Genomic DNA, 83,351 nt, shown 5'->3' with positions numbered 1-83,351 from the left:
TGTGGGGACAATCAACATCATTCAGCCCGACGCTGAACCCCTGTGGGAGCGGGCTTGCCCGCGATGCAGACACCTCGGTGTTTCAGGTGTACCGAGGTGATGCTTTCGCAGGCAAGCCAGCTCCCACAGGTAAGGCTTAATTGTTTGGGCGATTGGGTTAGATCAGGGCCAATGCCTGCGCCAGGTCGGCCCGCAGGTCCTCGACGTCTTCAACACCCACCGACAAACGCACCAAACCGTCGCCAATGCCCAGTTGCGCCCGCGTTGCTGCCGGGATGCTGGCGTGGGTCATGATCGCCGGGTGTTCGATCAGGCTTTCGACACCGCCCAGGCTCTCGGCCAAGGCAAAGATCTTCACGTTTTCCAGAAAGCGTGTGGCGCCGGCCAGGTCACTGTTCAAGTCCACCGAAATCATCCCGCCAAACCCACGCATCTGCTTGCGTGCCAGTTCGTGCTGGGGATGCGAGGCCAGGCCTGGGTAATAAACCCGTGAGACTTGCGGCTGTTTTTCCAGCCAGGTGGCCAACTCCAGGGCATTGCTGCAATGGCGCTCCATGCGCAAAGCCAGGGTTTTCACGCCGCGCAGCGTCAGGAATGCATCGAACGGGCCGGCAATCGCGCCGACTGAGTTCTGCAGGAAGCCCAGGCGTTCGGCGAGCTCCGGATTGTGGCCGACAATGGCGATGCCGCCGATCACGTCGGAGTGGCCGTTGAGGTATTTGGTGGTGGAGTGCACCACGATGTCGAACCCCAGCTCCAGCGGGCGCTGGATCCATGGGCTGGCAAAGGTGTTGTCGGCTACGCAGATGATGCCGCGGTCGCGGCAGATTCGCGCGATGGCACTCAGGTCAGTAAGGCTGAGCAGCGGATTGCTCGGGGTCTCGACCCAGACCATGCGTGTGTCGTCCTGCAGCGACGCTTCGAACGCCTGCAAGTCGCTCAAGTCGACAAAGCTGAAACGGTGCCCGGCGCTGCGCTGGCGCACCTTGTCGAACAGGCGGAAGGTGCCACCGTACAGGTCGTTACCGGAGACGATGTGCGCGCCGGCATCGAGCAGTTCCAGCACGGTGGAAATCGCCGCCAGCCCGGAGGCAAAGGCAAACGCCTGGCTGCCGCCTTCAAGGTCGGCCACGCAGCGCTCCAGGGCAAAGCGCGTGGGGTTGTGGGAACGACCATAGTCAAAGCCCTTGTGCACGCCGGGGCTGTCTTGCAGATACGTGGAGTTGGCATAGATCGGCGGCATCAGCGCTCCCGTGGTCGGGTCGGGTGATTGCCCGGCGTGGATCACGCGGGTGGCAAAGGCGCTTTTATCGGGCTGACTCATGCAAGGGATCTCCGTAGGTGATTAAGCAGGTCGACGCGGGTGATCAGGCCATAAAAGCCTGAAGCGTCAGCAATGATGGCAACCAGGCCGCGATCAAGTTCCGCCTGCAGTTCGGCCAGGCTGGCACTCGGGGCCAGGGTTTGCAAGGTGTCGGTCATGGCGCTGGCAACGATCATGGAAAAGTCGGCGGCGTCATGGTGCAACCCCAGCAGGATGTCGGACTCGTCGATCACGCCAACCAGTTCGCGGCCTTCGACCAGCACCGGCAGCTGCGAGACATCGGCCAGGCGCATGCGCTGGAAGGCCGTGAGCAGGGTATCGTCGGGGCTCACGCTGATCACGCGGCCGTCTTCGAAGCGGCGGGCGATCAGGTCGCGCAGGTCGCCGTAGTGTTTGTACTGGAGCAGGCCCGCGTCGTTCATCCATTGGTCGTTGTAGACCTTGGACAGGTACCGCGTGCCAGTGTCGCAGACGAAGGTGACCACGCGTTTGGGTTCGGTCTGCTCGCGGCAATAACGCAGCGCAGCAGCGAGCAGGGTGCCGGTTGACGAACCGCCGAGAATGCCTTCGGCCTTGAGCAGTTGGCGGGCGTGGTCGAAGCTTTCTTCATCGCTGATGGAATAGGCGTGGCGCACGCTGGAGAGGTCGGCGATCGAGGGGATGAAGTCTTCGCCGATGCCTTCAACGGCCCATGACCCCGGCGTTTCCATCCTGCCGCTGCGGCTGTATTCAGCCATCACCGAACCCACCGGATCCGCGAGTACCATGGCCAGTTCCGGCTGTACGCGTTTGAAGAAACGCGTCAGGCCGGTGAGGGTGCCGGCCGAGCCGACGCCCACCACGATCGCATCCACGTCGTGCTGGGTTTGCGCCCAGATTTCCGGCGCGGTGCTGGTTTCGTGAGCCAGCGGGTTGGCCGGGTTGTTGAACTGATCGGCAAAAAATGAACCGGGAATGTCCTTGGCCAGGCGCGCAGCCACGTCCTGGTAATACTCGGGATGGCCCTTGCCGACGTCGGAGCGGGTGATATGTACCTCGGCGCCCATGGCCTTCAAGTGCAGGACTTTTTCGGTGGACATCTTGTCGGGCACCACCAGCACCACGCGGTAGCCCTTGGCCCGGCCGACCAGCGCAAGCCCCAGGCCGGTGTTGCCGGCGGTGGCTTCGATGATGGTGCCGCCGGGGCGCAGGCGGCCGTCGCGTTCGGCGGCGTCAATCATGGCCAGGCCGATGCGGTCTTTGATGGAGCCACCGGGGTTTTGGCATTCAAGCTTGAGGAACAGCGTGCACAGGCCGGTATCAAATCGGCTGACCTTGACCAGCGGCGTATTGCCGATCAATTCGAGTACGGCAGGGCGGGAAAGCGTGGGCATGTCGTCACCTGGTACGGAAGAGGCGTAGGGGGAGGGACAGCAAAAATGCAAAGCATGGCTTGGAACATAGGCCGGGATCGCGCCGGTCGCAACCGGGCGGTCCGTTGGATGTCTTTTTTTGGCGCATGAGCGCGTGTTGACGCTTAAACGCCGCGCATCGAAACCTGCTGCAACCGCTCTATAACGCCAGTGCTGGCTGTTTGCATCGGCGCGCGCAGCTCACTGGCGATCAAGCCTTGCATCGCCAGCGCCGCCTTTACCGGCGAGGGGTTGGGCTCCATGAACAGGGTGTTGATCAGGGGCATCAACCTGAAAAAAGTCGCCCTGGCCTCGCTGAGCTGGTTGTCGCGTACCTGCTGGTACAGCGCCACAAAGTCCTCGGTGTGCACATGGGCCGAGGCTGCAATCGCACCAGTGGCGCCCAGGCACAGCGCGTTGAAGATTTGAAGATCCTCGCCACACAACACCTCCACGTCGCCGCTGGCGAGCAGCGCCAAGGTAGTCGCCAGGTTGCCGCCGCAGTCTTTGATCGCGACGATTCGCGTGTGCTTGACGATGTTCAGCAAAATGGCCTGTTCGAAGGTCACGCCGGTACGGTAGGGAATGTCATAGAGAATGACCGGCACACTGGAGGCGTCGGCCACCGTGCGGAAAAACGCTTCGAGGCCGGCCTGGGAGGGCCGGATATAGCTGGGCGCCGGCACCAGCAAGCCGGCCACCGCGCGTTTGAGGATTTCGCTCTGGAACTGCAGCAGTTCACGCTGATTGTTGCCTGCCAGGCCCATCACCACGCGCTGCGCCGGCACGAGTTGCAGCACCGCATCCAGCACGGCCAGTTGTTCCTCACGGCTCAGTGACGCGGCTTCTCCGGTGGTGGTGCAGACCATGATGCCGGCCACGTGCTTTTCCAGCAGGTGGCTGACCAACCGGCGCAGGCCGATGAAGTCGATGGCGCCGTCATGAAACGGCGTGACCACGGGAACCCAGATACCTTGAAACGATGACATGCACTTTCTCCTGATGGTTGACCGCTGGAGTCACCGTCAGAAGGGCAGAGGGGGATTGTGCAAAGGGAGGGAGGTCCGTCGCGCTCAATGTCCTGTCAGCTCATCTGACGGGACAGCGCGCCCCGGTCACATGAGCGACTGTTTCTTCGACTTGAGGGCGTGTGCCACGCAACCTTGCGCCTTGGCAATCAAGCCAATGGCACAAAGGTTAACGAAAGACGATGCAGACATGCGCTGACACACCCTGAATAAGGCCTCCATCTTCAGCGGATGTGACGGAATGTGTCAACCCCGCTTTAACTGCTCACGGACAAATTCTGCGACCTCGTTGGCCAGCTCCGCGTCTTCCGGCGCGCCCATGAAACCGCCGTGCGGCATGGCTTCGAACACATGCAACTGCGCCGTTACCCGCGCCTGGCGCAAGGCGCGGTGCAGGCGCACGGTGTTGGACAGAAACAGATCACGGGTGCCGCTTTGCAGAAAAGTTGGCGGGAAACCCTGGGTGAAATCGCCAAACAGCGGAGACAGGTACGGGTGAGACAAGTCCGCACCGTTGGCATACAACAGATTGACGTTCATCAACGGGTTGGGCAGCACCACGTCGACGGTGCGGTTGATCTGGAAGCTGTCGCCGGACTCGGTGAGGTCGACTTCCGGCGACAGCAACACCAGCGCAGCGGGCAATGGCAAACCTTCGTCACGCGCACGCAACACCATGGCCGCCGCAAGGTTGCCGCCCGCTGAGCGGCCACCGATCACGATCTGTTGCGGCGCGTGATGCTTGAGAACGTGCCGATAGACAGCCAGGCAGTCATCCAGCGCTGCGGGGTAGGGATGGTCGGGTGGCATGCGGTAGTCCACGCCATAGCAGATCACGTCGTGCAGATCGGCTTGTCTGCCGGCCGCGAGGCGGCAGTTTTCGCCGCCGCCGAACACCAGCGCGCCGCCGTGCAGGTCGATGTAGGCAAAAGGCGTGGCAGACGCTGGTGTGGCGACATGCACGCTGGCGTTTTCAACCCTGAGGGTGTGCAGGCTGGCCCGCAGCGACGCCGCTTGACCTGCGTTGGCGCTGGCGTAGTTCTGAGCCACGGCAGCCTGCAGACGGCGCCAGCCGTCATGGTCCTCGGGCGCGGGCATCGCGTGCAGCGCGTTGAGGGGCACACCGTCAGCCCCGACCAGGCGTTGCAGTGTGGCCTGGGCTTGAGGGCTGATTGATTGCGGCACTGGGATCGTGCGAGGGTCAAGTTTGACGCCGTGGTTCATGGGCTTGCAGCTCGCATTCGACGACTTGGGGGGGCAGGATGCCAGAACGTGGGCCGGTGTGGCGAGCGGGCTTGCCCCGCGTTGGGCGGCGCAGCAGGCCCAGAACCTGCTGATGGGATCTGTCAGTTATACCGGGGCGTTTGAGTTGGGAGCGCTTCGCACTCCAACGCGGGGCAAGCCCGCTCGCCACAGTAAGCCCGCTCGCCAGGACGAGCCTGTTTGCTACACGAGTCAGCGCCCGGCCACTGCAGCCTCAATGGCGGACACATCGATTTTGGTCATGGTCATCATCGCGTCAAAGGCGCGCTTGGCGATCACCGGGTCGGGGTGGGTCACTGCGTCGGTCAACACGCGCGGAGATATCTGCCACGACAGCCCCCACTTGTCCTTGCACCAGCCGCATGCGCTGGCCTGGCCACCGTTATCGATGATTGCGTGCCAATAACGGTCGGTTTCGGCTTGATCGTCCGTCGCCACCTGGAAGGAGAACGCCTCTGTGTGTGGGAATGTCGGGCCGCCATTCAGCCCCAGGCAGGGAATGCCCAGGACGGTGAACTCGACGGTCAACACGTCGCCTTGCTTGCCTGCCGGGTAGTCGCCTGGGGCGTGATGCACGGCCTTGACGGCGCTGTCCGGAAAGAGTGAGGCATAGAAGGTCGCGGCTTCCAGGGCGGTGCCGTTGTACCAGAGGCACAGGGTATTTTTGTGGGTCATTTCAGGGCTCCACGTATCAAGGGTGCGTGGAGTTTAGATGAGGGCTGAAGCGAGCCCGGCAGAACTGCCGGGCGGTGCTGTTACAGAATGCTGTAGTCCCTGACCACGCCATTGTTGAGGTGGATGTTCAGGCGGCGGCTCTGTTGCTGCGGCGCAAGATTGTCGATGGCTGTGCGCCGGGTGTCGAGGGCGTTGTCGTAGGTATTGCCGGGGATACGGTTGGAGACCAGCCCGAGCAAGTGGCGCATGGATGCGTTCTGGGTGGTGGAGGGCGCGTAGTTCCAGGTTTCGGTGCCGTCGGATGAAATCGACTGATCCTGCGGTTCGCCATACAGGGCTTTGAGCTGTTGGGAGGTGGTCTTGCCAGAAATGATGTGCGTCCTGACATACGTGGTATCGAACAGCGAAATATCCGGCCCGGCTTTGCCCTGGATACCCGGCAATGACAGGTTGTTCAAGCTGCTGAGCCCGTTGACGCCATTGGCGCAACCCGTCAGCAAGAGGGCGGTGGCAAGCGTTGCGATAACAGTACGACGGGCCATGATTTTCTCCGTTTAGTCAGGGCTTTTGAACGTCGGCCAATGATAAAACGGTGAAAAACACGCGGAGAAAATCTTCCTGTCCCCGCGTCTCAATGACTTGCCTGGGTGTCTCAGACCGCCTTCATCTGCCCCAGGATGTTGCGTAACGAGAACCCGGTGTGGCGGCTCACGCGTTCCGGCGCCTGGGCAGCGGCGCTCAACTCCCGGGCCTCGCGCGGCGAATAGCCAAAGGCTTGCTTGAAGGTGCGGCTGAAGTGCGCATCACTCTTGAACCCGAACTGGAAGGCCAGCCCCGACACCCGCTGCCGCGCGCCGGAATCACTCTGGATAATCACCCGCGCGCGGTTCAACCGGCGCTGCTGGATATACGCCGCCACGCCGGACTCCTGGCTGAACACCCGATACAGTTGCGCCCGCGAAATACCCAGGTGTTTGCACAGGAAAGCCGGGGACAATTCCGGGCTGCGCAGGTGCTGTTCAATCAAGCGCCGGGCGCGGTTGAGCAGGGTGTGGTCGATCGCTTGCTCGGCGGTTTGCAGGTTGGCCACTGTCGGCGCCAGGGCTGCCGATATCATGGCCAGCGTCGCCTGTTGGGCGTGCGGGATTTCCTCGGGTGTCAGGCGCGGCAGGCGCTGTTGCAACGCGCGCATATGGTCTGCGAGCAGCTCGCTCAAGCCGCCCTGCAGCACCTGGCCATGCACGTCTTTGTAGCCGAGGCTTTGCGCCAGCAAGTCGCGAGGAATGGTGAGGATCACGGTATCGCCAGCCGTGATCAGGCAATCGAGTTCACGGGCCAGGTCCAGGATGTAGATCTGCGAGTTACCCGCCGCCAGCGTGGTGCGGCCTGCCGTGCCATTAATCGTGTGAGACAGGCCGAGGCAGAGGTAATAGTGGTCGAGGCTGTCACGGCGAATCATGTGTGTGGAACGCTTGACCCGATACGGCACCGGCTCCCCGGCACCGTCCCAGGCACCGCAGCCCATCAATAACGAACCCAGGTAACCGGTGGCCAGGCGGTAATTGAAGGCTGCGGATTCAGGCTCGCTGATGGTGATATCGAAGATCGCATTCACTTCCTCACGCCACACTTCAAAGCGTTGGCGCGGCGGGTAGGGTTGAGTGGTAAAGGTGAAAAGCGGGTTCTCCACAAGCGGCTCCATCCATTAAAGCTGTTGTTTGATCGCCGCCTTATCGATCACGGACCAGACGTGCGCGATCTTCCCGTCGACGAATTCGTAGAATACGTTCTCATCGAAGGTCACCGTCTTGCCGTTGATCGGCAAGCCGAAAAATTCACCTGTGGGCGTGACGTGGAAGTTCAACCGGCTGGCGACGGTGGGCGGGTCCGCGACCAGCAGTTGGATGCGGAACACCAGGTCGGGGATCTCGCGAAAGTCCCGCTCCAGCATCGCGCGGTAGCCGGCAAGGCCGACGGGGGTGGCGTTGTAGGTCACCTGCGGGTGCACGAAATCGCCGAGGCGCTCCCAGCCCTGGCGGTTGAGGCAGTCGATATACCCTCGGTAAAGGTCGGCGAGCTGGTTTCGGGTCATGGCGTGTTCTCCTTTTTGAAAAGCACTCATCGACTTTGCCCTTGTGTGAGTCTACGGCGCGCTGGTTATATCACCCAGCAGTTGCCCAAGCCCTTGCGGGGTTGAATAGAGGGCTTCCAGCGCCGCGACGTCGGCCAGTTGCTCTGCGGACAAGGCTTTTTCCTCATGCTCAAGCTGGCCGCGTATATCGTCCTCGTACTCGGACAGCTTTTGATTCAGCGCCACGCGCACGAGACCGCATGCCTTGAGCTTGTTAGGTTCAAAGCCCTTTCCCGTATCCACATGCTCGGCGAGGGTCGCTGTTGCGTAAGCGTACCCTTGTGCCGCGGCCTTGAGCAGCCATCGGTTCGCCGTTGGATAGTCTGCCGGCACTGCACCGCTGCTGCTGTACAGATAGCCAAGCATGTACTGCGCTTTGGCCCGGCCCGCGTCACCAGCGCGGGTATACCACCCAATGGCGGCGGGTACGTCTTTGGGGGTGCCGATGCCATTCAGGTTGGCCATCCCAAGCCATTCGTATGCCTCGCTATTGCCTGACTGGGCGGCCTGGGTCAGCAACTGGATGCCTTGCTGAGGGTTTTTCGGCGTGCCTACGCCCGTGAAATAAAAGGTCGCCAACAGCGTTTGGCCCTCAGCATCGCCTCGCGCACTGGCTTTGCGCGCCCAGTAGAATGCCTTGCGGTCGCTTTGCTCAACGCCAATGCCTCTGAAATAGGCGTCGGCAAGCCGTTGCTGGGCGCGGGCATGACCTTGCTGCGCAGCCTTGCGATACCACACCGCGGCTTGAGCGCTATCGCGCGGCATTTCCACGCCGCCGTAGTTTGCATCCCCCAAAAAAAACTGGGCTTCAGAGTTGCCTTTCTCGGCTGATAGCGTGATCCACTCCAGGCCCTTGCGGTGATCAACGGCTACACCGCGCCCGAAAAAGTAAAAAAAGCCGGTTTTGAACTGTGCGAAGGTCTCGCCTTTTTCCGCCGCGCGCAAATACCACTCTGCGGCCTTGACCGGGTTTTTATCGACGATGATGCCTTCGTCGTAGAAGGCGCCGATCAACAGTGTGGGGCTGTGGGGGCTGCGCCACAGACTGATCGCCAAAGCGACCAAGCAATAGGCCAGCAGGCCAACGCACAGTAAAGCGAGGGGTAGGGCAAAGCGGCGCAATGTCGAATCCATTCGTGAGGTGCAGGTGGGCAGTGTAGCGGCGCTTGCGAGCGATGGCATCACTCGCTGTTTCGCAGCGACCTCAAGCGCGACGCGCCATCAACAGCACCGTCGCCGCTGCCGACAACAACCCTGCGCAGCATCGATTGAAAATCCGTTTACCGCGCGGCTCGGCAAACCAGCGACGCATGTGCAGGCCCATGTAGGCATAGGCGCTGATGGCGATCCATTCCAGCACCAGGAACATAGCGCCCAGCAGCGCAAATTGTGGCGTGATCGGCTGGCCTGGCACCACGAACTGCGGCAGGAAGGCCGTGAAGATCAAGATAGCCTTCGGGTTGCCCGCTGCCACCAGAAACTCCTGACGCGCCAACGCCCACAAACCCACCTTGGCCGTCGCCGATTCAGCCTCTGCCTGCGGATTAGCCCGCCACAACTGAAACGCCAGATAAAACAGATACGCCGCGCCCAGAATCTTGATCGCGTAAAACAACAACTCCGAGGTTTGCAGCACCACCGCCAGGCCCGCCGAGGCGAGGGCGATCATGCCGGCGAAGGCCAGCAAGCGGCCAACACCGGCAAGGCAAGACGTGCGATAGCCGTAGCGGGTGGCGTTGCTGACCGACAGCAAGTTGTTCGGGCCTGGCGCCATGTTCAGGGCGAAGCAGGCGGGGAGGAAGAGGGCGAGCGTGGCAAGGTCCATGGCGGCTCCGGGATGGGCGGGGAGCGTTGAGGATAAGGGCAGTTGAGCTGGCTGGACAATCCGCGCGTTGCAGCGAACGGCGCAAGCGGGCCGACCTAAACCAGTAACCAGCATTCCATTCCGGCATAAATGTTAGTCCCGGTTGCCGTCTACAGGGGGCTCATTGCCTCCTTCAATCTTCCTGCTGTGGCGCCAACCTGGCGCCTCGCCGAGTCGTTCCCACATGGGCGGGCGGCGCAATGCAAGCCAGATTGAAGGTACGCCACATGAGCAAAAAACTTGAAGGCAAGGTCGCGGTTGTCACGGGTGCCAGCGCCGGAATCGGCCTCGGCATCGCCAAGGCGTTTGCCAATGAAGGCGCTCGCGTGTTCATCACGGGCCGGCGTCAACCTGAGCTCGACCGCGCGGTCGCTGAGATTGGCCACGGTGCGGTGGGCATTCAAGGCGATGCGGGCAAGCTTGCCGACCTGGACGCGCTGTACGCGCGCATCAAGGAAAAAGCCGGGCGCATTGATGTACTGGCGTTGAACGCGGGTTTCTATGAGTTCATGAAGCTCGGCGAGATTACCGCGGAGCATTTCGACAAGACCTACAATGCGAACGTCAAGGGCCTGCTGTTCGGCCTGCAGAAAGCGCTGCCGCTTCTGGGAACAGGTGCATCGGTAATATTCACCGGTTCAATCGCCGCTTCGATCGGCATCCCCAGTATGTCCGTCTATTCATCGACCAAGGCGGCCGTCCGCAACCTGGCGCGCGGTTTCATACTGGACACCAAGGAACTGGGCATCCGCATCAACGTATTGAGCCCCGGCCATACGCTTACCCCAGGACTGCAGTCGCTGATTCCCGAGGCTGCGCGTGCCGGCCTTGTTGGCAGCATTCCGCTGTCCCGCTTGGGCAGCCCGGAAGACTTGGGCAAAGCGGCCGTATTTCTCGCCTCTGATGACAGTGCCTACGTTACCGGCATCGAGCTCGATGTCGATGGCGGTGTCTCGCAGTACTGAACTGAAACTTGAGCACCGAGTGGGGACGGCCGCGTTATCTGATTGGCGCGGCGAACCCATTCGCACAGCCAACTTCGCCAAAGGATGTATCGATGCAAAGAGTACTCCGCAAGATCATCATGTTCTCAGCATTGTCCTTGTTCGCCGGCGTTGTAATTGCGCAATCTGGCGACGACGTCAACCTGGTCGATATCCCGACCAGTGCCGCTCACAAAATTACCGTCGAGCGACGTGGCAAGATTGTACTGATTGGTATCAACCGACCCGATATCCAGAACAGGCTTGATCCGCAAGCGTACCTGGCCCTCGCCAAGGCGTATTACGACTACGACCATGATCCTTCACTGCGCGCCGCTGTGTTGTTCGGGCACGGCGACAATTTCTCGCAGGGCCTTGACGTTGAGGGCTTCAAGGCGGTTGCCAGCTCGGGCGGACCTACGCTCGGTGCGGGGCTGATCGACCCGCTCGGCAAGAAAATGCCCTATCTCACCAAGCCTCTGATCGTGGCGGTTCACGGCGACACTTGGAACATGGCGCATGAGCTGTTTCTTGTCGGCGACATACGGGTTGCGGCGAACAACACTGACTTCGGACAGGATGAAAACACCCATGGTCGTTTCCCGGGCGGTGGATCGACAGTACGATTCGTGCGCGAAGCCGGCTGGGCCAATGCCATGCGCTACATTCTGACGGGCGATCATTGGACCGCCCTTGAAGCCTATCGCATGGGCACGGTGCAGGAGATCCCTGACCCACAGTCAGCCCTCGACAAAGCGATCGAGTTGGCAAACCGGATCGCCGCCAATGGCCCCTTAGGGGTCAAGGCATCGCTAGCCTCTGCGCATCGCGTCATCGACCCGGTGCAAGCCGGCGCTCTGTCGGAATTGGATGCGCAACGCGCAACGCTGTATAAGTCAAACGACTTCCAGGAGGGGCGCAAGGCAGAAGCTGAAGGGCGATTACCTGTCTATCACGGCAATTAAAACTGTCGCCTAGGGCGCGACCTGCTGAGCGGGTCGCGCCATTACCGACGGCGGTGCAACTCGATCAAGGGTGCCGGGCTAATCATTCGCGAATGGGTGCTGACGCTGCAGTCAACGATAAGGTTTGAACGAATGATGCGCATGATTGACGATTTAAAGATCAGGTACCCCAAAGCCAGTGCATGGGCATTTGGGGATACTCCAGAGATGGCAGATGAGCTGGCTGACCGTGTAGCTAAAGGCATTAAAACAGCGTCATGTTGCTCACTTTCATCATTCAACCATCAAGATGAATCGTCAGCGATTGGTGGTTACAGCATCATCCTCAACAGTCAGGGCGAGCCAGTATGTGTCATCAGGCTTGTTTCGCTGCGTATCATTCGTTACTGCGACGTGAATGAAGCGTTTGCAAGAAAGGAAGGCGAAGGGGATCTCAGCCTCGGGTATTGGGCGCAGGGTCATAAAGCTTTTTTTCAACGGGAAGGCTCGTTCGACGCGGCGATGGAGCTTGTGGCAGAAGAATTCGAGTTGGTGGAAGTGGTGTAAAGCACAACGTTATCCCGCCAACGGTTTTTGGCGTGCTAGCAACGGTTTGTTTTTTTCAGTGGCAATGTCCGCTTTGGGCCGACAACTGCCTTTCAGGAAACTGCACCTCAACTACTCCAGGCTGCCCGCGAGCACCAGAAAGGCTGGCCGTACCAACGCCCTAATTACACCGGAAGGCGTCGAGCGATGCGTGCGTTGAGGCCGCAATGGCGACAACGCACGTGGATCATTTCACCGCTGACAATCAACACCAGGCAAGTCTCTTAAAACCACGAACTACTCGGGGCATCGGCGTTGCCCATATGCCTGACAAAGGCTGCGCCTTCGATATGGTAAACCGTTGGTTCGTCGGCGAAATAGGTCTCCAACCCCTGCATAAACACCCGATGGTCCTCACTCGCCTCGAAGCCTGGCGTGTGATCTTCAAGTGATGCCCACTTCACGATCAAGTTGAACACCTGCGGCGTTTCAATGCCTTGTGCGAGCAGGTGCCCGCAATAGCCCTTCGCTCGACACAGCAACGGCTCGACCTGGGTAAATGCGCGCCTGAACGCTTCAACCTGTTCTGTGTAAACCGGGAGCTGGGCGATTTCATAAATCATGGTGTTCCTCCAAAAATGAGTTCAACGGTGCTCACGCGATGAGCGATGGCACGACGGCAATCGCGACTTTTCCTTGAACACCGTTGTGGCGGCTTTCCAGCCGAGCATGGGCCAACGCGATGTCGGCCAACGAATAAACCGCGCCCACGTGGGGCCGCAGCTGACCGCGTTCCACTAATGCGCTCAGCTCGTCCAGCTTGCCGCGATGTTGTCGGGTGAACACAAAGTGATAGGCCGCGTTTTTGCCCCAGGCCTGAACCAGGTTTTGCGGCTGCGTGATGTCCACGATCGAGACCACGCGGCCCCGTTGTGCGAGCGCGTCGGGGCTGCGTGATAAGGTGTCGCCGCCGAGGGTGTCGAACACCACATCGACGCCGCGGCCCGCCGTTTCGCGCAGGATGGCCTCTACGTAATCCTCGCTTTCGTAGTCGATGATCACGTCAGCGCCCATGCTTCGCGCAAACTCAATGTTGGCCGCGCGCACGGTGGTGAACACCCTTGCCCCAATGGCTTTGGCCAGCTGGATTGCCACGTGGCCGACGCCGCCTGCGCCACCGTGTATCAGCACGCTTTCGCCAACCCTGAGCGTCGCGCGTTCGGCGAGTGCTTCCCACGCAGTGCCGCCGACCAGGCTGAGGCTGGCGGCTTCGAGGTGGCTGAGCGAGGCAGGTTTTTTGCCAATGATGCTTTCGGCGGCCACGTGGTACTCGGCGTAGCTGCCGGGGCCGTCGAATATTTGTGGGGTGTACCAGACTTCGTCGCCTGGGGCGAAGGCGGTCACACCTGGCCCGATGGCTTCGACAACGCCAGACACGTCGTGGCCGGTAATGGCTGGCAGTGGCACCGCGTCGGCGTAGTCACCCCGTCGTACCTGGTAATCCAGTGGGTTGATGGCGGCGGCGTGTACGCGCACCAGGACGTGCCCCGTATGGGGCACGGGCTTGGGCACGTCGCAGAGTTCGAACGCCTCGGGCCCGCCAAAGGATTTAAGAATCATCGCTTTCATTGCATGACCTCGTTTCGGTAAAAAGGGATATCGGGAAATATCGATATAATGCGATGAAAAAAACCTAGAGTTCTTTCCCCAGGATCTCCACCAGTGCGCTGATGTTGGCTTCGTTACGTTTGTAGTAGGTCCACTGGCCGATACGGCGGATTTCAACCAGGCCTGCGCGGTGCAGGGTCGCCAGGTAGTCAGACACGGTCGACTGGGAGAGGCCGACGCCTTCCTGGATGCTGCTGACGCAGACGCCCACGGTATGAACGTCTCCCTCGTCTTGGGCGGGGAAGTTTTTTTCGGGATCCTTCAAACCTTGCAGGATATCGAGCCGCGTGCGGTTTGAGAGGGCTTTGAATATGTCGAGTAGGTCCATGCGCCCGATAGTATCGGGATTTACCGATATGTCAATGTGCGAGTCAGCCGCCTAAGTTTTAGCTGAGGGCTGCCGCCAGCGGATGAGAAGGCTTGCGAACGATCACATCAAAACGGTGCCCGTTGAGCAGGCCGGAAGGGGTTGTGCTGGATGTGTGCGACTCACGAAGCCGGATTATTTCCAAGCCCTTGCACATCGCGCGAATGGCTTGCTCGGTGTGGAAGGTCATGTGCGTACGCGTCGCCCAGCTAGGCGTGCGCCAAACAGATGCCCGACGAACACGCCGCCGGGCACCAAGGCATGCAGCACCTGATCCCAGAGCCGCGGGAACCCTGCAGGGCGACAAAAAGGCAGGGCCAGCCCGGCATGGATAACGCCTCTTTATAAGTCATGCGGCAGGCGCTGCCAGCTCAGGAAGGCGATGGCAGCGCATTCTTGCGCCCACATTCTTCAAGGCCATTTGGCGCTTTACTTGAGCGCACGCGCAAAATAATCTCTGCCCGGCAAGCGGCGTCCTGCCGTTTTCAGGCACAGCCAGGCGCGTCACATCTATTGGACGAATTGCGGTAAGGCTTGCGGTTGGGCACATTCAACCGCGGCCACCTTTCAAGGAGAGACTGTTTGGCGAGCACCGATGCTGTTCACACACTGCGCCTGCCGGGCGACCTGGATTATTACGATCGCAGGTCGATCCTGCTGCCGGTCGATGTCACCGCGCTTGAAGCCTGGAACATCATGACGGCCGAACCGGGGCTATTCCTGCGCATGGCGTTTGGGATCAGGGACGCCATTTGCGCATTGTTTGGTGTGAAACGTATTGGCGGGTTTTCCGGCACGCGGCGAGAGCGTGTGCAGGTCGGTGAGCGGCTGGACTTCTTTTTGGTGGAGCACAGCACTCCCGACGTACTGGTGCTAACCGAGCGCGACCGGCATCTGGATGTGATGATCTGCCTGTCGATCAGCGATCGTGTGTTCACGATCACCTCATCGGTGGTCATTCATAACGCCTTTGGCCGCTTTTATATGGTGCCGGTCGGTCAGGTGCACAAGCTGATCGTCAACCGTGACCTGAAGCGACTCAAACGCCGCCTTGAAGGGTAGGGCGGCGGCTCAGTCGCCTTTTTCCATCGCCGCGTAATACGCCACCAGCGCATTGGCGTGGCCATGGCCCATGCCGTGTTCGGTTTTAAGCCAGGCGACCCTTTCCATGTGCTTCTGGGCATTGACGGTTTTGAGCAGGTCCAGCCAATGGCTGATGGGCTGCCCATACTTTTTTTCAATGGCGGGGAAGTACGACGCCGGCCCGCTTGTTGTTGTGTCGTCGGTCATGCTGCACGCTCCCTTTGGTGCGCACGGTCAGCGAGGGGGTTCTCGCCTGAACTCAGGCTAGTAAAACGTGAGGGATTTCGCCTGCCCATGGATACCCGTTCGACATTTTTGGAAGATAGCTAAGCAAGTTAGCTATATGCTAGTGTGGCTGCCACCCCGCGATCCAGAGCAGCCAAACGCATGAAACCATCCGCATCTGTCCCCGTCCCCGACCCACGTGGCCTGCAGATCGCCAGCGATGCTGTTGCGCAGCAGCTGCAACAGATCGCCATCCTGACGCGCAAAGCCGCCAGCCATCTTGCCGATTCTTTGTCCATCAACCAGACCGACATGGCGGCGCTGGAGCACTTGATCACTGACGGCCCATTGCCACCGACCGAGCTTGCCTCGCGCCTGTCGGTGACGACCGCCGGCATCACCCAAGTCATCGACCGCCTGGAGCGTGCCGGCCATGTGATTCGTGAGCGCCAGCTTGATGACAAGCGCCGCGTGATGGTGTGTCCGGTTCCCGCCTCGGTGGCCCTGGCTTATCAGCACATTGCGCCAATGCTCAGCGGCCTGAACGCCGTACTGGCGGCGCTTGGGGGCCAGGAGCGCGCGGTAGTCGAGGCGTTTCTTGGCCAGGTGATCGAGGTTTACCGCAGCACGTTGCCGGGCAGCAGCGCCGCTTCAAATCCACAGCAGGAGGCCTGATGAAACCCCAAAAGATTCTTGTCACCGGCGCCAGTGTCGCCGGCCCGGCGCTGGCGTATTGGCTGTCCCGGCAGGGCATGCACGTCACAGTGGTCGAAAGGGCACCGGCTTTTCGCGATGGTGGGCAGACGATCGACGTGCGGGGTGCGGGCCGCGTTGTGGTGCAGCGCATGGGCCTGGAGGAACTGATTCGGGCCAATACAACCCACGAACAAGGCATTGCCTTCGTTGACCGCCACAACCGGACAAAGGCCTTCATCGGCGTGAACGACTTTGACGGCGAAGGGCCAATCGCTGAACTGGAGATTCTGCGTGGCGAACTCGCCAAGCTGTTGATCCAGCACAGCGAGGACCGGGTCACGTATCGGTTTGGCGACAGCATTGAAACCCTGCACGACGATGGCCAGCAGGTGCATGTGCGCTTTGCACAGGGGACCGAGCAGGTTTTCGACCTGGTGATTGTGGCGGAAGGGATTGGCTCGACCACGCGCAATCACGTGTTCGGCAGCGAAGTCCAGCGCCGCCCGCTGGATGTATACACCGCCTATTTCACCCTGCCGCGTGAGCCAAGCGACGGCCAGATCATGCGCTGGTACAACATTCCCGGCGGGCGCTGTGTGTGTTTACGCCCAGACAACCTGGGCACCACGCGGGCGTTTTTGTCGTTTCAGCAAGCACCCAACGGCTACGAAAAACTCGCACCAGACGCGCAGAAATCCTTGCTCAAGCAACGCTTTGCCGACGCCGGTTGGGAGACGCCCCGCGTATTGGCGGGGCTGAATGACACAACCGACCTTTACCTGGAAGCGGTAGGTCAGGTCAAAATGCCCCGTTGGTCCAAGGGCCGTATTGCACTGGCGGGCGACGCAGCCTATTGCGCCTCGCCCATCAGTGGCATGGGCACCAGCCTGGGCCTGTGCGGGGCGTATGTGTTGGCTGGCGAGTTGGGGCGCCATGCAGATCACACCCAAGCGTTCGCCGCCTATGAAACCCTGATGCGGCCCTACGTGGCTCAAGCGCAAGGCGTGCCCAAATTTGCACCGCGGTTGGCATCACCTCATTCGCGCGTTGCAATAGCGCTCGGCCACGCCGTATTGCGGCTGGCGACAGCGCCTGTTTTTAAAAAGCTGCTAGGCAAGTTTCTTTCCCCCAAGGCTGACGCCATTGACCTTCCGGACTATGCCCTGAAACGTCAATTCAAATGAATGACCTTCTTTGAGGTGTATAGGCGTATGGTGGTTTATACCCTCAGTTCAGGCATTCAACATGGACGGCAATTTAGGCGGGCGCTTAAAGGAAGAGCGCAAACGGCTTTTACTCTCCCAGCACGATTTTGGTGTGATCGGGGGCGTGGCCGAAAACGCACAAGGCCACTATGAAAGGGGCGAGAGATTACCCAAATCGGATTATCTGATGGCTATCCGTCGCAAAGGGGTCGATGTGCTTTACGTGCTGAGCGGTGAGCGTTCGCACATGAGCGCGGATGACCTTACTGTGGAAGAAACCGAAGTCGTCAATCAGTACCGCACGCTGCACGAGGCGGATCAGGGCGCGATTGCTCAGATCACCTCCTCATTGTCCCGAGACGCATGACTTCATTGATGAAACCTGCGCCCCAAAGCATCCAGGCGCACCGCAATCGGCGGTAACCGTTCACTGCTGCGCGCCAGCGTCTCCACATCATCCGCGGTGCTTTGCGCAATGCTTTGCACCGCCTGCAAGCGCCCGACAATCTCCAGGTTGGCCGTGGACTGCTCGCGCGTGGTGCTCACAATTCGCCCATTCAGTGCGTCGATGCGCGCGATATCGGCGCCTACCGCTTGCAGCATCTGCACGGCCAACTGGCTGTCTTGTACGCAACGCTCTACGCCTTGCTGGCTGTCATGCATCGCCTCGACGGCCTGACGGCTGCCGTGTTGCAAGCCTTCGATGATCTGTTTGATTTCCTGAGTGGACACCGCCGTGCGCTGGGCCAGGCTGCGCACTTCATCGGCGACCACGGCAAACCCTCGGCCTTGCTCGCCGGCGCGCGCGGCTTCGATGGCGGCGTTGAGGGCGAGCAGGTTGGTCTGGTTGGCGATGCTGCTGATCACTTCGAGCACCGAGCCGATCTGCTCGGCCTGCACGGCGAGGTCTTGCACGGTTGAGTGGGTGCCGTGAATGCGTAGAGCCAGTTGGTTGATTTCATGCTGCGCGCGGCCGACGCTTTCCTGGCCGCGTACGATTTGTTGGCTGGCTTGGCCTGCGTGCTCGACAGCCTGTTCAACGTGCACGGTGATGTGGCCCATGGCGTCTTCCATGCGCTGCATCGAGCCGGTCATCTGGGTGATTTCTGCCAACTGATGGCGTGCGCCTTTTTCCAGCGTGCCGCTGGCACTGGCCAGTTCCTGGCCGAGTTGGCCAAGGCCTTGGGAGTCGCGGGCCACACCGTCGATCAGGTGGGTGATTTGCTGCAGGAAGTGGTCAAAGCGCTTGGCCAGGGAGACGTGCACCTTGCCTTCACCTTGGGCGGTTTCGACGGTGAGCTGGGTGGTCACGGCGAGCATTTTCTCGAGCATTTCCTGGCTTTCGACCGCCTCACGCTGGCTGTGAATGGCCAGGTAGAGCAGGGCGACGGTCTCCATCACCACATAGAAAGCGTGGACGAACAGCATGCTCCAGCCGCCGTGGTGTTCCATCACAAACACCGGGAAGCCTTGATGTTGCAAGGCATGAAAGACCACGTGATGCACGGCGATCGTTGCCGCCGCGACCAGGATTGGCAGCCAGTCGCGGTAGAACGTCAGCACCGCCAGCAACGCGAAAATGCCGAAGTGTGATTCGATCACGCCTTGCGCCTGGTTGATGTGCAGGGCAGCCATTACCATCAGGCCGGCGCCCAGCAGGCAGCGCATCAAGCGTGTCCCGCCGAGGGCGCGATAGAGCACCGTCAGCACCACACTGGTGCCTGCGCCCACGGTCAGTGCCTGCAGCCAAGTGTCGTGCCAGAACGCCAGCCCGAGTGAGAACAGAAACATCAGCCAGACCAACGCCAGCATGATGCGATCGGCCTTGCGGTAGTGCTCCAGAAAACGCGGGCGGGTGGGCATTCACTCTTACTCCATGTGATCGAGGGGTACAGGCAAGCATGCGGCGTGCCACGACCGGCCACCGGTGGAGTGAAGCAGGTATTCGTGTGCTTTTTGATTCAGGGGCATCCCTGAACGGGACTTTAAGAACGGCTATCCGAACGGATAGCCGACGCTGCGATAACGATCAGAAGGTGTACTTGGCGGTCAGCATCATGTTGCGCGGGTTGCCGTAAGCATCACCGCCGTAGCTCACCGAGTTGGCGATGGTGGAGTAATAGCGCCGGTCGAAAATGTTGTTGGCGTTGAGCTGCAGGTCCAGGTGCTGGTTGACCTGGTAGCCGGCCATCAGGTCGGTGACGGCATAGCTGCCCTGTTTAAGCCGATATTTGCTGCCGTCCGCGAGGTCAAGGTCGTTGTACATGCGGCTCTGCCAGGAGACGTTGCCGCCCACACGGAATTTTTCCAGCGGGCCCTGCAGGTTGTAGCGTGTGGTCAGTTTGAACAGCTGTTCTGGCGTGTCGGTGTCGAACTGCTTGTTGACCTTCTGCGGGTTGGCCTCATCCTTGATGGTGTGCGTACGGGCGTAGGTGTAGCCACCGCCGACCTGCCAATTCTCGGTTAACGCGCCTTGCAGTTCGACGTCGATGCCCTCGCTGCGAATTTCGCCGGAGGCTTCGTTGCAGGAGGCCTGCGGGCAGTTCGGCACGAACACTTGCACCGCTCGGTTCTCCTGATCGACGCGGAACAGCGCCAGGCTCGCGTTCAGCGCGCCGCCAAGGTATTCGCCCTTGATGCCGACTTCGTAGTTCTTGCCGACAATCGGCTTGACCGGCTTACCGGACGTGTCCTTGTCACTCTGCGGCGTGAAGATGTCGCTGTAGCTGACGTAGACCGAGTGATGGTCGTCCAGCTCGTAAATCAAACCTGCGTAGCGGGTGAGGTTGCGGGTGACATGATAGTCGCCGTCGCCGTCACGGTTGTCATAGTCATACCAGTCCAGGCGCCCGCCGAGGATCAGTTTCAACGGGTCGGCGAGGCTCAGGCGCGTGGTGACGTAGACGCCATCCTGAGTGGTGACTTCGCGCTGGTTGTCGGTGTGGACGAAGTCTGGCTTGCCCGCGGTGAGTGGCCAGTTGGTGTCGTACGGACTGTAGCTGTGGGTGGTCAGGTCATAGATGCGCTTGCTGGCGCCCACCACCAGTTCATGGGTACGCCCGAACGCCTGGAAAGGGCCGCTGGCAAAGGCGTCGATGCCGGCCTGGTTTTCATCGTAGGCCGCCTGGTAGACCGTGCGGGCCGGGGTGTTGTTGACCCGGCGCGACTGGTAGGAGCCTGAAAACAACGCGTTCTGTTCGGCGTAGTTGGCGTTGACTTGAAGGCTCCAGTCGTTGGCCAGGCGCTGACGCAGCTCGGCGAACACCGTGTTGATTTCCTGATCCTTGTTCTCCCAGCGAGTACCGGGGTTGTAGGAGCGGGGCAGGTCCAGATGATGGCCGTCCTGACCGACCATCGCCGATCCCCAGAAGTAGTTGGTCTTGTCCTTCTGGTTGGAGAAACCCAGGGTCAGGGTGGTGTCTTCGCTCAGATCCGCTTCGGTGACGGCGTAGAACAGGCCGTGATCTTCCTGGACTTTATCGATGAAACTGTTGGCATCACCGTAAGAAGTAACCACCCGGCCGCGCAATGTGCCGCTGTCGTTGAGCGGGCTGGATGCGTCCAGCTCGCCACGGTAATTGTCCCAACTGCCGGCGGCACCGGTGAGGGTGACTTTCTGCTCGTCCAACGGCCGCTTGCGGATCAGGTTGATGGCCGCTGAAGGGTTGCCGGCCCCGGTGACCAGGCCTGTTGCGCCGCGCACTACCTCGACGCGGTCGAACATGGCCAGGTTCGGCTGGGCGCCGACTGTGGCCCCGTTGTAGCCGCTGGGAATGCCGTCATACATCAGGTTGTCGATGTCGAAACCGCGCGAGGTGTACGACTGCCGGCCAGGCCCGTTGGAGAAGTTCAGGAACAACCCGGGCGTGGCCTTGACCACGTCATTGATGCTGGTCATCGCCTGGTCATCCATGCGCTGTCGCGTGATGACGGTAACGGCCTGTGGGGTTTCGCGCATCGTGAGTGGAAGCTTGGTCGCCGTTGCCATCGAGCCGGTGGTGTAGGACGGGCTGCCTTCGGTGGTCGCACCGAGTTGCTGCTCGGTGTTGATCTGCGTCGCGCCCAACTCGACGACGTCTGCTGGCTGCTGCGTGTCGGCGGCGAAGGCCGCTTGTGAGCTGGCAATACAGATGGCCATCGCGATCAAATTGGGTGAAAAACCTTTACCGCCATGTTGTTGCACAGACATGAAACCGACTCTCCCGGAAGTGCTGTCCCTAGCGAATAATAAAGATTATGATAATTATTCGCATCAGTGTGTCAGATTGGATCCGAGCAAAAAAGCCTTTGACGTTAAATGCTTAACAAATTTTTCACATCGTCGATGCAGCCTTATCGCTAGCTCGGGCGCCAGCAGGTAGTCACTATCCGGCGCAGAACGCCGGCAGTTGGGACGCTATAGTTGTTTTTACACAGCGTTACGTTTAAACATGCGCGTTAATTCCTAATCAAAAGTCAAGAAAAGGCCCCATCACGATGAAAGTCAGCGCACGCAACGTATTCAAAGGCCAAGTCAGCCAAGTGCAGGAGGGCGCCGTTAATGCAGAAGTCGTCCTGACCTTGGCCGGTGGTGAGCAATTGGTGGCGGTGGTGACCATACAGAGCGTGCGCAACCTGGGCATCGCCGTGGGCAAAGAGGCCGTGGCACTGATCAAGGCGCCGTGGGTCATGCTGATGACCGATTCCAGCGACATTCGCCTGTCGGCGCGCAACTGCCTGGAAGGCACGGTACTGAGCGTCAACGACGGTGCGGTCAACGCCGAAGTGGTGATCGAATTGGCCGGTGGTTCGAAGGTTTACGCCATCGTCACCCGCGACGCGGTAGCGGAGTTGGGCCTGGCGCCGGGCGTCAGCGCGACGGCGGTGATCAAAGCCTCGCACATCATTCTCGGCGTGCCGGCCTGATCAACGCACGGTGGCCCGAGTCCATTCGGCCCACCGTGCTCAATTGGCACCACTGTTCAAGCCAAAGAATGTCCTTCCCGACAGTCGTGCGCTGAGCAGCAAAAAACACTCCCCGCCCACAGTCGGTAACCCCGCCAGGTCGTCGCGATAGGTCACAGGTGATCGGCGTCGAACACGGCCTTGGCGAACGCTGCCGGTGCTTCCTGCGGCAGGTTGTGGCCGATCCCGCCATTGATCTGGCGAAATTCGTACTTGCCGGTGAAGCGCTTGGCGTAGTCCTCGGGTTGCGGGTGCGGTGCGCCGTTCGCGTCGCCTTCGAGGGTGATGGTCGGCACGCCGATGGTGGGCGATTGGGCCAGTCGCTGTTCCAGCGCGTCGTATTGCGCCTCGCCGTGCACCAAACCCAGGCGCCAACGGTAGTTGAAAACCGTGATGGCGACGTGATCGGGGTTATCCAGGCCTTTGGCGCTGCGCGCGAACGTGGCGTCGTCAAAGGCCCACTTCGGCGAAGCGGTTTGCCAGATTAGCCTGGCAAATTCGTGGGTGTTCTTCTGGTAGCCGGCGGCGCCGCGCTCGGTGGCGAAGTAAAACTGGTACCACCACTGCAATTCAGCCTTGGGCGGCAGCGGTTGCTTGCCGGCGGCCTGGTTGCCGATCAGGTAGCCGCTGACAGACACCAATGCCTTGACCCGCTCCGGCCACAGCGCTGAGACGATATCCGCCGAGCGCGCGCCCCAGTCGTACCCACCGAGCACCGCTTGCTTGATCTTCAGTGCGTCCATGAAGTCGATCACGTCCTGTGCCAACGCTGCCGGTTCGCCGTTGCGCAGGGTTTTATCCGACACAAAACGCGTGGCGCCATAGCCGCGGGCATACGGGATCAACACGCGGTAGCCTTTGGCTGCCAGCCACGGCGCGACATCGGCGTAACTGTCGATGTCGTAGGGCCAACCGTGCAGCAGGATCACCACCTGGCCGTTGGCCGGGCCAACGTCGGCGTAGGCCACATCGAGCACCCCGGCCTTGACGTGCTTGAGCGCGCCGAAGGCGGTTTGGTGATGGCTGGCCGGCGTTGGCGGCTCGGGCATTTCAGCATGAGCCACGCCCAGGGCGCCGAATGGCAACAAGGCCAATGCCAGAGCAAGCGGACGGTGTTTGGAGCGACGGGTCAACAGAGTGTGCATGGCGAGCCTCCTGCGGCTGATGGGTGCCTGACACTCAGTTGACCGCTGCGCTGTATCGCGCATGTTTCAGGAACGGTCCCGGGTTAAACGCTGTGTATCGCCACGGCTGCTGTACACAGTGCGATACATAACCGCCCGCTCTACGTGAACACGATCTCATACGGCTCGCGCATGCGTTCGAGCAGTTCCTGGGCGAGCATCGGCGCGAGCCCGATGGCCGGGTCGCCGACCAATTGGCTGGCGTAGGCATGAGCGGCGTGCAGTTTGCGCGCGACGCTCCAGCTGTCCAGACGCACCTTATGCGCTCGCTGCCAAGGCATCATCGCCGCTTCACGCGCCGGACTGTGCCAGGCCCAGATGGGCAGTTCATAAAGCCGCGCGCCGATCAGGCTACAGGCCTTGGCGCTGGCACGGCCGACGGCGTCGTGGTCGTCATTGCCGTCGTTGCGCCACGTGGTGAACACCATGTCGCCCGGCTGCAGGTAACGCGCAATGAACTGGCTCATCGGCTGTTCACTGCTCGCCAGGGCGTCGTCACGAAAACCGCCGCGAATCCACTTCAAGCTGTGCAGCGGCATGCCCAACCTGCGCAGCGCCTCGGCGCTTTCCTGTGGGCGGATCACACTCAGACGGCTCGCCGGCCATGCGTGAGACCCCGGATGGCTGGCGCTGCCGTCGGTGATCGAGATCAGCAGCAGCGGGTGCTCCAGGGTACTGAGCAGTTGCAGCAGCCCTCCACACGCCAGCACTTCATCGCCAGGGTGCGGAGCAATCACCGCCACGCGCGCACCAGGTGGCACCAGCGAAGAGGGAGGGATAGCGGGAATTTGCGCCAACTGTGGCGCGCTGTTCCAGATTTGCGCGGGACCGCGGCGGCCCTCGCTTAAGGAGGCAGGCTTCATGGGTGTCACGTCCTTGTCGATTGATGCTGGCCGTACCCCGTTGACGGGACGACGCTCTTTTTTTTCAGCGCAGACTCCGCTGCGGTGATGCGCGGTACTCCAACCCTGGAATACCGGCAAGGCGCTATCAGCATAGTCAAGGATTCATGGCTTTTACATCGTGAAATGTTGATTTTTTCAGCTGGCCTGCATGAGGCTTTTCAAATAGTCACCAAAACCGCCTTCGGCGCGGCAGTCGAGCCGGCCACTGGTAATCACCTGTGGCCGGTGGCTCCAGGCGATGGACGCGCCGCAACGCTCCAGATTGCGCACCAGTTGCACATCTTCATGGCAGGCGAGGGGTTCGAACCCGCCGGCTTGCACATAGGCGCCAGCACTCACGCCCAGATTGGCACCGTGTACATGCCGATGGCCGTCTCGGGCCTGATAGGCCTGGGTGTAGCGAATTTGCGCCGCGGGGTCGAAGCCGTCACTCCAGCCGTCCACGGTCACGGTGCCGCACACCGCGTCGACACCCAGCGCCAATTGCGCTACCAGCCAGTCAGGGGCGACGCGGCTGTCGGCGTCCGTGCACGAAATCCAGCGTGCGCCTTGATTCAGCAAGTGCCGCGCACCCACACCGCGCACCTGCCCGACATTGCGCGCCTGCACCTGCAGGCTTTGCACCGCATAGGCCTGCACGATCGCTGCACTGCCATCGTTGCAGCTGTCGAGCACGGTGAGGATCTGGACCGTTTCGCCGAGCAGCTCCGGATGGCGTGCGGCAACCAACGCAGATTTCAGGCATTCGCCCAGCAGCGCTTCTTCGTTATGCACCGGGATCAGAACGCCGATCATCGCAGCCCCTCGAGGGTTGCGACCGAGGTGCGGTCGCGGCTCCACAGGTCGAGCAGGAAATCACTTTCGTGATGCTGCACCACCGGCGGCATGTCCAGCCTTTGCTGCAGCAGGGCATGCACCTGCTCAGCGGTCTGCGGGCACCCTTCAATGCGTGGACGCCAGTGACAGGCCAGCAGTTGCCCGTCTTCGGTCAAGGCGCCAAGGGCGCAGTCAACCAGGCGGTGCAGATCATCGGCATCCAGGTAGTAGCACAGCTCGCTCAACACGATCAGTTCGAATGAACCTGTCGGCCACTGTTCCGGCAAACGGCTTTGCTGCACCTCGGCATGGGCAAACCCCCGCAGCCGGGTTTGCGCCAGCGCCACGGCGGCACTGGCCGTGTCACAACACACCAGGCGGTCACAGCGCGGCGCCAGTTCGGCGCTCAGCTCGCCGTTGGCGCAACCGGGTTCGAATATCGACGCATACCGCGGGCGGGTCAGCGCCGCCAGGGTCAGCGCGCGTTTGCGCTGCTCGTACCAGCGTTGGCGAAATGCCCAGGGGTCATCATTCCCGGCGAACAGTTGGTCGAAATACGGCGTGGCCACGCTCATACAAACACCACTTCAAAAGGCTGCAGCAGGCGTTCCACCACATAAGGCGCGAGCACAGGCGGCAGGCCGATCTGCGGGTCGCCCTCCAACTGGCTGGCAAACGCGTGGATGGCATGACGCTTACGCGCCACTGTTTCGGGCGTCAGCAGGATTTTGCGCGCACGATCCCAGGGCACCTGGCTGTCTTCCGGGGTTGCCCAGTGCCAGGTCCATACGGGCAATTCATACAGGGTCGCCCCAACCGCATGCGCGGCCTTTGCACTGGCGCGGCCGACAGCCTCATGGTCGCAGTGCCCATCTTCGCGCCACGTGGTGAACACCACGTCGGTGGGTTTGAGGTAGCGTTGAATGAACGCACTCAGTTGTTCTTCCTGCGCCGCCACCTGACTGTCGCTGAACCCTGCGCGCAGCCATTTGAGGCTGTGCAACGGCAAACCCAGGCGGTGCAATGCCTGGGCTGATTCCTGCGGACGCACCACACTCAGGCGCTCCACCGGCCAGCGCTGGGAACCCGGATGGCTGGCGCTGCCATCGGTCACGGAAATCAGCTGAATCGGCCGGCCGATGGCCGCCAGGCCTTGCAGCAGGCCGCCGCAACCGAGCACTTCATCGTCCGGATGCGGTGCAATGATGACTGCCCGATGCCCCTCGGGTACCAACTGTTCGACGCTGATGTGCGGCAGCTCGGCCATGTGCGACGAGGCTTGCCACTGATGCAGTGGCGTGCCCTGGCCTACGATCGGATTGGGTTTCATAACTGCCACCTCCCTGTGGGTTGCTCGGCCACCTGTTCGCCCAACGCCGCCAGGTCGCGCTCTGCATGGCTCTGGCGCACATACACCGGCAGGTCCGCCATCAACTGGGCAAAGTGCGGGTCTTTGCAATAAGGCCCGGCACCTGCCGCACGGCCCACATGGTGGATGACCTGCTCGACAGTGTCTTCGATGCACGCGCGCACCTGCTGCGCTAACAGCCGCGCATCCGCCCGTGGAGCGCGGTCCACCTGTTCTGCACTGTCACGCAACACACAGGCCGCACTGTTGAGCACGCTGTCCACCGCGCCCAGGTGGGCGAGGGCATGGGGCTCGGGGCGCTTGCTGCATTGCTCGCGCAACACCTCGGCCAGGCGTTGCGCGCCGCCGTACCAGCAGGCGGCAATGCCAATCCCGCCTTGCCAGAAGCCAGGGCGGGACAGGTAATCCCCCGGCCCGCCGACGGCAATACCCTTGGCGCCGTCAAACACAATCTCGACGCTGCCAGTGGCGGCCATGCCCACGGCGTTCCAGCCTTCATTGGTGACCATAATGCCGGGCTGATCCATGTCCACGGCAACCAGTTGCTGACGGTCTTCGTCGTCCCAGGCGGTCAGCAAGCCATGACTGACCACCGCCGCCCCGGAACACCAGGCCTTGCGCCCATCGACGATCAACCGATGGCCATCACGGCGCACACGCACCTTGGCGGTCGGCGGTTCGGCGGCCCACATGCCCCACAAGCTGCCCAAGGGCGGCAGGGGGCTTTCGAGTTCAGCGATGATCGCCAACGCATCGGTGTGGCCTTCGAACAACTTGCACAGGCGTAAATCGTGGCCCGCCACCTGCGCCAGACGACTGAATCGCTCCAGCGTCTGGCCACTGCCGGGTAACGGCAGCTGGTCCAGACCTTCTTCCTGAAGGGCCTTCAGGGCTTGGCCCAAAGCGTGCGTGTCCGCATAGCCCCGGTAGCTTTGAAGGAATCCATGCAACGCCATTTCACACCTCGTCGTGCTGCAGTTCAAACAGCAACAGCGAGCGGCCGGTGACTGCGTACTCGTGCTCGAAATCAAAGCGCTCCTGACCGCGCACCGCTGGCTCATTGGTGTCGAGCATGCAGGTCCAGAACTCGCCTTCCGGCACCGGTGGCAGGCGGAAGTTGACCATGTCGTGGTGGGCGTTGACCACCAGCAGCAACGTGGCATCGCCACCCGGGCGGCGAATCCCGGTTTCCTGGGCGCGGCCATCCATTAGCATGCCCAGGCAGCGGCCATGGCTGTCTTCCCACTGTTCGGTGGTCATCTCGTTGCCATCCGGCGCCAGCCAGGTGACGTCCTTCACCCCGATGTCTTCGTTGTAGTCACCCACCAGGAAGCGTCCACGGCGCAGGATCGGATACGCCAGGCGCAGCTTGATCAGGCGTTTTACAAACTTGAGCAGCGCCTTGCCGTCGTCGTCCAGCTCCCAGTTGACCCAGCCGATCTCGCTGTCCTGGCAGTAGGCATTGTTGTTGCCGTGCTGGGTGCGAGCGAACTCGTCACCGGCCACCAGCATCGGTGTGCCTTGGGCCAAGAGCAGGGTGGCGAAAAAGTTGCGCATCTGGCGCAGGCGCAGCGCGTTGATTTCCGGGTCTTCGGTAGGCCCTTCGACGCCGTGGTTCCAGGACAGGTTGTTGTTGCTGCCATCCTGGTTGTTTTCGTCGTTGGCTTCGTTGTGCTTGTCGTTGTACGACACCAGGTCGTGCAAGGTGAAGCCGTCGTGCGCGGTGATGAAGTTCACCGAACTGTACGGGCGTCGACCACGCTGGTTGAACATCTCGCCGGACGCAGTCATGCGTGCAGCAAAGTCTGCCAACTGGCCGTCGTCGCCTTTCCAGAAGGCGCGCACGGTGTCGCGGAAGCGGTCGTTCCATTCCACCCAGCCCGGTGGGAATTTGCCCACCTGGTAGCCACCGGGGCCGCAGTCCCACGGCTCGGCGATCATTTTCACCTGGCGCAGCACCGGGTCCTGGCGGCAGGCCACGAGGAAGCTGTGGCGTTCGTCGAAGCCATCGCGGTAACGGCCCAAAATGGTCGCCAGGTCAAAGCGGAAACCGTCCACGTGCATCTCGGTGGCCCAGTAACGCAAGGAGTCGGTGACCATTTGCAGCACGCACGGGTGGCTCAGGTCCAGGGTGTTGCCGGTGCCGGAATCGTTGATGTAGAAGCGCTTGTCGTCAGGCATCAGGCGATAGTAGGAGGCGTTGTCGATGCCGCGCATGGACAGGGTCGGGCCGCGCTCGTTACCTTCGGCGGTGTGGTTGTAGACCACGTCGAGGATCACTTCCAGCTTGGCTTCGTGCAGGTGCGCGACCATTTCCTTGAACTCGGCAATCTTGCCGCTGGCCAGGTAACGCGGGTCCGGGGCGAAAAAGGCGATGCTGTTGTAGCCCCAATAGTTGGTCATGCCTTTTTGCAGCAAGTGCTGGTCGTTGACGAATGCGTGCACGGGCAGCAATTCCACCGACGACACACCCAGCTGGCGGATGTGCTTGAGCACGTCATCTTCCATCAGGCCGGCGCAGGTGCCGCGCACCGACTCGCCAACCGAAGGATGGCGCATGCTGATGCCGCGCAAGTGGGTTTCATAAATGATCGTACGGTCCCAAGGCACCCGCACCGGCTGGTCGTTACCCCAGGTGTGCGCCGGGTCGATGACCTTGCACTTGGGCACGAAGGGCGCGCTGTCGCGTTCGTCGAAACTGAGGTCATCGTCGGGGTGGCCGATGGTGTAGCCGAACAACGCTTCGGACCATTTGAGTTCGCCCACCAGCTGTTTGGCATAGGGGTCGATCAGCAATTTGTTGTGGTTGAAGCGGTGACCATTGGCCGGGTCATATGCACCGTATACGCGGTAGCCGTAAATCAGCCCAGGGTGGGCGTCGGGCAGGTAACCGTGGAAGGTTTCGTCGGTGTATTCAGGCAGTTCGATGCGTTCCAGCTCAACTTCGCCGGTGTCGTCAAACAGGCACAGTTCAACTTTGGTGGCGTTGGCCGAGAACAACGCAAAGTTGACGCCCAGGCCGTCCCAGGTGGCGCCGAGGGGGAAGGGCAAACCTTCACGAATCCGCGACGGCTCGTTTTCCGGCGTCGGTTGGTTTTTATCTGGTTTGCTCATTGAGTTGCTCCTGCAAGGGTCTTTTTTCGGGCCGAGCGCGACCGTGCTGGCGATCGTTCAGCTGACGCAGTGGATATTCAAAAGGGAACCTCCTGCCGGCAGCGCCGGGAGGAGGCCCGTAAGGTCGTGATGCTTAAGGCTTGGGTTTTTTCGGCGCTGCGGGCTTTTTCGCCGCAGGCGGCGCCGGTTTGCTCGCTGCCGGTGCCGGCGGCTTGGCTTTGGGCGCAGGCTTGGGCGCGGTTTTTGGCTTGGCAGCGGCCTTGGGCTTGCTTGGCGTCAGCGCTTCGGCTTCGGCCAGTTTGCGCGCCATCTCCCAGTGGCGAGTGTCCTCTCCGTGGGGCTTGCCCTCGGATTCCCAGATCTGATGCGCCAATTCGCGAATACGTTTGTCTTCAGTACTCATCACAATGCTCCTCACAGAAAAGTTTCAGCTTTCTTGATCATCAGGATTGATAAAGACATTGACCGGGAAATCCCCCAGGGCAGCGCTGATCAACAGCTCCTTGTTTGGTGTGACTGCGTCTGTATGAAAAAGTCCCTTCCAGTTTTGCGTTGTCGCGGCGAACGGTAATTTAACCCGCGTATCGCCCCAAACCTGCGCGTCGATGTGGGGCCGCTCACCGTTTTCCAGCAAGCGATGAGGCCAGCGCGGCACCACCACCAACAGGCGTTTGCCTTGATGTTCGCGACAGAATGCGACCACATGTTCTGCGTGCGTGCCGGTGACCTCCAGCGGTGTGTAGTGGCCGCTGCGAAAGATCTCCGGGTCGGCCTTGCGCAACGCCAGCACCTGGGCAATCAGCGCCTGCTTGACGCGCCCGTCGCGCCAGTTGGATAACAGTTCAGGGATGTCCGGCGGTGTGTTCAGCGCGTGTTGCCGCGCGTTGAAGTCCACCGGACGACGGTTGTCCGGGTCCACCAGGCTGAAGTCCCAGAACTCATCGCCCTGGTACAAGTCCGGCACACCCGGCACGGTGATGCGAAGCAAGGATTGCGCCAGGCTGTTGACCGCTCCGGCCGCGGCAATGGCGTGAGCGGCGTTGCCCAGGGCGGTGCGCAATGCGCTGCCCGCATCGCTGAGCAACAGGCGCGAGAGAAACGCCTCGACGCCTTGCTCATACGCCTCGTTCGGCGCGCTCCAGCTGCTTTGCAGCTTGGCTTCGCGCAGGGCCTTTTGCTGCCATTGCCAGAGGCGCTGCTGGTAATTCTCGACGTCCAGGTGCAGGTCCAGCGGCCAACTGCCCAGCAACACTTGATACAGGATCAGCTCATCACCGGCCGACGGGCTATTGGCATCCTCGCGCAAGGGTGCGGCGAGGGTGCGCCAGTGCTCAACCTGTTCGACATACCACGGCGCGCATTCACTCAATACCGCCAGGCGTGCGCGGGTATCTTCGCCGCGCTTGTGGTCGTGGGTGGCGGTGGCCAGCAGGTTGTCGGGAAAGGTCTGCAAGCGTTGTTGGTTGACGGTGTGAAACGCCGCCACCGGCGCACTGAACTGCTCGGTGCTGAAACCCACGTCATTGCGCGACAGCAGTACTGCCGAGCGATAGAACGCGGTGTCTTCCACGGCCTTGGCCGCGGCCGGAGAGGTCAGTTGCTGGAAGCGTACACAGGCATGTTTGAGTATCTTGCGCTCGCGCCCGATCGGGCGATGGCGCCACGGCTGGCCGCCCAGCCATTTTTCCAGGTGATCGAGCACCGGCCAGTCGCCTTCGCTCAACGTGCTGCGAGCACCGGCCAGGGCTTGCAGGAAAAACACGTCATCTTTTTCGCTGCGGCCACGGGCGCTGATGTAAGTGCGGTACACCGGGAAGTGCACGATCAGCTCCTGCAAGGCGCGGCGGATCGCGCCCAGGGTCAGGTCGCGGGTCATCACATCGTCACGGGCCACCTGCAGCAGGGCCTGGGCCACGCTTTCGAAGTCACCGGCCAGCGAGCCATTCAGGATCTGCTGGCGTGCCAGCCAGGCTTCTTCGATAAAAGCCGCTGGCCGTCCGCTGTGGCGGGTCCACAACTCGGCAAGCGGCTCGAAGCCTTGAGGATCATGCTGCAGCAACGACAGCTGATTCATGAATTCGTAGCCGGTGGTGCCGTCTACTTTCCAATCTTCGCGCAGGGTTTCGCCTTCACCGAGGATTTTTTCCACGAAGATCGGCAAGTGCCGTTCGGGCGACAGTGAATCAACCCGACGCCGCAGCTTGCGGCAATAACCGCGTGGGTCGGCCAGGCCGTCGATGTGGTCGATGCGCAAGCCATCTATCAGGCCCTCGCTGATCAGCTCGAAGATCTTGCCGTGGGTGGCCTCGAATACCGCCTTACGTTCAACGCGCAAGCCGCCCAATTCATTGACATCAAAGAAGCGCCGCCAGTTGATATCGTCCGCCGCCGTGCGCCAGCTGGCGAGCCGGTAGACTTGCTCTTCGAGCAATTGATGCAGGCGATTGAAACCCTCGGGCTGGCGTGCGTCGAACTCGCCCAGGCGTTGCTCGATGGCACGGCGCACGTCGCTTTCGGTCGCGCGTTCGGCCAGCGCCTGCTTGAGCCAGGCGGCTTCGTGGTAGGCATCATCCTGATAGGCCAGCGCGCTGAAACGCTCGGCCAACGGCCGGAGCAGCGCGTCGGCGCCGAGGATCAACGCGTAGTCGCGCGGGCAGATCGGGAAGCGGTGCTCGTAATGCTCGACGTAAAACGCCCCATGCTCGGCGTCAAAATGCAGCGTCAGCGCGCCGGTCTGCAAAGCCTCGCCATAGTCGCTGCCCAGAAACGGCATCAGCAGTTGGCCTTTGAGCAACGGGTCCGGCGAGTGCCACTGAATATCGAAGAACTCGCTGTAGGGGCTCAGGCGTCCCCATTCGAGCAGGTCCAGCCACCACGGGTTGTCCGCGCCACCCACGGCCATATGGTTGGAGACGATATCGAGGATCAGCCCCATCTGGTGCTCGCGCAGTGCAGCAACCAGGCGCCGCAACGCGGGCTCGCCGCCCAGTTCGGGGTTGACGGTCGTCGGGTCGACCACGTCGTATCCGTGCATGGAGCCCGCGCGGGCACTGAGTATCGGTGAGGCGTACACATGGCTGATGCCTAGCTGGGCGAAGTACGGCACCAGAGGCACCGCATCATCCAGGGTAAAACCTTTATGGAATTGCAGGCGCTGAGTAGCGCGCAGGGGCAGTGCTTTCATCGGTCACGCTCATAGGCTTGGTTGCGCGCAACGGCCAGCAGTTCGAGGCGGCGGGCGGCGCCGGCGTTGTCGAGCAGGCTGGCGGCTTCGCCCGGCAGGCGACGGCGCCAATTGGGATGGGTGTCGGTGGTGCCGGGCAGGTTGGCTTGTTCTTCGATGCCCAGCGCGTCCTCCAAGGGCAGCAATACCAGCGGCGCACGGGTATGGCCGAGGTAGCGCACGCTGGCGTCGATCATGTGGTCGGTGTCGTTGCGGATTTCATCGACAAAGTTCTGCGGGTCCTGGCTCAAGGCCTGGCGCAGTGCCTGACGTTCGCGCAGGCGGTGTTCGCTCCATTGCTCCACCGTCGGTGCGTCGATCAGGCCGAGCTGGATATTCCACTCGATGTCGCGGCTGTGCCACCAGCCGTTGAGGGTCGGCAAGTCGTGGGTGCTGGTGGTCGCCAGGGCGTTGTCCGGCCAGTCAAGGATCGGCCTGAATTGGCCATCGTGACCTTGCTCGAACAGCAGCACGCGCATGCCCAGAATCGACCGCGCGCTGAGTTTTTCGCGCAGGCCATCGGGCACGGTGCCGAGGTCTTCACCCAGCACAATCGCCTTGTGACGCTGGGATTCCAGCGCCAGCAGTCGCAGCAGGTCGTCCACCGGGTAATACAGGTACGCACCCTCGCGCGGGGAGGCATCCATGGGGATCACCCACAGGCGTTGCAGGCCCATCACATGGTCGATGCGCAGGCCACCGGCATGGGCGAAGTTGGCCCGCAGCATCTCGATGAAGGCGCGGAAGCCGTTGCGTTTGAGACCTTCGGGGGAAAACGCAGAGATGCCCCAACCTTGACCGGCGCGGTTGAGAATATCGGGCGGCGCACCCACGGTGAGGTTCGCCAGCAATTCATCCTGGCGGCTCCAGGCCTGGCTGCCGCCGCCGTCGGCGCCGACGGCCAGGTCGGCAATCAGGCCGACGCCCATGCCGCTGCCACGCGCGGCTTGTTGCGCACGCTCCAGGCAACGCGCGATCAGCCATTGGCTGAACGCGTAGAAGCCGATTTCGTCGCGGTGTTCAGCGGCGAACTTAACCAGTTCAGGGCTTTGCGGCGAGCGCCAGGCTTCGGGCCAGTGACGCCAGTCGAGGTCCTCTCCCGCGGCGGCGCGAACGGCCTGCACGGCTTCGAAACGGCAATGGTTCTCCAGGGCTTCACCGCCGTTCTGGCGAAAGCTCAGGAAATCGGCATGCTGCGGGTGTCCGCCGTGGCGGAAGTCTTCATACAGCGCGCGCAGCAGGCGCTGCTTGGCCTTGGCGGCGGCGGGCCAGTCGATCAGGGTGTGCTGTTCCAGCGTGTGCAGTTCTTCGGTCAAACCGCAGGCGTCGATGGCATTGCGCACTTCGCGCTCGCCCAGGATGCAGGCAGGCGAGGCGTACAGGCTGTTCAGAAACAGGCGGCTGGACGGCGAGTAGGGACTGTAGCGCTCGGTGTCGGCGCTGAACATCGCGTGCATCGGGCTGATCGCCAAGGCATCGGCGCCGCGTTCGGCGGCGGCGCGAACCATGTGCTCCAACGCCTGCGTGTCGCCAAAACCACCGTCGCCGAGACGACGCAGCGCGTACAGTTGGGCGCTCAAACCCCAGGCGCGCGCCGGTTGGGCGTCGACGGCTTCAGCCACGCTGTAGCAGTGAGCAGGCGCCACGGCCAGGGTGAAGGTCTGGTCGTCGATGTGCACCTGGTGATAGCCCAGCGCGATGACGCCTGGCAGCACGGCATCACCGTCGAGGCGCAGCTCCAGGGTTTCGCCGGTTTCCAGGCTGACCCGGCAGGGCGTGTCTGCGGCAAAGTAGCGTGCCAGGTCGAGGCCTTCGCCGCTGTCGACGGTCATCAAGGGCGGCAGATGCTTGTCTTGCTGCACCTGTTCGAGTTCGAGCAGGCTGGCGTTGATTTCGGCATCAGTATCGGCCGGGTGGCCCAGGCCTTTGAGAACGGCGCGCAAGGCGCCGGGTTTAACATGTTGCGGACGGCCGTTCGCGTCGATCCAATCGACGGCCAGGCCCGCTCGGCTGGCGAGTATTTCCAGGTTCGCTTCGCTCAAAGGTGCTCTCCAACAGGGGATAGGGCAACGCGTGCGCTGAAAGGCGCCAAGTGCGCCCCTTCACCGGCAGGCGTTTCAAATAGCAGGTGCGGCGGCGCAGGGTGATCCAGCGGTTCGGCGCCCAGGTTTAAGTCAATCTGCAACACACTGCCGTTGCCCAGGCGCCAGCGCGCGCTGACGGCGCCTTGCCCCAGCACCTGCGCGCCCAAGGCCACACTGCCGGGCAAGTGCGGCACGATCTGCTGGTGGCGCAGGCTCAACAGTTGGCGGTAGAACTGGGCGTGCTGGTTTTCGGTGAAGGCGGGTGCCGATTGCAAAAAGGTGGGCAGGGCATTCGGGTCGGGAATGTGTTCACGCCTTTGCGGGTCTTTGAATGCGGCAAAATCAGCAAACTCGTTGCGCCGGCCTTCGCGCACGGCTTCGGCCAGCTCCCCATGGTGATCGGTGAAAAACAGGAACGGTTCCTCGGCGTTCACTTCATCACCCATGAACAGCAACGGAATCATCGGCGACAACAGCAATAACGTCGTGGCTGCCTTGAGCGCCTGCGGCGAGCACAGCTGATGCAGGCGTTCGCCCAGTGCGCGGTTGCCGATCTGGTCGTGGTTCTGCAAAAACGCCACGAAGGCGCTGGGCGGCAAGTCCCCACTGGGTTCGCCGCGCTCATGGCCGTGGCGGGTGGTGTGGCCCTGATAGATAAAACCCTCACCCAGGCAGCGCGCGAGTTTTTCGGTAGGGTTTTCAGCGAAGTCGCTGTAATAGGCGTCGGTTTCGCCGGTAAGCAATACGTGCAGCACGTTGTGGAAGTCATCGTTCCACTGCGCGTCGAAATCGTTCTTCAGCAGGCTGGCCTGGTTCAGCTCGTTTTCCAGCACCAGCCAGACATGCCGACCTGTGTCTACCTGTTGGCGAACACGGTGGGCCAGTTCCTTGAGAAAATCGGGATTGTCGATTGCGTGCACCGCATCCAGGCGCAGGCCATCAAAGCGGTATTCGAGCAACCACATCAAGGCATTGTCGAGGAAGAAGTCGCGCACCTCGCGACGATCAAAATCAATGCCTGCGCCCCAGGGCGTGTGCACGTCTTCTTGAAAGAAACCGTTGGCGTATTGGCCCAGGTAGTTGCCGTCCGGGCCGAAGTGGTTGTAAACCACGTCGAGCATCACCGCCAGGCCGTGTTCGTGGGCGCTGTCGATCAATTGCTTGAGCTGTTCCGGCGAGCCATAAGAGGAGTGGGGCGCATAGGGCAGAACCCCGTCGTAACCCCAATTGCGTTCGCCGGGAAATTGCGCCAACGGCATCAATTCAATCGCGGTGACGCCCAGTTCAGCCAGGCGTGGCAGCTGCTTTTGTACGGCGGCGTAGCCACCCAGCACACCCACGTGCAGCTCGTAGATCACCGCTTCATGCCATGGGCGGCCTTGCCAATGGCTGTGTCGCCACTGATAGGCGAGTGGATCGACAACCACGCTCCAACCATGAACATCCTCGGCTTGCGCCCTGGATGCCGGGTCGGGTACGTCGTTTTCGCCGTCGATGTTGTAGCGGTAGCGAGTGCCCGCCGGGCACTGTATCTCTACCTCAAACCAGCCATCTGCCTGGGGCAGCATGGCGATGGACTTGCCGTCTTCCAATTCAACGCTGACATAAAACGCGTCTGGCGCCCACAGGGCAAAACGCGTGTGTTGCGCGTCCAGCATGATTGCGCCGTGGGGCCAGGTTTCCAGAGTCCGTGACGGCATCTATGAAGCCCTCCCTTGATTATTTGTTCGATTTCCCCAGTGCTTTAACCACAAGCTGTTCGTACAGTTCGGCGTAGGGTTCCACCGCCTGGGACCAGTTGAACGGCTGCGTCATAGCACGGCTGCGCATCGCATTGAGCAGGCCGGTATTGGCAAATACCCTGAAGGCGCGGCTCAACGCTTCCTTGTAGCTTTCAACCGTGGATTCGTTGAACAGAAACCCGGTAACGCCATTTTCAATGGTGTCAGCCAGTCCACCGGTATTGCGCGCCACTGGCAGCGAGCCGAAGCGCTGGGCGTACATCTGGCTCAAGCCGCAGGGCTCATAGCGCGATGGCATCAACAGGAAGTCACTGCCGGCGAACATGCGGCGGGCGTCGGTTTCGTTGAAACCGATGCGCACGCCCACCTGGCCCGGGAACCGCAGGGCCAGCTCACGCATGGCGTGTTCTTCTTCAGGCTCACCTCGGCCGATGATGGCAATCTGGCCACCGTTTTCGACGATAAAGCTGCTGACCGCCTCGGTGAGGTCCAGGCCTTTTTGGTACACCAGGCGCGAAACCACCGCAAACAGCGGGCCGGTGGAGTCGTGCAGGCCGAACAACTCGCGCACATGGGCGGCGTTGATGGCTTTGCCTTCCCAGTCACCAATGTTGAAGTTGTGGGTCAGGTGCGTGTCAGTGGAGGTTTCCCAGCTTTCATCGATACCGTTGGGGATGCCACTGAGCAGGCCTTGTTGAGTCTTGCTCGCCAGGAAGCCGTCGAGGCCGCAACCGAATTCCGGCGTGGTGATTTCCTGGGCGTAAGTGGCGCTCACGGTGGTGATGTGGCTGGAATACGCCATGCCGGCCTTGAGGAACGACATTTTGCCGTAGAACTCCATGCCTTCCTGTTGCAGGGCATGCGGCGGAATCCCCAGTTCAGGGGTGGAAGCCAGGCTGACCACGCCTTGGTAGGCGAGGTTATGAATGGTGAACAGCGTTGGCGTACGCGAACCACGCCAGTGCATGTACGCCGGTGCCAGGCCTGCTGGCCAGTCATGGGCGTGCACCAGGTCCGGGCACCAGTGGATCTGTGCGAGGTTGGCGGCCATGTCGGCGGCGGCCAGGCCCAGGCGTGCGAAGCGAATGTGGTTGTCCGGCCAGTCGCGCCCGTTGTTGGCCCCGTACGGCGTGCCTTCGCGCTCATACAGCTCGGGGCAGATCAGGACATAGATGACCAGACCATCCTTGAGATCCATGCGCCCGATCTTGCACGGCGGCAGCGCTGCATGGCCACCCAGTTCGCCGATGATATGGATCGGGTTGTCGCTTTCCATCACTTGCGGATAACCCGGAATCAGCACGCGCACGTCGTGCAGGTGCGCCATGGCGCGGGGCAGGGCGGCGGACACGTCGCCCAGGCCGCCGGTTTTCACCAGGTCGGCGAATTCGGAGGTGACGAACAGGACTTTCTTTCGGTTCGGGTTCTGACTCACGATCGGCCGCACAGTGTTGGGCAGGTCGGCCAACGCAGTGGGCCCCCCTACCGGCTGACTAAAACGCTCTCCCTGAGTATCTACTGCAGCACTGATCATAATTCTCTCCGACATGTCTGGTTGGCTAATGGCCCGCTGCCATCGGCTCCGAAGACCGCATCCTGCGGCCAGGCGCACAAGCACTGTACAAACTGGCAAGGCGTATGCCAGTTGCACTCATTGCTAAAAAAGAGTGGATGGACGGGCATTTGGCGTGAACCGCGTGCACTCGCCTCCCTTAAAAACTGGACCTACGGCAGAGTTGGAAAGTTTCGATTTTTTGCGGGGTTTTTATTTTGGAACGGACCCATCGGTCATGAGTCTAGGCCAGATCCTAGAGCCTGTAGGGTTTATGCGGGAATTTTGTAGGACAAAAAACTTTTAACCTTATGCAAGGTTGAATGCTTGCGCTGATCGTGAGGGCTGCCCAGCAAGGCCTGGCCCCGAAGTTTGTTCGCGCCGGGTTGCAACACTGCCCGATGTTCTGCGGTCGAGCCAGAGGCCGCTGCGCGCGCACCAGCGGGTGCACGCACCTCGCCACAGCAGTGCGTACGCCCTTGATTGGTGCGCTACCCGAGCACGCGAATGGGCATGCCGCCGGCCCAGGCCTGGATAGCCTCGATCATCTGCTGGTAGAACTGCCGGTAATTCTGCTCGCTCACGTAACCCACATGTGGCGTGGCCAATACATTGGGCAAGCGCCGAAACGGATGCTCCGCAGGGAGTGGCTCTTGGCTATACACGTCCAGCGCCGCCCCGGCCAGGCGTCCGGTGGACAAGGCCTGCACCAGTGCCTGTTCGTCCACGATCGGCCCGCGCGCCGTATTCACCAGTCGTGCGGTCGGCTTCATCCAGCCCAGCGCCTGGGCATCCACCAGGCCACGGCTGCGATCACTGAGTACCAGGTGCACAGTCAGGATGTCGGCCTGTTCAAACAGCTCACGCTTGCTGACCCAGGTCACTCCCGACTCGGCCGCACGTTCTGGCGTGAGGTTTTCACTCCAGGCAATCACGCGCATGCCGAACACCTGGGCAAATTGCGCGACCTTCTGGCCGATACTGCCCAGGCCTAGGATTCCCAGGGTCTTGCCATACAGATCACCGCCCAGGCCAACCTGCCAGCCGCCGTCGCGCACCGCATTGGCCTCGACCAACAGGTTGCGGGTCGAGGCCATGATCAGTGCCCAGGTCAATTCCGGCGCCGCCTGCTTATAGCTGTCGGTGCCGCACACCTGGATTCCCAAGGCCTTGGCCGCCGCAATGTCGATGGCGGCATTGCGCATGCCGCCGGTCACCAGCAATTTCAGCCGGGGCAGGCCCTCCAGGAGAGCCTTGTCGAAGGTCGAGCGTTCGCGCATCACGCAAATCACTTCAAAGCCCTTCAAGCGCTCAATCATCAACGCAGTGTCCGCCGGGTAGTCGTGCAGGAAATGCACCTGGCCCACCGACTGCAGCACCGACCAATCCACCACGCCACTGGCTACATCCTGCCAATCATCAATGACTGCGATCTGTACCGACATTCACGAGTGCCTCGAAAAAGGTTGGATTAAAGGGCGTTCAACCCCTGCAACAGCGTCTGATTAAACTTAACTGGCTCTTCCATCTGCGGCGCGTGCCCAAGGCCCGGGAATTCCACCAGGGTTGCGCGGGGGATCAACTTGGCCACTTGCTTGCCGAGCACGTCGTAGTGACCGAGCCTGGCCTTGACCGCCGGCGGCGCGATATCGCTGCCGATGGCGGTGGTATCGGACGTGCCGATCAGCAGCAGCGTGGGCATCTGCAAATCCTTGAATTCGTAGTACACCGGCTGGGTGAAGATCATGTCGTAAATCAACGCCGAGTTCCATGCCACCTGGCTGTGCCCCGGGCCTTTGTTCAAGCCGGCGAGCATGTCGACCCAACGGTCGTACTCAGGCTTCCAGCGCCCGACGTAGTAAGTGTTGAGTTCATACTGGCGAATGCCGTCGGCGCTCAGTTTCAGCTCGCGTTCATACCATTGGTCAACGCTGCGATAGGGCACGCCCAGCGCTTTCCAGTCTTCCAGACCGATCGGGTTGACCAGCGCCAGCTGCTCTGTTTGCGCCGGGTACAGCAGCGCGTAGCGGGTGGCAAGCATGCCGCCGGTGGAGTGGCCGACGATGGTGGCCTTTTGAATGCCGAGTTTAGCCAGCAGTTGGTGGGTGTTGAGCGCCAGTTGCTGGAAACTGTATTGGTAGTGGTCGGGCTTGCTGGACGTGCAGAAGCCGATCTGGTCGGGCGCGATCACCCGGTAACCGGCGCCGCTCAAGGCTTTAATCGATTCATCCCAGGTGGCGCCGCAAAAATTCTTGCCATGCATCAGTACCACGGCGCGCCCATTGGCCTTGCCTTGGGCGGGCACGTCCATATAACCCATCTGCAAGCTTTTGCCCTGGGACTCAAAGTTGAAATGCTCGACGGGATAGGGGTACTTGAAGCCTTGCAGCTCGGGGCCATAGGCGGGGCCTTCAGTGGCGGCGAAGGCGGGGACGGCAGTACTCAGCAACAGGCTGGCAGCGCACAGTGAGCGGATCAACGTCATGGGTCAGGCTCCGAAAACAGTGTCTCGGATGCTGTGGCGAGGGGATTAAGCGAGGATTAACGGAGCGCCGCGTGGTCAGCCAGCGCCCCAGTAGTAATCGCTTCAGGGCGCGCTCAGGCCCTGCAGCAACGCCGCGTTGAACCGTTCAGAGTCTTCCACTTGCGGCGAGTGGCCCAGGCCATCGAATTCCACCAGCGTGGCACGCGGTATCAACTGGGCGACTTGCTTGCCCAGCACCTTATAGTTGCCGATTTTCGCCTGCACTTGCGGCGACGCCAGGTCACTGTTGAGGGCCGTGGTGTCCTCGGTGCCAATCAGCAGCAGCGTCGGCACCTGCAGGTTTTTGAACTCGTAGTACACCGGCTGGGTGAAGAGCATGTCGTACAGCGCGGCGGAATTGCGCACCACCTCCGTATGGCCGGAGCCATTGGTCAGCCCCACCAGCATGTCCACCCAACGGTCGAAGGCCGGTTCCCAGCGCCCCGCGTAATAATGGCGCTGTTGATAGGCGCGCACGCTTTGGTAGGTCAGCCGGCTCTCTGACTGAGCCCACTGGTCGACGGTGCGGTATGGCACACCGAGGGCTTTCCAGTCCTCCAGGCCGATGGGGTTGACCATCACCAGTTGCTCGGTTTGCTGTGGGTAGAGCAAGGCGTAGCGGGTGGCAAGCATGCCGCCGGCGGAATGGCCCAGGACCGTGGCCTTTTGAATGCCAAGCTTTTGCAGCAATTGATGGGTGTTGATCGCCAGCTGCTGGAAGCTGTATTGGTAGTGATCAGGCTTGCTGGAGGTACAAAAGCCGATCTGGTCCGGCACCACCACCCGATAACCGGCTTCGCTGAGCGGTTTGATCGAGCCTTCCCAGGTGGCGGCACAGAAGTTCTTGCCGTGCATCAGCACAATGCTGCGGCCATTGGGCGTGCCTTTGGGGGCAACGTCCATGTACCCCATTTGCACGGTTTGGCCTTGAGACACGAATTTGAACCGTTCCACCGGGTAGGGGTATTTGAACCCCTGCAGCTCGGGACCGTAGGTGTCGTGTTTGCCGGTGGCGCATCCGGTAAGGGTGGCGGCGAGTAACAGGCCGCTGAGATAGAACATACGCTTGGCTTGCATGGTGGGCTCCGCAATGAAAATCGGATGCTGTCGGCAAGCGATTAATCGAGGATTAACCCCTTGGAACTGCCGATAGGCACAGCTCAACCGCGCGGATAAACAGAAGATTCCTACGGGGAATGCCCGCATAACCGTGCGTATGCATAGGAAATTAAGGGCCCGACCGTGCTCGCGTCTAGCTGTCAGATTTGACAGTGTCGACCAGTGGTCCCGCGCTACCGGTGCGTGAGCTGGCTCAGCGTCACGAGCGCCAGCACCGCGTATCGCGCGCCCTTGGCCACGCTGACCAGCAGCAGGAAGCGCCAGAACGGCTCACGCATGACGCCAGCCACCAGGGTCAGCGGGTCGCCGATAATCGGCAGCCAACTGAGCAACAACGACCAATGCCCCCAGCGTTGGTAGTGCGCGCGGGCCTTTTCCAGGTGCCGCGGGCTGACCGGAAACCAGCGCCGTCCCTTGAAACGCTCGACCGAGCACCCCAGCCACCAATTCACCACCGAGCCCAATACGTTGCCGACGGTGGCAAGCGCGAGCAGCCACCACAGGTTGTAATGGCCGCTGATCAACAGGCCCACCAGCACCGCTTCCGATTGCATCGGCAACAGCGTGGCGGCCCCGAAGGCGGCGAAGAAAAGGCCCAGGTAACCGGTGAGCATGACTCAATGGGCCGGGTAGTCGGCCACCACCACGTCTTTGCCTTCACGGGTCAGGCCGATGACCTGATAGGCGTCGCTTTTGCCGCCCATCTCCATGCCCGGTGACCCCATGGGCATGCCCGGCGCCGCGATGCCGAGCAAGTCGTCGCGCTTGCGCAACGCCAGCACCTGTTCGGCGGGCACATGGCCTTCGACGAATTTGCCGTCGATCACGGCGGTGTGGCACGAGCCCAGGCGCGGTGCCACGCCCAGGCGCTGCTTGACGGCACTCATGTCGGCTTCGACATGGTCGTTAACCTTGAACCCGTTGCTTTGCAGGTGACTGATCCACTTTTTGCAGCAGCCGCAGTTGGCGTCGCGGTGTACGTCGATAGGGATCAGCTCGGCAGCCTGGGCCAGGCTGGAGGTGAGCAGGGCTGAAAGCAGGGCCAGTCGCAATGGGTTTTTCATGCGGGTCTCGTGAGCAAGGGGACGTCGTCGGAATGGGGGGCGATCATGACGACGTCATCGCAGGCAAGCCAGCGTCTACAGGTCGAAGAAGGTGCCAGTAATGTTTCCAAATTATACGAAGGGCGCGTTTTCCAGCCGATGCTTGAGCTGGTCCAGAGCAATGTCGGACAGCTCGACCATGCGCTCATGCAAGGTGGCCAGTTGCAGCTCGGTTTCGTAGGTCAATACGCGCTTGAACAGCGTGCCACCGCGATGGGGCTGCAAGAAATAGTGAATGGCGCCGTCCACGGCCAGGGAAGTGAACACAGTCTTGAATTCAGTTGGATGGCGGGCGATTTGCACGCGATAACTCATGGGCACACGCACACCCAGCAGGTCGATGACTTCGGTAAAGCGGGTGCCGGCCGGGAGTGAGCCGGTGGTGCCGGTGTCGGCACTGAGGGAAGTGGGGTGCCACTCGTGCCAGCGGTCAGGCTGGGTCACGTAGTCGTAAACGACATCAATGGGGGCTTCGATAAACCGTTCCTGAATGATCCGCTCCAAGCGGCTCGAATGCTCGACAGCGTGCATGACACACCTCCTGTGTGGCGAGACTTTGCACTAGGAGCTGTCAGAATAGTCGCACTCCCGTGTTTTGCACGGGAGTGTTTCATGCATTTATCAGCGCACCTTGAAGCGACTCATCAACGCAATCACTCGGCCATTGGCGTCCAGCAGGCTTTGTGTATTGGTTTCAGTGGCGTGGCCACTTTCCACCAGTTCTTCGACCATATGTCGGATCTGCACCATGCTGCGGTTGATCTCCTCGGTCACCGCGCTTTGCTGCTCGGCGGCAGTGGCGATTTGAGTGCTGAGGTTGTTGATATGGCTGACCGAGCCGGCCATCTCGTCCAGGCCCGTGTTGACTCGCGCGGTTGCATCCGCGGCCGACTGGCAACTGGCCTGGGTGTTTTCCATGGCGGTCACCGACGAACTGACCCCGGTGGTCAGGCGTGCGAGCATTTCGTTGATCTGCGAGGTGCTGGCCTGGGTGCGTGCCGCCAGCGCCCGGACTTCGTCGGCCACCACCGCAAAACCACGGCCTTGCTCACCGGCCCGCGCCGCTTCAATCGCGGCGTTCAACGCCAGAAGGTTGGTCTGGCCGGCAATTGCGCCGATCACGCCAAGGGTTTCGGTGATGCGAGCAGCGTCCTGGCGCATGTTTTCCACGGTGTGGGTGGCGCTGGCCACTTCGCCGATCAACGCGCTGACGCTGGTGGACGCTTCTCCGACCACCACCCGTGAGCGGTCCGCGTGTTCGTTGGCGCGCTGGGTGAAGGAGGCGGTTTCTGCGGCGTTCTGCGCCACGGTGTCGGCAGTGGAGCTCATTTCGGTGATGGCCGTGACCGTTTGATCGGTCTCCGAGGCATGCCTCACCAGAATCCGGTTGGTTTGCGCCGAGGTCTGCTGCAATTGCTCAAGCCCCGTCGACATGGCGCCCGTGGCCAGCGTCACTTCACCGATCATGTTTTGCAGGTAGATGATGAAGCGGTTGACCGAATGGCCGATAGCGCCCATTTCATCTTCCGCACGAATGGTGATGCGGCGTGTCAGGTCAGCATCGCCGGCAGACAGCGCGTCGATATTGATGCTCAGCGATTTCATGCGCTGCACCAGTTGGCGGATGGCATAGAACGCCAGCAGCACCAGCAGCAACACCATGGGAATTTGCAACAGGGCCAGGCTGCCGAGCACATCATCACGCTGAGCGGTGATCAGCGAGGTCGGCAGGGCGGTAGCCAGGAACCACGGCGTGCCCTCGATCGGGCGCATGTAAAAGGTGCTGGCCACGCCTTGGTTGTCGAATTCGGCGCGCTGGGCCTGGTCGCGGTGGGCGAGGGCCTTGCTGACCTGAGCGGCAAACGCCGAGGTGCCAGCCAATTCGCTGATGTTTTTCAACACCACCGGGCCGCTGATGCGCGTGCTGTTGCTGATGATCTTGCCGTCGCCTTCGACGATCAGCATCTGCCCGCCGATGTCTTTCTCTTTGCTGGCCACCAGGTCATTGAAGAAACCCAGGGTCACGTCAATGGTGGCAACGCCGTAGGCGGCACCGTCGCGCTGGATGGCCATGGCACAGTTGGTGCGTGGCTCCTGGCTGGCGTCGTCTTTGTAAGCCGCCGCCCAGGCGCACTGGCCACGCGGTGAGGCGAGACCGCCTTTGTACCAGCTCTGGTCGTAGTAATTGGGCGCCGCGTCGCTGTTCCAGAAGGTGTTGACTGCCAGCTTGCCCGACGCATCGCGGTGCCAGAACGTGCTGTGCTTGTTGCGCCCCGGCGTGCGCTGATTCGGCAATGGCCAGATGCCGCCGCCGAAGACTTTCAGCTCGCCGTACTGGTCCACCAGGCCGGGCAGGACTTTGTCGATGGCATCGCTGTCGAGCAGGGGAATGGTCTGGGTGATGCTGCGTTGCTGGGCCTGAACCTTGTTCAGTTCGCCCTGAATCTGTTCGGCCACTTCCGCGATGCGGTTGAGCACCACCTGTTCTTCAGTGTGCCGCAGCTTGGGCGCGACCAACTGGCCGATCCCCACCACCGTCAACACAAATAACATTAGGACGAACAGCACCAGAAACAGGGTGTAGCGAGTTTGGATGGAGCGCAGTGGGGGCATGAGGTCGTCCTTACGAAGCGTTTATTATCGACGCGGCTGTGTTAGAGCTTCATCGGGCTATCGGCTTGGCAAGGAGGAGCTTGAGGTACCATCGTGCAAGAAAAGTCAGGGCGCACCGTCAGTGGGTGCGCCCTGACCACACAGGCTATTTATTCACCAGGCCCATTGACGCTTCGGTGTAGCGCAAACCCGCGGTAGCGCCCGCCGGAAAGATCGACGTCAGCGCCGCCAATTCGGCAGGGTTCAAGCTGATATCCAGGGCCGCCACGTTTTCTTCCAGGTATTTGCGCTGCTTGGTGCCCGGAATCGGGATCAGGTAATCACCCTGCGCCAGCACCCAGGCCAGCGCCATTTGCCCGGCTGTCACGCCTTTTTGCGCAGCCAGCGCTTTCACTTGCTCCACCAGCAGCAGGTTTTTGGCAAAGTTCTCACCTTGAAAGCGCGGGCTGGAGCGGCGGTAGTCGTCGGCGGCGAAATCCTCCGGACTTTTCAGCGCGCCGGTGAGAAACCCGCGCCCCAGCGGGCTGTAAGGCACAAAAGCGATGCCCAGGCGCTGGCAGGCGGCCAGGCAACCGTTGTCTTCCTGGTCGCGGCTCCACAGCGAATATTCACTTTGCAGGGCGCTGATCGGGTGCACCTTGTGCGCGCGCTCCAGGCTGGCCGCGGAGGCTTCACTCAGGCCCAGGTAACGCACCTTGCCTTGCTTGACCAGCTCGGCCATCGCGCCGACGCTTTCTTCGATTGCCACGTCGGGGTCAACGCGGTGCTGGTAATACAGGTCCAGCGTTTCGATGCCCAGACGTTTCAAGGTGCCGTCAATGGCCTCGCGAATGTACTCGGGGCGGCCATTCACACCGCGTGCCGACGGGTTGGCCGGGTCACGCACAAAGCCGAATTTACTCGCCAGAAACACTTGGTCGCGTTTGCCGGCGATGGCTTTGCCGATCAGTGCCTCATTGGTGTGAGGGCCATACATGTCGGCGGTGTCGAGCAACGTGACGCCCAACTCCAGGGCGCGGTGCAAGGTTGCAATCGCTTCCTGGGTATCGGTGCCGGTGGTGTAGAAATCAGTCATGCCCATGCAGCCCAGGCCGATGGCGGAGACGTGAGGGCCGTTTTTGCCGAGTTGGCGAGTATGCATCGGGAGAGCTCCTTGGAAGGGAAAGGCCCCCATTGTTCCCCTCGACAACTGAGGGATAAAGCGGCTAAAACCGCTATCACTATTAGGATTTTCTAAACAATGCCATGGGAGAGCCCGGCTTTGGACCGATTTAACGCCATGCGGGTGTTTACCCGAATCGTCGAACTGGGTGGCTTTGCCAAGGCCGCCGACAGCCTGCAACTGCCACGCGCCTCGGTCACTATCCTGATCAAGCAACTGGAAGCGCACCTGGGCGTGCAGTTGCTGCAGCGCACCACCCGGCAAGTCAGCCCGACGCTGGATGGCGCCGCGTACTACCAGCGCTGCGTCAGCTTGCTGGCAGACCTTGAAGAGACCGAAGCGGTGTTCGCTACCCGAGGCAGCCCGCGTGGCACATTACGCATCGATATGCCCTCGGGCATCGGCCGATTTCTGGTCATACCCGCGTTGCCGGAATTTTCCACTCGCTACCCGAACATCGACCTGGAAATCGGCCTCAACGACCGCCCGGTCGACTTGATTCGCGAAGGTGTGGACTGCGTGCTGCGCGGTGGCCTGGCGCTGGACGACTCGCTGGTGGCGCGTCCGCTGGCAATGATGGATCAGGTGACCTGTGCCAGCCCCGCGTACCTGCAGCGTTTCGGCGTGCCCGCCAACCTGGAAGCGCTGGCCGGCCACCAGGTGGTGGAATACTTCTCCAGCAGCAGTGGCAAGCGCTATGGCCTGGAGTTTCAAGTAGGGCAGGCGCTGCGCCTGGTGGACCTGCCCAAGCAGGTTGCCGTCAACAGTGCCGATGGTTACCTCGCCGCCTGCGAAGCGGGCTATGGCCTGGTGCAAACGCCTTATTACCACGTCATGCAGCAACTGCAGGCCGGCAGCCTGGTGGAGGTGTTGGGGGCGATCAAGCCGCCGCAATTAGCGCTGACGGCGCTGTACCCGCCGCACCGCCAGCTGTCACCCCGGGTGCGGGTATTGGTCGATTGGCTGGTGGAGCTGTGCGCGCGGCCGGGCAATGGGTTGCAACGTTAGGCTTGAGCCTTGCGATAGGCGCCGGGTTGCTGCCCGGTGACCTTGTAAAACGCCCGGGTAAACGCCGCCACCGATTGATAACCCACGGCCAGCGCCACATCCGCCACGGTCTGGTCTTGCTTGAACAGTTGGCAAGCGTGGCGCATGCGCATCATCAACAGCACTTGCCCCGGCGACTGCCCGCACAACTCGTTGAAGCGCTTGAAAAACGCCGAACGCGACAGCCCGGTGCAGGCGGCCATGCTTTCCAGCGTCCAGGCATCAGCGGGGTGCGCGATCAACTGTTCCAGCAGGTTGGCGAACGCCGGTTGCCGGCCCAGTGCGGCAAGGCCGCCCAATTCGGGGTTATCGATGACCTGTTGACGCAGCACGTACAGAAACAGCAGGTGGCAAAGACGTTCCAGCAAGGCCGAAGAGGGCGCCGGCGTGCGCTCGCACTCTTGCAGGATCAGTTCGAACAGGTTGCGTGCGGCGATCAGGGACGGGTCGCCGGCACGCAGGATGATCCAGGCGGGCAGGGTGTCGACGATCATGGCCGACAAGCCCGAATGAAAGTGAAAGAACCCACAGACCAGGCCCACGCCATCGCTGGCCAGGCTGTCCAGCGGCAGCATCGGCCGGCGCGGGCACTCCTGCGCGCCGGCGGCCGTGGCCTCGCCGGACAGGCGATAGGCCAAATCGCGCAACAGAAACACCGCGTCGCCATTGTTCAGCTGCAGAGGGGTGGATTCGCCATCGATATGCAGCCAGCATTGGCCCTGAACGATCAGGTGAAAGCTCGCCCTTGCCAGCCCTTGCGTGCTCGCATGCCAGTCACCGCAATAGCGGCCGACATGGAACAGACTGGTGTTGAGTTCGAGGCTGTCTAATAACCAATCGACAAGTGCACTGGACGAATTCATCTAACGGAAAGACTCAAGAGCAAGTAATCGCTACTTTAGCCTATTGAGGCGATTTTTTATAACCAACAGACTGGATACACGAATCCATCAGGAGACCACTCCATGTCCCGTGTACCGTTGCTCACCCCCGAAACCGCGCCGGAAGCCGCCAAACCCTTCCTCGAAAACGCCCTGAAGGCCTCGGGTTTCATCCCTAATCTGCTCGCCGTATTGGCCAATGCACCGGCTGCGCTGGAAACCTACATCACGGTTTCGGGCCTCAATGCCAAGGCAGAATTGAGCCTGGCCGACCGCGAAGTGGTGCAGCTGATTGCCGCCACCACCCACGGCTGTGATTTTTGCGTTGCCGGCCACACCGCCGTGGCGCGCAACAAGGCCAAGCTGCCTGAAGACGTGATTGATGCGCTGCGCCAGCGCGGCGAACTGCCCAATGCCCGCTATGAGACACTCGCCGCCTTTACGCGCGAAGTGATCGCCACGCGCGGTGATGTCAGCGATGCAGGCTTCGAGGCGTTCCGTGCTGCCGGTTATTCCGAAGGCCAGGCCCTGGAAGTTATTTTGGGCGTGAGCCTGGCAACCCTGTGCAACTTCGCTAACGTGTTTGCCCGTACACCGCTGAACCCGGAGCTGGCGCAATACCGTTGGGAAAAACCGGCAAGCTGAAGCGCGCATGCGTCGGCGATGGTCCACCTGCTGTAACAAGGAGAAACATGAATGCTTGACCCAATCTTGAGCCGTTGGCTCGATGTTCAAGCGCAGGCCCTGGATGTGGGCAGTTGCGATCCACAGGAAGTGCTGCCAAGGCTGGCAGAGTCCAATGTCTTACGTATCGGCGTGCCCAAAGCGCTGGGTGGCCTGGGCGGCGACGTCACCGCCGCGGTTGACGCCATCGCCAATGTCGCCAGCCATTCCCTGGCGGCGGCATTCGTCTGCTGGGGCCAGCGTTCCTTTATCGAATATTTGCTGCAAAGCCCCAATGAGCGACTGCGCGAGCACCTGTTGCCGGACTTGCTCAGCGGCAAGCTGGCCGGGGCGACTGGCCTGTCGAATGCGATGAAATTTTTGTCGGGCATCGAGACCCTGCAAATCAGCGCCGAGCCGACCGAAGACGGCTGGACCCTCAACGGCCGCCTGCACTGGGTGACCAATTTACGCAAGAACGGCTTTGTCGCGGCGGCCGCTATCGAGCATGCCGCGGGCGGTGCGCCGTTTATCCTGGCGATTCCCGATTCGGTTGCCGGCTTGCAACGCTCGCGCGACCTCGAACTGATGGGGTTGCAGTCGAGCAACACCGCCGCGTTGGGCCTCGAAGGCGTCGAGCTGAGCCGTGAGTGGTTGTTGCATGAAGATGCGCGCAAGTTCCTGCCGGCGGTACGCCCGGCGTTTCTGGGCTTGCAATGCGGCATGTCCATTGGCCTGGCGCGTCGTTCGCTGGCGGAGGTGGCCAACCACCTGGGGTCGAGTCGCACGGTGTTGCGCGATGAGTTGGAAGCGCTGCGGGTGACCCTTGATCACTTGGTCAACGACCTGAAAAAGGGCCTGCTCGCCGGGCGCTTTGCGGCCGAGCCAGTGCCGCTGTTCAAGCTGCGGATTGCCCTCGCCGAAACTGCCGCCAGTGCCGTGCAGCTGGAACTGCAAGCCAGCGGCGGCAAGGCCTACCTCACCGCCCACGGCAGCGGTTTTGCCCGGCGTTGGCGTGAATCGGCCTTTGTGCCGATCGTGACGCCCAGCCTGGTGCAGTTGCGCACCGAGTTGCATCGCCAGGCCAATCTATGAACCAGGCGGTATTGACGGCCCAGGGCATTTGCCTTGGGTATGCCAGCGGCCCCGTGTTGCAAGGGTTTGATTTGCAGCTGCAACCGGGCGAAGTGGTATCGATCCTGGGCCCCAGCGGCGTCGGCAAATCCAGCCTGTTGCGTGTGCTTGCCGGTTTGCAAGCGCCCCAGGGCGGTAGCGTGCGCGTGCTGGGCGAGCCCTTGAATGGCCCGCATCCACGCGTTGCAGTGGCATTCCAGGACCCCAGCCTGCTGCCCTGGCTGAACCTGGAAAACAACGTCGCATTTGGCCTGGATTTCGCCCGCCAGCCGCACTTGAGCACCGAGGAGCGGCGCCGTCGCGTTGATCACGCCATTGCTGCGGTCGGGCTGGAACATGCCCGCCAACAGTTTCCGGCGCAATTGTCCGGCGGCATGGCCCAGCGCACCGCATTGGCCCGCTGCCTGGTACGCCAGCCACAGGTGCTGTTGCTGGATGAGCCGTTCGGCGCATTGGATGAAGTGACCCGCGCCGATATGCAACACCTGCTGCTCAAGGTCAACCGCGAGCAAGGTTCGGCGGCGGTGCTGATCACCCACGACATCGATGAGGCGCTGTTGCTGTCCGACCGCATCCTGCTACTGGGCAACCGCCCGGCGCGGACCTTGGGTGAGTGGCACATTGACCTGCCACAGCCGCGTGAAGAACAGGTCGAGGCCATCGGCGCGCTGCGTATCGACATTCTGAAAACCTTACGGCAGGCGAGCCGCCCTCAACCCAACCCTCTTGAACTGCTGGAGCCCAACCATGTGTCTGGATGACCTCACTCACTCGCGCCGTGACTTTCTCAAACTTTCGGCGGTGCTCAGTGCCGCCGGTGCCATGCCGCTGCTGAGCAGTTTGCAGGCGCGCGCCGCCAGCGAACCGGACGCGCCGGTGCGCATCGGTTATTTGCCGATCACCGACGCCACGCCGCTGCTGGTCGCACACAACAACGGCCTGTTCGAAGCCGAAGGCATCAAGGCCGAGCGCCCGGTGCTGCTGCGCAGTTGGGCCCAGGTGATCGAGGCGTTCATTTCGGGACAGGTCAACGTGATTCACCTGTTGTCGCCGATGACGGTGTGGGCGCGCTATGGCAGCAAGGTGCCTGCCAAGGTTGTGGCCTGGAACCACGTCGGCGGTTCCGGCCTGACGGTGTCGCCGGGCATCACCGACGTCAAGCAACTGGGCGGCAAGTCGGTGGCGATTCCGTTCTGGTACTCGATCCACAACGTAGTCGTGCAGCAGTTGTTCCGTGACAACGGCCTGACCCCCGTGGCGCGTGCTGCCGGCAGTGCGATTGCCGCCAACGAGGTCAACCTCATCGTGTTGCCGCCTTCCGACATGCCGCCGGCCCTGGCCAGCAAGCGCATTGACGGCTATATCGTCGCCGAGCCGTTCAACGCCCTGGCAGAAAACCTCAAGGTCGGCCGGGTGCAGCGCTTTACCGGCGATGTGTGGCGCAACCATGCGTGCTGCGTGGTGTTCATGCACGAGCATGACCTGACCAATCGCCCCGAATGGTCGCAAAAGGTCGTGAATGCGATCGTCAAGGCCCAGGTCTGGACGCGCGACAACCGTGAAGAGGCGGTGAAGCTGCTGTCCAAAGACGGCCCGAACCGCTACACGCCACACGCCGAGCCGGTCTTGAGCAAAGTCCTCGCGCCCGCTGCCGCCGACCGTGCTGCCTACCTGGCCGACGGGGCGATCCAGCATGCCAATTGGGATGAACACCGCATCGACTTCCAGCCTTACCCATTCCCCAGCTACACCGAGGAACTGGTGCGGCGCTTGAAGGACACGCTGATTGAAGGCGACAAGAAATTCCTCGCCGACCTCGATCCGGCGTTCGTTGCCAAAGACTTGGTCGACGACCGTTTTGTGCGTAACGCCATCGAGTCGGTGGGCGGCATGAAGACCTTCGGTTTGCCGGATGGGTACGAACGGCACGAGGAGATTGGCGCTTGAATAAAGGCAGAATCCCGGGCTGGTTGCTGGGGCTGAGTGGCTTGGCAGGCTTGCTGTTTTTGTGGTGGCTGGGCGTCAAGGTATTCGGCGACGCCGACGGCTTGTCGGCGCGCTTTTCAGTGGCGGCGACCTTCAGCAGCTTGTGGGAACTGCTCGGGCGCAGCGAGCTGTACCTGCACATCGCGGTCAGCCTGAAACGCATTTTCGTCGGGTTGTTTCTGGCGTTGTGGGTAGGCGTGCCACTGGGCCTGCTGGTGGGCAGTTCGCGCAACCTGGAGGCGGCCACCACGCCGGCTTTCCAGTTTCTGCGGATGATTTCGCCGCTGTCGTGGATGCCGATCGTGGTGATGTTGATGGGCGTAGGCGACCAGCCGATCTATTTCCTGCTGGCCTTTGCGGCTGTGTGGCCGATCATGCTCAACACCGCTGCCGGCGTGCGTCAGCTGGACCCGCGTTGGCTGCAGTTGAGTAAGAGTTTGAGCGCTACGCGCTGGGAAACCTTGCGACGGGTGATCATCCCCGGCGTGGTGGGGCATGTGCTGACCGGCGTGCGCCTGGCCATCGGTATCCTGTGGATCGTACTGGTGCCGTGCGAAATGCTTGGGGTCAGTGCGGGGCTGGGCTACTACATCCTCGACACTCGAGACCGTCTGGCCTATTCGGAACTGATGGCCCTGGTGCTGCTGATCGGGCTGTTGGGGTTTGCCCTGGATGCGTTTGCGCGTTGGTTGCATCAGCGCTGGGTGCATGCTGGCTGAGCGCCCCGGTTTCCGGCCCGGAAAGCGGGGCGCAGGCGCGATCAGCGGTGCTCGTAGCCTGGGCCGCCGTCGTAGCGATGATCGTGCCAGCCGCCACCGCCGCCGTGTGGGAAAAAGAAGCAGCCGCTCATGCTCAGCATGATCAGCAATGGAATCAGCAGTGTGATTCGACGTAACATTTGAAAATCCTCTAGGGTGCTCACAAGGTCAATCAGGCGTGGGACAAGCCAAACTTTTTCATCGCCTGTAACATACGACCCTGCCGACCCTCATCCATCCCCGTCACCGGGTATGTGCTTGGCATGTTCGGCGATACAAAGTGGATACATTTATCAGGTTCAGGAACCCCGTCATGACCCAAAAGCAACGTTTGAAATATTCGATTCTGATTTCCCTTGTGGTGCTGGGGACGATGTTCGGCCTGTCCTACCTGCAGAACACCGGGGTCATCAGCGAAAAAACGTTCCAGTACATCGCCATTGCCGTGGCGGTGACCGTGGTAGTGATCAACGGCATCATGCGCCGCAAGGTCAAGCCCAACTTCTGATCGCGTCAGTCAGGCGCGACCATCGAGCACTTTGGCAGCCTCTTCATGGAGGCTGTAGCTTTTATCGGCATTGAGGGTGATCACGCCCTCGCTGCACAGGCGCTTGAGCACCTCACGCACGCTGAGAAACGACAACGGAATGCCCAGCTCCAGCAAATGGCTGTGCACGCCGCGCACCCCGAGGGTGCGCTGGTTGTCGGCAGCGGTGAGGAGGGCGTCGATGACCTTCAGCCGAATCAGGCTGGTGCGCAAACCGAAGCACTTGAGCAAATGGCGTATACGCTGGTTGCCTTGCTGTTCGGGCGCTTTGCCGAACGCGTGTGCGCCGCCGCTGCCGTAATTGGCGTCGGCGGCCGGTGAATGTCCGTCCGTGGGCAGTTGCGAGTTGTACATGCAAAAAACTCCTTATCAGAGCCTGATCAGGAAAATGATGGCGCTCTTACCTAATAAGACGAACGAGCGACAGAAATCATGAAGTGCTGGATGTAGAAATTTTGTCGGTATCGACTTTGTCACGGCGCGCACGCCTTAAATAAACGCGTCCGGCGGCTAAATTATTCCCGGTTCATTGCGTCCTTACGGTGGGGTAGCTGCCCCTTGTGAGGGTGTTCAATTTGACTGTGGAGCTTGCGTGATTATTTCCAACCGGTTGTCCAGGGTGTGCGTGGCGGGGCTGTTGCTGGGGGCGAGTCTTGCCGCGTCGGCGCGCGAGCAAGTGACGCAGGCGTCGGCGGACATTCGCCGCACCACGTTTGGTGTGCCGCACATTCGCGCCAACGACGAACGCGGCCTGGGCTACGGCATCGGCTACGCCTATGCCCAGGACAACCTGTGCCTGCTGGCCAACGAAGTGGTCACGGTGAGCGGCGAGCGCGCCAAGTATTTCGGCCCCGAACAGGCGACCCTGGAGGAGCGCAACAACCTTGTCAGCGATGTGTTTTTCACCTGGCTGAATACACCCCAAGCGGTGAGCGCTTTTTGGAACGCCCAGACGCCACAGATACAGCAGCGGATTGAAGGCTACGTCGCCGGCTACAACCGCTACCTGAAAGAGCAGGGCGCGCCGGCACAATGCCAGGCGGCGTGGGTTCGACCGCTTGTGGCGCAAGACGTGATCAAGCTGACGCGCAGGCTGCTGGTGGAAGGCGGTGTCGGGCAATTTGCCGACGCCCTGGCTGGCGCCACACCGCCTCAAGCCACTGCCAGTGTGAAACTCGGTTTGAAAGCCTTTGAACAGGCATCGGCCAACCAGCAGCGTTTCAGCCTCGACCGCGGCAGTAACGCCGTCGCGGTAGGCCGTGATCGTTCGTTTAATGGCCGTGGCATGCTGTTGGCCAACCCGCATTTTCCGTGGGTGGGCGGCATGCGTTTTTATGAGATGCACCTGACCATCCCCGGCCAACTGGACGTGATGGGCGCCGCGCTGCCAGGCTTGCCGCTGATCAACATCGGCTTCAACCAGCATGTGGCCTGGACCCACACGGTCGACACGTCCAAGCATTTCACCCTCTACCGCCTGACCCTGGATCCCAGGGATTCGACGCGCTACCTGCTCGACGGTCAATCCATTCCCCTGGAGGAAACCTCCGTCACCGTGCAGGTCAAGCAGACCGATGGCAGCCTGAGGCCGCAGGCGCAGACGGTTTACAGCTCGCAGTTCGGCCCGGTGGTGCAATGGCCCGGCAAGCTGGATTGGGACAGCCACTACGCCTTCAGCCTGCGCGACGCCAACTTGGGCAACGACCGCGTCCTGCAGCAGTGGGACGCCATGAACCGCGCTACCAGCCTCAAGGCGCTGCAAACCTCGGTGCACACCCTGCAAGGCATCCCATGGGTCAACACCCTGGCCGCCGATGACCAAGGCCAGAGCCTGTACATGAACCTGTCAGTGGTGCCCAACGTCAGCGCGGCCAAACTTGCGCAATGCAGTGACCCACGCGCCGGCCTGCAACTGATCGTGCTCGACGGCTCCCGCAGCGCCTGTGCCTGGGACATTGACCCGCGTGCCGCCCAACCCGGCATCTTCGCCGCCGCCGACCTGCCGCAGCTAGAGCGCACCGACTACGTGCAACACGCCAATGATTCAGCGTGGATGGCCAACCCCAAGGCGCCGTTGACCGGGTTTTCGCCGGTGATCAGCCAGGATCATATCGGCCTGGGACCACGCGCCCGATTCGCCCTGCAGCGCCTGCAATCTCTGGCCAAACAACCGATCAAGGTGACGGACCTGCAAAACATGGTCATGGACAACGAGGTCTACCTCGCCAGCCAAGTCATGCCCGACCTGCTCGCGTTCTGCGCCAACCGCCTCGGCGCGGATGCGGCAACATTGCAGCCACTGTGCACCAGCCTTAAACACTGGGACCAACACGCCAACCTCGACAGCGGCGTCGGCCTGGTGCACTTCATCAATCTGTTCGAACACTTGCAGGCACTCCCCGACGCCTGGCGCGTCGCCTTCGACCCGGCGCACCCCCTGACCACTCCGCGTGGGCTGGCCATCGAGCGCGAACCCGTGGCCAACGCCCTGCGCGAAGCCATGCTGGCCTCGACGGCGGCGGTGAGCCAGCTTGGGTTGACCCGCTGGGGCGACATCCAGGTCTCCGGCCAAACCCCGATGCACGGCGGCCCGCAGCAGCTGGGCATCTACAACGCGATGCAAACCGTGCCACGTGCCGATGGCAAACGCGAAGTCGTCAGCGGCACCAGCTATTTGCAAATCATCACCTTCGACGACAACGGCCCGCAGGCCCTGGGCGTATTGGCATTCTCCGAATCCAGCAACCCTGCCTCTGGGTATTCGAAGGACCAGACCCGCGCTTTCTCCGAGAAAAAACTACGCCCGCTGCCCTTCACCGACGCCCAGATCCAGGCTGACCCGCAGTATCAGCAACAGCTCATCAAGGAGTAGGGCAGGTGCGCAACCCCTTGATGCCAATACGAAATATTTTTGAAATCAAGGGGTTGCAGGTAAAAGCAAATGAGTACATAATGGCGCCCATCGAACGCAACGAAGCATTAAAAACTTCAATGTATTCAATGAGTTAGAGTAGAGGCAGGGTTCTATAGCCCACTCAAGTTTTTATGCGGTGAATGTTAGCGATCAGAGCATTTGCCGTTTGAGGCCGAGTAGCAAAATGGTTATGCAGCGGATTGCAAATCCGCCTACGCCGGTTCGATTCCGACCTCGGCCTCCACTCTTAGAAACCCCGTAGATTAACGTCTACGGGGTTTTTTATTGCCCTCAAATTGACTGCGCTCAACCTGTCATCCGGTTCTTGTGGCGTGCTGCTGCCGCATTTCATGCCTTACAAAGTTTTTGGAACCTACAAATTACCCTGTCCGTCACTACCCTATCGACGCAATGCTGAGGTGTTGTGACGTGTGTCGGTTTTCTTCATCGACGCCGTATGCGCTGTTTGCGTAGCCGGGTGCACCTCTGGGGCGATTGCTGCTGGGCTCGATTGCGTCTTTTTCGGGCTAGACAGAGGACAGGTCAATGACGACAAAACACATACTGTTTGCCGGTGGGTCGGGCATCGTTGGGCGTGCTGCCATCCGGTGGTTTCGTGAGCGCCAGCCCGGTATGCCTTGCTGGTGGGCGGCCGCAATTTGGACGCGGCGCGCGAGGTTGCGCGGGAGGCGGGTGCTGCCCACGCGGTGGCAATCGACCTTGATAAGCCTCGCCTGGGCCTTGATGACGGCGTCGCATTTGCGGCGGTGGTCATGCTGGCACCTGATGATGGACTCCGGGGTTTGCGCTATGCCCAGGACTTGGGCATTGCGTACCTGAACATCGGCAACGGGCTGGTAGAGGTAGGGCCGGAGATGGCGCTGTTCGCGCACCGTGCGACGGCGGCGCCCGTGGTCCTTGCCAGCCAATGGGGCGCCGGGGTCGCGGTGTTTCTTGCGCTGCACGGTGTAAAAGGCTTCGAGCGCGTGCGATCCATCAGGGTCGGGGTTGTACTGGATGAACAAGACGCTGCAGGCCCACTGGCGCTGGAAGATATGCAGCGGCTGAGTGCGGCGGCACCTGCCGCGTTGGTGTTCACAGGCGGGAAGCGGTCCTGGGTGTCCGGTGACGCCGCCAAAGCCAGGATCAAGGCCATTGACGGTCGGGAGCTTGCAGCTGACGCGTACTCTCCGTTCGACATTATCAGCCTCTACGCCGCCACAGGCGCGCCGGATATTCGCTTTGACCTGGCGAGTGGCGAATCATCGAGCCGTCGTCGCGGTGACGCAGTGGCGGCAGAGATCATCGTCGAGATCGAGGGCGAGGCTGAGGGGCGGCCACGACGGTCACGCGCTACCCTTGAGTTCAGGCATGGCCAAGCGTCGCTCACCGGACTGAGCGTGGTGCTTTCGCTGTCAGCCGTGCTGGGCCTCAACGGCGGTTCTCCCTTTTCCGCCGGGCTGTATATGCCCGAGCTGCTTGAGGACGCCGAGGCGTATCTGGATGAATTGCGCCGCGCAGGCGCGGTTATTCACGAATACATTGAGTAACCGTGCCCTGATAACAACGCGGTTCAACTTCCATCGTAAAAAGGAACGGATCTATTCAACTCAATAGGTCCGTTCCCTTTTCAGTCATTGCAGTACATGACTCGATTTATACCGAAGTTCGACGATATAAAAGCTGACAGTGAGAGCCGAGTTGATCACGCCCTGCGATTTTGGCGTGACAGTTATCCGCCAAACGGCCCGCTCTTTACCTGCTCGCCTTTTTTCGCGCAAGAGGGCGGGTTGGACATGCCGAAGGTCATGATATTGCCGCCGTTGATGATGCAGTTGAACTGCTTGTTGTCGTTGGTTTTCAGCAATACGTAGGTATTGGTGCCCTGGGTTTGGCGATTGACAATAGTCAGGTCCGCAGGGGCGTAGCCCAGTGCGCCGGCGCTTTGCGATTTCACGTCATCATCGCTCAACATGTTGGTCTTGCCTGCGAGCGCATTGCAGCCGCCCAGCAATGCCACAGTGATGACCAGTGCAAATAACTTGTGCAGTGACATGTGCCTTATCCTTTTGCCTATAACACGTGAATTAAGCGCTTGTGCGGTTCAGCTATCGTCGTCTGACAGCGCACGTTATGAACCTGCGCTGTTGTTTCGCGACGGCTGTTAACCAGCGTTAATTATAAAATGTTACAAATAATTCCAGAGAGAAATCTCCTGTCTCTCAGTCTCCATTACTTGTCTGTGTGTCTCGCCGGGGGTCGACCCCGTACCGTCATCGTCTGTAAGCAATGGCAGTTACACCTGTAAGAAAATGTAACCGTTCGTCGGAACCCACGCACTATCAAAGGCATACAGAGGTCGATCTACAGAACAAATAAGACAGGTAGCTATGCGATCTCTAATTTTGGATATGCCTAACGGGCGTCAGCTCGTAGAAGAACTGGACCTTGCAACGGAGCAGATGATGGCGACGCCCGTCGAGCAAATCGGCGGCGAAGAGTGGCAAGCGGCATTTGCCAGGCAGCAACGGGCGTTCAGGCTGTGGCGCGATTACCTGCATTGCAAGGCTGACGGCAGGGGGCTCGCCTGCCCTCGTAAGGTTGCCTAGGGGTTCGACAGTCAGTTACAAGAAGGGCATGCCTTGCGCTGCAGACAGGCGGCCTGGCACTACGCATTCTTGGAGTAACAAGCCCATGTCAAACGCCGCCGGCATGTTTATACGACAGTACTTTCACGGCACTCGCGCTGACCTCAAGCCCGCAGACATGATCCGCGTCGGTTATCCGTCCAATTTCACCGAAGGGCGAGCGCTGTCCTGGGTTTATTTTGCGGGCACGCTGGACGCCGCTATCTGGGGCGCCGAACTGGCGCTAGGTCATGAGCGCGAGCGCATTTATGTCGTAGAGCCCACGGGCCCGATCGTGGACGACCCCAACGTGACGGATAAGAAGTTTCCCGGCAATCCGACGCTGTCCTATCGCTCCTGCGAGCCACTGCGGGTCGTTGCCGAAGTGACCCAGTGGCAAGGGCATTCGCCGGAGCGGTTGCAGCAGATGAAGGACAACCTCTCTCGTTTAAAGGCCGAGGGCGGCGATGTCATCCTCGACTGATGGGCCGGTTCCTGCGCGTTGAGCACCGATCAAGCCCCGACCTCGGACCTGGTGATGCGCTGCGCTTTGACCTCATCTGCATACAGGCCAATTTTCCCCTGCTGAGCCGTCAGCAACGCACATATTTTCATCAACGCCATCGCTTCGGCCGGCGTCCTGCCAGTGCCGGCCATGGCCGTCAGTTCAACCACTGACCAGCCGATAACAGCGGCCGCATCTTCAAGGTCATAAAACAGTTCTTGCTGCGCAGTCCTGAGCCCGTCGAGCCCCTGCATCAATTCTTCCATCTGCCTGCCTACCTGATGTTGCTTGAAGTCCAATCCATTAACCCCCATCCCACTCTCAGCCAGGTCTGGGGGGATTACCCAAATGCCTCAAAACAACCGTGCGTCCTGCCCTTACTTGCCCCCGGTGACGTCAAGAAACGTCCCGGTAATGAACGACGCTTCATCGCTCGCCAGCCACAGGATAGCCCGCGCAACTTCTTCGGGTTGTCCGCCGCGGCCCATGGGGATCGAGTCCTTGACCCGATCCACCCGACCCGGCTCTCCGCCGCTTGCGTGCATGTCGGTGTAGATATGGCCGGGGCGGATGCAGTTGACGCGGATGCCGTCTCGCGCCACTTCTTTGGCGAAGCCGATGGTGAACGTCTCCAGGGCGCCTTTTGAGGCAGCGTAGTCGATATATTCGTTCGGACTGCCGAGCCGGGCCGCGCCCGAGGACACATTGATAACGACGCCGCCGCGGCCGTTATGGCGATGGGACATGCGTTTGACCGCTTGTTGCGCGCACAGCATCGGGCCGATGGCATTGACCGCGAAGATGCGCTGCATGCGTGCAAAGTCGAGGTCTTCGAGGCGCGATTGTGGTCCGAGTATGCCCGCGTTGTTGACCAACACGTCGACACGGCCGAACTCGCGGTCAATCGCGGCGAATAACGCCGCGACCTGCTCTGGCTCTGCGCTATCGGCGCGTACCGCCAGCGCTCGCCGTCCGGCGGCTCTCACGTCATTCGCCACGGCCAGGGCGGCGGCCTCGTCGGACACGTAGCTGATCGCGACATCGTAGCCGCGTGCGGCGGCCAGTCGCGCGGTGGCTGCACCGACGCCGCGGCTGCCACCGGTAACCAGGATGACAGGGGCCTGGGGAAGGGTGCTCATAACGCGTAAACCTCACTGTGTAACAGCCATGGACGGCCTCAGCCGATAAGTACAGCGCCGAGCGCAATCACTGCGCAGGCCAGAAACTTGCGCAGCGTGAAGGCCTCGCCGAGAAACCAATAACCGATCAGCGCGGCAAACAACACGCTGGTTTCGCGCAATGCAGACACCGCGCCCATGGGCGCATAGGACATCGCGTAGATAATGATCGCGTAGGCCAGCAGCGAGACCAGCCCGCCGCCCAAGGCTGTCGCGACACCGGGTCGCCAGCTGAACAAACTGCGCGTCCCACGTAAACCGATATAGACCATAGGCATCAACACGCCCCACAACGCGCACATCCACACGGTATACGCCAAAGGCGCGCCAGACAGCCGTGCGCCAATACCGTCGGTCACGCTGTAAGCCGCAATAAAAATCCCAGTGCCTAATGCGTACGGCAGGCTGGGAACGGCAAGCCTGCGGTTGTTGAACGCCAGGGAAACGATGCCGCCAGACACCAGCGCAATGCCCAGCAGCGCCACGCCGGTGACTGCTTCCCCGACAAAAAACGCAGCGCTGAGGGCGATCAGGATAGGCGAGGAACCGCGGGAAATCGGGTAGGTTTGCCCCAGGTCGCCAACCTTGTAGCTGCGAACCAGAAACAGGTTATAGCCCACATGCAGCACCGCCGAGAGGCCGGCGTAGCACCAACTGGCCCGCGCGGGCGGCGTCACAAACGGCGCGATGAGCGCGCTGGCAGTGGCCACCGCCAGGCACATCACCGTCATTGACCACAACCTGTCGGCGCCGCCGCGCAGCAGCGCGTTCCAGCTGGCGTGCAGGAGGGCGGCGAACAGAATCAGCAAAACAATATGAAAAGGCATGCGCCATCCTAAGCAACGGCGCGCCTGCACTAAAGCGAAGTCCTCTCATCCAGGCATGAGCAAACGCTCATGCTTTAGCGATAGCTCAGTTGTGCCTGCTGTGACGCTTCCATCAGCCAGTGACGAAAACTGACGACGTGGGGCTGTGATTCGATGCCTTTTGGGCAGACAAAGTAGTAGGCCACCGGGGAGTCGAACGGCACATCAAACAGCCTGGCCAAACTGCCGTCGCGGATCTGCGCTTCGACATGCCCGCTGCGGGCAAGCGCGACGCCCTGGCCCAACAGCGCAGCCTCGATGGTCATATTGGTGTCTGCAAAGCGCACACTTTCCTTGAGCGCCGCGATGCCCGTGCCGACATGCTGGAACCAGGCCTCCCACTTCGGCACCAGGTCTGCGCCATCGCGCGTCAGCAATGGGTAACGCAATAACTGCGCAGGCGTCTGTGGCAGGCCAAAGCGGTGCAGGAGATCGGGGCTGGCCACGGGGAAAATCTGTTCCCTGAGCAGAAACTCCGAATGCAGGCCCGGATAATTACCATTGCCCAGGCGGATCGCCACGTCAGACTCACTGCTGGAAAACGTGATGGCTTTGTCGCTGGTCTCCAGCGTGATCAGAATTTCCGGGTGCTGCTGCGACAGACTCGGCAACCTGGGAAGCAGCCATTTGAGCGCAAAGGAGTAAGTGGTGCTGACCCTGAGGCGCACCCGGCCTTTGTGTTCCCGAAGGTCAGCCAGGGTGGCTTGCAGGTTCATGAAAAACTCACGCACGATCGGCGCTAGCGCGGCGCCGGCGGGTGTCAACGTCAGCGACTTGCCGCGCTGAAAAAGCTCCAAACCCCAAATCGCTTCAAGGTGTTTTAACTGATGGCTGACAGCACTTTGGGTGACATGCAGCTCCTGCGAAGCCGAGGTGAAGGTAGCGTGCCGCGTGGCAACCTCAAAGGCGCGCAAGGTGGCGGTGGGCGGTAAGTCTCTCATCGGATGCAAGCCGGTAGCCATGAAGGAAGGCTCATGGTAGTTGATTTGCCGCCAATCGCCTGCTCACCGTGTCCATCCAAGCCCGAGCGCTTTGTGCAGCGACGCAAAATCCTTCAGCAACTCTGCGTCCGCGGAGATTCGGCTTTCTTGCGCCTGATAGCGCGTGCGCTCCGCATCCAGCCAATCCAGCGTACTGGCGGTGCCTGCACGGTAACGCTGACGCGTCAGGTCGGCGGCACGCACTGCGGAAGATTCCACCGAGCGCAACAGCAGCACGTTCTGGCGCTGGTGCCCGTAACGCGCCAACGCCACGTCGGCATCGCGCAATGCACTCAACACCACGCTTTTATAGTTGGCCAGGGCTTCGTCTCGTCCAGCCTCTGCACCTTTGACGCTGGCGGCAACGCGGCCGAAATCCAGCGCGTTCCAGGTGATCCGAGGCAGGATCAACCAAGTGCCGTTGTCCTTGCGTGCAAGGTGCCCCGGGTCACCGGCCGAGAACGACAGGTCGCCCATCAAGCTCAGTTTGGGAAACCAGTCTGCGGTCTTCTCGCCAATCTGGGCATTGCTCGATGCCAGTTGGCGTTCAGCGATGCGGATGTCCGGGCGGGCCTTCAAGAGTGCGGCCGGGTCGGCGACCGGCACCGCCTCCGGGATAGCGGGCAGGGGCCGCGCGGCGGCCAGTTGGCTGTCCAGCTCGCCGGGTTCCAGGCCGCAGAGCAGGCCGAGCTGGTCGAGCGATTCGACGATAGCGGCTTGCAGCGGCAGGCGTTGGGCCTGGGTGTTTTGGGCCTGTGTCAGCACCTGCTCCAGCTGCAGTTGCGAGGCCACGCCGCGTTCGCGCCGTTGCTGGGTGAGGTCCAGGGCCTGGTTTTCGATGCCGACGCTGGCGTCGACCAGTGCCAGGCGTGCTTGCTGGTCGCGCAGGTCGGTGTAGGCCTGCACTGTTTCGGCAGCCAGTTGCACTTGGGCGTCAGCCAACCGGGCCTGGGAGGCGTCGGCCTCTGCCTGGGCGGCTTCGACTGCACGGCGTGTGCCGCCAAACAGATCGGCCTCCCAGCTGGCATCGAAACCGGCGAGGTACAGGCTCAACGGGCCTCGGCCACCGCCATTGCTGCCACCCAGCGCGGAGGTGTCCGGGGAGCGCAGTTTGAGCATCGCGGCGTCCCCGGTGACCTTGGGCATTGCGTTGGCTTGCGCGCCGCTGAGGCTTGCGCGGGACTGCTTGAGGCGCGCCTGGGCCGTGGCAATGTCCGGGCTGTTTTGCAGGGCTTGCTCCACCAGCTGGTTCAATTGCGCGTCGCCCAGGGTTCGCCACCACTGCGCGACACCAGGAGTGCTTGCCGATGCGCTGTCAGCGTGCGGCAGGTGCCCGGCCGCCAGGGTCTTTGGCGCGACGTCGGGGGCACCGTGGTAGTCCGGGCCGACGGTGCAGGCCGACAACAGGCCGACGGTCAGCAAGAGGGGAAGGGTGCGAGGAATCATCGTTGTACCGTGCGCTTTTTCAGGATGAAGATCAGGGGCAGGCACGCCAGCATCGCGAGTCCCAGTACATAAAACGAGTCGTTGTAGGCCATCACCGAGGCTTGTTGCGCAATGTCATTGGCAAGTTGTGCGAACGCCTGCGCCTGCGACGTTGAGGCATCGCCGGTTTGCGCGAGGTAGCTGGCGGTGTGGCTCGCCATGTGGTCCTGCGCCAACTGGCTGTTGGCCTGGATGCCTTCGCGCAGCCTGTCGTCATGAAAGTGGCTGCGCCGGTCCATCAGCACGCCGAGCAAGGCCAGGCCGATGGTGCCGCCCAGGTTGCGCGACATGTTGTAAAGCCCGGCGGCGTCCCCGGCGTCACGGGTCTCGACCGAGCGCATCGACAGTTGGCTGAGCGGCATCATCACCAGAATCTGCCCAAAACCACGCAATAGCTGCGACCAGACAAAGTCGTGCCCGACACTCTCGGCGGTGAGTTGGGTGTCGACAAAGCAGCTGGCCCAATACAGCAACAGGCCGGCACCGACCATCCAGCGCAGGTCATAACGGCCGAGCATGCGCGGCAAAATGGGCATCAGCAAAAACGCCGGTATCCCCGACAGCAACATGATCGCGCCGGACTGCTGCGCGTTGTAGCCCGAGAGGATGCCCAGGAACTGCGGCACCAGATACGCCGTGCCATAAATCCCGGCGCCCACGGCGGTACCGATCAACAGCACGCTGCCAAAGCTTTTGTTCAGCACCAGTTGCAGTCGCACGATCGGCGTACTCGAGCGCAACTGCCCGACCGCAATCAGGGAAAAGCCGATCACCGTGGCGATGCTCAGCCACGTAATCAGCAGCGAGTCGAACCAATGCTCACGCTGGCCTTCTTCCAGTACCACCGTCAGCGAACTCAGGCCCATGGCCAGGCCGAGGATGCCCAACCAGTCGGCACTGATGAAGCGTTGCAGGTTCATGCGCTCGCTTGGCAGGCCGGTGATCAGCAGCGTGATCAGAGCGATGCTGATGGGCAGATTAAGAAAGAAGCACCACCGCCAGTTGATGTTTTCCGTGAGCCAGCCGCCGATGACCGGGCCAAGCAAGGGGCCGAGGATCACGGTCATGCCAAACATCGTGGTGCCGATGGCCAGTTGGTGCGGCGGCAGTCGCGTGCGCACGATGGTTTGCGCGGTGGGAATCATCGCGCCGCCGGCGAACCCCTGGCCGATGCGCCCGGCGATCATCGCGCCGAGGCTGGAGGACAGGCCACAGAACATCGAAAACGCCGTAAACATCAAGGCCGTGCCGATCAGGAACCGGCGCAGGCCGAACACGCGGGTCAGCCAGGCGGCGAGAGGGATCATGACGATTTCCGACATCAGATAGCCCGTGGCGATCCACGTGCCTTCGGTGCCGGTTGCGCCGATTTGCCCCTGAATCTGCGGCAGCGCCGAGTTGGTGATCGACACGTCCAGCGTCGCCAGCAAGGCGCCGAGTGCGCCGGCAGCCACGGCGATCCAGTCGGTCAGCGAGGCGTTGCGTGGTTTTTCTGCGGCCACCTCGGCCATCAGCGCTTCAGCCATGATTGGCGTCCGCGGCAGGTGTGCGCGTGTCGACGTCAACGGTTGCCGACAGGCCAGGCATCAACGCCTCGCGCACCTCATCGGGTATGTCCAGCGAGATGCGCACGGGTACGCGCTGCACGATTTTGGTGAAGTTGCCGGTGGCATTCGACGGCGGCAGCAGCGCGAACTGCGCGCCGGTGCCTGGGGACAGGCTGTCGATATGGCCCTGCAGATCACGCCCCGGCAGCGCGTCCACGTGCACGCTGACGGATTGGCCGGGGCGCATGTCGCCGATCTGGGTTTCCTTATAGTTGGCGGTCAGATAAATCGCGCTGATCGGCACCACGGTCAGCAAGCGGGTGCCGGGCTGCACATATTGACCGACACGTACGCCGCGGTCGGCCACGCGCCCGTCCAGCGGGCTGCGAATCACTGCGTCATCCACGTCCAGCTGGCTCTGCGCCTCGCTGGCCTTGGCCACGCCGAGTTGCGCCTGGGCTTGTTTGAGCTGCGCTTCAAGCGTGCCATAGCGGGTCTGACTGGAACGCAAGGCGGCCTGTTTGGCTGCCACGGTGCTGCGGGCCTGGGCCAATTGGTTATTGAGCTGCGCCAGGCGCTCTTCGGGCTCGGCACCTGAACGCGCCAGCGGGGCATAGCGCGCGACTTCGGCCTGCGCGTGTTTCGCATCGGCCTCGGCGCCTTGCAACTGCGCGCGCGCTTCGGCAATGGTCGAGTCCTGCTGCACCAGGTCGGCCTGGGCCTTGGCGTAATCGGCCGTGCGCGCGGCGATTGTGGCCGAGGCTTCATCGCTGACGGCCTGGTATTTGCGCGCATCCAGGCGCACCAGCACGTCGCCGCGCTTTACGTTCTGGTTGTCGCTGACCAGCACTTGGGCGACGTAGCCACTGATCTTGGGCGCCACGCTGATGCTGTCGGCTTGCAGGTAGGCGTCGTCGGTGGTCTGGATGAAACGTCCGGTGAGCCACCACCAGGCGGCCCAAACTACAGCACCCAAAAGTGCGACGGTGGCGATGGTCAGCAGGATCCGTCGAGCCTTGCCGCGTTGACGGTTGACGGTGTCTTCAGGAATGACCTGAGGCGAGGGAGGTGCAGCGGACATCGGGTCACTCCAGATTTATAACAGATGGAATAAATTCTATTTTTCGCGAATTTTTGTCAACTGGTATATTTTGGTCCGGTATTCGAAAGGAGCTGCACATGGCACGACATAAACCTGCCGCCGAGGGTGGTTATCAGCGTGGTGAAGAAACCCGCGCGCGCATTGTCGACGCGGCGGTCGTGGTATTTGGCGAGCGCGGCTACGACGGCGCGTCGACCCGCGACATCGCCACGGCCGCGGGCGTCAACGCCCCGGCGATTCAGTACTATTTTGACGGCAAGGAAGGCATCTATCTGGAGTGTGTCGAGCACTTGATCGCACTGCTGTGGCGCAAGATGGCGCCTTGCGTGGAGGCCGCCGAATGCGCGTTGGCCGATCAGGCTTCGGACGATAAAACCCTGATCGACGTGTCGCTGGGTATCCTCGGTACGGTGGTTTCCACCATCCAGGACAGCCCGCAAACCACCGCCTGGCGTGCGTTTCTAGACCGCCACCAGGCCGGCCTGTGTCCAGAAAGCGCGACAACAGCGTTTGAGGATCGCTTCAAGGCGCGCATTGGCCGGGTTATCCGCCAACTGATCGCGCGCCTGGCCGGTTTTGCGGTGGAGGACGAGCGCACCGTGATTCACTCGATGGCACTGTTCACCCAAGGCCTGGCATTCCGGGTGCAAAAACCCAAGCTGCTTGAGGCGTTGAAGTGGGCAGAGGTCAACCAGAAGGAAATGGAACTGGTACGCGACGTGGTGCTGATGCAAGCCCGGTTTACCCTGGAAGGCCTGGTCAAGCAACGCGGCATGGTCGCTACGTGATGTGATTTTTTTCAACTTCAGAAAAGGACGCAACGATGTCGCTCTATACCATTACCATTCCCTGCTTCGCCCAGATGCTGAACTCGCTCAAAGGCCTGCTCTCCAAGGGTGACGCTCACGCTGCAGCACTGGCTTTCGACCCGCAAGTTCTTCTCGATTCACGCCTGGCACCCGACATGCACCCCCTGGCGACTCAGGTTCGCTACGCCTGCACCCAGGCGCGCGAGGCGGTTGAGCGGCTAAGCGGGCATCCGCTGTCGACGCTGCAGGCCCCGACCTCAATGGCTGAGGCGCTTGCACTGATCGACCAGACGCTGGCAGTGCTCGCCGACGCTGACCGTAGCGTGATTGAGCGTCGTGCGGATGAATCCATCGCCATTGAACTCCCCGGTGGTATCGCCTTCCAGATGACCGGCAACGAATACGCCGTCAATTGGGCCACGCCGCAGTTCTATTTTCCCCTGATGACCGCCTACAACATCCTGCGCCATAACGGCGTGCCGCTGGGCAAAGCGGACTATGTGCCGCACATGTTCGCGTATGTGCGTCAGGGCTGAACGCAGCGTTAAGGACGGCGGCGATTGTGGTGCTGCGCAGTGTCGACACGAGCATCTGCAGCCGCGCTTTTGCGCTGATGGCCTGTGCCCAAAGGCTGCGAAAATCGGCCAGCCGTTGTGAAATGTTGTGAAGCATGGGGAATGGCCCTTTGCCCATGCTAACGTCCGCATCGGGGTATCGTCAGCACGACGATTTCATTCGTTCCATTGAGGGAGCAGCGCCGATGTCTACTACCGTAACGCCCGCGTCTGGCGGGTCGAACACGCCTAAGTCCTCGCCGTCGTCTTTCGACGACAAGTTGAACATTGCCAAGTCCAGCAAGGTTATTGCCGATTACATGCGCCAGACCGGCAAGTCGGCCATCACCAAGCAGGAGCTGTCGCAACTGGCCAGCAATGCCTCAGGCAAGGTGCCAGCGAACGTTTCCGACGCTGCCAAGTACATGGAAAAACACCCCGATGTATTCACCGCCATCGAAACCCACGACGTGGCCGGCGCCGATAACCTGTCCGGCGTGTGGAACTTCGACTGGGCGGCCAATGGCGGGCTGAAGGGCACCGCGACCGATGCCATCGCCAACATGCAGGACACGTTCGACATGGCCATCGCCAAGTCGGCGCAGATCACTGAAATTTCCACCGCTAAAAAAGCCGAACTGGACTCGACCAAACAACGGCCGCAGAACTGAGGCCGCAGGTTGTCAGCCACGCCAAAAACGGTTCCCGGTGCGTCAGTGGGGACCGTTTTGTGCTTGACCGGCGGTCAGTGTCATTCAGTCCCCGCAACTCAACCACCGCGCTGTGCCGCCACTCATGGCTTGGCCTTTTGTGATGCGTTCAGCGCAGATTCAAGCGACATGAGCAACTATACCGGTCAGTGAAAGCAATCCAGTCGTCACTGCCGGAGAAACCTTGATGCTTGTGATCGTCGGCGTACTTGCCATCGTGGCCGTGTGGATCTGGTGGACCTACCCCCGGGTTGGCAACGTGCTGTTTGCGCTCATCGCCTGGGTAGAAGCGCGGCGGTCTCGATTGAAGACCCTCAACGTACCGATCAAAGGCATGACCCTCGCCACTTATCAGGGGGGCGACACGCATGCGCCGGCGCTGTTGCTGGTGCACGGTTTCAGCGCCGACAAGGGCGTCTGGCTGGGGTTTGCGCGGCACTTTGTCGATGCTTACCGCGTGATCATTCCGGATCTGGCCGGCCACGGTAAAACTGCCTTTGTGACGGGCGGCGACTACAGCATTGCGGCCCAGGCGCGGCGCATGGTGGCGCTGCTGGACGCCTGCCAGGTCGACAAAGTGCACGTTATTGGCAGTTCCATGGGCGCGTATGTCGCCAGCTGGTTGGCCACTCATTATCCGGAGCGCGTGCTGTCGCTGGGTTTGATTGGCGCCGCGGGCGTGAATCTGCCGCAGCCCAACGAAGTTGAAGCGTTGGTCAATAGTGGCGATAACCCGTTTCTGATTCGCACCCGTCAGCAATTCGACCGGTTTTTCGCCATGACCATGGCGGCACCGCCTTTCATCCCCGAAGTGTTATTGGCGGCCGAGGCGCAAAGCTACATCAAGCGCCGCGCTGAGCTGGCGGAGATTTTCGCGAACTTCTCCGACAGCCCGCGCATGGAGCCCTGGTTGCCGCACGTACGCGTGCCAAGCCTGATCCTGTGGGGCCGGGAGGACCGCATGGTGCCCGTTGCCAGCGCGCAAACCTGGCTTGAGGGGATCCCGCATGCGCGCCTGGAAATTCTTGAAGGCATCGGCCACTTGCCGATGGTGGAGGCCACGCAGCAGACCGTCGCGCACTGTCGCGAATTTCTCGACAAAGCCAAAGTGTATTCCTCGATCCGCCCCTAGCTGTACGGGGCAGCCAGGGCTGCAACCGATTACTGTCGCAGGCATACCACTGCCGTCGGGATGCCGCGCCATGTTCATGTCTACCAGCCTGCTCTCAGCCTTTGTGCTGTTTGCCTTCGTGTCCTCGATCACACCCGGCCCCAACAACACGATGCTGCTGGCTTCAGGCGTGAACTTCGGGTTTCGCCGGTCGATGCCCCACGCGATGGGCATCAGCATCGGCTTTATGCTGTTGGTGATTTCGGTGGGGCTCGGTCTGGGCGAAGTGTTCAAGGTATTTCCATGGGCCTACACCCTGTTGCGGTATGTGGGCGCGGCTTACTTGTTGTACCTGGCGTGGAAGATTGCAACCTCGGGCGGCATGCCCGAGAGCAACAACGAACACGCCAAACCCATGACCTTCCTCGGGGCGGCGGCGTTTCAATGGGTCAATCCCAAGGCGTGGATCATGGCGTTGGGGGCGATCACCACCTACACGCCGGCCGAAGGTTATGTGACCAACGTGTTGGTGATTGCCCTGGTGTTTGCGGTGGTCAACTTGCCCAGCGTGTGTGTATGGGTGGTTTGCGGCACTGGCCTGCGCACTGTGCTGCGTGAACCGCGTTGGTTGCGTCTGTTCAACGTGTCGATGGCCGGGTTGCTGGTGGTATCGCTGTACCCGATGCTCTTTGCGAGTTGACAGAGCCGGGTGACGTCACAGGTGTTGCAGCTGCGGGCCGGCGACCGCTATGACGAGGTGAGGCGCCAGCGGCAGCGGCGGTCGGGGCGCTGTTCGAGTATTGCCGACCCACTCAGTCATGGACGGGTTGGCCGGCCACTGCGCTGATCATGAGCGAGCTGGCCACACAGGCGGCGCGCAGCGCGGCGGATGCCCAGGCGGTGACGCAATCACACGGGCGAGATGGTCGCCAGCAAGCCGATGCCGATGGTCAACACCAAAAAGCCGAACAGGAAAAGTGCCATCTTGGTCATAAGGCCTCCGAAGGGAAGGGGACGACAGGAATGTCGGGATGGCGCCATTGTCCGCTTCGAGGCGTTTTCGATACAGACGCAGATAGCAAAGAAAAAACCGTATCAGATGGCCCCGCGACTGCCCGGTAGCAGGCCTGGAAGGCACACTGTTTTCTCAAGATCAGGCACGCGGCGGCGTCCAACAGCGCCGCCGGTGCAACTGCAAGCTCAGGCACCACGCCTGGGGAATGCCGGGGGACAGCGTCTGCATTTGCCCCTAAGATAGCGCCCACTGCATCAACAATAAGAGTGGGCCAACCCTCGATGGAAAGACGCCAATTCAGCGGTGGCATGCAAGGCAAGAACCTGCGCTACCTGAATGACACCCCCCAGCAGTCGCCGCCGGTTACCCGCGTGGGTTTTTTGCTGCTCGAACACTTCTCCCTGCCCGCATTCACCCAGACCCTGGACACGCTCATCACCGCCAACCTGTTGCGTCCCGAACTGTTTGCCACCCGTACGTTCGGTTGCGGCAACGGCGAGGTCATCAGCGACCTGGGCCTGGTCATCCGTCCCGATGCGCGCCTGGACGTGTCGGCGTTGCCGCAGTTGGACTTGTTGGTGGTGTGCGGCGGCTTTCGTACCGAACTCAAGGCTGATGACGAATTCAGCCACTTGTTACGCAGCGCCTCCGAACAGGCTGTCGCCCTTGCCGGGTTGTGGAACGGCGCCTGGTTTCTCGGCCGTGCCGGCCTGCTGCAGGGCTATCGCTGCGCCATTCACCCGGAACATCGCCCGGCGCTGGCGGAGGTCTCCAAGGCCGCCCAGGTGACCAGCGAACCCTACGTGATCGACCGTGACCGCCTGACGGCCTCCAGCCCCTCGGGCGCGTTTCACATGGCCCTGGACTGGATCAAGGGCCTGCACGGCAAGGCGCTGGTCGAGGGCATTGAAGACATTCTGGCGTTCGAGGAGTCGCGTTACCGACGCATCAAACCCACGGAAAATGTCTGCGTCAGTGCGCCACTGCGTGAAGTGGTGAAGCTGATGGACGCCAACCTTGAAGAACCGCTGGAACTCGACCAATTGGCCGTTTACGCCGGCCGCTCGCGCCGTCAGCTGGAACGGCTGTTCAAGGAACAATTGGGTACCACGCCGCAGCGCTATTACATGGAACTGCGGGTAACCGAGGCGCGGCGCCTGTTGCAGCACACCGAACTGTCCCAGGTGGACGTGCTGGTGGCGTGCGGTTTTGTCTCGCCGAGCCATTTCAGCAAATGTTACAGCGCGTATTTCGGCTATCGCCCCTCCAAGGAGAAGCGGCTGATCAAGTAGGCTGCGCGCGTTGATTTTCTATTTGGACGACGTTTTATCAAGGAGTAGCTATGCCTATAACACTGCCAGACCGCTACCGCGGCAGCTTGCTTGGGCTGGCCTGTGGCGACGCGGTCGGCACCACGGTTGAGTTCATGCCCCGCGGCACATTTGCCGCCGTGACGGACATGGTCGGAGGCGGGCCGTTCAGCCTGAAGCCTGGCCAGTGGACCGACGACACATCGATGGCCCTGTGTCTGGCCGAAAGCCTGCTGAGCAAGGGCGGCTTTGACGCGAAGGATCAGATGGGCCGGTACCTGAACTGGTGGCAATGGGGCTATTTGAGTGCCACGGGAGACTGCTTTGATATCGGCATGACCGTGCGCGAGGCCCTGGCGGCTTTCCAGCAGCATGGCGACCCGTTTGCGGGTTCTACGCACCCGTATTCGGCCGGCAATGGCTCGATGATGCGCCTCGCGCCTGTGGTGTTGTTCTTCTTCCCGAACCGGCAACGTGTGCGCACCTTTGCCATCGACAGTTCACGCACAACCCACGCAGCCCCGGAGGCCATCGAATGCTGTGTGGTACTCGCGCAGGCGCTTTGCAATGCCTTGAGCGGCATGCCCAAAGACGACGTATTGCGCGTCTCGGACGCTGCGCTGACAGCGCCCAAAGTGCTGGCTGTCGCCGCCGGCGAATACCGTGACAAGTCGCGTGGCGAGATTGTCGGTTCCGGCTATTCGGTTGCCTCGCTGGAAGCCGCGTTCTGGTGCTTTCACCACACCGACAGCTTTGCCGATGCCGTGCTCGCCGCTGCAAACCTGGGTGACGATGCGGACACCACGGCCGGCATCGTGGGCCAGTTGGCGGGCGCCCACTATGGCGTCCAGGGCATTCCCGCAGGCTGGCTGGAAAAAGTATGGATGCGCGCTGAGATTCAGCAGATGGCGGATGCCTTATCAGACGCCTCCAGGGCCGGCCACTGAGGCCCGCACCCGGCAGCGTTGCTCAGAATCGCCCCAGTCGGTAGGGCGCAAGCGTGGGCAGCCCTGACAGCGAGGGGTGTGCGTCGGCCAGTTGCGCCACGATCTCTGCCGTCACCGCTGCCTGCGTCAGGCCCAAATGCTGGTGCCCGAACGCGAGCAGCACCTTACCGTCGCACAGCCGATCAATGATCGGCAATGAGTCGGGCAGGGAAGGGCGAAATCCCATCCAGGCGGTCGCGTCCTGCGCGTTCAGGTCCTGACGAAACAAGCCTTGGCTCAGCCGGTGCAATTGCCAGGCACGTTGCATATTCGCCGGGCGCTTGAGCCCTGCGAACTCGACGGTGCCGGCCAGGCGCAAGCCATCGGTCATGGACGTCATGATGAACTTGCGCTCAAACGAGGTGACGGCAAACGGCAGGCGGTTCTGTTCCGTTGGCAGCATCAAGTGATAGCCGCGTTCGGTGTCCAGTGGCACTGTTTTACCCGTGAGTGCCGCGGTGAGTCTGGCCGAATGGGCACCGCAGGCGATCAATACCTGGCGCGCGGCGACGACGCCTTGATCGGTCATCAGCGACACGCCGGCGCCATCCACCCGCCCATCCAGCACGCGCTGCTGCACAAACTGCACGCCACTGGCCTTGGCGGCGCTCACCAGTTCGCAGACCACGGTGTACGGGTCAATAAAATGCCCGGTGCCGGGGAAAAACAGGCCGCCTCGGATAGCCTCGCTCAGTTGCGGCGCCACCTGGCGTATAGCCTCACCTGGCCAGAATTCCACTGCCACGTTTTGCTGCTGCATGCGCAGGCGCAATGCATTGATCGCCTCAGCTGACGCGGCGCGTTCAAACACCAGCAAGGAGCCGTCTGGGCGCAGCAACTGTGGCCGGTCAATGCTCTGCAACAACCGTTGCCACGCCGCCAGGCTGGCTTCATTCAGCGCGCGAATACCTGCGACCGTGCGCCGGTAGCTCGCCGGGCGCAGGTTCAGCAACAGGCGCACAAACCAGGGCAGGGCGCGCGGCAGGTATTTCCAGTCCAGGCTTAGCGGGCCCCTGGGGTCCATCAGCATCGCCGGCAGGCGCTTGAGGATCGACACGTCGGCAATCGGAAACACCTGCTCGGTCGCCAGGTGCCCGGCGTTGCCATAGGAGGCGCCCATTCCGGGCGGCTGCGGGTCGATGACCACCACGCGCCGGCCTTGACGCGCCAATTGCAACGCGCAGGCCACGCCGATTATCCCGGCGCCGATGACCACGGTGTCCGCGGTATTGGAGTCGGACATGGCCTAGGCCTCTCTCTGACCGTCGAGCAAACGCCTTAACTGCAACGGGTTGCCCTGTTGCAGCGCGCGAGGCAACAAGCCATCGGGGAAGTCCTGGTAACACACCGGGCGCAAAAACCGCAGGATTGCCGCCGTGCCCACCGAGGTGCTGCGTGAGTCCGAGGTGGCAGGGAAGGGGCCGCCGTGGACCATGGCGTCACACACCTCCACACCCGTGGGCCAGCCGTTGACCAGCAAGCGCCCGGCCTTGCGTTCAAGCACCGGCAGCAAGGCTTTGGCACTTGCAACGTCGCCATCATCCAAGTGGAGTGTGGCCGTCAGTTGGCCGTCCAAGTGTTCCGAGACCTGGCGCACTTCATCTTCGCTGGCGCACACCACCACCAGCGATGCGGCGCCGAAGATTTCTGCTTGCAGGTGCTGATTGCGCAAAAAATCATGGGCCGGGGTGACGAACACGTGCGCCTGCCCCTGGTTGGGGCCGTTGGCCGCCTGACCTTTTGCCGCAATCCGGGCATGTTCGGCCAGCGTACTCACACCGGTTTGGTAGGCGTGGAAAATACCCGGCGTCAGCATGGTCTGGGCCGCGCAACCGCGCAGCAACTGCGTTGCGGTGGCGATGAACGCATCCAATGCGCTGCCTGCGACGGCAATCACCAACCCAGGGTTGGTACAAAATTGCCCGGCGCCCTGAGTCAACGACGCGACAAAACCCTGCGCCAACGCTTCGCCACGTGCCTGCAACGCGGCAGGAAACAGATACACCGGATTGATCGAACTCATTTCGGCATACACCGGGATCGGCTCCGGCCGCGCCTGCGCCGCCTGGGTCAACGCGATACCAGCGTTGCGCGACCCGGTAAAGCCCACGGCCTTGATGTGCGGGTTGGCGACCAGCGCCATGCCGATGTCCGTGCCTGCGCCGTAAAGCAGTGAAAACACCCCGTCGGGCAAACCGCAGGCCTTCACCGCCTGGGCCACCGCGCGTCCGACCAGTTCACTGGTGCCGGGATGGGCACCGTGTGCCTTGACGACTACCGGGCAGCCGGCCGCCAGGGCCGAGGCGGTATCACCGCCCGCCACCGAGAACGCCAAGGGGAAATTGCTCGCGCCAAACACGGCCACCGGGCCCAGTGGCACCTGCCGTTGACGCAGGTCTGGACGTGGCAACGGCTGGCGCTCGGGCTGCGCGGTGTCCACACGCACGCCCAGCCATTCACCGGCGCGCACGGTGCGCGCAAAGGTACGCAACTGCCCGCAGGTGCGGCCACGTTCGCCCTGGATGCGCGGGCGCGGCAGGCCCGTTTCGGCCATGGCGCGTTCGATCAACTCATCGCCGAGGGCTTCGATAGCGTCGGCAATGACGTCCAGAAAGCTGGCGCGCTCGGCCAGCGAGGTTTCGCGATACGTGTCGAACGCAGCCCACGCCAGGGCGCACGCCTGCTCGACATGCTCACGACCGCCGCCGGCGTAAGCCGGTTCCAGCGGCGCGTCGGTGGCGGGGTTGATGGCCCGAATCGCTTCGCGATGGCCGGAAATGGCTTGCTGACCGATCAGCATCTTGCCCGTCAGAGTCATGGGGTCGTCCTGGAAAAATGAGGGTTGGCCGCTGTGAGAAGCACAGCGGCGCGCAAGGGCTCAGGCGAGGTTCTGTTCGGCGGACCAATTGGCGTACCACTGGCGGAACAGCGCGTATTGGTGCTCGGCATAATGGCGCTGCGCATCACTGAGCACGTCGGTTTCATTAAAGTGCAGGGCGTAACCGTGGTCACCGTTAAGCACCATCAGATGTTTGTAATACAGCACCAGGTCGCAGCCTTCGTCGAAGGAGGACAGCACGCCCAGCGCCGCTTCCAGTTCGCGGGCCAGGCGCCGCGCCTTGGCGTCACCTTTGGCGGCTTGCTTGCTCAGGGCCACCAGGTGCAGCACTTCACGTGGCAGCGCATTGCCGATGCCGGTGATGGCGCCGGTGGCGTTGCAGTTGACGAAGCCGTGCACCACCTGGGTGTCGACGCCGACCATCAGGGTCACGTTATCGTCCTGGGAGGTGATGTTTTCAGCCGCGTAACGCAGGTCGGCAGCGCCGCCAAATTCCTTGAAACCGATGAGGTTGGGGTGTTCGCGGCGCAGTTCGAAGAACAGGTCGGCGCGGGTGGCAAAGCCGTAGTACGGGCTGTTGTAGATCACCGCCGGCAGGTTTGGCGCGGCATTGAGAATGGCCGAGAAGTGCGCCTTTTGCGCGGTCGCCGACGCACCGCGTGACAGCACGCGCGGGATCACCATCAGGCCATGGGCACCGACGTTGGCCGCGTGCGCTGCGTGGGCCACGGCCTCACGGCTGTTCACCGCGCCCGTGCCGACAATGGTCGGCACACCGGCAGCCACCAGGCGCGCCACACCTTCCTGGCGCTGGACTTCGGTGAGCAACGGCCAGTCACCCATGGAGCCGCAGTAAACAACGGCGCTCATGCCGATATCGATCAGTTCGCGCCCCTTGGCCACCAGGGCGTCGAAGTCCGGCTTGCGCTCACGCGTGCACGGGGTCATCAGCGCGGGGATGCAACCGGTGAAAATGTTGTCGCTCATTGTTTTAACTCCTTGCAGCGTTCAGTAAAAATCGGGGCTCAGATGCCCCAGGCGAAAGGGTCCTGCGCGTCGATCAGCAGGGTGCTGTCGGCGGTCATGTAGGCGCGGCCGGTGATAAAGGGGCGTACGCGCTCGCCGTCCCATTCATAGCGGCCTTCGAATTGGCTGCCGGTGATGCTGGCTTGCACCCAGGTTGCACCGGGCGCGAGCTTGCCGTCGGCGGCCAGGCACGCGAGCTTGGCGCTGGTGCCGGTGCCGCACGGCGAGCGGTCGTAGGCTTTGCCGGGGCACATGACGAAATTGCGGCTGTCGGCGTTGGCGTCGTCTGCGAACAGTTCGACATGGTCGATCAGCGCGCCATCGGCGCCGTGGATGCCTTGGTTTTCCAAAGCCTTGAGCATCGTCCAGGTGTAGTCGGTGAGGGCATCGACGTTGCCCATCTCAAGCGTTTGCCCGTGCTGCGAGACCAGGAAAAACCAGTTGCCGCCCCAGGCAATGTCGCCGTGGACCACGCCATGGCCCGGCACGTCCACCGCCACGTGGTGGCGATGGCGATAGGCGGGCACGTTGCGCAGGGTCACGGCGCCGTCTTCGTGCAGTGTGGCCGTTACGGGACCGACCGGCGTGTCGATGCTGTGAACGCCGGGCTCGATGCGGCCCAAGTGGTGCAACGAGGCGACCAGCCCGATGGTGCCGTGGCCGCACATGCCGAGGTAGCCGGTGTTGTTGAAGAAGATCACCCCGCACGTCGCACCCGCAGTGACCGGCTCGCAGTACAGCGCGCCGACCAGTACATCATTGCCACGCGGTTCCAGCAGGCAGGCGCGGCGCCATCGGTCGTGCTCGGTGCGCAGGTTCTGCAGTTGCTCGGCGATACTGCTGCCTGTCAACGAGGGAAAGCCGTCCAGCACCAGGCGCGTGGGTTCGCCGCCGGTATGGGAGTCGATCACGTGCAACCGTTTCATAAAACGCTCCATTCAGTGGGTGGCCGGGGACAAGGGTGCGCTGTGCCGGGGTTGGCTGACGGCTTCGCTTTCGTCGTCTTCGTGTTCCAGGCGCACAAGGTGAGCAGGCACGCCGGTGGCCGCGCCCCAGTAATAAATGCCCAAGGCGCAGGCCGCGACGATCAGCGTGTCAAACGGGTGGCTGAGCACGCCGAGGCCACCAAAGCTGCCGAGTTTGGAGAGCAGGAGGGTCACCGCGTAAAAGCCGATCAGCCACGCCGACGAGCGCACTTGCTGCTTGATGTTCAGGTGTGCGGTCGGCACCCAGCGTGCGCACAGCAGGTACACCCCAAACATCAGGATTTGCAGGCCGAGCAGCCACGACACGGTGCTCCAGCCGGACCAGTACACAATCAGCGCGGCGATGATGAACGACAGCGGGCCGAGTACCGCCATGCCCTTGACCCGAAATGGCCGTGGCATGCCCGGTGCATTGCGGCGCAGCGCGGCGACGGTCACCGGGGCGACGGCGTAGCTCAGGATCAGCGCGGCCGACACCACATTGATCAGCGCTTCCCAGGATGGGAACGGCAGGGTCCAGAACACCGACAGGCCAAAGGTCAGCCACAGCGCCGGGCGCGGAATGCCGGATTTCTCGTCAATGCGCGTGAAGATCTTGAAGAACGTGCCGGTCTGCGCCCAGCCATACACCACGCGCGGCGTGGCATTCATGTAGATATTGCCGCAGCCGCTGGGCGAGATCACCGCGTCCGCCACCACCAGGTACGCCAGCCAGCCCACACCCAGCGCCAGGGCGATATCGCGATAAGGCAGCGCGAGTTCCTTGCTGATCCCCGCCCAACCGTTGGCGAGCATCTCGGTGGGCACGCCGCCGAGGAACGCGGTTTGCAGCAGCACATAGATCGCCGTCGAGAGCAGCACGGAGAGGATCAACGCGATCGGGATTGTGCGTTGCGGGTGCTTCACTTCACTGGCCACCGAGATGATCGGCGTCAGGCCCAGATAGGCAAAAATCACGCCGCCGGCCGACACCGCCATCTCAATGCCCGACAGGCCGAACGGGGCAAAACCCTGGGCCTGGAAGTTCGCCGGTTTAAAGAAGGTGAACAGCACGCCAATCACCAGCAGCGGTACGATGAACTTGAACACACTCACCAGGTTATTGGCGATGGCGAAGGTCTTCACACTGCGGTAATTAAGCACAAAGAACAGGCACAGCAGGGCCAATTGCATCAGCCAGCCCAAGGGGGTGGGGTCGCTGGAGCCGGCCTTGGTCAGCCCGGGAAACCAGGCAGCGGCGTATTGGCGCGAGGCAACCACTTCAATCGCCACCAGGCTTGAAAACGCAATCAGCGTGATAAAACCCATCAGGTAGCCCAACAGCGGGCCGTGGGAATACACCGGGTAACGCACCACCCCGCCGGCACGGGGCAGGGCAGCGCCGAGTTCGCAATAGACGATGCCCAGCAGCAGCACGGCGAACCCACCGATCAGCCAGGAAAAAATTCCGGCCGGCCCGGCGATGGCCGAGACGTGACTGGCCGCAAACAGCCAGCCCGAACCGAAGATGGCGCCCAGCCCGATGAAGGTCAGGTCCATCAATGAAAGTTGTTTCTTGAACTTGCCTTGAGCAGACATGGCGGCGCCTTCTTGTGAGTTATTGGATAGGCAGGTAGTGGCGCTATCCTGAACGCATCAAGGGCGTGGCGATTGATGTTTTGCGCCTGCGTGGATGACGAATTCGGCACAGTTGGCCGCGCTCGACAGTCACATCGGCATGCGGCAATCTGCTCGAAAACAGGGGAGTCCAGTTCATGCTGCCGAGCGCATTAGCGAGCCTTTTTCAGGCCAATCGTCCCCACGACATGCAGCAGCTACTGGCCGGGGTGGCGCAGCTGTTGCCGATGTTCGACGTGATCCCCAATGCCGCGATCTTCATCAAGGACATCGAGGCGCGCTACGTGCTCGCCAACCACACGCTGGTGCAGCGCTGCGGCCTCAAGCAGCTGCAACCGCTGCTGGGCAAGACCAGTGCGCAGGTGTTCCCCGCGCAACTGGGGCCGGGCTATACCGAACAGGATCGGCGCGTGCTGGAACAGGGGTTTGTGCTTGAGGATCAGCTGGAACTGCACCTGTATGGCACGCGCGAACCCGGCTGGTGCCTGACGCACAAATGGCCGCTGTACAGCGATATCAACCAGATCATCGGCCTGGCGGGCATCTCCGTCGACCTGCAGTCAGCCAGCGAAACGCACCCGGCGTATCAGCGCCTGGCCGCTGTCGACGCGCACATCCGCACGCATTTCAACCGGCGCGTCAGCCTCGGTGAACTGACGCGCATCGCCGGCATTTCCGTCGCGCAGCTGGAGCGCTACTGCAAACGCGTGTTCCACCTGACGCCACGGCAGATGATCCAGAAAGTGCGTCTGGAACACGCGCACCGGTTGCTGCATACCGAACTGCCGATCACCGAAGTCGCGCTGCAATGCGGCTACACCGACCACAGCGCGTTCACTCGCCAGTTCAAGGCATTGACCGGCTTTACGCCGAGGCAGTATCGGCAGGCGCCTCGCTACCGGCCACCGGCTTCCAGTGGGGCAGCGGCGTGAGGTAGTGCAGGTCGAATCGGCGCTCGACAAAGGCCCAACGCCCACCCCGACGTTCGAGCCGGTCGTGGTAATGGCCGCTGATTTGCACCTGCCCCAGCTCACGGTGTAACACCATGCAATCCACTGCAGCCTGGGCGGTGGCCGTTTCGCCCTGCAGCTCGATCAGCGTATTGGCCATCCAGTGATGCATGTGGGGCATGTGCGCCCAGTTCTGGTGAGCGGAGTCGACAATCGCGTCGACACCCACGAAGTGTCCGAACGCAGCGCCCAACGCCAGCACGGCATCTGCATGCCAGATACTGCGCAGCAACGCTTCATCGCGACGATCAAAGGCGTGTGCGTACTCGGCAATCAGACGTTGAATCGCCATGTGGCTTTCGAGGTTATCCAGGCGCGCGCTCAATGCTTGCAGGCTCATGCTGTTGGCTCCTGATGGGTGGGGAAATCGGTACTCAGGCTGAGTTCCAGCCACGCGGCGGTTTCCTTGGCGACCGCGGCCAGCTTGGCGTTGACCACGCTCAGCGCGTCGGCGCCGGCGATAAACCGCAGCGGCGGCACCGGCTCATTGACCAGGCGCACCAGGGCGTTGCCCAGGCGGGCCGGATCGCCGGGCTGTTGGTGGTTGCGCGCGGCGAACACGGCCAGCGCGTTGGCCCGGTAGTCGTCGTAGTCGGGAATGCTGCCGCTGGCCAGCTTCAGCGCGCGCGGGTCGAGGAAGTCGGTGCGAAAGGCGCCGGGCTCGACCACGGTGAGGCGAATACCGAGGCTGGCGATCTCTTGCGCCAGCGACTCAGAGAAACCCTCGAGGGCAAATTTGCTGGCGGAGTACATCGACGCACCGGCCACCCCTTTGAAGCCGCCATTGGACGACATGTTCAGGATGTGCCCGCTGCGCTGCTCACGCAGGGTCGGCAGGGCTGCACGTGTCACGTTGAAGGTGCCCAGTACGTTGGTGGCGAACTGGCGCTCGACGGCGTCGGCGTCGATTTCCTCGAAAGGCCCGAACTGGCCATACCCGGCGTTATTGACCAGCACGTCGAGGCGGCCAAAGCGCGCGATACACGCGCTGACGGCGGCATGTGCCTGGGCCTGGTCACGAATATCCAGATGCAGGCTCAAGACCTGGTCGCCGCAGGCGCCGAAGACGTCATGCAAGCGCGCAAGGTCAAGGTCGGTTGCCACCACTTGGTCGCCCGCTGCCAGCGCCGCGTGCGCAATACCTTTGCCAATGCCGCTGGCACTGCCGGTAATCAGCCAGACCTTGCTCATAGCACCATGTCCTGTTCAATCCACTCCAGGACCGATGCGTGGATGGGCGCCCAACCCAACTCCTGGCGTGCGCGTTTGGCCGTGACCCGGCTGTTGGTGCCGAAGGTGTAGTGCGCGTGCAAATAGCCCCAGCGTTCGGTCGCTTGCTCCACGCTCCAGAACCCCAGCGGTTCGAGCTTGAGGCGACGGGCTAGCGCCTGGCCGATCTCAAGGAACGACGCCTCGCCGTTTTCGACAAAGTAGAACGCGCCGGCCGGGGCGTTTTGCAGGGCCAGCAGGTAAAGCTCGGCGACGTCGTGGATGTGCACGTTGGACCAGCGATTGACGCCAGTGCCGACCACGCGCACCACGCCACTTTCCTGAGCCTGAGTGATCAGCCAGGGAATCTGCACGCTTTGCGTGTGCACGCCGGTGCCGGTGCCATAAATGCTGCTGGGGCAAATCACCACCGCGCGAATGTTTTGCGCGGCGGCGCCGAGCACTGTGAGCTCTATGTCGCGGCGCGGTTGTTTGGAGGCGGCCACCACGAAGGTGCTGTCTTCATCAAATACGGCAGGGTTGACGGCTAAACCCTGGGCATCGTCGCCGATCACGCTGGAGCCGCTGGTGTGCAGGAACGGTTTGCCCGAGCCTGCCAGCGCCTGGATGAAGGTCTGGACGGCGCCGAGATGGTCGCTGTCAGCCGTGTGAATGACGCCGTCGGCGGCGCGCGCTTCCTTGGCCAGCAGTGCCAGGTCATCGAGGTTGCCGATGACCGGCTCGATGCCCAGTGCCTGCACCTGGCGCGCTTTTTGTTCATCGCGCACCAGGCCTCGAATGGCGTAGCCGGCGTTGATCAGTCGCAGGGCGACGGTGCCCCCGACATACCCATTGGCGCCTGTCAGAAATATGCTCATGAATGCCTCGCTGATAGGTGGATCAAGTCAGCGTGCAATCTAGCGGTTGCCTGAGGCCGGAATAAGTGGGATAGGTGTCAGATCAGTAGTGAATCGCCCCGGATTCTCTAGACACCTTGCAAGCTCATTGCGTAACGCTTTTCAAACTCTACCGGTGACAGCTGATTGTTGAAACCATGGCGGCGTTTTACGTTGTAGAACATCTCGATGTAATCAAACACATC

General features: G+C 61.7%; 84 protein-coding genes and 1 tRNA gene. 28 read left to right on the top strand and 57 right to left on the bottom strand.

Features of this window, described 5'->3' with window-relative positions; genetic code table 11:
* Positions 1 to 157: 157 nt before the first annotated feature.
* The 10 genes from AACW30_RS17640 to AACW30_RS17595 form a co-directional block, all read right to left on the bottom strand.
* Positions 158 to 1,324, bottom strand: a complete 1,167-nt coding sequence (locus AACW30_RS17640; RefSeq protein ID WP_169366885.1) for a cystathionine gamma-synthase — start codon at positions 1,322 to 1,324, stop codon at positions 158 to 160.
* The gene (locus AACW30_RS17635) at positions 1,321 to 2,697 is read right to left on the bottom strand and encodes a pyridoxal-phosphate dependent enzyme (protein ID WP_119740089.1); all 1,377 of its coding nucleotides are present in this window, start codon (positions 2,695 to 2,697) and stop codon (positions 1,321 to 1,323) included. Before AACW30_RS17635 ends, AACW30_RS17640 begins: the two co-directional genes overlap by 4 nt.
* A gap of 143 nt (positions 2,698 to 2,840) precedes the next feature.
* The gene (gene dapA / locus AACW30_RS17630) at positions 2,841 to 3,704 is read right to left on the bottom strand and encodes a 4-hydroxy-tetrahydrodipicolinate synthase (RefSeq protein ID WP_200625509.1); all 864 of its coding nucleotides are present in this window, start codon (positions 3,702 to 3,704) and stop codon (positions 2,841 to 2,843) included.
* A gap of 285 nt (positions 3,705 to 3,989) precedes the next feature.
* Entirely contained in the window at positions 3,990 to 4,967 is a 978-nt protein-coding gene (locus tag AACW30_RS17625) for an alpha/beta hydrolase (protein ID WP_200625508.1), read from the bottom strand.
* Between the two features lie 231 nt (positions 4,968 to 5,198).
* Positions 5,199 to 5,681, bottom strand: a complete 483-nt coding sequence (locus AACW30_RS17620; RefSeq protein ID WP_200625507.1) for a VOC family protein — start codon at positions 5,679 to 5,681, stop codon at positions 5,199 to 5,201.
* Positions 5,682 to 5,761: 80 nt separating this feature from the next.
* On the bottom strand, positions 5,762 to 6,223 hold the full coding sequence (locus AACW30_RS17615) for a hypothetical protein (RefSeq protein ID WP_106579039.1): 462 nt from the start codon (positions 6,221 to 6,223) through the stop codon (positions 5,762 to 5,764).
* A gap of 110 nt (positions 6,224 to 6,333) precedes the next feature.
* Positions 6,334 to 7,371, bottom strand: a complete 1,038-nt coding sequence (locus AACW30_RS17610) for a helix-turn-helix domain-containing protein (protein ID WP_237266733.1) — start codon at positions 7,369 to 7,371, stop codon at positions 6,334 to 6,336.
* A gap of 15 nt (positions 7,372 to 7,386) precedes the next feature.
* Complete coding sequence (locus AACW30_RS17605) at positions 7,387 to 7,773, bottom strand: ester cyclase (protein ID WP_106579041.1); 387 nt, start codon at positions 7,771 to 7,773, stop codon at positions 7,387 to 7,389.
* 51 nt (positions 7,774 to 7,824) lie between these two features.
* Positions 7,825 to 8,934: an SEL1-like repeat protein gene (locus AACW30_RS17600; RefSeq protein ID WP_200625506.1), complete on the bottom strand. Its 1,110-nt coding sequence runs from the start codon at positions 8,932 to 8,934 to the stop codon at positions 7,825 to 7,827.
* Positions 8,935 to 9,016: 82 nt separating this feature from the next.
* Positions 9,017 to 9,637 carry a LysE family translocator gene (locus AACW30_RS17595; RefSeq protein WP_200625505.1) on the bottom strand — a complete coding sequence of 207 codons (621 nt, stop codon included), beginning with the start codon at positions 9,635 to 9,637 and terminating at the stop codon, positions 9,017 to 9,019.
* Between the two features lie 266 nt (positions 9,638 to 9,903).
* Here AACW30_RS17595 and AACW30_RS17590 point away from each other — a divergent pair, with 266 nt between their 5' ends.
* The 3 genes from AACW30_RS17590 (at position 9,904) to AACW30_RS17580 (ending at position 12,170) form a co-directional block, all read left to right on the top strand.
* On the top strand, positions 9,904 to 10,641 hold the full coding sequence (locus AACW30_RS17590) for an SDR family NAD(P)-dependent oxidoreductase (RefSeq protein ID WP_200625504.1): 738 nt from the start codon (positions 9,904 to 9,906) through the stop codon (positions 10,639 to 10,641).
* A 92-nt stretch (positions 10,642 to 10,733) separates the two neighbouring features.
* Positions 10,734 to 11,624 carry an enoyl-CoA hydratase-related protein gene (locus AACW30_RS17585; protein ID WP_200625503.1) on the top strand — a complete coding sequence of 297 codons (891 nt, stop codon included), beginning with the start codon at positions 10,734 to 10,736 and terminating at the stop codon, positions 11,622 to 11,624.
* A 141-nt stretch (positions 11,625 to 11,765) separates the two neighbouring features.
* The gene (locus AACW30_RS17580; protein WP_200625502.1) at positions 11,766 to 12,170 is read left to right on the top strand and encodes an ASCH domain-containing protein; all 405 of its coding nucleotides are present in this window, start codon (positions 11,766 to 11,768) and stop codon (positions 12,168 to 12,170) included.
* Between the two features lie 263 nt (positions 12,171 to 12,433).
* Here AACW30_RS17580 and AACW30_RS17575 read toward each other — a convergent pair whose 3' ends face one another.
* The 4 genes from AACW30_RS17575 to AACW30_RS17560 all read right to left on the bottom strand — a co-directional run bounded on the left by AACW30_RS17575 (position 12,434) and on the right by AACW30_RS17560 (position 14,374).
* Positions 12,434 to 12,772 carry an antibiotic biosynthesis monooxygenase family protein gene (locus tag AACW30_RS17575; RefSeq protein WP_106579046.1) on the bottom strand — a complete coding sequence of 113 codons (339 nt, stop codon included), beginning with the start codon at positions 12,770 to 12,772 and terminating at the stop codon, positions 12,434 to 12,436.
* 31 nt (positions 12,773 to 12,803) lie between these two features.
* Positions 12,804 to 13,778, bottom strand: a complete 975-nt coding sequence (locus AACW30_RS17570; RefSeq protein ID WP_200625501.1) for a zinc-dependent alcohol dehydrogenase family protein — start codon at positions 13,776 to 13,778, stop codon at positions 12,804 to 12,806.
* Between the two features lie 64 nt (positions 13,779 to 13,842).
* On the bottom strand, positions 13,843 to 14,145 hold the full coding sequence (locus tag AACW30_RS17565) for an ArsR/SmtB family transcription factor (protein WP_200625500.1): 303 nt from the start codon (positions 14,143 to 14,145) through the stop codon (positions 13,843 to 13,845).
* Between the two features lie 58 nt (positions 14,146 to 14,203).
* On the bottom strand, positions 14,204 to 14,374 hold the full coding sequence (locus tag AACW30_RS17560; RefSeq protein WP_200625499.1) for a hypothetical protein: 171 nt from the start codon (positions 14,372 to 14,374) through the stop codon (positions 14,204 to 14,206).
* 350 nt (positions 14,375 to 14,724) lie between these two features.
* Here AACW30_RS17560 and AACW30_RS17555 point away from each other — a divergent pair, with 350 nt between their 5' ends.
* Positions 14,725 to 15,246: a DUF2867 domain-containing protein gene (locus AACW30_RS17555; RefSeq protein ID WP_442793547.1), complete on the top strand. Its 522-nt coding sequence runs from the start codon at positions 14,725 to 14,727 to the stop codon at positions 15,244 to 15,246.
* A gap of 9 nt (positions 15,247 to 15,255) precedes the next feature.
* Here the strand turns inward: AACW30_RS17555 and AACW30_RS17550 are convergent, their stop codons facing one another.
* Complete coding sequence (locus tag AACW30_RS17550) at positions 15,256 to 15,474, bottom strand: DUF4287 domain-containing protein (RefSeq protein ID WP_200625498.1); 219 nt, start codon at positions 15,472 to 15,474, stop codon at positions 15,256 to 15,258.
* Between the two features lie 180 nt (positions 15,475 to 15,654).
* Here AACW30_RS17550 and AACW30_RS17545 point away from each other — a divergent pair, with 180 nt between their 5' ends.
* The 3 genes from AACW30_RS17545 to AACW30_RS17535 all read left to right on the top strand — a co-directional run bounded on the left by AACW30_RS17545 (position 15,655) and on the right by AACW30_RS17535 (position 17,760).
* Complete coding sequence (locus AACW30_RS17545; RefSeq protein WP_200625497.1) at positions 15,655 to 16,167, top strand: MarR family winged helix-turn-helix transcriptional regulator; 513 nt, start codon at positions 15,655 to 15,657, stop codon at positions 16,165 to 16,167.
* A complete protein-coding gene (locus AACW30_RS17540; protein ID WP_200625496.1) occupies positions 16,167 to 17,372 on the top strand; it encodes an FAD-dependent monooxygenase in 1,206 nt (401 codons plus the stop codon). The genes AACW30_RS17545 and AACW30_RS17540 overlap by 1 nt, the downstream gene beginning before the upstream one ends.
* A gap of 61 nt (positions 17,373 to 17,433) precedes the next feature.
* Complete coding sequence (locus tag AACW30_RS17535; protein WP_106579053.1) at positions 17,434 to 17,760, top strand: helix-turn-helix domain-containing protein; 327 nt, start codon at positions 17,434 to 17,436, stop codon at positions 17,758 to 17,760.
* Between the two features lie 2 nt (positions 17,761 to 17,762).
* On the opposite strand, the gene AACW30_RS17530 is transcribed toward AACW30_RS17535, so the two are convergent.
* Together AACW30_RS17530 and AACW30_RS17525 are read right to left on the bottom strand one after the other, a co-directional pair.
* Positions 17,763 to 19,256 carry a methyl-accepting chemotaxis protein gene (locus AACW30_RS17530; RefSeq protein WP_200625495.1) on the bottom strand — a complete coding sequence of 498 codons (1,494 nt, stop codon included), beginning with the start codon at positions 19,254 to 19,256 and terminating at the stop codon, positions 17,763 to 17,765.
* A gap of 166 nt (positions 19,257 to 19,422) precedes the next feature.
* Positions 19,423 to 21,582 (bottom strand): TonB-dependent siderophore receptor, encoded by a 2,160-nt coding sequence (locus AACW30_RS17525; protein ID WP_200625494.1) that lies wholly within the window; start codon positions 21,580 to 21,582, stop codon positions 19,423 to 19,425.
* A gap of 287 nt (positions 21,583 to 21,869) precedes the next feature.
* Here AACW30_RS17525 and AACW30_RS17520 point away from each other — a divergent pair, with 287 nt between their 5' ends.
* Positions 21,870 to 22,298, top strand: a complete 429-nt coding sequence (locus AACW30_RS17520; protein WP_106579056.1) for a TOBE domain-containing protein — start codon at positions 21,870 to 21,872, stop codon at positions 22,296 to 22,298.
* A gap of 152 nt (positions 22,299 to 22,450) precedes the next feature.
* Here the strand turns inward: AACW30_RS17520 and AACW30_RS17515 are convergent, their stop codons facing one another.
* The 20 genes from AACW30_RS17515 to AACW30_RS17420 form a co-directional block, all read right to left on the bottom strand.
* Positions 22,451 to 23,482, bottom strand: a complete 1,032-nt coding sequence (locus AACW30_RS17515; protein ID WP_200625493.1) for an alpha/beta fold hydrolase — start codon at positions 23,480 to 23,482, stop codon at positions 22,451 to 22,453.
* 140 nt (positions 23,483 to 23,622) lie between these two features.
* Positions 23,623 to 24,384, bottom strand: coding sequence for a PIG-L deacetylase family protein (locus AACW30_RS17510; protein ID WP_200625492.1), 762 nt, complete (start codon positions 24,382 to 24,384; stop codon positions 23,623 to 23,625).
* A 177-nt stretch (positions 24,385 to 24,561) separates the two neighbouring features.
* Positions 24,562 to 25,221 carry a glycosyltransferase gene (locus AACW30_RS17505; RefSeq protein ID WP_200625491.1) on the bottom strand — a complete coding sequence of 220 codons (660 nt, stop codon included), beginning with the start codon at positions 25,219 to 25,221 and terminating at the stop codon, positions 24,562 to 24,564.
* The gene (locus AACW30_RS17500; protein WP_169366875.1) at positions 25,218 to 25,817 is read right to left on the bottom strand and encodes an SAM-dependent methyltransferase; all 600 of its coding nucleotides are present in this window, start codon (positions 25,815 to 25,817) and stop codon (positions 25,218 to 25,220) included. The genes AACW30_RS17505 and AACW30_RS17500 overlap by 4 nt, the downstream gene beginning before the upstream one ends.
* Positions 25,814 to 26,572 carry a PIG-L deacetylase family protein gene (locus tag AACW30_RS17495; RefSeq protein ID WP_200625490.1) on the bottom strand — a complete coding sequence of 253 codons (759 nt, stop codon included), beginning with the start codon at positions 26,570 to 26,572 and terminating at the stop codon, positions 25,814 to 25,816. Before AACW30_RS17495 ends, AACW30_RS17500 begins: the two co-directional genes overlap by 4 nt.
* Entirely contained in the window at positions 26,569 to 27,567 is a 999-nt protein-coding gene (locus AACW30_RS17490; protein ID WP_200625489.1) for an acyl-CoA dehydrogenase family protein, read from the bottom strand. The genes AACW30_RS17495 and AACW30_RS17490 overlap by 4 nt, the downstream gene beginning before the upstream one ends.
* A gap of 1 nt (position 27,568) precedes the next feature.
* Positions 27,569 to 29,725, bottom strand: coding sequence for a glycogen debranching protein GlgX (gene glgX, locus AACW30_RS17485; protein WP_106579063.1), 2,157 nt, complete (start codon positions 29,723 to 29,725; stop codon positions 27,569 to 27,571).
* A 133-nt stretch (positions 29,726 to 29,858) separates the two neighbouring features.
* Positions 29,859 to 30,128 (bottom strand): DUF2934 domain-containing protein, encoded by a 270-nt coding sequence (locus AACW30_RS17480; protein WP_106579064.1) that lies wholly within the window; start codon positions 30,126 to 30,128, stop codon positions 29,859 to 29,861.
* A gap of 24 nt (positions 30,129 to 30,152) precedes the next feature.
* Positions 30,153 to 32,909 carry a malto-oligosyltrehalose synthase gene (locus AACW30_RS17475; RefSeq protein WP_200625488.1) on the bottom strand — a complete coding sequence of 919 codons (2,757 nt, stop codon included), beginning with the start codon at positions 32,907 to 32,909 and terminating at the stop codon, positions 30,153 to 30,155.
* Positions 32,906 to 34,990, bottom strand: a complete 2,085-nt coding sequence (gene malQ, locus AACW30_RS17470; RefSeq protein WP_124417614.1) for a 4-alpha-glucanotransferase — start codon at positions 34,988 to 34,990, stop codon at positions 32,906 to 32,908. Before malQ ends, AACW30_RS17475 begins: the two co-directional genes overlap by 4 nt.
* A complete protein-coding gene (gene treZ / locus AACW30_RS17465; protein WP_119740141.1) occupies positions 34,987 to 36,732 on the bottom strand; it encodes a malto-oligosyltrehalose trehalohydrolase in 1,746 nt (581 codons plus the stop codon). The genes malQ and treZ overlap by 4 nt, the downstream gene beginning before the upstream one ends.
* Before the next feature lie 19 nt (positions 36,733 to 36,751).
* Positions 36,752 to 38,308: a glycogen synthase GlgA gene (glgA, locus tag AACW30_RS17460; RefSeq protein ID WP_106579068.1), complete on the bottom strand. Its 1,557-nt coding sequence runs from the start codon at positions 38,306 to 38,308 to the stop codon at positions 36,752 to 36,754.
* A 509-nt stretch (positions 38,309 to 38,817) separates the two neighbouring features.
* A complete protein-coding gene (locus AACW30_RS17455; protein WP_169366872.1) occupies positions 38,818 to 39,771 on the bottom strand; it encodes a D-2-hydroxyacid dehydrogenase family protein in 954 nt (317 codons plus the stop codon).
* Between the two features lie 26 nt (positions 39,772 to 39,797).
* Positions 39,798 to 40,811 carry an alpha/beta fold hydrolase gene (locus AACW30_RS17450; RefSeq protein WP_200625487.1) on the bottom strand — a complete coding sequence of 338 codons (1,014 nt, stop codon included), beginning with the start codon at positions 40,809 to 40,811 and terminating at the stop codon, positions 39,798 to 39,800.
* A 102-nt stretch (positions 40,812 to 40,913) separates the two neighbouring features.
* Complete coding sequence (locus tag AACW30_RS17445; protein ID WP_200625486.1) at positions 40,914 to 41,927, bottom strand: alpha/beta fold hydrolase; 1,014 nt, start codon at positions 41,925 to 41,927, stop codon at positions 40,914 to 40,916.
* 215 nt (positions 41,928 to 42,142) lie between these two features.
* On the bottom strand, positions 42,143 to 42,583 hold the full coding sequence (locus tag AACW30_RS17440; protein ID WP_200625485.1) for a YqaA family protein: 441 nt from the start codon (positions 42,581 to 42,583) through the stop codon (positions 42,143 to 42,145).
* Positions 42,584 to 42,586: 3 nt separating this feature from the next.
* Complete coding sequence (locus AACW30_RS17435) at positions 42,587 to 43,033, bottom strand: DUF411 domain-containing protein (protein ID WP_106579073.1); 447 nt, start codon at positions 43,031 to 43,033, stop codon at positions 42,587 to 42,589.
* Positions 43,034 to 43,144: 111 nt separating this feature from the next.
* The gene (locus tag AACW30_RS17430) at positions 43,145 to 43,603 is read right to left on the bottom strand and encodes an SRPBCC family protein (protein WP_119740152.1); all 459 of its coding nucleotides are present in this window, start codon (positions 43,601 to 43,603) and stop codon (positions 43,145 to 43,147) included.
* 90 nt (positions 43,604 to 43,693) lie between these two features.
* Positions 43,694 to 45,685, bottom strand: a complete 1,992-nt coding sequence (locus AACW30_RS17425) for a methyl-accepting chemotaxis protein (RefSeq protein WP_200625484.1) — start codon at positions 45,683 to 45,685, stop codon at positions 43,694 to 43,696.
* 145 nt (positions 45,686 to 45,830) lie between these two features.
* Positions 45,831 to 46,826, bottom strand: coding sequence for an aldo/keto reductase (locus AACW30_RS17420; protein ID WP_200625483.1), 996 nt, complete (start codon positions 46,824 to 46,826; stop codon positions 45,831 to 45,833).
* 120 nt (positions 46,827 to 46,946) lie between these two features.
* On the opposite strand from AACW30_RS17420, the gene AACW30_RS17415 reads away from it, so the two are divergent.
* Positions 46,947 to 47,855 carry a LysR family transcriptional regulator gene (locus AACW30_RS17415; protein WP_200625482.1) on the top strand — a complete coding sequence of 303 codons (909 nt, stop codon included), beginning with the start codon at positions 46,947 to 46,949 and terminating at the stop codon, positions 47,853 to 47,855.
* Here the strand turns inward: AACW30_RS17415 and AACW30_RS17410 are convergent.
* Positions 47,852 to 48,757 carry an AraC family transcriptional regulator gene (locus AACW30_RS17410; protein WP_200625481.1) on the bottom strand — a complete coding sequence of 302 codons (906 nt, stop codon included), beginning with the start codon at positions 48,755 to 48,757 and terminating at the stop codon, positions 47,852 to 47,854. The two genes, AACW30_RS17415 and AACW30_RS17410, sit on opposite strands and share 4 nt — an antisense overlap.
* A gap of 102 nt (positions 48,758 to 48,859) precedes the next feature.
* On the opposite strand from AACW30_RS17410, the gene AACW30_RS17405 reads away from it, so the two are divergent.
* Genes AACW30_RS17405 through AACW30_RS17385 form a run of 5 tightly spaced genes read left to right on the top strand, consistent with a single transcriptional unit; the run spans position 48,860 to position 53,277 of the window.
* Positions 48,860 to 49,420, top strand: a complete 561-nt coding sequence (locus AACW30_RS17405) for a carboxymuconolactone decarboxylase family protein (RefSeq protein ID WP_106579079.1) — start codon at positions 48,860 to 48,862, stop codon at positions 49,418 to 49,420.
* Between the two features lie 51 nt (positions 49,421 to 49,471).
* On the top strand, positions 49,472 to 50,533 hold the full coding sequence (locus tag AACW30_RS17400; protein ID WP_106579080.1) for an acyl-CoA dehydrogenase family protein: 1,062 nt from the start codon (positions 49,472 to 49,474) through the stop codon (positions 50,531 to 50,533).
* Positions 50,530 to 51,333 carry an ABC transporter ATP-binding protein gene (locus tag AACW30_RS17395; protein ID WP_200625480.1) on the top strand — a complete coding sequence of 268 codons (804 nt, stop codon included), beginning with the start codon at positions 50,530 to 50,532 and terminating at the stop codon, positions 51,331 to 51,333. The genes AACW30_RS17400 and AACW30_RS17395 overlap by 4 nt, the downstream gene beginning before the upstream one ends.
* A complete protein-coding gene (locus AACW30_RS17390) occupies positions 51,320 to 52,519 on the top strand; it encodes an ABC transporter substrate-binding protein (RefSeq protein WP_124417602.1) in 1,200 nt (399 codons plus the stop codon). The genes AACW30_RS17395 and AACW30_RS17390 overlap by 14 nt, the downstream gene beginning before the upstream one ends.
* A gap of 11 nt (positions 52,520 to 52,530) precedes the next feature.
* Positions 52,531 to 53,277 (top strand): ABC transporter permease, encoded by a 747-nt coding sequence (locus AACW30_RS17385; RefSeq protein WP_442793548.1) that lies wholly within the window; start codon positions 52,531 to 52,533, stop codon positions 53,275 to 53,277.
* A 41-nt stretch (positions 53,278 to 53,318) separates the two neighbouring features.
* On the opposite strand, the gene AACW30_RS17380 is transcribed toward AACW30_RS17385, so the two are convergent.
* On the bottom strand, positions 53,319 to 53,456 hold the full coding sequence (locus AACW30_RS17380) for a hypothetical protein (protein WP_164487942.1): 138 nt from the start codon (positions 53,454 to 53,456) through the stop codon (positions 53,319 to 53,321).
* A gap of 173 nt (positions 53,457 to 53,629) precedes the next feature.
* On the opposite strand from AACW30_RS17380, the gene AACW30_RS17375 reads away from it, so the two are divergent.
* The gene (locus tag AACW30_RS17375; protein ID WP_053255884.1) at positions 53,630 to 53,824 is read left to right on the top strand and encodes a hypothetical protein; all 195 of its coding nucleotides are present in this window, start codon (positions 53,630 to 53,632) and stop codon (positions 53,822 to 53,824) included.
* Positions 53,825 to 53,833: 9 nt separating this feature from the next.
* Here AACW30_RS17375 and AACW30_RS17370 read toward each other — a convergent pair whose 3' ends face one another.
* On the bottom strand, positions 53,834 to 54,217 hold the full coding sequence (locus AACW30_RS17370; protein ID WP_119740169.1) for a fe2+ zn2+ uptake regulation protein: 384 nt from the start codon (positions 54,215 to 54,217) through the stop codon (positions 53,834 to 53,836).
* Positions 54,218 to 54,455: 238 nt separating this feature from the next.
* Between AACW30_RS17370 and pvdQ the strand changes: the two genes are divergently transcribed.
* From pvdQ to AACW30_RS17355, 3 genes are all read left to right on the top strand, one after another.
* Positions 54,456 to 56,735 carry a bifunctional acylase PvdQ gene (gene pvdQ, locus AACW30_RS17365; RefSeq protein WP_200625478.1) on the top strand — a complete coding sequence of 760 codons (2,280 nt, stop codon included), beginning with the start codon at positions 54,456 to 54,458 and terminating at the stop codon, positions 56,733 to 56,735.
* A 212-nt stretch (positions 56,736 to 56,947) separates the two neighbouring features.
* Positions 56,948 to 57,021: transfer RNA gene (locus AACW30_RS17360), tRNA-Cys, on the top strand.
* 463 nt (positions 57,022 to 57,484) lie between these two features.
* Complete coding sequence (locus tag AACW30_RS17355; RefSeq protein ID WP_234452741.1) at positions 57,485 to 58,327, top strand: hypothetical protein; 843 nt, start codon at positions 57,485 to 57,487, stop codon at positions 58,325 to 58,327.
* 182 nt (positions 58,328 to 58,509) lie between these two features.
* Here the strand turns inward: AACW30_RS17355 and AACW30_RS17350 are convergent, their stop codons facing one another.
* Positions 58,510 to 58,833, bottom strand: coding sequence for a hypothetical protein (locus AACW30_RS17350; protein ID WP_106579087.1), 324 nt, complete (start codon positions 58,831 to 58,833; stop codon positions 58,510 to 58,512).
* 334 nt (positions 58,834 to 59,167) lie between these two features.
* On the opposite strand from AACW30_RS17350, the gene AACW30_RS17345 reads away from it, so the two are divergent.
* Together AACW30_RS17345 and arr are read left to right on the top strand one after the other, a co-directional pair.
* Entirely contained in the window at positions 59,168 to 59,386 is a 219-nt protein-coding gene (locus AACW30_RS17345) for a hypothetical protein (protein WP_106579088.1), read from the top strand.
* Between the two features lie 85 nt (positions 59,387 to 59,471).
* A complete protein-coding gene (gene arr / locus AACW30_RS17340; RefSeq protein WP_200625476.1) occupies positions 59,472 to 59,888 on the top strand; it encodes an NAD(+)--rifampin ADP-ribosyltransferase in 417 nt (138 codons plus the stop codon).
* Positions 59,889 to 59,917: 29 nt separating this feature from the next.
* On the opposite strand, the gene AACW30_RS17335 is transcribed toward arr, so the two are convergent.
* The 7 genes from AACW30_RS17335 to AACW30_RS17305 form a co-directional block, all read right to left on the bottom strand.
* Positions 59,918 to 60,175, bottom strand: a complete 258-nt coding sequence (locus AACW30_RS17335; protein ID WP_200625475.1) for a hypothetical protein — start codon at positions 60,173 to 60,175, stop codon at positions 59,918 to 59,920.
* Between the two features lie 111 nt (positions 60,176 to 60,286).
* A complete protein-coding gene (locus AACW30_RS17330) occupies positions 60,287 to 61,048 on the bottom strand; it encodes an SDR family oxidoreductase (RefSeq protein WP_200625474.1) in 762 nt (253 codons plus the stop codon).
* A 38-nt stretch (positions 61,049 to 61,086) separates the two neighbouring features.
* The gene (locus tag AACW30_RS17325) at positions 61,087 to 61,914 is read right to left on the bottom strand and encodes a DMT family transporter (RefSeq protein ID WP_200625473.1); all 828 of its coding nucleotides are present in this window, start codon (positions 61,912 to 61,914) and stop codon (positions 61,087 to 61,089) included.
* Between the two features lie 74 nt (positions 61,915 to 61,988).
* Complete coding sequence (gcvA, locus tag AACW30_RS17320) at positions 61,989 to 62,894, bottom strand: transcriptional regulator GcvA (protein WP_200625511.1); 906 nt, start codon at positions 62,892 to 62,894, stop codon at positions 61,989 to 61,991.
* A 63-nt stretch (positions 62,895 to 62,957) separates the two neighbouring features.
* On the bottom strand, positions 62,958 to 64,379 hold the full coding sequence (locus AACW30_RS17315; RefSeq protein WP_179608204.1) for an efflux transporter outer membrane subunit: 1,422 nt from the start codon (positions 64,377 to 64,379) through the stop codon (positions 62,958 to 62,960).
* Positions 64,376 to 65,944 carry a DHA2 family efflux MFS transporter permease subunit gene (locus tag AACW30_RS17310; RefSeq protein WP_200625472.1) on the bottom strand — a complete coding sequence of 523 codons (1,569 nt, stop codon included), beginning with the start codon at positions 65,942 to 65,944 and terminating at the stop codon, positions 64,376 to 64,378. Before AACW30_RS17310 ends, AACW30_RS17315 begins: the two co-directional genes overlap by 4 nt.
* The gene (locus AACW30_RS17305; RefSeq protein ID WP_200625471.1) at positions 65,937 to 67,046 is read right to left on the bottom strand and encodes an HlyD family secretion protein; all 1,110 of its coding nucleotides are present in this window, start codon (positions 67,044 to 67,046) and stop codon (positions 65,937 to 65,939) included. The genes AACW30_RS17310 and AACW30_RS17305 overlap by 8 nt, the downstream gene beginning before the upstream one ends.
* 98 nt (positions 67,047 to 67,144) lie before the next feature.
* On the opposite strand from AACW30_RS17305, the gene AACW30_RS17300 reads away from it, so the two are divergent.
* The 7 genes from AACW30_RS17300 (at position 67,145) to AACW30_RS17270 (ending at position 73,523) form a co-directional block, all read left to right on the top strand.
* Entirely contained in the window at positions 67,145 to 67,855 is a 711-nt protein-coding gene (locus tag AACW30_RS17300; RefSeq protein ID WP_169366855.1) for a CerR family C-terminal domain-containing protein, read from the top strand.
* A 35-nt stretch (positions 67,856 to 67,890) separates the two neighbouring features.
* Positions 67,891 to 68,412, top strand: coding sequence for a DUF1993 domain-containing protein (locus tag AACW30_RS17295; protein ID WP_200625470.1), 522 nt, complete (start codon positions 67,891 to 67,893; stop codon positions 68,410 to 68,412).
* 224 nt (positions 68,413 to 68,636) lie between these two features.
* A complete protein-coding gene (locus AACW30_RS17290) occupies positions 68,637 to 69,101 on the top strand; it encodes a hypothetical protein (RefSeq protein ID WP_106579097.1) in 465 nt (154 codons plus the stop codon).
* A 226-nt stretch (positions 69,102 to 69,327) separates the two neighbouring features.
* On the top strand, positions 69,328 to 70,272 hold the full coding sequence (locus AACW30_RS17285; RefSeq protein WP_179608194.1) for an alpha/beta fold hydrolase: 945 nt from the start codon (positions 69,328 to 69,330) through the stop codon (positions 70,270 to 70,272).
* Positions 70,273 to 70,342: 70 nt separating this feature from the next.
* On the top strand, positions 70,343 to 70,951 hold the full coding sequence (locus AACW30_RS17280) for a LysE family translocator (protein WP_119740197.1): 609 nt from the start codon (positions 70,343 to 70,345) through the stop codon (positions 70,949 to 70,951).
* Between the two features lie 623 nt (positions 70,952 to 71,574).
* Positions 71,575 to 72,558, top strand: a complete 984-nt coding sequence (locus AACW30_RS17275) for a GlxA family transcriptional regulator (RefSeq protein ID WP_200625510.1) — start codon at positions 71,575 to 71,577, stop codon at positions 72,556 to 72,558.
* 50 nt (positions 72,559 to 72,608) lie between these two features.
* The gene (locus tag AACW30_RS17270; RefSeq protein ID WP_200625469.1) at positions 72,609 to 73,523 is read left to right on the top strand and encodes an ADP-ribosylglycohydrolase family protein; all 915 of its coding nucleotides are present in this window, start codon (positions 72,609 to 72,611) and stop codon (positions 73,521 to 73,523) included.
* A gap of 22 nt (positions 73,524 to 73,545) precedes the next feature.
* Here the strand turns inward: AACW30_RS17270 and AACW30_RS17265 are convergent, their stop codons facing one another.
* From AACW30_RS17265 to AACW30_RS17245, 5 genes are read right to left on the bottom strand one after another with little or no spacing between them, the layout of a single operon-like run.
* Positions 73,546 to 74,805, bottom strand: coding sequence for an NAD(P)/FAD-dependent oxidoreductase (locus AACW30_RS17265; RefSeq protein WP_200625468.1), 1,260 nt, complete (start codon positions 74,803 to 74,805; stop codon positions 73,546 to 73,548).
* A 3-nt stretch (positions 74,806 to 74,808) separates the two neighbouring features.
* The gene (locus AACW30_RS17260; protein WP_200625467.1) at positions 74,809 to 76,380 is read right to left on the bottom strand and encodes an aldehyde dehydrogenase (NADP(+)); all 1,572 of its coding nucleotides are present in this window, start codon (positions 76,378 to 76,380) and stop codon (positions 74,809 to 74,811) included.
* 60 nt (positions 76,381 to 76,440) lie between these two features.
* Positions 76,441 to 77,388 (bottom strand): dihydrodipicolinate synthase family protein, encoded by a 948-nt coding sequence (locus AACW30_RS17255; RefSeq protein WP_200625466.1) that lies wholly within the window; start codon positions 77,386 to 77,388, stop codon positions 76,441 to 76,443.
* 38 nt (positions 77,389 to 77,426) lie between these two features.
* Positions 77,427 to 78,353, bottom strand: a complete 927-nt coding sequence (locus AACW30_RS17250) for a 4-hydroxyproline epimerase (RefSeq protein ID WP_200625465.1) — start codon at positions 78,351 to 78,353, stop codon at positions 77,427 to 77,429.
* Positions 78,354 to 78,365: 12 nt separating this feature from the next.
* A complete protein-coding gene (locus AACW30_RS17245) occupies positions 78,366 to 79,991 on the bottom strand; it encodes an APC family permease (protein WP_200625464.1) in 1,626 nt (541 codons plus the stop codon).
* Positions 79,992 to 80,167: 176 nt separating this feature from the next.
* Here AACW30_RS17245 and AACW30_RS17240 point away from each other — a divergent pair, with 176 nt between their 5' ends.
* Entirely contained in the window at positions 80,168 to 80,962 is a 795-nt protein-coding gene (locus tag AACW30_RS17240; RefSeq protein ID WP_200625463.1) for an AraC family transcriptional regulator, read from the top strand.
* Here the strand turns inward: AACW30_RS17240 and AACW30_RS17235 are convergent.
* The 4 genes from AACW30_RS17235 to AACW30_RS17220 form a co-directional block, all read right to left on the bottom strand.
* Entirely contained in the window at positions 80,895 to 81,380 is a 486-nt protein-coding gene (locus AACW30_RS17235; protein WP_169366847.1) for a nuclear transport factor 2 family protein, read from the bottom strand. The genes AACW30_RS17240 and AACW30_RS17235 overlap by 68 nt on opposite strands.
* Positions 81,377 to 82,231, bottom strand: coding sequence for an SDR family NAD(P)-dependent oxidoreductase (locus AACW30_RS17230; RefSeq protein WP_200625462.1), 855 nt, complete (start codon positions 82,229 to 82,231; stop codon positions 81,377 to 81,379). The genes AACW30_RS17235 and AACW30_RS17230 overlap by 4 nt, the downstream gene beginning before the upstream one ends.
* Positions 82,228 to 83,127 (bottom strand): NAD-dependent epimerase/dehydratase family protein, encoded by a 900-nt coding sequence (locus AACW30_RS17225; RefSeq protein WP_200625461.1) that lies wholly within the window; start codon positions 83,125 to 83,127, stop codon positions 82,228 to 82,230. The genes AACW30_RS17230 and AACW30_RS17225 overlap by 4 nt, the downstream gene beginning before the upstream one ends.
* A gap of 107 nt (positions 83,128 to 83,234) precedes the next feature.
* The coding region (locus tag AACW30_RS17220) for an IS3 family transposase (RefSeq protein ID WP_200625460.1) at positions 83,235 to 83,351 on the bottom strand (117 nt) is incomplete at its 5' end.

The sequence above is a fragment of the Pseudomonas sp. MF6747 genome (genome assembly GCF_963890955.1).
Lineage (GTDB): Bacteria > Pseudomonadota > Gammaproteobacteria > Pseudomonadales > Pseudomonadaceae > Aquipseudomonas.
This window is presented reverse-complemented; position numbering and strand designations above follow the sequence as displayed.

What these genes read in the sequence shown, in the direction of transcription:
- AACW30_RS17640 (WP_169366885.1), bottom strand. Translation starts at nt 1,324, where the DNA reads ATGAGTCAGCCCGATAAAAGCGCCTTTGCCACCCGCGTGATCCACGCC.
- AACW30_RS17635 (WP_119740089.1), bottom strand. Translation starts at nt 2,697, where the DNA reads ATGCCCACGCTTTCCCGCCCTGCCGTACTCGAATTGATCGGCAATACG.
- dapA (WP_200625509.1), bottom strand. Translation starts at nt 3,704, where the DNA reads ATGTCATCGTTTCAAGGTATCTGGGTTCCCGTGGTCACGCCGTTTCAT.
- AACW30_RS17625 (WP_200625508.1), bottom strand. Translation starts at nt 4,967, where the DNA reads ATGAACCACGGCGTCAAACTTGACCCTCGCACGATCCCAGTGCCGCAA.
- AACW30_RS17620 (WP_200625507.1), bottom strand. Translation starts at nt 5,681, where the DNA reads ATGACCCACAAAAATACCCTGTGCCTCTGGTACAACGGCACCGCCCTG.
- AACW30_RS17615 (WP_106579039.1), bottom strand. Translation starts at nt 6,223, where the DNA reads ATGGCCCGTCGTACTGTTATCGCAACGCTTGCCACCGCCCTCTTGCTG.
- AACW30_RS17605 (WP_106579041.1), bottom strand. Translation starts at nt 7,773, where the DNA reads ATGACCCGAAACCAGCTCGCCGACCTTTACCGAGGGTATATCGACTGC.
- AACW30_RS17595 (WP_200625505.1), bottom strand. Translation starts at nt 9,637, where the DNA reads ATGGACCTTGCCACGCTCGCCCTCTTCCTCCCCGCCTGCTTCGCCCTG.
- AACW30_RS17590 (WP_200625504.1), top strand. Translation starts at nt 9,904, where the DNA reads ATGAGCAAAAAACTTGAAGGCAAGGTCGCGGTTGTCACGGGTGCCAGC.
- AACW30_RS17585 (WP_200625503.1), top strand. Translation starts at nt 10,734, where the DNA reads ATGCAAAGAGTACTCCGCAAGATCATCATGTTCTCAGCATTGTCCTTG.
- AACW30_RS17580 (WP_200625502.1), top strand. Translation starts at nt 11,766, where the DNA reads ATGATTGACGATTTAAAGATCAGGTACCCCAAAGCCAGTGCATGGGCA.
- AACW30_RS17575 (WP_106579046.1), bottom strand. Translation starts at nt 12,772, where the DNA reads ATGATTTATGAAATCGCCCAGCTCCCGGTTTACACAGAACAGGTTGAA.
- AACW30_RS17570 (WP_200625501.1), bottom strand. Translation starts at nt 13,778, where the DNA reads ATGAAAGCGATGATTCTTAAATCCTTTGGCGGGCCCGAGGCGTTCGAA.
- AACW30_RS17565 (WP_200625500.1), bottom strand. Translation starts at nt 14,145, where the DNA reads ATGGACCTACTCGACATATTCAAAGCCCTCTCAAACCGCACGCGGCTC.
- AACW30_RS17560 (WP_200625499.1), bottom strand. Translation starts at nt 14,374, where the DNA reads ATGACCTTCCACACCGAGCAAGCCATTCGCGCGATGTGCAAGGGCTTG.
- AACW30_RS17550 (WP_200625498.1), bottom strand. Translation starts at nt 15,474, where the DNA reads ATGACCGACGACACAACAACAAGCGGGCCGGCGTCGTACTTCCCCGCC.
- AACW30_RS17545 (WP_200625497.1), top strand. Translation starts at nt 15,655, where the DNA reads ATGAAACCATCCGCATCTGTCCCCGTCCCCGACCCACGTGGCCTGCAG.
- AACW30_RS17540 (WP_200625496.1), top strand. Translation starts at nt 16,167, where the DNA reads ATGAAACCCCAAAAGATTCTTGTCACCGGCGCCAGTGTCGCCGGCCCG.
- AACW30_RS17535 (WP_106579053.1), top strand. Translation starts at nt 17,434, where the DNA reads ATGGACGGCAATTTAGGCGGGCGCTTAAAGGAAGAGCGCAAACGGCTT.
- AACW30_RS17530 (WP_200625495.1), bottom strand. Translation starts at nt 19,256, where the DNA reads ATGCCCACCCGCCCGCGTTTTCTGGAGCACTACCGCAAGGCCGATCGC.
- AACW30_RS17525 (WP_200625494.1), bottom strand. Translation starts at nt 21,582, where the DNA reads ATGTCTGTGCAACAACATGGCGGTAAAGGTTTTTCACCCAATTTGATC.
- AACW30_RS17520 (WP_106579056.1), top strand. Translation starts at nt 21,870, where the DNA reads ATGAAAGTCAGCGCACGCAACGTATTCAAAGGCCAAGTCAGCCAAGTG.
- AACW30_RS17515 (WP_200625493.1), bottom strand. Translation starts at nt 23,482, where the DNA reads ATGCACACTCTGTTGACCCGTCGCTCCAAACACCGTCCGCTTGCTCTG.
- AACW30_RS17510 (WP_200625492.1), bottom strand. Translation starts at nt 24,384, where the DNA reads ATGAAGCCTGCCTCCTTAAGCGAGGGCCGCCGCGGTCCCGCGCAAATC.
- AACW30_RS17505 (WP_200625491.1), bottom strand. Translation starts at nt 25,221, where the DNA reads ATGATCGGCGTTCTGATCCCGGTGCATAACGAAGAAGCGCTGCTGGGC.
- AACW30_RS17500 (WP_169366875.1), bottom strand. Translation starts at nt 25,817, where the DNA reads ATGAGCGTGGCCACGCCGTATTTCGACCAACTGTTCGCCGGGAATGAT.
- AACW30_RS17495 (WP_200625490.1), bottom strand. Translation starts at nt 26,572, where the DNA reads ATGAAACCCAATCCGATCGTAGGCCAGGGCACGCCACTGCATCAGTGG.
- AACW30_RS17490 (WP_200625489.1), bottom strand. Translation starts at nt 27,567, where the DNA reads ATGGCGTTGCATGGATTCCTTCAAAGCTACCGGGGCTATGCGGACACG.
- glgX (WP_106579063.1), bottom strand. Translation starts at nt 29,725, where the DNA reads ATGAGCAAACCAGATAAAAACCAACCGACGCCGGAAAACGAGCCGTCG.
- AACW30_RS17480 (WP_106579064.1), bottom strand. Translation starts at nt 30,128, where the DNA reads ATGAGTACTGAAGACAAACGTATTCGCGAATTGGCGCATCAGATCTGG.
- AACW30_RS17475 (WP_200625488.1), bottom strand. Translation starts at nt 32,909, where the DNA reads ATGAAAGCACTGCCCCTGCGCGCTACTCAGCGCCTGCAATTCCATAAA.
- treZ (WP_119740141.1), bottom strand. Translation starts at nt 36,732, where the DNA reads ATGCCGTCACGGACTCTGGAAACCTGGCCCCACGGCGCAATCATGCTG.
- glgA (WP_106579068.1), bottom strand. Translation starts at nt 38,308, where the DNA reads ATGATCAGTGCTGCAGTAGATACTCAGGGAGAGCGTTTTAGTCAGCCG.
- AACW30_RS17455 (WP_169366872.1), bottom strand. Translation starts at nt 39,771, where the DNA reads ATGTCGGTACAGATCGCAGTCATTGATGATTGGCAGGATGTAGCCAGT.
- AACW30_RS17450 (WP_200625487.1), bottom strand. Translation starts at nt 40,811, where the DNA reads ATGACGTTGATCCGCTCACTGTGCGCTGCCAGCCTGTTGCTGAGTACT.
- AACW30_RS17445 (WP_200625486.1), bottom strand. Translation starts at nt 41,927, where the DNA reads ATGCAAGCCAAGCGTATGTTCTATCTCAGCGGCCTGTTACTCGCCGCC.
- AACW30_RS17440 (WP_200625485.1), bottom strand. Translation starts at nt 42,583, where the DNA reads ATGCTCACCGGTTACCTGGGCCTTTTCTTCGCCGCCTTCGGGGCCGCC.
- AACW30_RS17435 (WP_106579073.1), bottom strand. Translation starts at nt 43,033, where the DNA reads ATGAAAAACCCATTGCGACTGGCCCTGCTTTCAGCCCTGCTCACCTCC.
- AACW30_RS17430 (WP_119740152.1), bottom strand. Translation starts at nt 43,603, where the DNA reads ATGCACGCTGTCGAGCATTCGAGCCGCTTGGAGCGGATCATTCAGGAA.
- AACW30_RS17425 (WP_200625484.1), bottom strand. Translation starts at nt 45,685, where the DNA reads ATGCCCCCACTGCGCTCCATCCAAACTCGCTACACCCTGTTTCTGGTG.
- AACW30_RS17420 (WP_200625483.1), bottom strand. Translation starts at nt 46,826, where the DNA reads ATGCATACTCGCCAACTCGGCAAAAACGGCCCTCACGTCTCCGCCATC.
- AACW30_RS17410 (WP_200625481.1), bottom strand. Translation starts at nt 48,757, where the DNA reads ATGAATTCGTCCAGTGCACTTGTCGATTGGTTATTAGACAGCCTCGAA.
- AACW30_RS17405 (WP_106579079.1), top strand. Translation starts at nt 48,860, where the DNA reads ATGTCCCGTGTACCGTTGCTCACCCCCGAAACCGCGCCGGAAGCCGCC.
- AACW30_RS17400 (WP_106579080.1), top strand. Translation starts at nt 49,472, where the DNA reads ATGCTTGACCCAATCTTGAGCCGTTGGCTCGATGTTCAAGCGCAGGCC.
- AACW30_RS17395 (WP_200625480.1), top strand. Translation starts at nt 50,530, where the DNA reads ATGAACCAGGCGGTATTGACGGCCCAGGGCATTTGCCTTGGGTATGCC.
- AACW30_RS17390 (WP_124417602.1), top strand. Translation starts at nt 51,320, where the DNA reads ATGTGTCTGGATGACCTCACTCACTCGCGCCGTGACTTTCTCAAACTT.
- AACW30_RS17380 (WP_164487942.1), bottom strand. Translation starts at nt 53,456, where the DNA reads ATGTTACGTCGAATCACACTGCTGATTCCATTGCTGATCATGCTGAGC.
- AACW30_RS17375 (WP_053255884.1), top strand. Translation starts at nt 53,630, where the DNA reads ATGACCCAAAAGCAACGTTTGAAATATTCGATTCTGATTTCCCTTGTG.
- AACW30_RS17370 (WP_119740169.1), bottom strand. Translation starts at nt 54,217, where the DNA reads ATGTACAACTCGCAACTGCCCACGGACGGACATTCACCGGCCGCCGAC.
- AACW30_RS17350 (WP_106579087.1), bottom strand. Translation starts at nt 58,833, where the DNA reads ATGTCACTGCACAAGTTATTTGCACTGGTCATCACTGTGGCATTGCTG.
- AACW30_RS17345 (WP_106579088.1), top strand. Translation starts at nt 59,168, where the DNA reads ATGCGATCTCTAATTTTGGATATGCCTAACGGGCGTCAGCTCGTAGAA.
- arr (WP_200625476.1), top strand. Translation starts at nt 59,472, where the DNA reads ATGTCAAACGCCGCCGGCATGTTTATACGACAGTACTTTCACGGCACT.
- AACW30_RS17335 (WP_200625475.1), bottom strand. Translation starts at nt 60,175, where the DNA reads ATGGAAGAATTGATGCAGGGGCTCGACGGGCTCAGGACTGCGCAGCAA.
- AACW30_RS17330 (WP_200625474.1), bottom strand. Translation starts at nt 61,048, where the DNA reads ATGAGCACCCTTCCCCAGGCCCCTGTCATCCTGGTTACCGGTGGCAGC.
- AACW30_RS17325 (WP_200625473.1), bottom strand. Translation starts at nt 61,914, where the DNA reads ATGCCTTTTCATATTGTTTTGCTGATTCTGTTCGCCGCCCTCCTGCAC.
- gcvA (WP_200625511.1), bottom strand. Translation starts at nt 62,894, where the DNA reads ATGAGAGACTTACCGCCCACCGCCACCTTGCGCGCCTTTGAGGTTGCC.
- AACW30_RS17315 (WP_179608204.1), bottom strand. Translation starts at nt 64,379, where the DNA reads ATGATTCCTCGCACCCTTCCCCTCTTGCTGACCGTCGGCCTGTTGTCG.
- AACW30_RS17310 (WP_200625472.1), bottom strand. Translation starts at nt 65,944, where the DNA reads ATGGCTGAAGCGCTGATGGCCGAGGTGGCCGCAGAAAAACCACGCAAC.
- AACW30_RS17305 (WP_200625471.1), bottom strand. Translation starts at nt 67,046, where the DNA reads ATGTCCGCTGCACCTCCCTCGCCTCAGGTCATTCCTGAAGACACCGTC.
- AACW30_RS17300 (WP_169366855.1), top strand. Translation starts at nt 67,145, where the DNA reads ATGGCACGACATAAACCTGCCGCCGAGGGTGGTTATCAGCGTGGTGAA.
- AACW30_RS17295 (WP_200625470.1), top strand. Translation starts at nt 67,891, where the DNA reads ATGTCGCTCTATACCATTACCATTCCCTGCTTCGCCCAGATGCTGAAC.
- AACW30_RS17290 (WP_106579097.1), top strand. Translation starts at nt 68,637, where the DNA reads ATGTCTACTACCGTAACGCCCGCGTCTGGCGGGTCGAACACGCCTAAG.
- AACW30_RS17285 (WP_179608194.1), top strand. Translation starts at nt 69,328, where the DNA reads ATGCTTGTGATCGTCGGCGTACTTGCCATCGTGGCCGTGTGGATCTGG.
- AACW30_RS17280 (WP_119740197.1), top strand. Translation starts at nt 70,343, where the DNA reads ATGTTCATGTCTACCAGCCTGCTCTCAGCCTTTGTGCTGTTTGCCTTC.
- AACW30_RS17275 (WP_200625510.1), top strand. Translation starts at nt 71,575, where the DNA reads ATGCAAGGCAAGAACCTGCGCTACCTGAATGACACCCCCCAGCAGTCG.
- AACW30_RS17270 (WP_200625469.1), top strand. Translation starts at nt 72,609, where the DNA reads ATGCCTATAACACTGCCAGACCGCTACCGCGGCAGCTTGCTTGGGCTG.
- AACW30_RS17265 (WP_200625468.1), bottom strand. Translation starts at nt 74,805, where the DNA reads ATGTCCGACTCCAATACCGCGGACACCGTGGTCATCGGCGCCGGGATA.
- AACW30_RS17260 (WP_200625467.1), bottom strand. Translation starts at nt 76,380, where the DNA reads ATGACTCTGACGGGCAAGATGCTGATCGGTCAGCAAGCCATTTCCGGC.
- AACW30_RS17255 (WP_200625466.1), bottom strand. Translation starts at nt 77,388, where the DNA reads ATGAGCGACAACATTTTCACCGGTTGCATCCCCGCGCTGATGACCCCG.
- AACW30_RS17250 (WP_200625465.1), bottom strand. Translation starts at nt 78,353, where the DNA reads ATGAAACGGTTGCACGTGATCGACTCCCATACCGGCGGCGAACCCACG.
- AACW30_RS17245 (WP_200625464.1), bottom strand. Translation starts at nt 79,991, where the DNA reads ATGTCTGCTCAAGGCAAGTTCAAGAAACAACTTTCATTGATGGACCTG.
- AACW30_RS17240 (WP_200625463.1), top strand. Translation starts at nt 80,168, where the DNA reads ATGCTGCCGAGCGCATTAGCGAGCCTTTTTCAGGCCAATCGTCCCCAC.
- AACW30_RS17235 (WP_169366847.1), bottom strand. Translation starts at nt 81,380, where the DNA reads ATGAGCCTGCAAGCATTGAGCGCGCGCCTGGATAACCTCGAAAGCCAC.
- AACW30_RS17230 (WP_200625462.1), bottom strand. Translation starts at nt 82,231, where the DNA reads ATGAGCAAGGTCTGGCTGATTACCGGCAGTGCCAGCGGCATTGGCAAA.
- AACW30_RS17225 (WP_200625461.1), bottom strand. Translation starts at nt 83,127, where the DNA reads ATGAGCATATTTCTGACAGGCGCCAATGGGTATGTCGGGGGCACCGTC.